90 protein-coding genes and 7 tRNA genes are annotated in these 115,343 nt (G+C 74.0%); 51 read left to right on the top strand and 46 right to left on the bottom strand.

From position 1 onward, the window contains the following. Positions 1-3 precede the first annotated feature (3 nt). Positions 4-77: transfer RNA gene (locus AC4H2G_RS12770), tRNA-Pro, on the bottom strand. A 155-nt stretch (positions 78-232) separates the two neighbouring features. Here AC4H2G_RS12770 and AC4H2G_RS12775 point away from each other — a divergent pair. The 4 genes from AC4H2G_RS12775 to AC4H2G_RS12790 all read left to right on the top strand — a co-directional run bounded on the left by AC4H2G_RS12775 (position 233) and on the right by AC4H2G_RS12790 (position 3,551). After that, positions 233-303 (top strand) — tRNA-Gly (locus AC4H2G_RS12775). A 456-nt stretch (positions 304-759) separates the two neighbouring features. Beyond that, positions 760-1,695, top strand: coding sequence for a cysteine synthase A (gene cysK / locus AC4H2G_RS12780; RefSeq protein ID WP_494366117.1), 936 nt, complete (start codon positions 760-762; stop codon positions 1,693-1,695). Between the two features lies 1 nt (position 1,696). Next, a complete protein-coding gene (gene epsC, locus AC4H2G_RS12785) occupies positions 1,697-2,332 on the top strand; it encodes a serine O-acetyltransferase EpsC (protein ID WP_494366118.1) in 636 nt (211 codons plus the stop codon). Positions 2,333-2,486: 154 nt separating this feature from the next. Further along, entirely contained in the window at positions 2,487-3,551 is a 1,065-nt protein-coding gene (locus AC4H2G_RS12790) for an LLM class F420-dependent oxidoreductase (RefSeq protein ID WP_494366119.1), read from the top strand. Between the two features lie 54 nt (positions 3,552-3,605). On the opposite strand, the gene AC4H2G_RS12795 is transcribed toward AC4H2G_RS12790, so the two are convergent. Then, a complete protein-coding gene (locus AC4H2G_RS12795; RefSeq protein WP_494366120.1) occupies positions 3,606-3,947 on the bottom strand; it encodes an MGMT family protein in 342 nt (113 codons plus the stop codon). Between the two features lie 221 nt (positions 3,948-4,168). On the opposite strand from AC4H2G_RS12795, the gene AC4H2G_RS12800 reads away from it, so the two are divergent. Further along, complete coding sequence (locus AC4H2G_RS12800; protein ID WP_494366121.1) at positions 4,169-5,536, top strand: GNAT family N-acetyltransferase; 1,368 nt, start codon at positions 4,169-4,171, stop codon at positions 5,534-5,536. Positions 5,537-5,577: 41 nt separating this feature from the next. Here the strand turns inward: AC4H2G_RS12800 and AC4H2G_RS12805 are convergent, their stop codons facing one another. Further along, the gene (locus tag AC4H2G_RS12805) at positions 5,578-6,603 is read right to left on the bottom strand and encodes an Fpg/Nei family DNA glycosylase (protein WP_494366122.1); all 1,026 of its coding nucleotides are present in this window, start codon (positions 6,601-6,603) and stop codon (positions 5,578-5,580) included. Between the two features lies 1 nt (position 6,604). Continuing rightward, complete coding sequence (locus tag AC4H2G_RS12810) at positions 6,605-7,066, bottom strand: ribose-5-phosphate isomerase (protein ID WP_494366123.1); 462 nt, start codon at positions 7,064-7,066, stop codon at positions 6,605-6,607. 60 nt (positions 7,067-7,126) lie between these two features. Between AC4H2G_RS12810 and AC4H2G_RS12815 the strand changes: the two genes are divergently transcribed. After that, complete coding sequence (locus tag AC4H2G_RS12815; protein WP_494366124.1) at positions 7,127-9,184, top strand: M13 family metallopeptidase; 2,058 nt, start codon at positions 7,127-7,129, stop codon at positions 9,182-9,184. Positions 9,185-9,261: 77 nt separating this feature from the next. Here AC4H2G_RS12815 and AC4H2G_RS12820 read toward each other — a convergent pair whose 3' ends face one another. Next, a complete protein-coding gene (locus tag AC4H2G_RS12820) occupies positions 9,262-10,353 on the bottom strand; it encodes a hypothetical protein (protein ID WP_494366125.1) in 1,092 nt (363 codons plus the stop codon). A gap of 204 nt (positions 10,354-10,557) precedes the next feature. Then, the gene (locus AC4H2G_RS12825; RefSeq protein WP_494366126.1) at positions 10,558-11,244 is read right to left on the bottom strand and encodes a mycothiol-dependent nitroreductase Rv2466c family protein; all 687 of its coding nucleotides are present in this window, start codon (positions 11,242-11,244) and stop codon (positions 10,558-10,560) included. Between the two features lie 190 nt (positions 11,245-11,434). Here AC4H2G_RS12825 and pepN point away from each other — a divergent pair, with 190 nt between their 5' ends. Further along, entirely contained in the window at positions 11,435-14,038 is a 2,604-nt protein-coding gene (gene pepN / locus AC4H2G_RS12830) for an aminopeptidase N (protein WP_494366127.1), read from the top strand. Positions 14,039-14,486: 448 nt separating this feature from the next. Here pepN and malQ read toward each other — a convergent pair whose 3' ends face one another. Further along, on the bottom strand, positions 14,487-16,661 hold the full coding sequence (malQ, locus tag AC4H2G_RS12835; RefSeq protein ID WP_494366128.1) for a 4-alpha-glucanotransferase: 2,175 nt from the start codon (positions 16,659-16,661) through the stop codon (positions 14,487-14,489). Between the two features lie 72 nt (positions 16,662-16,733). Between malQ and AC4H2G_RS12840 the strand changes: the two genes are divergently transcribed. Then, positions 16,734-17,801, top strand: coding sequence for a mechanosensitive ion channel family protein (locus AC4H2G_RS12840; RefSeq protein WP_494366129.1), 1,068 nt, complete (start codon positions 16,734-16,736; stop codon positions 17,799-17,801). 47 nt (positions 17,802-17,848) lie between these two features. Here the strand turns inward: AC4H2G_RS12840 and AC4H2G_RS12845 are convergent, their stop codons facing one another. Next, positions 17,849-18,175, bottom strand: coding sequence for a PTS sugar transporter subunit IIB (locus AC4H2G_RS12845; protein ID WP_494366452.1), 327 nt, complete (start codon positions 18,173-18,175; stop codon positions 17,849-17,851). Positions 18,176-18,276: 101 nt separating this feature from the next. Here AC4H2G_RS12845 and ptsP point away from each other — a divergent pair, with 101 nt between their 5' ends. The 3 genes from ptsP (at position 18,277) to AC4H2G_RS12860 (ending at position 21,538) form a co-directional block, all read left to right on the top strand. Continuing rightward, a complete protein-coding gene (gene ptsP, locus AC4H2G_RS12850) occupies positions 18,277-19,974 on the top strand; it encodes a phosphoenolpyruvate--protein phosphotransferase (protein ID WP_494366130.1) in 1,698 nt (565 codons plus the stop codon). 112 nt (positions 19,975-20,086) lie between these two features. Then, positions 20,087-20,515 carry a globin gene (locus AC4H2G_RS12855; RefSeq protein ID WP_494366453.1) on the top strand — a complete coding sequence of 143 codons (429 nt, stop codon included), beginning with the start codon at positions 20,087-20,089 and terminating at the stop codon, positions 20,513-20,515. Positions 20,516-20,584: 69 nt separating this feature from the next. Beyond that, a complete protein-coding gene (locus tag AC4H2G_RS12860; protein WP_494366131.1) occupies positions 20,585-21,538 on the top strand; it encodes an acyl-CoA thioesterase in 954 nt (317 codons plus the stop codon). 39 nt (positions 21,539-21,577) lie between these two features. Here the strand turns inward: AC4H2G_RS12860 and AC4H2G_RS12865 are convergent, their stop codons facing one another. Both AC4H2G_RS12865 and AC4H2G_RS12870 read right to left on the bottom strand, forming a co-directional pair. Beyond that, the gene (locus AC4H2G_RS12865; protein ID WP_494366132.1) at positions 21,578-24,172 is read right to left on the bottom strand and encodes a glycoside hydrolase family 48 protein; all 2,595 of its coding nucleotides are present in this window, start codon (positions 24,170-24,172) and stop codon (positions 21,578-21,580) included. A 250-nt stretch (positions 24,173-24,422) separates the two neighbouring features. Then, positions 24,423-27,272 (bottom strand): substrate-binding domain-containing protein, encoded by a 2,850-nt coding sequence (locus AC4H2G_RS12870; RefSeq protein WP_494366133.1) that lies wholly within the window; start codon positions 27,270-27,272, stop codon positions 24,423-24,425. A 69-nt stretch (positions 27,273-27,341) separates the two neighbouring features. Between AC4H2G_RS12870 and AC4H2G_RS12875 the strand changes: the two genes are divergently transcribed. From AC4H2G_RS12875 to AC4H2G_RS12910, 8 genes are all read left to right on the top strand, one after another. After that, positions 27,342-28,463 carry a LacI family DNA-binding transcriptional regulator gene (locus AC4H2G_RS12875; RefSeq protein ID WP_494366134.1) on the top strand — a complete coding sequence of 374 codons (1,122 nt, stop codon included), beginning with the start codon at positions 27,342-27,344 and terminating at the stop codon, positions 28,461-28,463. Positions 28,464-28,575: 112 nt separating this feature from the next. Beyond that, positions 28,576-30,876: a glycoside hydrolase family 6 protein gene (locus AC4H2G_RS12880; RefSeq protein WP_494366135.1), complete on the top strand. Its 2,301-nt coding sequence runs from the start codon at positions 28,576-28,578 to the stop codon at positions 30,874-30,876. 208 nt (positions 30,877-31,084) lie between these two features. Continuing rightward, entirely contained in the window at positions 31,085-32,752 is a 1,668-nt protein-coding gene (locus tag AC4H2G_RS12885) for a glycoside hydrolase family 10 protein (RefSeq protein ID WP_494366136.1), read from the top strand. Between the two features lie 224 nt (positions 32,753-32,976). Next, a complete protein-coding gene (locus AC4H2G_RS12890; RefSeq protein WP_494366137.1) occupies positions 32,977-35,676 on the top strand; it encodes a cellulose binding domain-containing protein in 2,700 nt (899 codons plus the stop codon). Between the two features lie 99 nt (positions 35,677-35,775). After that, positions 35,776-36,759 (top strand): DNA topoisomerase IB, encoded by a 984-nt coding sequence (locus AC4H2G_RS12895; protein WP_494366138.1) that lies wholly within the window; start codon positions 35,776-35,778, stop codon positions 36,757-36,759. Beyond that, positions 36,756-38,315 carry an SDR family oxidoreductase gene (locus tag AC4H2G_RS12900; RefSeq protein WP_494366139.1) on the top strand — a complete coding sequence of 520 codons (1,560 nt, stop codon included), beginning with the start codon at positions 36,756-36,758 and terminating at the stop codon, positions 38,313-38,315. Before AC4H2G_RS12895 ends, AC4H2G_RS12900 begins: the two co-directional genes overlap by 4 nt. 92 nt (positions 38,316-38,407) lie before the next feature. Then, on the top strand, positions 38,408-39,448 hold the full coding sequence (locus AC4H2G_RS12905) for a ParA family protein (protein ID WP_494366140.1): 1,041 nt from the start codon (positions 38,408-38,410) through the stop codon (positions 39,446-39,448). Further along, positions 39,445-40,338 (top strand): SIR2 family protein, encoded by an 894-nt coding sequence (locus AC4H2G_RS12910; RefSeq protein ID WP_494366141.1) that lies wholly within the window; start codon positions 39,445-39,447, stop codon positions 40,336-40,338. The genes AC4H2G_RS12905 and AC4H2G_RS12910 overlap by 4 nt, the downstream gene beginning before the upstream one ends. A 4-nt stretch (positions 40,339-40,342) precedes the next feature. Here the strand turns inward: AC4H2G_RS12910 and AC4H2G_RS12915 are convergent, their stop codons facing one another. The 7 genes from AC4H2G_RS12915 to AC4H2G_RS12945 form a co-directional block, all read right to left on the bottom strand. Continuing rightward, the gene (locus tag AC4H2G_RS12915) at positions 40,343-40,846 is read right to left on the bottom strand and encodes an acyl-CoA thioesterase (protein WP_494366142.1); all 504 of its coding nucleotides are present in this window, start codon (positions 40,844-40,846) and stop codon (positions 40,343-40,345) included. A 180-nt stretch (positions 40,847-41,026) separates the two neighbouring features. Next, positions 41,027-42,784 (bottom strand): GTPase, encoded by a 1,758-nt coding sequence (locus tag AC4H2G_RS12920; RefSeq protein ID WP_494366143.1) that lies wholly within the window; start codon positions 42,782-42,784, stop codon positions 41,027-41,029. Beyond that, on the bottom strand, positions 42,781-44,853 hold the full coding sequence (locus tag AC4H2G_RS12925; protein WP_494366144.1) for a dynamin family protein: 2,073 nt from the start codon (positions 44,851-44,853) through the stop codon (positions 42,781-42,783). Before AC4H2G_RS12925 ends, AC4H2G_RS12920 begins: the two co-directional genes overlap by 4 nt. A 348-nt stretch (positions 44,854-45,201) precedes the next feature. Further along, the gene (gene ettA / locus AC4H2G_RS12930) at positions 45,202-46,884 is read right to left on the bottom strand and encodes an energy-dependent translational throttle protein EttA (RefSeq protein WP_494366145.1); all 1,683 of its coding nucleotides are present in this window, start codon (positions 46,882-46,884) and stop codon (positions 45,202-45,204) included. Between the two features lie 118 nt (positions 46,885-47,002). Beyond that, positions 47,003-47,461 carry a single-stranded DNA-binding protein gene (locus AC4H2G_RS12935; RefSeq protein ID WP_494366146.1) on the bottom strand — a complete coding sequence of 153 codons (459 nt, stop codon included), beginning with the start codon at positions 47,459-47,461 and terminating at the stop codon, positions 47,003-47,005. A 47-nt stretch (positions 47,462-47,508) separates the two neighbouring features. After that, positions 47,509-49,095, bottom strand: a complete 1,587-nt coding sequence (locus tag AC4H2G_RS12940) for a P-loop NTPase family protein (RefSeq protein ID WP_494366147.1) — start codon at positions 49,093-49,095, stop codon at positions 47,509-47,511. Beyond that, on the bottom strand, positions 49,092-50,771 hold the full coding sequence (locus tag AC4H2G_RS12945) for a GTPase (RefSeq protein WP_494366148.1): 1,680 nt from the start codon (positions 50,769-50,771) through the stop codon (positions 49,092-49,094). The genes AC4H2G_RS12940 and AC4H2G_RS12945 overlap by 4 nt, the downstream gene beginning before the upstream one ends. 259 nt (positions 50,772-51,030) lie before the next feature. On the opposite strand from AC4H2G_RS12945, the gene AC4H2G_RS12950 reads away from it, so the two are divergent. Beyond that, positions 51,031-51,106: transfer RNA gene (locus tag AC4H2G_RS12950), tRNA-Arg, on the top strand. Between the two features lie 72 nt (positions 51,107-51,178). Here AC4H2G_RS12950 and AC4H2G_RS12955 read toward each other — a convergent pair. Next, a complete protein-coding gene (locus AC4H2G_RS12955) occupies positions 51,179-51,613 on the bottom strand; it encodes a PPOX class F420-dependent oxidoreductase (protein ID WP_494366149.1) in 435 nt (144 codons plus the stop codon). 54 nt (positions 51,614-51,667) lie between these two features. Further along, complete coding sequence (locus AC4H2G_RS12960; protein ID WP_494366150.1) at positions 51,668-52,411, bottom strand: SDR family NAD(P)-dependent oxidoreductase; 744 nt, start codon at positions 52,409-52,411, stop codon at positions 51,668-51,670. Between the two features lie 329 nt (positions 52,412-52,740). Between AC4H2G_RS12960 and AC4H2G_RS12965 the strand changes: the two genes are divergently transcribed. The 15 genes from AC4H2G_RS12965 (at position 52,741) to AC4H2G_RS13035 (ending at position 71,250) form a co-directional block, all read left to right on the top strand. Then, a complete protein-coding gene (locus tag AC4H2G_RS12965) occupies positions 52,741-53,958 on the top strand; it encodes a toxic anion resistance protein (protein ID WP_494366151.1) in 1,218 nt (405 codons plus the stop codon). A 91-nt stretch (positions 53,959-54,049) separates the two neighbouring features. Next, entirely contained in the window at positions 54,050-54,607 is a 558-nt protein-coding gene (locus AC4H2G_RS12970; protein WP_494366152.1) for a hypothetical protein, read from the top strand. After that, complete coding sequence (locus tag AC4H2G_RS12975) at positions 54,604-56,286, top strand: AAA family ATPase (RefSeq protein ID WP_494366153.1); 1,683 nt, start codon at positions 54,604-54,606, stop codon at positions 56,284-56,286. Before AC4H2G_RS12970 ends, AC4H2G_RS12975 begins: the two co-directional genes overlap by 4 nt. Continuing rightward, complete coding sequence (locus AC4H2G_RS12980; protein WP_494366154.1) at positions 56,283-57,623, top strand: GlnX family signal transduction membrane protein; 1,341 nt, start codon at positions 56,283-56,285, stop codon at positions 57,621-57,623. Before AC4H2G_RS12975 ends, AC4H2G_RS12980 begins: the two co-directional genes overlap by 4 nt. Positions 57,624-57,691: 68 nt before the next feature. After that, complete coding sequence (locus AC4H2G_RS12985) at positions 57,692-58,663, top strand: glutamate ABC transporter substrate-binding protein (RefSeq protein ID WP_494366454.1); 972 nt, start codon at positions 57,692-57,694, stop codon at positions 58,661-58,663. Further along, positions 58,660-59,766 carry a hypothetical protein gene (locus tag AC4H2G_RS12990; RefSeq protein ID WP_494366155.1) on the top strand — a complete coding sequence of 369 codons (1,107 nt, stop codon included), beginning with the start codon at positions 58,660-58,662 and terminating at the stop codon, positions 59,764-59,766. The genes AC4H2G_RS12985 and AC4H2G_RS12990 overlap by 4 nt, the downstream gene beginning before the upstream one ends. Further along, complete coding sequence (locus AC4H2G_RS12995) at positions 59,763-62,135, top strand: serine/threonine-protein kinase (protein WP_494366156.1); 2,373 nt, start codon at positions 59,763-59,765, stop codon at positions 62,133-62,135. Before AC4H2G_RS12990 ends, AC4H2G_RS12995 begins: the two co-directional genes overlap by 4 nt. Continuing rightward, on the top strand, positions 62,132-63,631 hold the full coding sequence (locus AC4H2G_RS13000) for a PP2C family protein-serine/threonine phosphatase (RefSeq protein WP_494366157.1): 1,500 nt from the start codon (positions 62,132-62,134) through the stop codon (positions 63,629-63,631). The genes AC4H2G_RS12995 and AC4H2G_RS13000 overlap by 4 nt, the downstream gene beginning before the upstream one ends. A gap of 34 nt (positions 63,632-63,665) precedes the next feature. Then, entirely contained in the window at positions 63,666-64,946 is a 1,281-nt protein-coding gene (locus AC4H2G_RS13005; RefSeq protein WP_494366158.1) for a VWA domain-containing protein, read from the top strand. Further along, positions 64,943-65,866, top strand: coding sequence for an FHA domain-containing protein (locus AC4H2G_RS13010; RefSeq protein ID WP_494366159.1), 924 nt, complete (start codon positions 64,943-64,945; stop codon positions 65,864-65,866). The genes AC4H2G_RS13005 and AC4H2G_RS13010 overlap by 4 nt, the downstream gene beginning before the upstream one ends. Before the next feature lie 300 nt (positions 65,867-66,166). Further along, positions 66,167-66,883, top strand: a complete 717-nt coding sequence (locus AC4H2G_RS13015; RefSeq protein WP_494366160.1) for a biotin transporter BioY — start codon at positions 66,167-66,169, stop codon at positions 66,881-66,883. A 17-nt stretch (positions 66,884-66,900) separates the two neighbouring features. Continuing rightward, entirely contained in the window at positions 66,901-68,523 is a 1,623-nt protein-coding gene (locus AC4H2G_RS13020) for a class I adenylate-forming enzyme family protein (protein ID WP_494366161.1), read from the top strand. Beyond that, positions 68,520-69,749: a thiolase family protein gene (locus AC4H2G_RS13025; RefSeq protein ID WP_494366162.1), complete on the top strand. Its 1,230-nt coding sequence runs from the start codon at positions 68,520-68,522 to the stop codon at positions 69,747-69,749. Before AC4H2G_RS13020 ends, AC4H2G_RS13025 begins: the two co-directional genes overlap by 4 nt. Then, positions 69,746-70,645: an energy-coupling factor ABC transporter ATP-binding protein gene (locus AC4H2G_RS13030; protein WP_494366163.1), complete on the top strand. Its 900-nt coding sequence runs from the start codon at positions 69,746-69,748 to the stop codon at positions 70,643-70,645. The genes AC4H2G_RS13025 and AC4H2G_RS13030 overlap by 4 nt, the downstream gene beginning before the upstream one ends. Next, positions 70,642-71,250, top strand: coding sequence for a CbiQ family ECF transporter T component (locus AC4H2G_RS13035; protein WP_494366164.1), 609 nt, complete (start codon positions 70,642-70,644; stop codon positions 71,248-71,250). Before AC4H2G_RS13030 ends, AC4H2G_RS13035 begins: the two co-directional genes overlap by 4 nt. A gap of 391 nt (positions 71,251-71,641) precedes the next feature. Here AC4H2G_RS13035 and AC4H2G_RS13040 read toward each other — a convergent pair whose 3' ends face one another. The 3 genes from AC4H2G_RS13040 to AC4H2G_RS13050 are packed head-to-tail and all read right to left on the bottom strand — an operon-like array spanning position 71,642 to position 74,464. Continuing rightward, complete coding sequence (locus AC4H2G_RS13040; protein ID WP_494366165.1) at positions 71,642-72,934, bottom strand: MFS transporter; 1,293 nt, start codon at positions 72,932-72,934, stop codon at positions 71,642-71,644. Then, positions 72,931-73,590, bottom strand: coding sequence for a helix-turn-helix domain-containing protein (locus AC4H2G_RS13045; RefSeq protein WP_494366166.1), 660 nt, complete (start codon positions 73,588-73,590; stop codon positions 72,931-72,933). The genes AC4H2G_RS13040 and AC4H2G_RS13045 overlap by 4 nt, the downstream gene beginning before the upstream one ends. A gap of 43 nt (positions 73,591-73,633) precedes the next feature. After that, the gene (locus AC4H2G_RS13050) at positions 73,634-74,464 is read right to left on the bottom strand and encodes a phosphatase PAP2 family protein (protein WP_494366167.1); all 831 of its coding nucleotides are present in this window, start codon (positions 74,462-74,464) and stop codon (positions 73,634-73,636) included. 226 nt (positions 74,465-74,690) lie between these two features. Here AC4H2G_RS13050 and AC4H2G_RS13055 point away from each other — a divergent pair, with 226 nt between their 5' ends. The 7 genes from AC4H2G_RS13055 to AC4H2G_RS13085 all read left to right on the top strand — a co-directional run bounded on the left by AC4H2G_RS13055 (position 74,691) and on the right by AC4H2G_RS13085 (position 79,278). Continuing rightward, the gene (locus AC4H2G_RS13055; protein ID WP_494366168.1) at positions 74,691-74,840 is read left to right on the top strand and encodes a hypothetical protein; all 150 of its coding nucleotides are present in this window, start codon (positions 74,691-74,693) and stop codon (positions 74,838-74,840) included. A 190-nt stretch (positions 74,841-75,030) separates the two neighbouring features. Further along, positions 75,031-75,732, top strand: coding sequence for an oligoribonuclease (gene orn / locus AC4H2G_RS13060; RefSeq protein ID WP_494366169.1), 702 nt, complete (start codon positions 75,031-75,033; stop codon positions 75,730-75,732). Positions 75,733-75,817: 85 nt separating this feature from the next. Next, positions 75,818-75,893, top strand: a tRNA-His gene (locus AC4H2G_RS13065). 206 nt (positions 75,894-76,099) lie between these two features. Further along, a complete protein-coding gene (locus AC4H2G_RS13070) occupies positions 76,100-76,921 on the top strand; it encodes an ABC transporter ATP-binding protein (protein WP_494366170.1) in 822 nt (273 codons plus the stop codon). Beyond that, positions 76,918-77,559, top strand: coding sequence for an ABC transporter permease (locus AC4H2G_RS13075; protein ID WP_494366171.1), 642 nt, complete (start codon positions 76,918-76,920; stop codon positions 77,557-77,559). The genes AC4H2G_RS13070 and AC4H2G_RS13075 overlap by 4 nt, the downstream gene beginning before the upstream one ends. Beyond that, positions 77,556-78,287: an ABC transporter permease gene (locus tag AC4H2G_RS13080; protein WP_494366172.1), complete on the top strand. Its 732-nt coding sequence runs from the start codon at positions 77,556-77,558 to the stop codon at positions 78,285-78,287. Before AC4H2G_RS13075 ends, AC4H2G_RS13080 begins: the two co-directional genes overlap by 4 nt. A 79-nt stretch (positions 78,288-78,366) precedes the next feature. Next, the gene (locus AC4H2G_RS13085) at positions 78,367-79,278 is read left to right on the top strand and encodes an ABC transporter substrate-binding protein (RefSeq protein ID WP_494366173.1); all 912 of its coding nucleotides are present in this window, start codon (positions 78,367-78,369) and stop codon (positions 79,276-79,278) included. 392 nt (positions 79,279-79,670) lie between these two features. On the opposite strand, the gene AC4H2G_RS13090 is transcribed toward AC4H2G_RS13085, so the two are convergent. The 9 genes from AC4H2G_RS13090 to AC4H2G_RS13130 form a co-directional block, all read right to left on the bottom strand. Next, positions 79,671-80,594: an ATP-grasp domain-containing protein gene (locus tag AC4H2G_RS13090; RefSeq protein ID WP_494366174.1), complete on the bottom strand. Its 924-nt coding sequence runs from the start codon at positions 80,592-80,594 to the stop codon at positions 79,671-79,673. A 119-nt stretch (positions 80,595-80,713) separates the two neighbouring features. Beyond that, positions 80,714-82,282, bottom strand: a complete 1,569-nt coding sequence (locus AC4H2G_RS13095) for a dihydrolipoyl dehydrogenase family protein (RefSeq protein WP_494366175.1) — start codon at positions 82,280-82,282, stop codon at positions 80,714-80,716. 133 nt (positions 82,283-82,415) lie between these two features. Beyond that, positions 82,416-84,062 carry a monocarboxylic acid transporter gene (locus AC4H2G_RS13100; protein ID WP_494366176.1) on the bottom strand — a complete coding sequence of 549 codons (1,647 nt, stop codon included), beginning with the start codon at positions 84,060-84,062 and terminating at the stop codon, positions 82,416-82,418. Further along, positions 84,059-84,409, bottom strand: coding sequence for a DUF485 domain-containing protein (locus AC4H2G_RS13105; RefSeq protein ID WP_251153864.1), 351 nt, complete (start codon positions 84,407-84,409; stop codon positions 84,059-84,061). Before AC4H2G_RS13105 ends, AC4H2G_RS13100 begins: the two co-directional genes overlap by 4 nt. 170 nt (positions 84,410-84,579) lie before the next feature. Further along, positions 84,580-85,362, bottom strand: a complete 783-nt coding sequence (gene trmB / locus AC4H2G_RS13110; RefSeq protein WP_494366177.1) for a tRNA (guanosine(46)-N7)-methyltransferase TrmB — start codon at positions 85,360-85,362, stop codon at positions 84,580-84,582. A gap of 147 nt (positions 85,363-85,509) precedes the next feature. Next, positions 85,510-89,322, bottom strand: a complete 3,813-nt coding sequence (locus AC4H2G_RS13115) for a metallophosphoesterase family protein (protein ID WP_494366178.1) — start codon at positions 89,320-89,322, stop codon at positions 85,510-85,512. Between the two features lie 203 nt (positions 89,323-89,525). Continuing rightward, a tRNA-Lys gene (locus AC4H2G_RS13120) sits at positions 89,526-89,601 on the bottom strand. A 57-nt stretch (positions 89,602-89,658) separates the two neighbouring features. After that, positions 89,659-89,734: transfer RNA gene (locus AC4H2G_RS13125), tRNA-Lys, on the bottom strand. A 96-nt stretch (positions 89,735-89,830) separates the two neighbouring features. After that, positions 89,831-90,127 carry a GroES family chaperonin gene (locus tag AC4H2G_RS13130; protein WP_494366455.1) on the bottom strand — a complete coding sequence of 99 codons (297 nt, stop codon included), beginning with the start codon at positions 90,125-90,127 and terminating at the stop codon, positions 89,831-89,833. A 120-nt stretch (positions 90,128-90,247) separates the two neighbouring features. Here AC4H2G_RS13130 and bcp point away from each other — a divergent pair, with 120 nt between their 5' ends. The 3 genes from bcp (at position 90,248) to AC4H2G_RS13145 (ending at position 94,371) form a co-directional block, all read left to right on the top strand. Next, complete coding sequence (gene bcp, locus AC4H2G_RS13135; protein WP_494366179.1) at positions 90,248-90,742, top strand: thioredoxin-dependent thiol peroxidase; 495 nt, start codon at positions 90,248-90,250, stop codon at positions 90,740-90,742. A 111-nt stretch (positions 90,743-90,853) separates the two neighbouring features. Then, positions 90,854-90,935 (top strand) — tRNA-Leu (locus AC4H2G_RS13140). A gap of 172 nt (positions 90,936-91,107) precedes the next feature. Next, positions 91,108-94,371: a glycosyl hydrolase gene (locus AC4H2G_RS13145; protein WP_494366180.1), complete on the top strand. Its 3,264-nt coding sequence runs from the start codon at positions 91,108-91,110 to the stop codon at positions 94,369-94,371. Positions 94,372-94,589: 218 nt separating this feature from the next. Here the strand turns inward: AC4H2G_RS13145 and trxA are convergent, their stop codons facing one another. Further along, on the bottom strand, positions 94,590-94,973 hold the full coding sequence (trxA, locus tag AC4H2G_RS13150; protein ID WP_494366181.1) for a thioredoxin: 384 nt from the start codon (positions 94,971-94,973) through the stop codon (positions 94,590-94,592). 122 nt (positions 94,974-95,095) lie between these two features. Here trxA and AC4H2G_RS13155 point away from each other — a divergent pair, with 122 nt between their 5' ends. From AC4H2G_RS13155 to AC4H2G_RS13170, 4 genes are read left to right on the top strand one after another with little or no spacing between them, the layout of a single operon-like run. Continuing rightward, positions 95,096-96,538, top strand: a complete 1,443-nt coding sequence (locus tag AC4H2G_RS13155; protein ID WP_494366182.1) for an MFS transporter — start codon at positions 95,096-95,098, stop codon at positions 96,536-96,538. Then, entirely contained in the window at positions 96,507-98,129 is a 1,623-nt protein-coding gene (locus AC4H2G_RS13160) for a pyridoxal phosphate-dependent decarboxylase family protein (protein WP_494366183.1), read from the top strand. The genes AC4H2G_RS13155 and AC4H2G_RS13160 overlap by 32 nt, the downstream gene beginning before the upstream one ends. Before the next feature lie 46 nt (positions 98,130-98,175). Next, positions 98,176-98,745, top strand: a complete 570-nt coding sequence (locus AC4H2G_RS13165; RefSeq protein ID WP_251153340.1) for an NUDIX hydrolase family protein — start codon at positions 98,176-98,178, stop codon at positions 98,743-98,745. Next, complete coding sequence (locus AC4H2G_RS13170) at positions 98,742-99,422, top strand: Pr6Pr family membrane protein (RefSeq protein WP_494366184.1); 681 nt, start codon at positions 98,742-98,744, stop codon at positions 99,420-99,422. Before AC4H2G_RS13165 ends, AC4H2G_RS13170 begins: the two co-directional genes overlap by 4 nt. 94 nt (positions 99,423-99,516) lie before the next feature. Here the strand turns inward: AC4H2G_RS13170 and AC4H2G_RS13175 are convergent, their stop codons facing one another. Further along, complete coding sequence (locus AC4H2G_RS13175; protein WP_494366185.1) at positions 99,517-101,151, bottom strand: ABC-F family ATP-binding cassette domain-containing protein; 1,635 nt, start codon at positions 101,149-101,151, stop codon at positions 99,517-99,519. 157 nt (positions 101,152-101,308) lie between these two features. Between AC4H2G_RS13175 and AC4H2G_RS13180 the strand changes: the two genes are divergently transcribed. Further along, positions 101,309-101,776 carry a DUF3054 domain-containing protein gene (locus AC4H2G_RS13180; protein WP_494366186.1) on the top strand — a complete coding sequence of 156 codons (468 nt, stop codon included), beginning with the start codon at positions 101,309-101,311 and terminating at the stop codon, positions 101,774-101,776. Between the two features lie 63 nt (positions 101,777-101,839). Here AC4H2G_RS13180 and AC4H2G_RS13185 read toward each other — a convergent pair whose 3' ends face one another. The 6 genes from AC4H2G_RS13185 to clpS all read right to left on the bottom strand — a co-directional run bounded on the left by AC4H2G_RS13185 (position 101,840) and on the right by clpS (position 106,219). Continuing rightward, a complete protein-coding gene (locus AC4H2G_RS13185) occupies positions 101,840-102,601 on the bottom strand; it encodes a non-canonical purine NTP pyrophosphatase (protein WP_494366187.1) in 762 nt (253 codons plus the stop codon). Beyond that, the gene (gene rph / locus AC4H2G_RS13190) at positions 102,598-103,362 is read right to left on the bottom strand and encodes a ribonuclease PH (protein ID WP_494366188.1); all 765 of its coding nucleotides are present in this window, start codon (positions 103,360-103,362) and stop codon (positions 102,598-102,600) included. Before rph ends, AC4H2G_RS13185 begins: the two co-directional genes overlap by 4 nt. Before the next feature lie 92 nt (positions 103,363-103,454). Further along, entirely contained in the window at positions 103,455-104,285 is an 831-nt protein-coding gene (locus AC4H2G_RS13195; RefSeq protein WP_494366189.1) for an MBL fold metallo-hydrolase, read from the bottom strand. Continuing rightward, positions 104,285-105,088, bottom strand: a complete 804-nt coding sequence (murI, locus tag AC4H2G_RS13200; protein WP_494366190.1) for a glutamate racemase — start codon at positions 105,086-105,088, stop codon at positions 104,285-104,287. The genes AC4H2G_RS13195 and murI overlap by 1 nt, the downstream gene beginning before the upstream one ends. Before the next feature lie 88 nt (positions 105,089-105,176). After that, positions 105,177-105,887, bottom strand: coding sequence for a DUF2017 family protein (locus AC4H2G_RS13205; protein WP_494366191.1), 711 nt, complete (start codon positions 105,885-105,887; stop codon positions 105,177-105,179). Next, entirely contained in the window at positions 105,884-106,219 is a 336-nt protein-coding gene (gene clpS, locus AC4H2G_RS13210) for an ATP-dependent Clp protease adapter ClpS (RefSeq protein ID WP_494366192.1), read from the bottom strand. Before clpS ends, AC4H2G_RS13205 begins: the two co-directional genes overlap by 4 nt. A gap of 65 nt (positions 106,220-106,284) precedes the next feature. Here clpS and AC4H2G_RS13215 point away from each other — a divergent pair, with 65 nt between their 5' ends. After that, positions 106,285-107,724, top strand: a complete 1,440-nt coding sequence (locus AC4H2G_RS13215; protein WP_494366193.1) for a nicotinate phosphoribosyltransferase — start codon at positions 106,285-106,287, stop codon at positions 107,722-107,724. 91 nt (positions 107,725-107,815) lie between these two features. On the opposite strand, the gene AC4H2G_RS13220 is transcribed toward AC4H2G_RS13215, so the two are convergent. The 7 genes from AC4H2G_RS13220 to AC4H2G_RS13250 form a co-directional block, all read right to left on the bottom strand. Continuing rightward, positions 107,816-109,669, bottom strand: coding sequence for a DEAD/DEAH box helicase (locus AC4H2G_RS13220; RefSeq protein WP_494366194.1), 1,854 nt, complete (start codon positions 109,667-109,669; stop codon positions 107,816-107,818). Then, complete coding sequence (locus AC4H2G_RS13225; protein ID WP_494366195.1) at positions 109,666-110,001, bottom strand: DUF3039 domain-containing protein; 336 nt, start codon at positions 109,999-110,001, stop codon at positions 109,666-109,668. The genes AC4H2G_RS13220 and AC4H2G_RS13225 overlap by 4 nt, the downstream gene beginning before the upstream one ends. Before the next feature lie 160 nt (positions 110,002-110,161). After that, positions 110,162-110,944, bottom strand: coding sequence for a glucosamine-6-phosphate deaminase (nagB, locus tag AC4H2G_RS13230; protein ID WP_494366196.1), 783 nt, complete (start codon positions 110,942-110,944; stop codon positions 110,162-110,164). Next, positions 110,944-111,981, bottom strand: a complete 1,038-nt coding sequence (locus AC4H2G_RS13235) for an ROK family protein (RefSeq protein ID WP_494366197.1) — start codon at positions 111,979-111,981, stop codon at positions 110,944-110,946. The genes nagB and AC4H2G_RS13235 overlap by 1 nt, the downstream gene beginning before the upstream one ends. Position 111,982: 1 nt before the next feature. Further along, positions 111,983-112,906, bottom strand: coding sequence for a carbohydrate ABC transporter permease (locus tag AC4H2G_RS13240; protein WP_494366456.1), 924 nt, complete (start codon positions 112,904-112,906; stop codon positions 111,983-111,985). Between the two features lie 5 nt (positions 112,907-112,911). After that, positions 112,912-113,871, bottom strand: coding sequence for a carbohydrate ABC transporter permease (locus AC4H2G_RS13245; RefSeq protein ID WP_494366198.1), 960 nt, complete (start codon positions 113,869-113,871; stop codon positions 112,912-112,914). 147 nt (positions 113,872-114,018) lie between these two features. Further along, a complete protein-coding gene (locus AC4H2G_RS13250) occupies positions 114,019-115,329 on the bottom strand; it encodes an extracellular solute-binding protein (RefSeq protein ID WP_494366199.1) in 1,311 nt (436 codons plus the stop codon). Positions 115,330-115,343: the final 14 nt, after the last annotated feature.

A 115,343-nucleotide genomic window follows, 5' to 3' on the forward strand; every position in this document is an offset into this window, starting at 1 on the left:
GTGTCGGGGTGACAGGATTCGAACCTGCGACCTTCCGCTCCCAAAGCGGACGCGCTACCAACCTGCGCCACACCCCGTGCACCCGCCGGCGACGGCGGGCCAGCGCAAGTGTACGGGTGGGTGGGACCTGCGACGTCGACGGCACGGTCTCCGCCACGGCCCTGCGGGCCCCCGACCGGAGGACCGCTCCCGTTTGCTAGGGTTGCGCCGCGGGTCGGCACGACCGACCGACGCGGGCGTAGCTCAATGGTAGAGCCTCAGTCTTCCAAACTGATCACGCGGGTTCGATTCCCGTCGCCCGCTCCGGCGCGTCATCACAGCACGCCTCACGGGCGCCCCACCTCCCCGGTGGGGCGCCCGTCGTCGTCCGGTCGGCGGACCGCGTTGCCGCGCCGCGACGTGGACGGATACCCTCGGTGCATCGAGCGCCCCCGGCGCCCGTCGAGCAGGAGGAGCGAGGAATGACCGCGATCGCCGCGCGTCCCGCATCGCCCCGTCGCGCTCTCGCGCGCACCTCCTGTTGTCGCTGTCACGGCTGTCGCTGACGACCGCCGGACGCGCCTGCCGCTCCGCGCACCCGTCGCACGGCCCCGCCCGTCGTCGCGGCGTCGGCTCGCCGCGCGACATCGCGCGGCGACGGACTCTCGGGACAGCTCGTCCGAGACTCCCCCGCAGCACCCGGTGCCCCCGCACCGTCGCACCCGTTTGGTCCCCGTTGGTCCCCCGGCTCGTCCCGAGCCGTCGACAGAAGAGGAAGCCATGGCACGCATCTACGACGACGTCACGAAGCTCGTCGGCAACACCCCGCTCGTCCGCCTCAACAAGCTCACCGAGGGCGTCGGCGCGACCGTCGTCGGCAAGCTCGAGTTCTACAACCCGGCGAACTCCGTCAAGGACCGCATCGGCGTCGCGATCATCGACGCGGCCGAGGCGTCGGGCGAGCTGAAGCCCGGCGGGACGATCGTCGAGGCGACCTCCGGCAACACGGGTATCGCGCTCGCGATGGTCGGCGCGGCGCGCGGCTACGACGTCGTGCTGACGATGCCGGAGACGATGTCGAAGGAGCGCCGCGCCCTGCTGCGCGCGTTCGGCGCCGAGCTCATCCTCACGCCGGGCTCGGAGGGCATGAAGGGCGCGGTGAACAAGGCCGACGAGATCGTCGCCGAGCGCGAGGGCGCGATCCTCGCCCGCCAGTTCGCCAACGAGGCGAACCCGGCGATCCACCGTGCCACGACGGCCGAGGAGATCTGGGCGGACACGGACGGCGAGGTCGACATCGTCGTCGCCGGCATCGGCACGGGCGGCACCATCACGGGTGTCGGGCAGGTGCTCAAGGAGCGCAAGCCCGGCATCCAGATCGTCGCGGTCGAGCCCGAGGAGTCCGCGATCCTCAACGGCGGCGCGCCCGGGCCGCACAAGATCCAGGGCATCGGCGCCAACTTCGTCCCCGAAATCCTCGATACGTCCGTCTACGACGAGGTGATCGACGTCAACGCGGAGACCGCCGTCGAGTTCGCACGCCGGGCGGCCAAGGAGGAGGGCCTGCTGGTCGGCATCTCGTCCGGAGCGGCGATCGCGGCCGCGTTGCAGCTCGCCGCACGCCCGGAGAACGCGGGCAAGCTCATCGTGACGATCATCCCGTCGTTCGGCGAGCGGTACCTGTCCTCGATCCTCTACGCGGACCTGCTGGACTGACGTGACCGACCGACGACCCGCACGCGGACCCGCCGGCACCCCGTCCCGGGTGCGGCGGTTCCTGCGTGTCCTCGCCGAGGACCTCGAGGCGGCGCGGCACCGTGACCCCGCGGCGCGCAGCCGCCTCGAGGTCGCGCTCGCCTACCCCGGCGTCCACGCGGTGTGGGCGTACCGGCTCGCGCACCGCATGTGGCGCGAGCCGGTGCTCCGCCTCCCGGCCCGGCTCGTGTCGCAGGTGGCGCGAGCGCTGACCGGGGTGGAGATCCACCCGGGAGCGCGCATCGGCCGGCGCCTCTTCATCGACCACGGGATGGGGGTCGTGGTGGGCGAGACGGCCGTCGTCGGGGACGACGTGGTGCTGTTCCACACGTCGACGCTCGGCGGGCGGTCGATGAAGCGCGGCAAGCGGCACCCCACTCTCGGTGACCGCGTGGTCGTGGGCGCGGGGGCGAAGATCCTCGGACCGGTATGGGTCGGTGACGACGCGCAGGTGGGCGCGAACGCCGTCGTCGTCAAGGACGTCCCGGCGGGGGCGGTCGCCGTCGGGGTGCCCGCCCGTGTCCGCATGCCCGCGCGCGCCCACCCCGCCTCCGACCCGGTCGAGGACCCGTCGCTGCTCATCGAGTACGTGATCTGATCCGTCGCCGATCCGCCGGTCCCCGAGCATGCCTCGAGGTCCGCTAGGGTAGGAAGCGCGGTACCCGGGACGTTGCGTTTCGGATATCCCCCTGCCCGTCACGCCGGCCCGGGTACCGCGCTCACACCCACCCCCTCGACGACGAGGAGTCGCCTTGCGCCTCGGCATCCACACCGGCTACTGGTCCGCCGGTCCTCCCGAGGGCGTCGCGGAGGCGGTCGTCGCGGCCGACCGGCTCGGTGCCGACTCGGTCTGGACCGCCGAGGCCTACGGGTCCGACGCCTTCTCCCCCCTCGCGTGGTGGGGGTCCCGCACGTCACGGATCCGCCTCGGCACGGCCGTCGCGCAGATCTCCGCGCGCACACCCACCGCGACCGCGATGGCCGCCCTGACGATGGACCACCTGTCCGGAGGGCGCTTCGTCCTCGGCCTCGGCGTGTCCGGTCCGCAGGTCGTCGAGGGCTGGTACGGCCAGCCGTACGCGCGCCCGCTCGCCCGCACGCGCGAGTACGTCGACGTCGTGCGCCAGGTCCTCGCGCGCGAGGCGCCCGTGACGAGCGCCGGCCCCCACTACCCGCTGCCACTGCCCGACGGCGCGGGCACGGGTCTCGGCAAGGCCCTGCGGTCCACGGTCCACCCGCTGCGCGCCGACCTGCCGATCCACCTCGCCGCGGAAGGGCCGAAGAACATCGCTCTCGCCGCGGAGATCGCCGACGGCTGGCTCCCGCTGTTCTACTCGCCGCGCATGGACGACGCGTTCCGCGAGCTGCTCGCGGACGGCTTCGCCCGGCGCGCGCCCGAGCGCTCCGCCGTCGCCGACTTCGAGGTGAGCGCCACGGTCCCCGTGGTCGTCGACGAGCACGTCGAGCGCGCGGCGGACAAGGTCCGCCCGTTCCTCGCCCTGTACGTCGGCGGCATGGGCGCCAAGGGAGCGAACTTCCACCGCGACGCGCTCGACCGCCTCGGCTACTCGGCGGCGTGCGACGAGATCCAGGCGCACTACCTGGCGGGCCGCAAGGACCTCGCCGCGGCGGCCGTCCCGACGGAGATGGTCGAGGACGTCGCTCTCGTCGGCCCGTCCGAGAAGATCGCCCACGACCTGCGTGCCTGGCAGGACACGGCCGTCACAACGTTGCTCGTGCAGGGCGACGCGACGGCGGTCACCACGATCGCCGGGATGCTCGGCACAGCTCGCTCGTCCGCGGCCACCACCGGCTGACGCGCCGCAACGTCGGCCGAGCCCGCAGCAGCCGCCCGGTCGCTGCCGACCTGATCAGTCCTGCTCGGGGAACCACACGGCACGGCGCAGGTCTACGCGCGTGCCGTCACGCACGAGCGGGCACCCCTCGGCCCGCAGCTCGGTCAGGGCCGCGTCCCGGTGGTGGGCCGGAGGTGCGCCCGCCGCGTTGACGACCCGCCACCACGGGACGGGCGCGCCGTCGTCGTCCACGCCCGAGGAGCCCGCGAGGACCTGGCCCACCTGCCGCGGCCCACCCCGGTGCAGGGACTCCGCGACGACCTCGGCCACCAGCCCGTACGTCATCGCGCGGGCGGCGGGGATCTGCCGGACGAGCGCGAGCACCGCCGAGGCGTACTCGGCCGCCGGCTCGGTCATCGGGAGAACGGGTGGGGCTGCTGCGCGGAGCCCTGCTGCGGGTGCTGCTGCGGCCGGTACGTGCCCGGGTCGTGGGCAGGGTGCGACATGGGGGCGCTCTCCGGGTGGTGGTCGGCTCGGGCGTGCGGCCCATCGTGCCACGCGCCCGTCGCCTGTGGTGGCAGGCCTCGTCACGCGCGAATCCCCTGGCGCCGCGAGGTACGGACGGCGAGGATCGTGCCATGAGCCACCAGCACGCGAGCACGGACGGTACCTCCGACGGCGGCGCGAGCCGGCTGTCCGAGAGCTACGTGCCGACCGACCTGGCACCCGACGACCTGCGCGCGGTGCTCGAGCTCGACAGCACCGTCTTTCCCTCCGAGCTCGAGGTGGACGAGATCCTCGACCGCCCCTCCCCGCTGACCTGGTCGCGCGTGCGGGGCGTGGTGCACGAGCGGCCCGACCCGTCCGCCGAGCCCGCCGACGGTGCGGTGCCCGTCCTGCGCGAGCTCGTCGCGCTGCGCGCGTCCTACCCGTTCTCGCGGTTCCCCGTCCCGGGCGGCACGGCGCCGGTCGCCGGGCTGACGTGGGTCGCGGTGCACCCGGGCCACCGTCGTCGCGGCCTGCTCACGGCGATGGTCGACGAGCACCTCGCCCGCTGCCGCGAGCGCGGCGAGCCGCTGTCGGCGCTCTTCGCCGCCGAGGCGGCGATCTACGGGCGGTTCGGCTACGGCCGCGCGGCCGACGACCTGCGCCTGACGATTCCCCGGGGGGCCGCGCTGCGCGACGTCCCGGGTTCGGAGCGGCACACGGTCCGGATCGAGCGCGCCGAGCGCGCCCGCCACGGCGAGCTCGTCGCGCGGCTGCACGAGCGAGCGGGAGCGGACCCGACCGGGCTCGGGACCGTCAACCGGCCCGGGTGGGCGACCCGCGAGACGCCCGAGCTCCAGGCGGTGCTCTGGGACGACGCGAAGGTGTTCCGCAAGGATCGCGAGCCCACGCGCATCGCGATCGTCGAGCTCGACGGCGAACCGCGCGGCTACGCCCGGTTCCACCGCACCCTGTCCTGGGAGCCCACCGGGCCCCGCGGCCCGGTCCGCACCGGCGAGGTCGTCGCGCTCGACGCGGCCGCCGCACGCGCCCTGTGGGGCGTGCTCACCGACCTGGACCTCACGCACGAGGTCGTCCCGTTCGTCCTGCCCGTGGACGACGTCGTCACGCACCTCCTCGTGGACCCGCGGTCCGCGTCCCCGCGGCTCGCGGACAACCTGTGGGTGCGGGTCGTGGACGTGGCGGCCGCGCTCGCCGCGCGCCGGTACGCGGCCGACGTGGACGTCGTCGTGCACGTCACCGACGACCGGCTCGAGGACAACGCGGGGCACTGGCGGGTGCGCGCCGACGCGTTCGGGCCGGCGCACGCGGCCCGGACCGACGACGCGGCCGACCTGTCGCTCGACGTGCGCGAGCTCGGTGCCGCCTACCTCGGTGGCGTGACGCTCGCGGAGCTCGGGGCGGCAGGGCTCGTCGCCGAGCACACGCCGGGAGCGCTCGCCCGTGCGAGCGCGGCGTTCTCCTGGCCCGTGGCGCCCGTGTGCAGCTGGGTGTTCTGAGCCCTTCGGAGGCGCCGCCGCCGGCCTCGTCCTCGCCCCGCTCAGACTTGGCAGGACGGGCAGCGGTAGAGGCTGCGGCCCGAGAGCTCCGAGCGGAGGACCGTCGCGCCGCAGACGCGGCACGGGAGCCCGTCGCGGTGGTAGACGTAGAACGCCTCGTCGGCCGGGACGGCGTCGGGCGTGCCGTCGGTGTTCTGCCGCACGCGGGCCCGGCCGCGCCCGGCCGCCGGAGGACTGCCGACGGCGAGGGCCGCCGAGGGTCCCGCGTCGCGGTCCTCCGGGTGTGTCGTGACGATCGCCCCGGTGCGGGTCCCGTCCCTCATGAGCACGACGAGGTCGTCCCACAGGTCGCGCAGGACCTCCGCGGGGACGTCGCGCCCCGGGCGCAGGGGGTCGAGCCGGGCCCGGAACAGCGACTCGGCGCGGTAGATGTTCCCGACGCCGGCGACGACGTCCTGGTTCATGAGGAGCAGCCCGACGGGGCTGCGCGAGCGCCGCACGCCCGCGACGAACGCCTCGCGCGGCTCCGGGTCTCCCGGCCCGACCTCGCGGATCGGGTCGGGACCGAGCCGCGCCTCGACGGCGCGCTTCTCGTCACCGGTCACGACCTCGCAGGCCGTCGGGCCGGTGAGGTCCGCGACGGCGTGCTCCCCCATGAGCCGCACGCGCACCGCGCCACGCGGCGGCGGCGGCGACCACGCGTCGTCGGGCCCTGTGACGAGACCACCGCCCGGCTCCGGAGCCGGGACGGTCTCCCGCTCGCCGACCCGACGCCGGGGCGCGCCGATCGCGTGCACGACGGCGGCGCTCCCGTCCCCCGCGAACGTCCACGCTCCGTACAGGCCGAGGTGCACGCGCAGCCAGCGGGTGGGCTCGTCGCCCCGATCGCTCGCGAAGCCGAGGAAGAGCTGCTTGCCCCACGCGTCGCTCGCCACGAGCACCTGGCCGTCGAGCAGCGCCGCACCGGCGGCGAACCGTCCCTGCGGGCTGCTCGCCGCGAGCCGCTGCCCGGTGAACAGGTCTCCGAACGCGCGCGCGAGCCGGTGGACGGTGTGCCCCTCCGGCACCTCAGGCGGAGGCGCCGCGCGACGCCTCGTACGCGGCGAGCTGGTCGATGCGGCGCTGGTGGCGCGGGTCCTCGCTGAAGGGCTCGGCGAGGAACGCGTCGACGAGAGCCACGGCCTCGTCGACCGAGTGCTGGCGGGCTCCTACCGCGACCACGTTCGCGTCGTTGTGCTGACGGCCCAGCCGCGCGGTCTCGAGGTTCCATGCGAGAGCGGCACGGACGCCGGTGACCTTGTTCGCGGCGATTTGCTCTCCGTTGCCGGAACCCCCGATGACGACGCCGAGCGAGCCCGCCTCGGCGACGACGGCCTCGCCCGCCGCGAAGCAGAACGACGGGTAGTCGTCGAGGGCGTCGTACCCGTGGGCGCCGTGGTCCACGACGTCGTGGCCAGCGGCCCGGAGGTGCTCGACGAGGTGGACCTTGAGCTCGTACCCCGCGTGGTCGGAGGCGATGTGAACGCGCATGCGCCCATCATGCCGCAGCAGGCCACCGGACCGTCGGGGGGAGGCCGTAGCCTGAGACGCATGACACAGACCTCCTCCTCGACCACTCCTGGGTCCCCGTCCGCCGCCGCGCCGGCCGAGCGGGGCTCCGGCATCGACCTCACCGCCCTCGACGCCGGCGTGCGGCCCCAGGACGACCTCTACCGGCACGTGAACGGCCGGTGGCTCGCGACCCACGAGATCCCGGCCGACCGGGCGATGGACGGCGCGTTCCGTGCGCTGCACGACCAGGCCGAGGTGCACGTGCGCGAGATCATCACGGACCTCGGCGAGGCGGTGGCCTCGGGTGCCGCCGACGTCGGCCCGGACGCCGCGAAGGTCGGCGCGCTGTACGCGAGCTTCATGGACACGGAGCGCATCGAGGCGCTCGGCACGACGCCGCTCCAGGCCGACCTCGCGCTCGTCGCGGCGGCCACGACGCAGGCCGAGCTGACCGGTGCTCTCGGCGCGCTGCAGCGCACCGGCGGCGCGGGCGCGGTCGGCTTCTGGGTCGACAACGACGCGAAGGACCCCGAGCGCTACGTCGCGTACCTCTACCAGTCCGGGCTCGGCCTGCCCGACGAGGCGTACTACCGCGAGGACCAGTACGCGCCCGTGCGCGAGAAGTACGTCCCGCACGTCGCGCGGATGCTCAGCCTCGCGGGCGTCACGAGCGAGACCTGGGGCGCCACGCCCGAGGACGCGGCGCAGCGCGTCGTCGCGCTCGAGACGCAGCTCGCCGCGAAGCACTGGGACGTCGTACGCGACCGCGACGCGGACCTCACGTACAACCCCCGCACGCTCGTGGCGCTGGCCGACGAGGCACCCGGTTTCGACTGGCGCGCCTGGGTCCTCGCGCTCGGCGCGCCCGAGGGCTCGCTCGACGACGTCGTCGTGCGCGAGCCCGACTTCGCGACCGGCTTCGCCGCGCTGTGGGAGTCCGAGCCGCTCGAGGACTGGAAGCTGTGGATGGTCTACCACCTCGTGACCGCCCGGGCCCCGTACCTCACGGACGAGGTCGTCGAGGCGAACTTCGACTTCTACGGCCGGACGCTGTCCGGGGCGCAGGAGGTGCGCGAGCGCTGGAAGCGCGGCGTGTCGGTCGTCGAGGGCGCGCTCGGCGAGGCCGTGGGCGCGCAGTACGTGGCCCGGCACTTCCCGCCGGCGCACAAGGCACGCATGGAGGAGCTCGTCGCGTACCTCGTCGCGGCGTACCGCGAGTCGATCCAGGGGCTCGACTGGATGACCGAGGACACGAAGACGAAGGCGCTCGCCAAGCTCGAGGCGTTCACGCCCAAGATCGGGTACCCGGTGAGGTGGCGCGACTACTCCGCGCTCGTCGTCGAGCCGGACGACCTCGTGGGCAACGTCCGGCGCGCGCACGCGTTCGAGCAGGACCGCGACCTGGGCAAGATCGGCAAGCCGCTCGACCGTGACGAGTGGTTCATGACGCCGCAGACGGTCAACGCCTACTACAACCCCGGGATGAACGAGATCGTCTTCCCCGCGGCGATCCTGCAGCCCCCGTTCTTCGACCCCGACGCCGACGACGCGGTGAACTACGGCGGGATCGGCGCCGTCATCGGCCACGAGATCGGGCACGGGTTCGACGACCAGGGGTCCAAGTACGACGGCGCCGGCCGCCTCGAGGACTGGTGGACGCCCACCGATCGCGACGAGTTCGAGAAGCGCACCAAGGCGCTCATCGACCAGTACGGCGCGTACCGTCCCGAGCAGCTCGACGCGGACGGCCCCCACGTCAACGGCGCGCTGACGATCGGCGAGAACATCGGCGACCTGGGCGGCCTGTCGATCGCGCTCAAGGCCTACCGGATCGCGCTCGGCCGGCCGCTCGCCGAGGCGCCCGTCGTCGACGGTCTGACCGGCATCGAGCGCGTGTTCCTCGGCTGGGCCCAGGTCTGGCAGTCGAAGGGCCGTGACGAGGAGGTCGTCCGCCGCATCGCGACCGACCCGCACTCGCCCAACGAGTTCCGGTGCAACGGCGTCGTGCGCAACGTCGACGAGTTCTACGAGGCGTACGACGTCCAGCCCGGCGACGCGCTCTACCTCGCCCCCGAGGACCGCGTGCGCATCTGGTGACCGACCAACCGTGACGGAGGGGTGGTTCCGGGGCGCGTGCCCGGGAACCACCCCTGCGTCGTCGGTGCGCGGGCCCGTCAGAGCGAGCGGATGCCCGCCTTGGCGACCGTGAACCCCTTGCCCGTGGCGTCGTCACGGCACGTGACGCCCGTGTTCTCGCTGTCGCACGTGTACCCGCCCACGGTCTTCGACTGACCGTAGGGCAGCACCTCGACGTCGCCCGCGGCGGGCTGCGGCTGCTCGGCCGTCGGCACGCAGGGCTGGTTGACGCCCGCGTCGTCGAGGACCACGCGGTACCCCACGGTGCCCTCGCAGCCGGAGACCGGCGCGGGCTGCGTCGCGAGCTCCGCGATCGAGCACGTGACGCCCAGGTCCGTCATCTCGCACGCGATGTTGCGGGTCTCGGACGCGAATGTCGCGGTCTCCGTAGGCGCCTGGGTCGTGGGCTCGGCGTCCTGTGTGGTGCCCGCGGACGGCGCGGCGCCCGGATCGGCCGGATCCTCCGCAGCGTCGGCCCCGCCGAGCAGCGAGATCGCGAACACGACCGCGCCGATGACGAGCAGCACGTCGACGACGATGAACGCGATCCAGCCCGGGCTCAGCCGCCCGGACGGTCCGCGACCGCTGCCGCCGCGACCGCCGGCACGGCCCGCTGGGGGCGGGGAGGCCTGGCCGCCACCGGAGGACGTGCCGCGCGCGGGGGCCGTCGGAGCGGTCGCCGATGCCGGCGGGTGGTACGCGGGCTGGGTGGCCGGTGCGGATGCCGCTGCGGTCACCGCGGTCGCGCCGAGGCCCGGCGCCTGGGCGGGCGACGGCGCGTACGCCGGCGGCGCCGCGTAGCCCGGCGGTGGTGCGTAGGCCGGTGCCTGCGCCGGGACGGCGGCGAAGCCGGCCTGGTCGGTCGCGTACCGCACCCGCTGCGGGGGCACCGCGGCGGTCTGCGTCGGGGCGGGGGCCGGGACCGCCGACTGGACGACGGTGGCGGGTCCGTCGGTGTACGCGGGCTCCGAGCGCTGCGCCGGCGGGGAGGACGGGGCGAACGTCGGCGGGACGCCGGCCGACCACGCGGTGGTGCTGTCGATCGACGTGTCCTCACGGCGGGCAGCCGGCGTCCCCGGGACGCCGCCGGGGGGCGGCGGCGGGGGCGGCACGGGTGCGTTCGGGGACATGCTCGGCTCCTTGCGGACTCCTCGTCGGACCCGCCCGGCCGTCGCCGGGCGACGCGCAGGACCGCTCTCGGCGGGGCCTGCAACCGATGAAGCATGGCACGACGTCCGGCCACGGGTCGAACCTCGACGGATGCTGGGAGGCCTCGCGGGCGGGCCCACGGCGACCGGCGGACCGCGCCCTCGGGGGAGGGCGCGGCGGCTCGGTCAGTCGAAGACGGGCCCCTGGGTGCGCGTCCGCTTGATCTCGAAGAAGCCTGGCGTGCCGGCCACGAGGACGCAGCCGTCCCACAGCCGACCAGCGGCTTCGCCCTTCGGCGCCGGGGTGACGACGGGACCGAAGAACGCGGTGTCGCCGAACGCGACGACCGGCGTGCCGACCTCCTCCCCGACGCGTCCGATGCCCTCGGCGTGCGACGCCCGGAGCTGCTCGTCGTAGGCGTCGCTCGCCGCGGCGTCGGCGAGGGACGCGGGCAGGCCGACCTCGGCGAGCGCCTCGGCGATCACGGCGTCGTGGTCGTCCCGGCCGCCGGGGTGCAGGCGCGTGCCGATCGCGTCGTAGAGCGGCTTGACGACGTCGTCGCCGTGCTCGACCCGGGCCGCGGTGACGACGCGGACCGGTCCCCAGGCCTTGTCCATGAGCTCGCGGTACGTCGGGGGCAGCTCGCGCCCCTCGTTGAGCACGGCGAGGCTCATGACGTGCCAGCGGACGGTCACGTCGCGCACCTGCTCCACCTCGCCCATCCAGCGGCTCGTCATCCACGCCCACGGGCACAGCGGGTCGAACCAGAAGTCGGCGACCTGGACGCCGGCCTGCGGGTCGGCCTGCGGGTCGGCGAGGTCGTGCGGGGCGGTGACGGGGGCGGTCGTGTCCGACGTCGCGGCAAGGGTCACGGGCTCAGCTCTCCTTCGTGCGGGGTCACCCCGCCGGACGTGTCCGACGGGCGTTCGTCGTCTGTACCCGACACCGCGCGAGTCCCGGGTATTCCCGACGTATTCCCCGAGGGTGGGTCCGGGCACGCGTGGGATGATCGTCCGTGGCTCACAGGCCGTGACCGAGCACCATCGAGACCGAGGAGTTGCAGTGCCCGGAGAGAACCTCACCCGTGCCGAGGCGAGCGAGCGCGCGGGGATCGTCGACGTCCGCTCGTACGACGTCGCGCTGGACCTGACGACGGGTGCGACGACGTTCGCCTCGACCACCGTGGTGCGGTTCACCGCCACGCGGGGCGCGTCGACGTTCGTCGACCTCGTCGCCCCGTCGGTCCGCGAGGTGGTGCTCAACGGACGTTCGCTGGACCCGGCCGAGGTCTTCGCGGACTCGCGGATCGCGCTCGACGGGCTCGCCGCGGAGAACGAGCTGCGCGTCGTCGCGGACTGCGGCTACACCAACACGGGCGAGGGCCTGCACCGGTTCGTCGACCCCGTCGACGGCGAGGTGTACCTCTACACCCAGTTCGAGGTCCCGGACTCGCGCCGCGTGTTCGCCGTGTTCGAGCAGCCCGACCTCAAGGCGACCTTCGCGTTCACCGTCACCGCCCCCGCGGCGTGGCAGGTCGTGAGCAACCAGCCGACGCCGGAGCCCGAGGCGCTGGGGACGAAGGTCGACCCGACGGGCACAGGAGCAGGCACCGGCGCGGGCGACGTCGAGGTGGCCCGCTGGGCGTTCGAGCCGACGCCCCGCATCTCGTCCTACATCACGGCGCTCGTCGCCGGGCCGTACGTCGTGGAGCGCAGCGAGCTCACGTCGTCGGACGGTCGCACGATCCCCCTCGGCGTGTTCGCGCGGGCCTCGCTCGCCGAGCACCTCGACGCGGACTACGTCTTCGACAAGACGCGCGAGGGCTTCGCCTTCTTCGAGGAGGCGTTCGAGCACCCGTACCCGTTCGACAAGTACGACCAGCTCTTCGTCCCCGAGTACAACATGGGCGCGATGGAGAACGCGGGCTGCGTGACCTTCACCGAGACGTACGTCTTCCGCTCCAAGGTGACGGACGCCGTCAAGGAGCGTCGTGTCGTGACGATCCTGCACGAGCTCGCGCACATGTGGTTCGGCGACCTCGTGACCATGAGGTGGTGGAACGACCTGTGGCTCAACGAGTCGTTCGCGGAGTACGCGTCGACGCTCGCGACGGCCGAGGCCACCGAGTGGACCGAGGCCTGGACCACGTTCACGGCCATGGAGAAGTCCTGGGCCTACCGCCAGGACCAGCTGCCCTCGACGCACCCGATCGTCGCGACGATCAACGACCTCGAGGACGTGTTCGTCAACTTCGACGGCATCACGTACGCCAAGGGCGCGTCGGTGCTCAAGCAGCTCGTCGCGTGGGTCGGCCAGGAGCAGTTCCTCGCCGGTGTCGCGGCGTACTTCCGCAAGCACGCCTGGGGGAACACCGAGCTGCGAGACCTCCTCGTCGAGCTCGAGGCGACGAGCGGGCGCGACCTGACCGACTGGTCGGCGAAGTGGCTCGAGACGGCCGGCGTCAACACGCTCCGACCGGAGATCGAGCTCGACGCGCACGGGCGCATCGTGTCGTTCACCGTGCTGCAGTCCGCGACCGCCGAGCACCCGACCCTGCGCCCCCACCGTCTGGGCATCGGCTTCTACGACCTGCAGGAGGTGGACGGCGGACAGTCCCTGTCCCGCGTGCACCGCGTCGAGGTCGACGTCGACGGGCCGCGCACCGAGCTGCCCGAGCTGCTCGGTCTCGACCGGCCGCAGCTCGTGCTGCTCAACGACGACGACCTCGCGTACGCGAAGATCCGGCTCGACCGGGCCTCGCTCGCCGTCGCGACCGAGCACCTCGCCGACATCACGGACCCTCTGGCCCGCTCGCTCGTGTGGGGTTCGGCGTGGGACGCGACGCGCGACGGCGAGACGCCGGCGAGCGACTACGTGCGCCTCGTGCTCGGCAACATCGCTCGCGAGACCGAGTCCACGACGATCCGCACGACCCTCAACCAGCTCGCGCTCGCCGCGAAGACGTACGTCGCGCCGGAGCGTCGCGCGGACACGCTCGTCGAGGTCGGCGACGCGTTGTGGGAGCTCGCCGGTCAGGCGGACGCCGGCTCGGACCTCCAGTTCCAGCTCGTGAAGTTCTTCGCGCACCTCGCGTCCACGCCGGCGCACGGTGACGCCCTGCGCGGGCTCCTCGACGGGACCGCGGCGCTCGACGGTCTGGAGATCGACACGGACCTGCGGTGGGAGATCCTCGAGGGCCTCGTGCTCCTCGACCTCGCGGACGACGCCGCGATCGAGGAGACGCTCGCGGACGACTCGACCGCCACGGGCCAGCAGTCGGCCGCGCGTGCTCGCGCCACCGTCCCGACGGCGGACGCCAAGCGCGCCGCGTTCGACCGGCTCGTCGCGACCGACGGCGCGCCGAACGCCATCGTGCGGGCGACGACGCAGGGCTTCCAGCACGTCAACGACCCGGCGTCGCTCGCGCCCTTGGTCGGCGCGTACTTCGACGCCCTGCTCCCGCTGTGGGACGAGCGGTCGTACCACATCGCCGAGGCGCTCGTCACCGGCCTGTACCCCGCGCCGCTCGCGACCGCGGCGCTGCGCGACGCGACGCAGGAGTGGCTCGACGCGAACGCGGAGGCCGCTCCCGCGCTGCGCCGTCTCGTCGTGGAGAACCTCGCGGGCGTCGAGCGCGCCCTCACGGCCCAGGCCGCCGACGCCTGACCCGCCGGCGCCGGCGGCGTGCCCTCGGGGGCGCCGTCGGTGCGTGAGGTCCCGACCGCGGGTGGGGCGGCGTCGGTGCTCGGGCTGCCGCGCCGTCACCATGGTCGTCCGGCCGGAAGTCCTCGAGCGCGGCTCTTACGCCCTTCGCATCCGACCCCGCCCCACCCCCTCAGCCATCACCTCACCACGCGCAGCGCCCGAGAAAGAACCGTGGGTCGACCACGGAGAGGCCAGGCCGCCCAGATAGAACCGCCGGTCGCGAGGTAGAACTCGGCGAGCTCTACCTCGCGACCGGACGTTCTACTTCGCGGGATCGTCTCGCCGTGGCGAGCGGAGACCAGGGCGAGGCGATGCAGGGCGACCACGCGCCGTCGGGCACAAGGACCGCGGTATTACCTCGCGCTACCGCGGTACTATCTCGCGCGCCCGGTGTACTACCTCGCGGGCGTCAGAGCGGGTCGTTCATCGCCTTCGCGAGCGAGCGGAGGCGCGCGTTGTCGAAGAGGTCCTCGAGCAGGACGACGTTCCCCGACCCGTCGCCCAGCGGAACCTTCCAGTTCGGGTACTCGGTGTGGGTGCCCGGCTGGTTCTGGGAGCGCCGCTCCCCGACCGCGTCGGCGAGCGAGACGCCGATCAGGGCCGCGGGGGTCTGCCGGACCAGCCGGTGCAGCGCCTCGACGAGCTCGCGCTCGGACGGGTCCTCGCCCACGAGCCCCCGCTCGCCCAGGAAGGCGAGCATCGCGTCGCGCTCGGCGCGGGCCGCACGGCGCACGTCCGCGACGGGCTCCGTGAGGACCCCGAGCCGGTCGCGCAGCTCGACGTGCTCGCCCGCGAGGTAGCCCGCCGTGGGGGGCAGGTCGTGCGTCGTGACGGTCGCGAGCGCCAGGTTGCGGTAGTTCTCCGGCGGGAGCGGGTCGCCGTCGGCGGTCTTCTCGAACCACAGGACGGACGTGCCGAGCACGCCCCGGTCGGCGAGGTAGTCGCGGACCCACGGCTCGAAGACCCCGAGGTCCTCGCCGATGACGATCGCCCCCGCACGGTGTGCCTCGAGGCACAGGATGCCGATCAAGGCCTCGTGGTCGTAGCGGACGTAGGCCCCGGCGTCGGCCCGGGCACCGCCGGGGATCCACCACAGGCGGAACAGGCCGATGACGTGGTCGATGCGGATCGCGCCCGCGTGGCGCAGGACGGTGCGCAGCATGTCGCGGTACGGCGCGTACCCGGCCCGCGCGAGGGCGCGCGGGTGCCACGGCGGCTGGGACCAGTTCTGGCCCTGCTGGTTGTACATGTCCGGGGGTGCGCCGACCGAGACGCCGGTGGCGAGGACCGCACGGTGGGCCCAGACGTCCGCTCCCTCGGGGTGCACGCCCACCGCGAGGTCGTGCATGATCCCGACGGTCATCCCGGCCTCGCGCGCGGTGCGCTGCGCGACGCGGAGCTGCTCGTCCGCGACCCACTGGAGCCAGCAGTAGAAGTCGACCCGGTCGGCGACGTGGTCGCGCAGCGCGGCGACCGTCGGGCTCGACGGGTCCGTCGCCCCCGGCGGCCAGTCCCGGTCGCCGTAGTGGTCGACGAGCGCGCACCAGGTCGCGAAGTCCTCGAGCCCTCGGCCCTGCTCGGCGCGGAACGCCTCGAACGACGCCTGGCGCGCGGTCGAGCGCGGGGCCGCGAACACGACCTCGAGCGCGGCCTTCTTCGCCTCCCACGCGGCGTCCCTGTCGATCGGGCCCGCGTCGGTGCACAGGTCCCGCACCGGGTCGAAGGACCACTCGACGAGGGAGCGGTCCGCGGCCGAGAGGTACGCGGTCTCGCGGATGTCCTCGACGCGCAGGTACAGCGGGTTGACGAACCGCCGGCTCGTCGGCAGGTAGGGCGACGGCGTCACCGGGGTGCGGGGCTCGGCGGCGTGCAGCGGGTTGACGAGCACGAAGTCGGCGCCGGCCTCGTGCGCCGACAGCCAGGCGAGATCCGCGAGGTCCGCGAGATCGCCCACGCCCCACGACGCCCGGGACCGGACCGAGTAGAGCTGGGCCATGAAGCCCCAGGCGGGGCGGTCGGCCACGGCCTCGGGCAGCTCGAGGCGCCGCGGCGTCACGACGAGCGCCGCGCGCGCCTGCGTCCCGCCGCTCTCCGCGTGCAGGTCGTGCCAACCGAGCGGGAGGTCCGCCGGGACCTCGAACGTCGCGCGCCCGACGGGTCGCCCGTCGACCGTCCGCGGCTCGACGAACACGTCGAGCTGGCTCAGGTCCCGCCGCTCGCGGGCTCCGCGCGCGTGCGGCCGCGCGGGACGCTGGTCGGCCTCGAGCTCGACCCACACCTCGACCGGCGCGCCGTCGACCACGTGCACGGGGACGGGGACGGCCTCGCCCTGGCGCACGACGACCGTGGGCGGGAGCATCTGCCGCCACGCGTCGTCGCGAGAGTGCTCGAGGGACACCGCGACCTTCTCCGGCGACGACGCCGGCACCCCCAGCGCCTCGAGGACGGCGACGAGCGTCGAGGCCCGGACCTGTCGCTTCGTCCCGTCGAAGCCCCAGAAGCCGGACGCCACGCCGTGGGCGTCGGCCAGCTGCACCAACGGCTCGGGCAGGTCCGTCTGAGAGGGTTCGCTCACGCACCGCATCCTGCCAGAACAGGGGCGTCGGGGCAGGCCCTCGCCCCGGCGCGCCCAGGAGCGGCGGGTAGCCTGCCGCCCATGCTCCCCACCTCCCCGACCGTGGTTCCGTCCGATGCGGGCGGCTTCGACGTGAGCAACCCCGACGACTGGCTGACCTGGTTCGTCGGCGTCCCGCTGCGCGTGATCCTCATCGTCGCGATCGGCTCGATCGGTCTCGGCCTCCTGCGCCGGGTGATCCGCCGCGTCACGGACCACATCGCCGACGGCACGCCGACCCTGCGCAGCGCGCGGCTCAAGGGCCTGGGCGAGACCGAGGTCGGCAGCGCCCTGCTGCGGGCCAACCCCCTCGCCAACGCTCGGCGCGCGGCGCGGGCCCGCACGATCGGGTCGGTGCTGCGGTCCGCGGCGAACATCATCATCGGGACGACGGTCGTGCTCATGGTCCTCGCCGAGCTGGGCCTGAACATCGGCCCGTTCCTCGCGTCCGCGGGGATCGCGGGCGTCGCGCTGGGCTTCGGCGCGCAGAGCCTCGTCAAGGACTTCCTGTCCGGGACGTTCATGCTGCTCGAGGACCAGTACGGCGTCGGCGACGTGGTCGACTTCGGCGAGGTGGTCGGCACCGTCGAGGAGGTGGCCCTGCGCGTCACGAAGGTCCGGGCGGGCGACGGGACGCTCTGGTACGTGCGCAACGGCGAGATCCTACGGACGGGGAACCTCACCCAGGAGTGGGGCCGCGCCGTCGTCGAGGTGCGCGTCGCGTACTGGGCCGACGTCGCCCAGGTGCGCTCGGTGCTCCTCCAGGCGGCGGAGGGCGTGCGTGCGGACCCGGTCCTCGGCCCGTCCGTGATGGAGGCGCCCGAGGTGCTCGGCATCGAGGAGCTCACCGCCGAGGCGATGCTGCTCAAGGTGCAGATCAAGACCCACGCCGCGCAGCAGTGGGAGGTCGGTCGTGCGCTGCGCGCGGCGGTCCGCGAGGCCCTGGAGGACGCGCGGATCCCGCTCGCGGGTGCGCAGCAGGTGGTCGTCCTCGACCACTCGCCGGCGGAGCGGGACGACGACGGGTCACGGTCCGCGGGACGTTCGGCCGCACGCGGTGCCGCCGCGGCGGCCGCCGTGCGCAAGCCCGACGCCGCCGGACCGGCCTGACGTCAGCCGGCCGGACCTCAGCCGACCTGACGTCAGCCGACCTGACGTCAGCGCAGGCCGTCGAGCTCCGCAGCCAGGTTGTCGGCCTCCGGGCCGACGATGACCTGCACGACGCGCCCCGAGCGGACCACGCCGAACGCTCCCGTGGCCTTGAGCCGTGCCTCGTCGACCAGCTCGGGGTCGGTGACCTCGACGCGCAGCCGGGTGATGCAGGGCTCCAGGTCGACGACGTTGCCCTGGCCCCCGAGGGCGTCGAGGATCTGCTGGGCCTTCTGGTCCGAGGGGGTGCTCATCGAAGTCGTCTCCTGAGGCGAGTGCGGGAGGGGCCGGACGGCGGATCCGGGGTGTCGGGGTGCCGTGCACCCTGGGGACAGCCTAGTCTCCTGGCACGGTTGTCACCGGGTCGACGCCACGGTGAAACAGGGACGCAACGCGCGTGTGCTCGCGTGGCGCGGAGGCGGACAGGAGCGAGCACGTGGGATCGCAGGACGAGACGCGGCAGGTCATCACCGGGATCGGCGTGTGCGCCGGGACGGTCGTCGGGCCGGTCGTGCTCATGCCGGAGCCGGTCGCCGAGCCGGCGGCGGGCCTGCGTCTGCCGCCGCGCGCGGACCACGAGGCACAGGCACGCCGCGTGGACGACGCCGCGCGGCACGTCGTGGCGGACCTCGAGCGCGCCGCCGCGGCGGCGCAGGGCGAGAGCCACGACGTCCTCGAGGCGACCGCGGCGATGGCGGCGGACCCGACGCTCGCGGCGGACGCGCGCCGCCGCGTCCTCGACGACCACCTCGTCCCGGAGCGCGCCGTGTGGGAGGCGGCCGACGACGTCGCGCGCCAGCTCACCGGGCTCGGCGGGTACTTCGCCGAGCGGGCGCGCGACGTCGCGGACGTCCGCGACCGGCTCGTCGCCGCGCTCACCGGCCGGCCCGCGCCCGGGGTCCCCGAGCACGCCGAGCCGTTCGTGCTCGTCGCCTCCGACCTCGCGCCGTCCGCGACCGCGGCGCTCGACCCCGCGCGCGTCCTCGCGATCGTCACCGACGGCGCCGGCCCGACGTCGCACACCGCCATCGTCGCCAACGCCATGGGCATCCCGGCGGTCGTCGCGGCCGTCGGGGCGAGCGCGGCGCTCGCCCCGGACGACCTGGTCCTCGTCGACGGGTCGGCGGGGACCGTCGTCGTGCACCCGTCCCCCGAGCAGGTCGAGGCGGCGCGCGCACGCTCGCAGCACGCCCGCACGTTCGACGGCGCGGGGCGCACGCGCGACGGGCACCGCGTGCAGCTCCTCGCGAACGTCGGCGACCCGGCCGGCGCAGCCCCGGCCGCGGCCGCGGGGGCCGAGGGCGTCGGGCTGTTCCGCTCCGAGTTCTGCTTCCTGGACCGCGACGAGCCGCCGACGGTAGCCGAGCAGGTCGAGGCCTACCGCGCCGTCCTGCGCGAGTTCCCCGGCCGCAAGGTCGTCGTCCGCACGCTCGACTCGGGCGCCGACAAGCCCCTGCACTTCCTCACCGTCGCCGACGAGGAGAACCCGGCGCTCGGCGTCCGCGGGCTGCGCACCGCGGCGCACTGGCCCGACCTGCTCGAGCAGCAGCTCGACGCGATCGCGCAGGCCGCCGCCGCGGAGGAGGCCGAGGTCTGGGTCATGGCGCCGATGGTCTCGACCGTCGGCGAGACGGAGTGGTTCGTCGAGCGGTGCCACGCGCACGGCCTCGACGTGGCGGGCGTCATGGTCGAGGTGCCGAGCGCGGCGCTGCTCGCCGGCCCGATCCTGGCCCGCGCCGCCTTCGCGTCGATCGGCACGAACGACCTCACGCAGTACACGATGGCCGCGGACCGCCTGCTCGGCTCGCTCGCCGAGCTGTCCGACCCGTGGCAGCCGGCCGTGCTGCGCCTCGTCGCCGCGACGTGCGAGGGCGGCGCCCAGCAGGCTCGTCCCGTGGGCGTGTGCGGCGAGGCCGCCTCGCACCCGGTGCTCGCGCTCGTCCTCGTCGGGCTCGGCGTGACCTCGCTGTCGATGACGGCGCGCGCGATCCCCGACGTCGCCGCGCTCCTGCGTGAGGTCGACCTCGACGAGTGCCGCCGTCTCGCGCGCCTCGCCCTCGACGCCGAGAGCGCCGCGGCCGCGCGCGCCGTCGTGCGCGAGAACCTGCCGCAGCTGGTCGACCTCGGCCTGTGATCCTCGCCGCAGGCCGTCCCGCGGGCCGGGGCCCGCACGTCCGTGGTGCGAGGATGGGGCCGTGACCACGGAGCCCACCCCCCGCACCCGGACGACCCTGCCGGTCGCCGGGATGACGAACGGTGCCGCGCCCGCCGCCCCGGCGCCGTCCCCGACGCGGCCGAGCCGCTCGTTCTACGACGAGGTCGGCGGGCACGAGACGTTCGTCCGCCTCGTCGACGCGTTCTACGAGGGCGTCGCACAGGACCCGGTGCTGCGGCCCATGTATCCCGACGAGGACCTGGGCCCCGCGCGCTGGCGACTCACGGCGTTCCTCGAGCAGTACTGGGGCGGCCCCACGACGTACAGCGAGCAGCGCGGCCACCCGCGGCTGCGGATGCGGCACGGTGGCTTCACGGTCAACCCCGACGCGCGCGACCGCTGGCTCGCGCACATGCGCGCGGCGGTCGACTCGCTCGGTCTGGCGCCGATCCACGAGGCCACGCTGTGGGACTATCTGGAACGCGCCGCGCACTCCCTCCTCAACACCTTCGACGACTGAGCCGCCAGAGCGCGCACCGCCGCGCACGCCGCGTACGCCACTGACGCCGAGCCAAGGAGCCCGAGACCCGTGACCTCCGAGCACCCCGAGACCGACTCCGCGCCGTCGCCCGGCCCGACGTCGCCCGCCGCCCCGGCCGAGCAGGTCCCCAACCCGCTGGGCCACCTCCTCGAGGTGCTGCAGCTCGAGCGCGTGGGCGACGGGGACGGCTCCCCGGCCGATCCGGAGCACTTCCGCGGCGTCAGCGTCCACCAGCCGACGGGGCGCGTGTACGGGGGCCAGGTGCTCGCGCAGGCGGTGCTCGCCGCGGGCCGGACCGTCCCGGAGGGTCGCCTCCCCCACTCGCTCCACGGGTACTTCCTGCGCCCCGGCGACCTCGCCGTGCCGATCGACCTCGCGGTCGAGCGGCTGCGCGACGGCCGGTCGTTCAGCGCGCGCCGCACGCACGCGATCCAGCACGGCAAGCCGATCCTGTCGATGATCGCCTCGTTCCAGGAGGAGCAGGGCGGGATCGAGCACTCCTCAGCGATGCCCGACGCGCCCGACCCGGAGACCGTGCCGTCCGCCCTCGACGTGCTCGGCGGGATCGACCATCCCATCGCCCGCTTCTGGTCGCACCACTCCGCGTTCGAGCTGCGTCACGTCGGCGGGTCGCTGTATCTCGGCCCCGACGGCGAGCCCAAGGACCACCAGATGGTGTGGATGCGCGCCCGGGGCGACGTGGGCGACGACCAGCTCCTGCACCGCGCGCTCATGGCCTACGCGTGCGACCAGGTGATGCTCGAGCCGATCCTGCGCGAGGCCGGGATCGCGTGGGTCACCCCGGGGATCTCGATCGCGAGCCTCGACCACGCGATGTGGTGGCACCGCGACGTGCGCGTCGACGACTGGCTGCTCTACGTGCAGTCCTCGTCGAGCGCGCAGGGCGGGCGCGGCCTCGGGGCAGCACGCGTGTTCGCCCAGGACGGGACGCTCGTCGCGTCCATCGCGCAGGAGGGCATGGTCCGCCTCCCGGCGCTGTGAGCACCGGGAGGCGGACCGTTCGGCGTCCTCAGCGAGGCGTCAGCCGCACGTGACCGACGTGTCGGCCGGCGGGGCGCCGGTGCCGATGAACCCGAACGACGTGCTCGCGCCGGCCGCGAGCGTGCCGTTCCAGCCGACGTTCGACGCGGTGAGCACTCCCCCGCTGACGCTCGTCGTCGCGTTCCAGGCCTGGGACAGCCCGCCCGGCGCGAGGTCGAGCGCGACCGTCCACCCGGCGACGCCGGACGGTCCAGCCGTCACCGTGACCTCACCCTGGTAGCCGCCGTTCCACGACCCGCGCGTCGCGTAGGCCGCCGTGCATGCGCCGGGCTCCGGCCCGCCGTCGTCCTCGGCCGTGGTCGCCTCGACCCCGAGCGACACGGGCGAGATGTTGCCCGCCGCGTCGCGCGCCCGGACCGTGTAGCGGTACGTCGTCTCCGCCGAGAGGTCCTCGTCGGTGTACGTCGTGCCGGACGCGGTCCCGACCCGTACACCGTCACGCAGGACGTCGTACCCCACGACACGCACGTCGTCGGTCGAGGCCGTCCACGACAGCGACGCGGTCGACGACGTCGTCCCGGTCACCGCGAGGTCGGTCGGGGTGGTCGGTGCCTCGGTGTCGTCCGGCGGGACGTCCTCGCCGAACAGCCGGTCGTAGTCCGCGAGCGCCGTCGCGACCGCCGTCTGCGCCCAGAACCGGTGGTACCGGAACTGGGGCGCCGGGCCGCCGTCGAGGTGCGCCTGGACCTTGTCCCACTCGGGGTCGTCGAGGTAGAAGGAGCGGAGGTCGAGGAAGGAGACGCCCGGCTCGATCACGTCGCCGTTCGGCATCGTGCCGGACCAGCCCGCGGGCACGTACGTGCCGTTCCCGGTCGGGGACGTGAGGACGTCGTCGAAGCGACCGAAGTCGTTCCGGGCCTCGTCCGTCGCGACGCCGATCGGGTCGCTGTTCTGCTCCCAGATCGCGTCGAGCAGGTCGCGCGCCGTCTCCTGGGCGACGGTGTCGTCCGAGCCGGCCGCGTAGTACATGAGCGTGCGGGCCAGCGCGCCGGCGACGCCGACGTCCTGGCCGTAGCTCTTGACGCTCACGGACAGCCCGGAGTTGTCGCCCGGGTTCGCGGGGTCCCACGTGTCGGGCTTGCCGGTCCACGTGAGCTCGGACGGGATCTGCCACGAGTCCTCGGTGACCGTGATGTTGTCCACGACCCACGGCACCCACCCGTCGAGGATGTCCTCGGCGCGCTCGTCGCCGGTCTCGTGGTAGAGCTGCGCGATGCGCTCCATGCCCCACCCCTGCATGCCCATCCACTGGTTCGACGGCGGGTCGTGGTAGACCGGCGCCTCGGTGTACGCCATGCCGTAGAACGTCGGCGTCCCGGCGGGCCGGGCCGCGTAGGCGCCGTCCCACGAGTTCGTACTGCCGCCCGCGATGCCGCCCTCGGGGGCCTGGAGCCACTGGAACAGCTCGACCTGGCGGTCGAGGCTCTTGCTCCAGTCGTCCACCGCCGTCGGCGACGACGGCTCGAGCGCCGGGTCGTTCGCGAGCGCCCACGCCGCCATCGGGTTCTGGTACCCGAAGTGCGCGTGGCTCGAGCCGATGCGCCACGCCCACGGGCTCGCGGTGTCGAGCGCCCCGCCCCACGCGTAGTACCAGGACAGGAGGTAGTGCGCGCTGTCCTTGCCCGTGCCGGCGGCGCACGACGGCGACGCGCAGCCGGGGGTCTTGAAGTACTTGTCGAACAGCGCGTAGCGCAGGTAGTCGCCCATCTTCGAGGCCTTGCCGACGGTCTCGGCGACGGCCTCGGGCTGGCCCTGCTCGGTCGCGAACTTGTTCGCCCAGTACGCGGCCTCGACGGCGCGCGCGTCGGCGTCCGGCGCGTTCGTGTACTTCCACTGCTTCGCGTACGACGCGTCGCCCGTGAAGAGGTCGAGGTAGCCGTTCTCGCCGCCGAAGCTGAAGTCGTCGATGGACGGCTGCGGGATGGTCTCCCAGACCGACTCCTGCGGGCCGCGCTGGAAGGTGTTGATGTACGACGTGCCCTCGTGGTCGGGACCGAGGAGCTCCGACGAGCCGGGGGCGGCGCCGAAGCCGTACACGTTGTCGACGTCGGCGAGCCAGTGCATGCCGTAGATCTCGGACGTCCCGTACGTCTGGCGCAGCTCGGCGCCGATGGGGTCCCTGCCCGTCGTGACGCCGCTCGTGATCTGCGACGGGTACGCGCTCGGGTGGTTGTGCTCGGCAGCGTAGGTGGCCGGGCTGTTCGGGTTGTACGCCGCGTTGGTCGGCTGGTTCTCCGTCGTGGGGATCATGTACTGCTCGAGCGTGTCCCACGCGTGGTTGAACGGCTCCCAGTCGCCCGTGACCTGCCCGTAGGACGTCTCGAGCCACAGCCAGAAGGAGTACGCCTCCGACGTCGTCTCGTGCCCGTAGTCGGGTGCCTCGACCATGAGGGTCTCGACCGCGTGGTACGGGATGCCCTGCGGCGAGAAGTAGCCGTTCGCCGGGTCGTGGATCTTGGCGTAGAGCTCGAGGAAGCGCTGCGTGTGCTCGCCGTCGACGGCGAGCGTGACGGCGGCCTCGCCCGCCGGGGCGGGAGCGGCGGGATCCGCGCTCGCCGGCTGGACCGCGGTCAACGCCGCGAGCGTCGCACAGGCGGTGAGCGCGGCGGCGATCGTGCGGCCGCGACGGCCGCGGCGCCCAGGTCCGACCGGCCAGGCAGGCACAGCGGGGGCGTGCGGTGATGGTGGCGGCGCGGCGCGCCGGGACGTTCGTGACATCGTGCTCCCTCTCGTCGTCGAGCCCCGGCGCGACGGTCCGGGCCCGCCCTCGTCGGCGGGCCCGTCGCGGCGGGTGGGCTCGACTGTCGCCACGGGGACCGAGCGCTCACAACGGCCGAAACGTTTCGGGGACCCGGAGGCGCGACAGGCTCGGCAGGTGGGCGTGGGCGCGCCGACGCGCGAGGGCGGCGCCCGCGCGACGCAGGAGCTCGCCGGCGTCGGGCGCGGCGGTGACGCCGCCGACGCGCTCGACGACGATGCCCTGGCCGAGCGTCGCGCCCACGCGGGCGGCGGTCCGCACGGCGTCGTCGGCGGTCGCGCCGTCGAGCAGGACGACGTAGTCGTTCGGGGCGAGCTCGCACACCGAGCCGGAGTCGCCCACCGCGCCCCGCAGGCGGTGCAGCGCCGGTACCGTCGGCGGGGTCGTGAACCCGACCGCGAGCACGTGCGCGTCGTACCCGGCGACCCGGCGTGCGCGCTCGACGGACTGCGCGAGCCGGTCCACGAAGAGCCCCCGGTGCAGCACGCCGGAGTCGGGGTCGACGAGGACGCGCTCGCGCAGCTCGCTGCGGTACCGCTCGACGTCGGACAGGACCGCGAGCGCACCGACCATCCGTGCGGGCCGTCCACCGGCGTCGTGCACCGTCACCGCGCGGCAGCGCACCCGGACGTGCTCGCCGTCGGCGCAGCGCAGCCGGTGCTCGACGTCGAGCGGCTCCTTCGTGCCGGCGAGCTGCGCGGCCAGCGCGGCGTGCACCGCCTGGACGTCGTCCGGGTGCACGCGCCCGAGCCACTCGTCGGGGTCGTCGCGCAGGTCCTGGGTGTCGCACCCGACGATCTGCGCCCACGCCGGGGAGTACTGCACCGTCCCGGCCTCGACGTCCCACTCCCAGGTCCCGTCGTGGGACGCGATGGACACGAGGGCCGCTCGCTCGGCGCCGGCCTCGACCTCGAGCACGAGCTCGCGCACGCGCTCGGCCGCGTCGGCGAGCGCGTGCTGCTGGTGCTGGAGGGACGTGAGCAACGCTTCCTGGTCGAGCGCGACGGCGAGCATCGCGGCCCAGTGGTTGTAGCGCTCGCGCGTGCTGGTCGACCGCGTGTCGAGGAGCCCGCCCACGACGAGGAAGCCCCAGTCGGACCGCCCGAACGCGACGGGGGCCACGATCGTCATCGACCGCGGGTCGAGGAGCTCGCGCGGCGGGAACTCCGCCGTCGGGAACGTGGCGTCCACGAGCCGCTCGACACCGCTCCCGCCACCACGCACCCCCACGATCCGCAGGACGCGCCGGGCGCTGCCGTCACCGGCGTCGTCCCACAGCGCGAGGGCGGCGGTCCCGCCGACGCCGCGCGGCAGCCAGTCGAGCCGCCGCAGAGCCTCCCCGTCGCCCCGCAGCAGCCCCAGGTCGACCTCGCAGAGGTCCACGAGGTCCTGCTCGAGCCGGCCGGTCCGGGCGAGGGAGCCGTGGGCGCACCCGCGGGCGAGCGCCACGACGATCTCGGTCGCCGTCGCCCGCAGCGCGTCGGCGCGTGCCGTCACCGAGAGCGGCGCCCGGTCGCGGTGCGCGCTGCGGGCGAGCACCGTCCGGCCGAGCTGGGTCGCGGCGGCGCTCGCCCGGCGCCGGCGCACGTCGCGCACGAGGTCCGCGACCTCCGCCTCGAACGCGGGCACGAGCTGCTCGAGCGCCTCCTGCGAAGGTCGCAGCGCCGCGGTGCGGTCGGCGAACGAGCGCAGCGCCGACGGCGGGGGCACGACGGCGCCCTCGGCCGCTCCCCGCAGCATGTGCCGGAGCAGGTGGAGCCAGGCGTCGAGCGGTGCCGGACGGCGCAGCCCCTCCCCCGGGCGGGCGCGTCGTCGGGAGCCGCGCACGTCGCCCCGTTCGGCGACGGACGCGAACACGACACGGGCGACGTCGTCGAGCGGACGGACCGGGTGCGGCACCGTGTGCAGCGAGGCCACGGGCGGCACGGGGTGCACGGGGTGCACGGGGTGCACGGGCGGAGCGGCGGGCATCGCCGCCGCGCAGGGCGTGTCCGGCCGCGCGCCCGTCCGGATGAGCTCGCCCTGGGTCCCCTCGAGGCAGCCGCACGACTCCCGGCGGATGAGCGCCGCGCGGCCCAGGCGGTTCTCGCGGACGACGTCCTCGCCCCGCACCCGGGCGACGAGCAGCTCCGCGACCCGCTCTCCCACCTGGTCGTGCAGGGGGTCGACGGTCGAGAGCCGCGGACGCGACCGGGCGCCGGCGTCCGCGTGGTCGAACCCGACCACGGCCTGCGCCACGGGCAGCTCCAATCCGGCGGCCTGGAGCCCGCGCATGAACCCGATCGCGTTGCGGTCCGTCGCGGCGAGCGTGGCCGTCGTCGGCAGGCCGCGAGCAGCGAGACGGCGTGCGACCGTCTCGGCGCTCGCCTCCTGGTTGTCCCGCGTCCGGTAGACCCAGGACGGCGAGAACGGCAGGTCGTGCGCGTCCAGGGCCGTGCGGTAGGCGTCGAACCGCTCGAGCGTGTCGCGCTGCTCGGTGTTGCCGAGGAAACCGATCCGGCGGTGGCCGTGGTCGGCGAGGTGGTCGACGGCCGCTCGGACGCCACCCGCGTTGTCGGGCGCGACCGTGGGGGCGCGCAGCCCGTCCGCGCGCACGCCGAGGAGCACGAGCGGGACGCCCGAGGCGTCGAGCTCGCGGAGCTCGGCGTCGGCGAGCGCCGTGGTCATGACCACGAACCCGTCGAACGACGACCGTCCGAGCACCGGCCTGCGCCCCGGCGGCCCGGGGAACTCGTCGCGGTCGAGGTCCGCCGGATAGGTCTGCAGGGCCACGACCCGGTGCCCGTACGAGCGCAGCACCCTCGCTATCCCGGCGAGCGACCGTCCGAAGTAGAAGCCGCCCACGACCGGGCACAGCACCCCGAACGTGAGCTGTTCCCCGGGCTGTCTCGGTCGCCTCGTCGCGTCCGTCGACATGTGTCTCACCGTCCTCGTCGTCGAGTCCTGCTATGCATCATGCACCCAAAGCGGGCACAGTGTGGGAGCGTGACCACAATTCCCTCGCCGGGGTCCCCGTCCTCCGGCCCTCCGGCTCCCGGTGAGCGGCGCATCACGATCACGGACGTCGCGCGAGCGGCCGGCGTCTCGATCGCCGTCGTCTCGTACGCGCTCAACGACCGCCCCGGGGTCTCCGAGCGCACCCGGCGGCACGTCCTGCGCACCGCCGCCGACCTGGGCTGGCGGCCCTCCGCCGCGGCCCGGTCGCTGCGCGCGCGGGCCCGCAGCGTCAGCCTGCAGGTCGTCCACGGCCCGGAGGGCTCGCCAGGACCCGCGCGGGCCGTCGCGCTCGCCGCGGGCATGCGGCCGGCGCTGGCGGCGCACGACCTCGCCCTGAGCGTCGAGGTGGTCTCCGACCGCGAGGACGGCGGTCGCGACATCGAGGCGGGCTGGTCGGAACGGCGGCACGCGGCGTTCGTCGTCACGGGCGTGCACGAGCGCGACCCCCGACGACGGGTCGCGCGGGACGGCACGATCCCGCTCGTCGAGGTCGCGGACGGCGGAGGGCCCGGCGAGCGCAGGGGCGCGCCGCAGGGCAGCGGACCCGACGCACCGGTGTGGTTCGCCGGCGACGCCGACGCACGCGCGGCTCGCTACCTCGTGGAGCTCGGGCACCGTCGCGTCGCCCTCGTCGTGTCGGACGCCCACGACGACGTCGCGCGCGCCCTGCACGACGCGATGAGCGGCGCCGGCGGCCCCGAGACCCGGGTGGAGCTCGTGGAGTGCCGCACGTGGGAGGAGACGCGTGCGGCCGCCACGCGCCTGCTCGCGCACGCGTCCCGGCCGACGGCGGTCCTCACCGACGGCGACGTCAACGCGCTCGCCGTGCTCGAGGCCGCACGACGCCGCGGGCTCGAGGTGCCGTGGGACCTGTCCGTCCTGTCCGGTGAGGACTCGGCGACGTGCCGGCTCGTCGCCCCGGCGCTCACCGCGGTCCACCGTCCGTTCGTCCCGCTCGGCGCGCACGTCGCCGAGACCCTCGTGCACCGGTTCCGCCTGGGACGCGCCGTCGCCCGGCCCGACGACGCGGAGACCGGGGAGCGGCCCGGGCCCGCCCCCGCGGCCAAGCTCGTCCTGCGCGGGACGACCGCGCCACCCCGGTCCGCCTAAACGTTTCGCACGGTGTGCATCCCGGCTCCGGGTGATCACGGTGGTCCCCGTCGGGCTCCTCGCCCGGCACGCGGACCGGTGTCCGCGTCCCCCGAACACGTTGGAGGACCCCGTGCCATCCCGTTCGAGTCGACTGCGCAAGGGCGCGACGGTCGTCGCGTCGCTCGCGCTGCTGAGCGCGCCGCTGGTCGCCGCCACGGCGCCGGCGAGTGCCGCCGAGCCCCGAGTGAGCAACCCGTTCGCCGGCGCCACCCAGTACGTCAACGACTACTGGTCGAACAACGTCGAGGCCGCGGCCGCTCGTGCGGGCGGCGACCTCGGGTCGCGCATGCTGTCGATCGCCGACGAGCCCACCTCGGTCTGGATGGACCGGATCAGCGCGATCGAGGGCAACGCCGACGGCCCCGGCCTGCGGACGCACCTCGACGCCGCGCTCGCCCAGAAGCAGCCCGGCGTACCGATGGTCTTCAACCTCGTGATCTACGACCTGCCCGGGCGCGACTGCTACGCGCTCGCCTCGAACGGCGAGCTCAAGCCCACCGCCGCGGACATGCAGCGGTACAAGACCGAGTACATCGACGTCATCGCCGACATCCTCGACGACCCGGCGTACGAGGACCTGCGCATCGCGGCGACGATCGAGCCCGACTCGCTGCCGAACCTCATCACCAACATCAGCCACCCCGACTGCCAGGTGTCCGCGCCGTACTACCGCGAGGGTGTCGCGTACGCGCTCGACGCGCTGCACGACGTCGGGAACGTCTACAGCTACATCGACGCCGCGCACGCCGGGTGGCTCGGCTGGCCGAGCAACGCCGGGCCGGCGGCGAAGCTCTTCGAGGAGGTCGTCCTCTCGACCGACGCGGGCTACGCCTCCGTGGCCGGGTTCGTCTCCAACACGGCGAACTCGACGCCTCTCGTCGAGCCGTTCCTCGAAGACGTCCAGCTCGGCAGCACGCCCGTGCGGTCGGCGACGTTCTACGAGTGGAACGCCGACTTCGACGAGACCGACTGGACCGCGCACCTCTACGACCTGCTGGTCGCCGAGGGCTTCCCGAGCTCGATCGGCATGCTCATCGACACGTCGCGCAACGGCTGGGGCGGCGAGGACCGGCCCACGGCGGTGAGCACGTCCACGAACCTCAACACGTACGTCGACGAGTCCCGCGTCGACCAGCGCATCCACCGCGGCGCGTGGTGCAACCCGGCCGGAGCCGGCATCGGTGAGCGCCCGCAGGCCACGCCCGCCGGCTACCCCGAGTCGCACCTGCACGCCTTCGTGTGGGTCAAGCCTCCGGGCGAGTCCGACGGCGCGTCGAGCGACATCCCGAACGACCAGGGCAAGCGGTTCGACCGCATGTGCGACCCGACGTTCGTCTCGCCCAAGCTGGCCAACCAGCTCACGGGCGCGCTCCCGGACGCCCCGCTCGCGGGCCAGTGGTTCGAGTCGCAGTTCCAGATGCTCGTCGAGAACGCCTACCCGGTGATCGACCCCGACGGCGAGGTCCCGGACGACACCACGCCGCCGACCGTCCCGACCGGCCTCGTGGCCGGCGCCACCACCGCGACGTCGGCGTCCGTGAGCTGGACGGCCTCGACGGACGACACCGGTGTCTCGGCGTACACCGTCCTCGTCGACGGCACGGCCGTCGGCACGACGGCGACGACCTCGTACACGGTCACGGGCCTCGACCCGGACACGTCGTACGCCGTGACGGTGCGCGCTCGTGACGCCGCCGGCAACGTCTCCGCCGCGTCGGCACCGCTCACCGTCACGACCGACGAGGACGGCGGGTCCGGCGAGGACACGCAGGCACCGACCGCCCCGACGGGTCTGCGCGTCTCCGGCGTCACGACGTCCTCCGTCTCGCTCGCGTGGAACGCGTCGAGCGACGACACGGGCGTCGACGGGTACCGGGTGTACCGCGGTGGCGAGGTCGTCGCGGAGGTCTCCGGGACGTCGTACACCGACACGGGCCTCGCGGCCGGGACGGCACACGTCTACGCGGTGCGCGCGGTCGACGCGGCGGGCAACGTCTCCGCGACGTCCGGCACCGTGACCGGCACGACCGAGGAGGACGGCGGCGAGCCCGCCGGCGCCTGCACGGTCGCGTACACGGCGAGCTCGTGGAACACCGGGTTCACCGGGTCCCTGCGGATCACGAACGACTCGGCCACGCCGCTTCAGGGCTGGACCCTGACGTTCGACTTCGCGAACGGTCAGACGATCACGCAGGGCTGGTCCGCGCAGTACGCGCAGTCCGGCTCGACGGTGACCGTCACCCCGGCGGCCTGGAACACCACGCTGGGCGCCGGCGCGAGCGTCGAGGTCGGCTTCAACGGCTCCCACTCGGGGACCAACACCGAGCCGACGTCCTTCGAGCTGAACGGCGCGGCCTGCACCGTCAGCTGACCGGCTGACCGATGACCGGCTGAGCACTGACCGGTGGCCGGGGCGCGCAGGGGCGCTCCGGCCACCGGCTCCACGATCGACACCCCTCGCCACGGCTTCGCACCCCGCTCCGCCGCGGCCGTTCGATATCGATATCGACCCGCCGACTGACGCCGGGTCGACCCACCGGAAGCGGGCCACCCGTCGGCCCGGGCTTGGAGCGTGCAGCATGCGCAGGACCAGCAGACGAGCACTCACGACGACCCTCGCGACGGCGGCGCTCGCCGTGGCGGCGATCGTCCCGACCGCGACCACGGCGGCCGCAGCCCCCGAACCCCTCGCGGACGCGGCCGCGCGCCACGGCCAGACCGTGGGGTTCGCGCTCGACCCGAACCGGTTGTCGGAGAGCGCGTACAAGGCCGTCGCCGACCGCGAGTTCTCGCTCGTCGTCGCGGAGAACGCGATGAAGTGGGACGCGACGGAGCCCAGCCAGGGATCGTTCTCCTGGAGCGGCGCCGACCGGGTCGCCGACTACGCCGCGGCGCAGGGCGCGGACCTGTACGGGCACACGCTCGTGTGGCACTCGCAGCTCCCGGGCTGGGTGTCGAACCTGAGCGGCGACGCGCTGCGCGCGGCGATGACCGACCACGTCGAGGCCGTCGCCGGGCGGTACGCGGGCGACGTCGACGCGTGGGACGTGGTCAACGAGGCGTTCGAGGACAACGGCTCTCGCCGGCAGAGCATCTTCCAGCAGCGTCTCGGGGACGGCTACATCGAGGATGCGTTCCGCGCCGCGCGGGCAGCGGACCCGGACGCCGACCTGTGCATCAACGACTACAGCACCGACGGCATCAACGCGAAGAGCACGGCGATCTACGACCTCGTGCGCGACTTCACGGCCAGGGGCGTCCCGATCGACTGCGTGGGCTTCCAGGCGCACCTGATCGTCGGGCAGGTGCCGTCGACGCTGACCCAGAACCTCCAGCGGTTCGCGGACCTCGGCGTGGACGTGCGCATCACCGAGCTCGACATCCGCATCAACACCCCCGCCGACGCGTCGAAGCTGGCGCAGCAGGCGTCCGACTACGCGAAGGTCTTCCAGGCGTGCCTGGACGTGGACCGCTGCACGGGCGTCACGCTGTGGGGCATCACGGACCGGTACTCATGGATCCCCGACGTCTTCCCGGGACAAGGCGCCGCGCTCGTGTGGGACGACGCGTACACGGCCAAGCCCGCGTACGCCGCGATCGCGGCCGTCCTCGGTGCACAGGACGACGGCTCGGGCGGTGACGACCAGGCGCCGACGGCCGTGACCGGCCTGCGGGTCTCCGGCGCCACGTCGTCCTCGGTGTCGCTCGCGTGGAACCCGTCGACCGACGACACCGGGGTCACCGGATACCGGGTCTTCCGGGACGGGACGCAGGTCGCCGAGGTCGCTGCGACGTCGTACACGGACGCCGGCCTCGCCCCCGGCACGGACCACGCCTACGCAGTCCGCGCCGTCGACGCCGCGGGCAACCTCTCCGCGACGTCCGGCACCGTGACCGGCACGACCGAGGACGACGGCGGCGAGCCCGCAGGCATCTGCACCGTCGCCTACGGCGCGAGCTCGTGGAACACCGGGTTCACCGCGTCGCTGCGGATCACGAACGACTCGTCCGCAGCGCTCCAGGGCTGGGCCCTGCGGTTCGCCTTCCCCGACGGGCAGACCGTCACGCAGGGCTGGTCCGCGCAGTACGCGCAGTCCGGCTCCACGGTCACCGTCACCCCGGCGGCCTGGAACACCACGCTGGGCGCCGGCGCGAGCGTCGACATCGGCTTCAACGGCTCCCACTCCGGGACCAACACCGAGCCGACCGCCTTCACGCTGAACGGCGAGACCTGCGTCGTGGCCTGATCGGACGCCAGGAGTCCGGGGCGCGCAGGGGCCGCCCCGGACCGTGGCGTCGCCCAGAACGCGTGCTGACCCGGGCCGCGCCCCCGGCCCGGGTCAGCACGTCCCCCGTGCCCCGAAACGTTTCACGCCTTCGACCGTCGAAGCGCTTCACCTAGCGTGGCGCGCGGCACGACGACGTGCCCGGGGGCTCGCCCCCGCCTCACGCACGAAGGAGTGGGAGACGGATGAGCTTGCGACCAGCCATCGCCGCGCTCGTCGGGTGCGGGCTCCTCGCCACGGGACTGGGGGCGGCCGCCGCGGCCGTCCCCGGGGTCGTGGCAGCGACCGCCGCGAGCACGGCCGCGACCGCTGCGGCGGAGTACGACTGGGGGAACGTCGAGATCGTCGGCGGCGGATTCGTCCCGGGGATCGTCTTCAACCGGACCGAGCCCGGCCTCGTCTACGCGCGCACCGACATCGGCGGCGCCTACCGCCTGGACCAGCAGACGCAGCGCTGGGTCCCGCTGCTCGACCACGTGGGCTGGGACGACTGGGGCCACACCGGCGTGCAGAGCATCGCGACCGACCCCGTGGACCCGGACAACGTCTACGCCGCCGTCGGCACCTACACGAACTCGTGGGACCCGAACCCCGGCGCGATCCTGCGCTCGTCCGACCGGGGCGAGACGTGGCAGCGGACCGACCTGCCGTTCAAGGTCGGCGGGAACATGCCGGGCCGCGGGATGGGCGAGCGCCTCGTCGTCGACCCGCACGACAACGACGTGCTGTACCTCGGGACGGAAGAGGGCCACGGCCTGTGGCGCAGCACCGACGCGGGCGTCACGTGGTCCGAGGTGACGTCGTTCCCGAACCCAGGGAACTACGTCCAGGACCCGACCGACACGAACGGGTACCTCTCCGCCAACCAGGGTGTGATCACCGTGGTGCCAGACCCTTCCACGGGCACCGCAGGCACGCCGACCCGCACGCTGTACGTGGGGGTCGCGGACAAGGAGGCCCCGCTCTACCGCTCGACCGACGCCGGCGCGACGTGGGAGGCCGTGCCCGGCGCACCCACCGGCTTCGTCCCGCACAAGGTCGTGCTCGACGACGAGGGCGGCCAGCTGTACCTCGCGACGTCCGACACGGGCGGCCCGTACGACGGCGGAAAGGGCGACGTCTGGCGCCTCGACACCGCGACCGGGACGTGGACGCAGATCAGCCCCGTGCCGTCCTCGAGCGCGGACGCCTCCTTCGGCTACTCGGGCCTGACGATCGACCGGCAGGACCCCGACACGCTCATGGTCGTGAGCCAGATCTCCTGGTGGCCGGACATCCAGGTGTACCGCAGCACGGACCGCGGCGAGACGTGGACGTCGATGTGGGAGTGGTCCGGCTACCCGAACCGCGACCTGCGCTACTCGCTCGACATCTCGGGCGCGCCGTGGCTCACGTTCGGCAAGCAGCCGGCACCGCCCGAGCCGAGCCCCAAGCTCGGCTGGATGACCGAGTCGTTCGAGATCGACCCGTTCGACTCCGACCGCTTCTTCTACGGCACCGGCGCGACCGTCTACGGCGGCACGAACCTCACGGACTGGGACACGGGCGGGACCGTGGACATCTCGGTGAAGGCGCAGGGCATCGAGGAGACCGCCGTGCTCGACCTCGTCGCGCCGCCCGGGGGCGCCGAGGTGATCTCGGGGCTCGGCGACATCGGCGGCTTCGTGCACGACGACATCACGCAGGTGCCGGACATGATGTTCACCCAGCCGTACCACGGGGCGGTGCACAGCCTGGACTTCGCCGAGCTGGCGCCGTCGACCGTCGTGCGCGTCGGGCAGGGGGTCGACGGCGCGGTCGCGTCCCACATCGGCGTCTCGACGAGCGGCGGGGCGTCGTGGTGGGCAGGCCAGGAGCCGTCCGGGGTGACGGGCGCGGGGACCGTGGCCATCGGCGCCGACGGCGGCCGCGTCGTGTGGAGCCCGCAGGGCACCGGGGTGCACGTGTCGACGACGCTCGGCTCGTCGTGGACGGCGTCGACGGGCGTGCCGGCCGGCGCGCGCGTCGAGGCGGACCGGGTCGATCCGTCGGTGTTCTACGCGTTCGCGGCGGGCACGTTCTACACGAGCACCGACGGCGGAGTCTCCTTCACCGCGTCCGCGGCGTCCGGCCTGCCCGCCGAGGGCAACGTCCGCTTCGCCGCCGTCCCCGGGCACGAGGGCGACGTGTGGCTCGCGGGCGGGACCACCGACGCGACCTACGGCCTGTGGCGCTCGACCGACCAGGGCGCGACGTTCACGCGCGTCGCCGGCGTCGACGAGGGCGACGCGGTCGGGTTCGGCAAGGCCGCGCCCGGCGCGGACTACCCGGCGGTCTACACGTCGTCGAGGATCGGCGGCGTACGCGGCGTCTTCCGCTCCGACGACGCCGGCGCCACGTGGGTCCGCATCAACGACGACGAGCACCAGTGGGCGTGGACCGGTTCCGTGGTCACGGGCGACCCCGACGTCTACGGCCGGGTGTACGTCGGGACCAACGGGAGGGGCGTCGTCGTCGGGGACCTCACGGGCGACCCGGGGACCGAGCCGACCGAGGAACCCACCGAGGAACCGACCGAGGAACCGGGCGACGCCGCGTGCTCGGTCGCCTACGACGTCGTCGGCGAGTGGCCGGGCGGGTTCCAGGCGACGGCGCGCGTGACGAACACGGGCGACGCGCCGGTCGCCGGGTGGAACCTCACGTGGCAGTTCACCGCGGGCGAGCAGGTGGCCCAGGCGTGGGGCGGGACGGCGACGCAGACCGGCACCTCGGTGCGGGTGGCGGCGCCCGGCTGGGCGACGACGCTCGCACCGGGCGCGTCGTCGGACGTCGGGCTCGTCGGCGCGGGCAGCGCCGGCCCGCCCGAGGACTTCGCCCTGAACGGCGAGGAGTGCACGACCTCGTGACGTGACGCGGCGGGGGTGGCGCGCGCCGACCAGGCAGGCGCCGCCCCCGCTGGGGCGTCCCCGGCTGCGTACGTCCGGGGGCACCACCACACTGACCGGGTGCGACTGCGCCGCGTGTCCGTGACCTCTCCCGGGTACTCACGCCGCCCGAAGGGCGACGCGTGGGTGTTCCTCGACGTCGACGGCGTGCCCCTGACCGACGAGGAGGAGCTCGAGCGCTGCACCGGCCTCGCCGTCCCTCCTGCCTGGGAGGACGTGTGGATCTGCCGGTTCCCGAACGGCCACATCCAGGCGTTCGGTCGCGACGCCGCAGGCCGGGGCCAGTATCTCTACCACGAGCAGTGGCAGCGCACGCGCTCGCGCCGCAAGCACGACCACGTGCTCGACGTCGGCCGGCGGCTTCCCGCGGCGCGCCGCCACGTCGCGCGCGACCTCGAGCTGCCGGGGATGGGCCGCGAGAAGGTGCTGGCACTCGCGTTCCGCCTCCTCGACCTCGCCTACTTCCGCGCGGGCGGCGAGATCTACGCGAAGCAGAACAAGAGCTACGGGCTCGCGACGATCCGCAAGGAGCACGCCCGGGTCCGCCGCGACGGGAGCGTGCACTTCCACTACCCCGCGAAGTCCGGCCAGGTGCGCGACGTCGTCGTCGAGGACCCGGTGGTGGCGGAGCTCGTCACGTCGCTCAAGCGGCGCCGTGGCGGGGTGGAGCTCCTCGCGTGGCGCGAGGACGTGGCCGGACGACCCGTGTGGCACGACGTGACGAGCGCCGACGTGCAGGGCGCGATCAAGGAGCGCCTCGGACCGGACGCGACCCCCAAGGACTTCCGCACGTGGCACGCCACGGTGCTCGCGGCGCGCGCGCTCGCCGACGCCGGTGCCCCGCCGCGGTCCGAGCGTGCCCGGCGCCGCGTCGTGACGGGCATCGTCAAGGACGTCGCCGAGGAGCTCGGCAACACCCCGACCGTCGCCCGGTCGTCGTACATCGACCCCCGCCTGTTCGACCTGTGGGAGCGTGGCGAGACGATCGGCGCGACGCGCTCGCAGACGCGGGCCGAACGAGAAGTCCTGGAGCTGCTCGGATGAAGATCGCCGTCACGGGAGTCACGGGCTACGTCGGCGGGCGGCTCGTGCCCGAGCTGCTGGCGGCCGGCCACGAGGTCCGGGCGCTCGCGCGCCATCCGGAGCGGCTCAGCGGCCGCGACTGGGCCGGGTCCGCGCAGGTCGAGCTCGTCGAGGCCGACGCGAGCGACCTCGACCAGATCCGCTCGGCGCTCCAGGGCGCCGACGTCGCGTTCTACCTCATCCACTCGCTCGGCACAGGTCCCACGTTCGAGGCACGCGACCGGCGCACCGCGCTGACTTTCGCGCGCGCGGCCCGCGAGGCGGGCGTGGGACGCATCGTCTATCTCGGCGGGATGTTCCCCGACGTGCCCGAGGGCGAGCTGTCGCCGCACCTCGCGTCCCGCAAGGAGGTCGGGGAGATCCTCCTCGCGTCGGGCGTCCCGACGACGGTCCTCCAGGCCGCGGTCATCCTCGGCTCGGGCTCGGCCAGCTTCGAGATGATGCGCTACCTCACCGAGCGCCTGCCCGCGATGACGACGCCGAAGTGGGTCGACAACCGGATCCAACCGATCGCGGTCCGTGACGTGCTGCGCTACCTCGTGGGTTCCGCGACGATGCCCGACGACGTGTCGCGCGCCTTCGACATCGGCGGCCCGGAGGTGCTCACGTACCGGGACATGATGCAGCGCTACGCGCGCGTCGCCGGCCTGCCGCGACGCCGGATCGTCAGCGTCCCGGTGCTCACGCCGAAGCTGTCCTCGCTGTGGGTCGGGCTGGTCACGCCGGTCCCGAGCGGCATCGCGCGGCCGCTCGTGGAGTCGCTCCAGCACGAGGTCGTGTGCTCCGAGCACGACATCGCGCGGTACGTCCCCGACCCACCGGACGGGCTCATCGGGTTCGACCGTGCCGTCGGCCTCGCGCTGCAGCGCATCCACGACGGGGAGGTCACGACCCGGTGGTCGTCGGCCTCGGTGCCCGGTGCGCCGTCGGACCCGCTGCCCACCGACCCGGACTGGGCGGGCGGGTCGCTGTTCGTGGACGAGCGGCGGACCGTGGTCGACGCGCCGCACGACGTGCTGTGGCGCGTCGTCGAGGAGATCGGCGGGCAGGGCGGCTGGTACTCGTGGTCCCTTGCCTGGCGCGTGCGCGGGCTCATGGACCGCGTCGTGGGCGGCCCCGGGCTGCGCCGCGGGCGGCGCGACGAGCACCGCCTGCGCGTGGACGACGAGCTCGACTGGTGGCGCGTCGAGGCGATCGAGCCGGGCCGACGACTCCTGCTCCGCGCGGAGATGCGGTTGCCCGGCCTGGCGTGGCTCGAGCTGCGCGTCGACGACGCCGCCGCCGAGCTCGAGGACGCGCGGGACCCCGACGCCCCCGGTCCGTCGCCCGAGGACGCGAGCGGACCGGACCGCACGTACTTCGCCCAGCGCGCGCTGTTCCACCCGCACGGCCTCGCCGGCCAGCTCTACTGGTGGTCGGTGAAGCCGTTCCACGGCGTCGTGTTCGGCGGCATGCAGCGCAACATCGCGGAGGCAGCCGAGCGTGCGGCGGCAGCCCGACCATCACCATCCGCATAATTTGAACCGCAGGTGCGCGTTTCGGCAGGTCGCAGCACTTCACCCTCGACATCGCCTACCCGCCCCACTACGATTCCGACGACACTTCCTCGATGAAGGGATCCGGAGTGCAGTCCATTGCATTCTTCAACAACAAGGGCGGGGTCGGGAAGACTACGCTCGCGTGCAACATGGCAGCGCAGATCAGTAAAGATCTTCGACTTCGGACACTTGTCGTTGATCTCGACCCCCAGTGCAATGCGACACAACTACTGTTGCGGGAGGCCGAGTGGGAGAAGCTCTATGGCAATCGCCGCGAGTCCGCTAAGAGGACCGTGCTCCGCGTACTCAGACATATTCGTGCCGGCGATTCTGGCATTGATGATGAGCTGGACATCGTAGAGAGCAAGAGGTTTGGGGTAGACGTATTACCAGGCCACCCCACGCTCTCGGTAGTTGAGGACACACTAAGCACCTCGTGGGTCGAATTTCGCGGCGGCGTGATAGGTGGCGCACGGCGAAGCATGTGGGTGGCCAATCTAGCCCAAGCAGCACAGGCCAGAGACTACGATCTGGTGATATTTGATGTGGGGCCAAGCCTCGGCGCTCTGAATCGAACCGTACTCCTCGGTTCACGAACGTTCGTCACTCCGATGTCTGCGGACCTCTTCAGCCTCTATGCTCTCGAGAACATCGCAGATTGGATCACTTCATGGTCGCGCGAGTATGCTCGGGGTTTTGAGAGCATTGCTGAGACAGACTCGGCACTTCCTGACGAGATAGGGCTACTACCTGCGCCAGCGGCTACGCAGGGTTGGGTTGGATATACGGTGCAGCAGTATGTCACCAAGGCGATGCAGGGCCGTTCACGAACGGTTAATGCGTATGAAAAGCACCGGCGCCACATTCCGGATCGCGCAAAGGCTCTCGCCTCCTTCTCACCAGTTTCCCTGGAGGAATTGGACTTAGGCGTGGTACCCAACATGTTCTCAATGGTGCCTCTCGCACAAAGCGCCCACGCTCCGATTCGGGAACTGACAACGGACGACGGTTTGCGCGGCGCTCAAGTGAGTCAACGAAGGCGGTACGTGGAGCGTCTCGAGGAGATTGGAGCGATGCTGATCGAGAATACGGGTCTTGGACGAGTGCGATGACGACCTCAGACGCTGCGCTTACTAATCGATGGCCCGAGAATCTGGTTCGCCGCGTTGCGAGTCGCAATTTTGTCATGGTGATCGGGGCGGGCATTTCGATGTCATCCACGAATTCCGCTGGTCACACGCCACCCAGTTGGCGCGCGATGATTACGACACTTGCAAAAAAGCACTGCTCTGGCGCCTCACGCAGCACGGCTCTCGATCTTGTTAAGCAGGAGAGATACTTGGAGGCCGCCGAAGTAGTTCGCATCTCCGCTCGCAAGAAGAGCAAAGAATCAGATTTTCTAGGCGCCATCGCGGAGCAAGTCGACGGTGTTCAAGGTGACCCATTCCAACCCTCAAACCTGCATGAAACGATACTCCGCCTGGAGCCGGAGATCGTGGTGACCACAAACTACGACCGAATTGTCGAGCGAGCGACGGCGAGCGGATATAACGTGCATCGGTATGATAGCACTGGGATTGCTTCCGATGTTCGCCTTGGACGGCCGGTGCTCATCAAGGTTCACGGCACTGTGGATAGTGCGCACGAGATCGTCCTGACCCGATCGGACTATACTTCCCTGAGAAAGAATGGGGCTGAGGCTCTTGATGTATTGGAGGCGCTATTCCTAACAAAGACGGCACTTTTTCTGGGATATGGTTTCAACGATCCGGACATACGCCTGGTCTTGGAGAATATCCTGGGATCACGCTCAAGGATTGCTTCACATTACCTGCTCACCTCGAGTTCTATTCCCGAGTATCGCCGTGAGATCTTGTCTCACGCCTATGGCACTACGCCAGTGACCTACCGCTCTGGCGACTACGTGGAGATGCATCGCATGATTGAGTTGTTGGCCGATGAAGTCGAGGCTCGACGCAGCATAGGAATCGCCTTTCCCTGACGGCTCAATCGCGACGACGACGGAACGCCAACGGCTCCTCGACGTAGGGCTCCCACGCCGCGCGCTCGGTGTCCGTAAGGCGTCGCGGCCTGCCGGTCGCGGCGTCGACCACGACGATCGTCGTCGTGGCCTTGGCGTAGGCCTCGCCGCCGGAGGTGGGGCCGGTCCGGCCGAAGCCGCCGGGGACGCCGTCGTGCACCTCGTAGCAGACCTCGAGACTTGCCCCGCCGAGGTGCCCGACCCACAGCTCGACCCGGACGGGCGTCCGCGTGAAAGCGAGCGGGCGCAGGTACTGGATCTCCTGGCGAGCGACGAGCGTGTGGCTCGTGGCGTGCGGCCCGGTCTCGAGCACCGCGGTGGGCCACGCGCCCTCCCCCGCCTCGGGGTGCGTCCAGAACGCGGTGATGCGCGCGTCCTCGACCAGCCGGAACATCTCGACGTTGTTCACGTGGGCGTAGGCGTCGAGGTCCGACCATCGCAGCGAGACGGGGACGTGCAGGCGGGTCATGGGGGTCCTCTCGGTGCTGCGGGCAGTGCTCTGCGCCGACGGCGCGCTGGTGCGACGACCATTCTGCCGCGCTACCACCGGTGCCGAGCACGGGATCACCGACGGCCGAGCACGGGATCAGCCACCGGAATCAGCCGAATCCGGTGGCAGATCCCGTGTTCGGCAGCGGAGGTGGCCCGGTCAGGAGGCGGCGACGAGGGCCCCGGCGCGGCACCGTGCGAGCGCGGCGAGCTCCTCGCCCACCGGCAGACGCACGACGGCGTCGGCGACCTGGGAAATGGAGGCGCGCAGGCGTCGTCGGGCCCGGACCGCGCGGCGCCGTCCGCCGACCGCCGCCGCGACCCGCGCGACGAGCGCGAGCAGGACCCCGACGACGACGCCGCCCAGCACGAGGAGCGTCGGCCACGGGAGCTCGGGAGCGCCCGCGCCGCCCAGCGTGAGCACGGGCGTCGGCGGCTCGGGCAGCCGGAGGTAGGCGAACAGCCACAGCGCCGCGAGCCACACGAGCCCGGCGACGAGCGCGGCGAGCACGAGCCACTGCAGCACGCCGACGACGCGCCACCACGCCGGGCGACGCGACGCCTCGAGCTCAGTCCCCGCGACGGCGCGGTCGAGCGCGTCCGCGAGGTCGGCGGTGCCCTCCGCGGCCCGGCGGCGCGCGACGAGCGCCCACGCGTCCGGCACCCCGCGCGTCGCGGCGCCCACGTAGTCCCGGACCGCCGTCTGCGCTCCGGCTCGCAGCGCCGCGGGGACGGCGGGCAGCGAGGTGCGCGCGAGGTCCTGGCGGGGCGGACCGGCGGCGTCGGCGCCGCCCAGCGCCTTCGCGGTCCGGGCCGCCCGCGAGCCCGGCGCCGGTCCTGTTCGCAGGCCGATGCGGCGCAACGGGTCGGGCCGGAACCGACCGAGCCAGCGGGTGACGGGCCACCCGGTCGCCGCGCGCGCGTCGCGCACCGCCGACCCGCGGACCGCCGCGACGACGGTCGGCACGCCCGCCGCCGCCTCCAGGGCGTCGACGAGCCCGTCGCGTGCCCGCTGCGCCGCGCGCTCGGGCGGCGGGTCGCCGCACGCGTCGGCGATGCGCCGGGCGACAGCCCGCTCGTCGGCGGCGAGCCGGTCGTTCGCGGCCCGACGGCGCGCGGCGGCGTCCGCGAGCAGGCCGCGCAAGGCGTCCATCCCCTGGCCGGTGCGCGCCGAGACACCGAGGACGCGCGCGTCGGCGAGCCCGTCCTGCGCGGCGAGGCGGCGCAGGTCGGCGAGGCACGCGTCGGCGTCGGCCGGCGACAGGCGGTCGACCTGGTTGAGCACGAGGACGACGACGGACGCGTGCCCGGCGAGCGGGCGCAGGTAGCGCTCGTGCAGCGCGGCGTCCGCATACTTCTGCGGGTCCACGACCCAGACGAGGAGGTCGGCCCGCTCGACGAGACGCTCCGCGCGCACCCGGTGCTCGGTGACGACCGAGTCGTGGTCGGGCAGGTCGAGCAGCACGAGCCCGCTCGTGAGCTCGGTCGGTCGGCGGCCGGTGCCGCGCAGGAGCCCCCGCAGGCCGCCCGGCCTCGCGTCCTGCTCCGCGGTGTCCCCCGACGCCAGCGGCGTGCCCATCTCGTGCCGCCGGGACACCTCGAGCCAGTCGAGCAGCGCTCCGGCGGGCCCGGTGCCGCCGGGGCCCCAGACCGCGGCGAGCGCGTGCGACGTCGTCGGCCGCTGGACCCCGACCGCCGCGAGCTCACCGCCCGCGAGCGCGTTGAACACCGACGACTTCCCCGAGCCGGTCGCACCGGCGAGCGCGACCACCGTGTGGTCGGCGGACAGCCCGGCCCGCTCGCGCGCCCGCCCGACGACGTCGCGCGCGTCGGCGACGAGCGTCGCGTCGAGCCGGCCGTCGCCCGCGAGGAGGGCCGACTCGAGCGCAGCGGTCCGGTCCGCGAGGTCGATGCTCACGGCCGCTCCTCCCCGTGGACCGGCGGCTCGACCGGTGGCGCGTCCTGAGCGGCGGTCCCCGCGGCGTCGCCGCGTGCCGGACGACCGAAGAGCCGGCGCCAGAAGCCTGCCCGCGCGCCGTCGTCGACCATGTCCCCCGTCGTCGCCTCGTCGGCGGTCCCGCGTCCGGCCCCGCGCAGAGGGCGCGCGGCGTGGCGACCCGTCGGCGCCCCGGACGGTGCCGGTCGACGGGCCCGCTCGGTGCGCGCGGCGGCCTCGACCGCGTGCGCCGCGTCGCGCACGCCCTGAGCCGCGGTGACCGCCTCGGCGCTGCCGAGGGCGTCGAGCTGGGCGGTGAAGCGCCGGGCCTCGCCGTCGAGCACGTCGTCCACGCGCTCGGCGAGCCGCTCGCGGGCGGTCTGCGTGAGACGGCGCACCGCGTCGTCGCCGAACACGGCCTCCAGGAGCTTCTGGGCGACGATCGCCGTGCCGCCCGCGATCCCGACCTCCGCTCCGGTGATCCCCCCGGTCGACGCGAAGACGAGGACCATGAGGCTCACCCCGAGCCCGTTGATCCCGAACGACAGCGCGCGGGCCGCGCCGCGCTTCCCGGCACCCTGCTCGCGCACGAGGTCGAGCACGTCGCCCTGCCATGCGCGGATCTGCGCCGCGACCTCGGTCCGTGCGGCGACGGACGAGCGCGACAGGTCGAGCCCGTCGAGCAGCGCGAGGCCCGACGGGTCGGCGCGCCACGTGCCGTAGGCGCGGTCCGCGGCGGTGTCGGCGGCGTCGAGGACGACGGCCTCCAGGCCGTGCGCGATGGCCTGCTCGACCTGCGGCGCCTGCGCGGGGCGCCCGCGGAAGAACGACGCGATCGCATCGCGGACCCGCCCGACCCCCTGCTCCACGGCGCGGAAGATCTCGCTCGTGCCGACGAAGTCCTGCCAGCGCGCGAGCACCTCGCCGCGCAGGAGCGCGCCGTCGCTCGTCGCGGCGTCGACCTGGGCCGTCGCGTCGGCGTACGCGCGCGCGACGACGTCGCGCAGCCGCGCGTCCGACGTGCCCTGCGCGTCCGCCGCCCCGGCGACGAGCACCGCGCGGCGCACGAGGTCGTCGACGACGCCGTCGCGCGTCGCGAGCGCGACCCGGTCCCGGGCGTCGGCGTCGACGCCCAGCGCCGTGAGCCAGGCCGACACCTCGGCGACGGACTGCTCGGGCAGGAACCCGTCGACGAGGTCGGACTCGCCGACGACGAAGAGCGGCGAGGCCCCCAGCCCGTTCTCGCCCATCATGCGCCGCAGGTCGTCGGCGACCGCCTCGGCACCGGGGTCCACCCGGTCGAGGACGATCGCGACCTGCGCCCGCCGCTCGGCGGCACGGTGCAGCAGGTCCCATGGCACCGCGTCGGCATATCGCGCCGCGGTGGTCACGAAGAGCCACAGGTCGGCGGCACCGAGCAGCTGGGCGGCGAGCTCCCGGTTCGCGGTCTCGACCGAGTCGACGTCGGGCGCGTCGACGAGCGCCAACCCCTGCGGCAGCGCGTCGCTCGCCACGAGCCGCAGCGACCGACCGGGGTCGGCCGGGCGGCTCGCGGCGTCCGCGGTCGAGCTCGCCGGGGCGTGCGTGCTGACGCGCGCGAGACCGGGCAGCACGCGGTCGGTGGAGAACCACCGCTCGTCGAGCGGGTGGTGCACGAGGACGGGCGCCCGCGTCGTCGGCCGCAGCACACCCGGCGCCGACACGTGCTCGCCGAGCAACGAGTTCACGAGCGTCGACTTGCCCGCGCCGGTCGACCCACCGACGACGACCAGCAGCGGCGCCGCGTGCGACCGCAGCCGCGGCAGCAGGTAGTCGTCGAGCTGGTCGACGGCCAGCGCGAGGTCGTGCCGCGCCGTCTCGACGCCCGGCACCTCGAGAGGCAGGCGCAGCGCCCCGAGCCGCCCCCGCAGGATCTCCAGCGCCTCGACCAGCCCCGCGGTCCCCGCCCCGGCGGAGCGCTCGGCCACCGTGCGACCGCTCACGTCAGCGCCGTCGACCACCTCGGCGCCGCCGCCGTCGGCGTCGTCACGCAGCGGCCCGGGCTCGGTCATCCCGCCAGTCTGCCGCAACGCCCCAGGCCAGGCGCGCGCACGCGCCAGAGGGACGGCCGCGCAAGGGTGAGACGACACTCGAGCCCGCCCGGAACGACGGCCCGGTGAGCCGACCGACGAGCCCGGCGGAAACGACGGTCACCGGTGAGCCGACGGACGAGCCCGGCGGGAACGACGGCGCGCGCGGGTCGTGGTGGGTCTGGCGGGAGGCCGCGAGGAACGAGCGGCCGGATGGTAGACCCGCGCGCGCCGTCGTGGACGCCGGGCGGAGGTGACCTGAACGCCGACAACGACGACACGACGACGCCGGGCAGGAAGGAAGCACCCGCCCGGCGTCGTCGGGATCGATCAGTCGCGCGTGAGCTTGCGGTACGTCACGCGGTGCGGGCGCGCCGCGTCGGCGCCGAGGCGCTCGACCTTGTTCTCCTCGTACGACGCGAAGTTCCCCTCGAACCAGTACCAGCTCGCCGGGTTCTCCTCGGTGCCCTCGTACGCGAGGATGTGCGTCGCGACGCGGTCGAGGAACCACCGGTCGTGGGACACCACGACGGCGCAGCCGGGGAACTCGAGCAGCGCGTTCTCGAGCGATCCGAGGGTCTCGACGTCGAGGTCGTTGGTGGGCTCGTCGAGGAGCAGGAGGTTGCCGCCCTGCTTGAGCGTGAGCGCCAGGTTGAGGCGGTTGCGCTCGCCGCCGGACAGCACGCCCGCGGGCTTCTGCTGGTCCGGGCCCTTGAACCCGAACGACGCGACGTAGGCGCGCGACGGGATCTCGACGTTGCCGACCTTGATGAAGTCGAGGCCGTCGGACACGACCTCCCAGAGCGTCTTCTTCGGGTCGATGCCGCCGCGCGACTGGTCGACGTACGAGATCGAGACGGTCTCGCCGACCTTGAGGTCGCCGCCGTCGAGGGGCTCGAGCCCGACGATCGTCTTGAACAGGGTGGTCTTGCCGACGCCGTTCGGGCCGATGACACCGACGATGCCGTTGCGCGGCAGCGTGAAGCTCAGCCCGTCGATGAGCTGGCGGTCGCCGAACCCCTTCTGGAGGTTCTTCGCCTCGAGGACCAGGCTGCCGAGGCGCGGGCCCGGCGGGATCTGGATCTCCTCGAAGTCGAGCTTCCTGGTGCGCTCCGCCTCGGCAGCCATCTCCTCGTAGCGGGCGAGTCGTGCCTTGGACTTGGTCTGGCGGCCCTTGGCGTTGGAGCGGACCCACTCGAGCTCCTCGCGGAGGCGCTTGGCGAGCTTGGCGTCCTTCTTGCCCTGGACCTGCAGGCGCTCGCCCTTCTTCTCGAGGTACGTCGAGTAGTTGCCCTCGTAGGGGTAGAGGCGGCCGCGGTCGACCTCGCAGATCCACTCGGCGACGTGGTCGAGGAAGTACCGGTCGTGCGTGACGGCGAGGATCGCGCCGGGGTACGCCGCGAGGTGCTGCTCGAGCCACAGCACGGACTCGGCGTCGAGGTGGTTGGTCGGCTCGTCGAGGAGCAGCAGGTCGGGCTTCTCGAGGAGGAGCTTGCACAGCGCGACGCGGCGGCGCTCACCGCCGGAGAGCACGGACACGTCGGCGTCCGGCGGCGGGCAGCGCAGCGCGTCCATCGCCTGCTCGAGCTGGGAGTCGAGGTCCCACGCGTCAGCGGCGTCGATCGCCTCCTGGAGCGTGCCCATCTCGGCGAGCAGCGCGTCGAAGTCCGCGTCGGGCTCGGCCATGAGCGCGGAGATCTCGTCGAAGCGGTGCTTCTTGGCGAGGATGTCGGCGACGGCCTCCTGGACGTTGCCGAGGACCGTCTTCTCCTCGTTGAGCGGCGGCTCCTGCAGGAGGATCCCGACGCTGTACCCCGGGGAGAGGCGCGCCTCGCCGTTCGAGGGCGTGTCGATACCGGCCATGATCTTGAGGATCGTGGACTTCCCGGCACCGTTCGGGCCCACGACGCCGATCTTCGCGCCGGGCAGGAAGTTCAGGGAGACGTCGTCGAGGATGACCTTGTCGCCGTGCGCCTTGCGCGCCTTGTACATGGAGTAGATGAACTCAGCCACAGCCTGTGTATCCACCGTTCGGTCGGTCTGGAGTGGGTCGGGATTGCCGACCACTCAGCGTACGCGGTCGGGCCGCCGCACGGGTCCTGACGGACGGCGCACCGTGCGGCGGGACCGCTCAGACCGTCGCCAGGTGCTCCTCGTCCGCGGGCGCCTCCTCCTCCACGGCACCTTCGGTGGCGTCGAGCGTCGTCGTCGCGGTGTCCTCCCGCCGGTGCACGGTCCGCGCGAACCGGGACTCGCCGAGCGTCAGGTCGTGACCGAGCGACGTCGCCTCGACGACGAGGCTCGTGCGCGGCCCGTCGGGCCCGACCCACTCGTCGACCGACAGCCGCCCCGAGACGACGACGGGGTCGCCCTTGTGCAGGGACGTCGCGACGTTGCGCGCGACGTGCTTGAACGCCTTGACCGTGAACCACAGCGTGCGCCCGTCGACCCACTCGCCACGCTCGCGGTCGAGGTAGCGGCGCGTCTGCGCGATGCGGAAGCTCGTGTAGTCCGTGCCGGACTCGGACGTGAACAGCGTGGGCGTCGTCGCGACGAAGCCCGAGAACGTGACGGTGACGTCACCGTGCATGGGTGCCTCCTGAGGCCGGTTGCGCCGGGCCGGTCCCGGCGACCGCCTCAGGGTGCGCTGCGCGCGGTGCCGCCGTCCGACGTCGGGCGCTCGCCTGTGGACGACGCCTCCAGATCCGGGCCTGTGGGTAGGCGTAGCGGGCCGGTGAGCGGCGCCGCGGGCGTCTGGTCGCGCGCCGACTGCGCGAGCTCGCGGACCTGGCGGTGGGTGTCGAGCAGGTCCTGGGTGGGCCGACCCAACGACTCCTGCACGACCCGCTCGATCGCACCGCGACCCGAGGCGAGGACCTGCTGCTCGCGCCGTCGGGCGACCGTGCGGCGCACCTGGACGACCGCGAGGAAGCACACGACCGCCCCGAGCACCGCGACGGCCGCCACGACGGCGCACACGGTGACGAGCACGCCCGACAGGTCGAGCACGCCGAGAGAGCCGAGGACGGCGAGGACCCCCGCGACCACACCGACCGCGAGCGCCACCCACGCGGCGCGACGCGTGGGCCGCGCGGACGCCGGGCCGCGCGTGTCCAGCGGGATCTTGGACAGCGCCGCGACGGTCGCCTCGGTGATCCCCTTCGCGGGCGTCACCGCCTCGTCGAGCGCCCGTCGCCAGCCCGGGCGCAGCGCACGGCCGGCGCGCTCGATCCAGCGCGACCGCGACAGGCCGACCGCGTCGGGCTGCGGCGGGGAGAACTCGGGCCGCCCGTAGCCGTTGCGGACGGCGGCGCCGACCTGGCCGGCGACGGCCGCGAGGCCGGTCGCCGCGGCGAGCCCGTCGACCTCCTCCTCGACCGCTGTGCTCATGGTCCACGGCACGTCGCCGGGGATCTCCGCGAGCAGCAGCGCGCCCGCGCGGTCGAGCTCACCCGCGACCCGGCTCGCCGCGACGCTGCGCCGCGCGACGGCCTGCTCGAGCAGGTCGCGCAGCTCGTCCAGGCCCTCCCCCGTACGGGCGGACACCGTCGTGACGTAGACGCCGGTGAGCCCGTCCTCGGCGAGGAGCCGGTCCATGTCCTCGACCAGGGACGCGCGCCGGCTCTCCGGCACCGTGTCGATCTGGTTGAGCACCACGACCATCGACCCCTCGAGCCCCGCGGACTTCTGCAGGTAGCCCGAGTGGAGCGCGTCGTCGGCGTACTTCTGCGGGTCCACGACCCACACGAGCAGGTCGACGAGCGGCAGCACGCGGTCCACGACGGCCCGGTGGGCGGGCTCGATCGAGTCGTGGTCGGGCAGGTCGAGCAGCACGAGACCGCCGAGCGCCGACTCGTCGTCGGCGTCGAGCATGCCGTCGCGCGTGATGCGGCGCTCCGCGTCGACCTCGAGCCAGTCGAGCAGCGCCGTCGCCGCGTCGCTCCATGCGCACGCGGTGATGCGCGCCGTCGTCGGGCGCTTGACCCCGACGTCCGCGAAGTCGAGGCGCGAGACCCGGTTGAACAGGCTGGACTTGCCCGAGCCGGTGCCGCCCGCGAGCGCCACGACCGTGTGGTCGACGCCGAGCGCGAGCCGTTCGCGCACGCCGCCGATCGCGTCGCGCACCTGGGTCGCGACGGCGGGGTCGAGCCGGTCGCCCGCGAGGTCCACCGCGCGCTCGAGGTCCTCGGTGCGGGCACGCAGCTGGGCGTCGTGGGACGTCACATGAGCCTCCTCAGCTCGGCGAGTCGTAGGCGCAGGCCGACGGCGGCGTCCGGGGCGAGCGCGGGCACGTCGAGCGCCGCGAGGACCGGCTCGGCCTCCCGGTCGACCATCGCCACGGCGCGGTCGCCGAGGTCCGACGTCAGGGCGGTGAGGGCGTCGTCCGCGGTGTCCGCGAGCGTCGCGCGGACGAGGTCCGCGGCGTCGTCGCTCCCCGCGGCCGCGGCGAGCAGGAGGGCGGCGAGCCCGTTCTCCCCGAACGCCTTGACCGCGGCGCGTGCGGCGTCCGCCGCGTCCGGACGGCCGAGGCCGGCGACGACCTCGCCCGCTCGGGCCACCCACTCGTCCACGTGGCGGTCGGCCGCGGCCTCGCGCGAGGCGGTCGTCTCCTCGGCGTCGGGCGCGACGGCCTCCCCTCCGGGGAGCGGCCGCGACCCGACGAGCGCCGCGCGCAGCGCGTCGTGCGCGAGCACCCCGTCCGCGACCAGGGTGCGGCGGACGACGGCGCGGACCTCGGCGTGGAGCGGCTCGAGCGCGAGGTCGCGCGCCCGGCCACGGCGTCGCGACGAGCGGACGACGCCGCCGCGCACCTTGACGCGGTCCACCTTGTCGGCGCCCGTGATCTGGGACCAGCGGGCCGCGAGCGAGCCGCGGGACGAGTCCCCGCGCAGGACCGACTCCCGAGCCTGCGCACGTACCGGTGGCAGCGCGGCGGTCACCGCGTCACGGAGCACCTGCGCCGCCTCGATCTGCTGCTCGACCGCCTCGGAGACGCCGGTCACCCACGACGGCAGCGCCGCGAGCGAGCCCTTGAGCGTGCGGACGATCACCGCGCGCGAGCGGTCCGGGCCGGCGAGCATCGTCAGCCAGCGCGCGACGGGCGCCACGACCGACCGGTCGAGCAGACCCTCGTGCGGGCCGACGTCGGGCACGACGAACAGCGGCACGCCGTCCATGCCGTGGTCGCGCAGGCGCTGGAGCAGGTCGCCGCGGATCGTCGTGAGCGTCTCGCGGGGAACGCGGTTGAGGACCATCGCGACGCTCGCGCCGCGCTCCATCGCGCGGCCCAGCGCCTTCCACGGGAGCGCGTCGCCGTAGCGCGACGCCGTCGTGACGAACAGCCACAGGTCCGCCGCCTCGAGCAGGAGACCCGCAGTCTCGCGGTTCTCCGACAGGAGCGAGTCGAGGTCGGGGGCGTCGAGCAGCGCGGTGCCGCGCGGGACGCCGTCGTGGTCGATGACGCGCGACACGCGCGTCGCCGGGCCCTCGACGATCACGTCGGCGTCCAGGGGGTTGAACGCGAGGACCGGCTCGCGCGTCGTCGGGCGCAGGACGCCGGCCTGGGAGACCTCCTCGCCGAGCAGCGAGTTGTACAGCGTGGACTTCCCCGCGCCCGTCGAGCCGGCCACCACGACGACCGCCGGCGAGGACAGCTCCTTGAGCCGCGGCAGCAGGTGCTCGTCGAGCTGGGTGAGCAGACGGTCCCGGGAGGCCGCTGCCTCGCCGGCCCCGTCGATCGCGAGCGGGAGCTCGACCGCCGCGACGTCCCGCCGCAGGTCACGCGCCACGTCGAAGACGGTGACGCCCAGCTCCTCGCCCTGCTCGCCACGGCCGCGGCCCGCCACGCCGCCCGGGCCTGTGGCGCTCTGGGCGCCGGTCGCGACGTCTCGGGTTCTCACGGCCCCATCCTGACGCCTGGACCCGACCCCGCAAAACGTACGCGCCGTCCGGGGGGCCCCGGTGGCCCGACGCCACGCCCGACGGCCTCCGTGCCGACCGCGTGCGGGTCGGCGGCCGGACGATCGCGCCGAGAAGTGACCTTCCGCCCCAGAATGCTCCGGATCCGGGGCGGGAGGTCACTTCTCGGCCGCGGGGTGCGCGATCCTCGCTCGTCACCGACCCGCCGGGCACGCGCGCCGCACACTACGATGGCTGCGCGCCTCGATAGCTCAATGGATAGAGCAACGGCCTTCTAATCCGTAGGTTGCAGGTTCGAGTCCTGCTCGGGGCACCACACCGCACTCCGGCGTCCCTGCTGCTCGCGGTCGCTGCGGGCGCCGGTCGTCCCGGAGCACGTGGGGCGCGGTCAGCCGAACGACTGCGCGTCGGCGTGCTCGACCTCCACGAGGAACGCGTGCCGTTCCTCGCCGCGCGGGTACGGACCGCCCGTGTAGAGGACGGAGATCCGGTCGACGACCGCCCAGCCGGCCTCGCCGTCGAGCACCTCGACGACGCGGCCCCGCAGCGTCGCCATGACGAAGGGGTTCCCGCTCTCGGTCAGCGAGACCGCGACGCGCGGGTCGCGCGCGACGTTGCGGGCCTTGCGCGAGCCCGGTCCGGTGAGGAACGCGAGCCGGTCGCCCTCCCAGGCGACCCACAGCGGCACGACGTGCGGGGCGCCGTCGGGCAGGACGGTCGCGAGGTGCGCGACGTGCGGCCCCGCGACGAGCGCGCGGGCGCCCGCGGGGACGTGGGCGGGGCCGGGTACGGGTCCGTCCTCGGGCGAGGCGTGGTCGGTCATGGTGTCCCGACCGCGGGCGGGACGCCGACTCATCGGTCAGCGGGGTCAGCGGGGTCAGCGGACGATCGCGCCGCACGACAGGTCGAGGACGGTACCCGTCGTCGCGCCCGCGGCGGGCGACGCGAGGTAGACCGCGCTGCCGGCGACCTCGGCGAGCCGCGGCAGCCGGCCGAGCAGGGTGTCCTCGACGAGGTCGGGCAGGTCCTCGTCCGTCGCGCCGGCGGTCTCCGGCGTGAAGTTGGGCCGCAGCCCGACGACGCGCACCCCGTGGCGCCCGACCTCGCCCGCGAGCCCGCGCACGAGCGCCTCGAGCGCGGCGCACGCGAGGTTGAACCCGCCCATCTCGTGCCGCGACTCCTGCGCCGCCGTCGTCGAGAGCACCACGACGACGCCCGAGCCCTGCGCGACCATGTGCCGCGCCGCGGTGCCCGCGGTGTGCGTGTGGCGCCGCACGGCCTGCGTGACGGGGACGAGGACGTCGCCGGGTTCCATGTCGACGAACGGCACGTTCTGCACGGCGTCCATCCCCACGGCGTTGAACGACACGTCGAGGCTCCCCGCCGTCGCCACGACGTGCGCCGCGTGGTCGCGCACCGCGGCGAGGTCGTCGACATCGACCACCGTGGTCTCGGCGGCTCCCCCGGCCGCCCGGATCTCGTCCGCGAGCGCGTCGAGCGTCGTCGCCGTCCGTCCCGCGAGGAACACGCGGGCACCGGCAGCGGCGAAGGCCCGGCTCACCGCCGACCCCATCGACCCGGCGGCCCCGTAGACCACGGCGTTCTTCCCGGCGAGCTGCACGGTCGCCTCCTCTTCTCCGATGTCAGGCGGCGCGGCGCGTCGAGGGTCGTGTCGGTCCACGTGCCCGTGCCCGTGCCGCGCAATCGACAGGGACGACGGCGCCCGCGGGCGGAACTCATCGGCCGCGCACTCGTTGTGCTCGGCATGGGGAGTTCTCACCCGCCCGGGGTGGGAAAGGGTAAAGATCGGGCCACCGGTCGTAGATATACTCGCCGGACCGGCTCGCGGGCCGGTTCCGCCCGGTTCGCCCGGGTACCCGGGGGCGTGCGACAGCCCTCCCCCAGCCGCCACCGACGGCGACCGACGGCACGCACGAGCGAAGGATCGAGATGACCGAGGCAGCACCGCTCCAGCCCCCCGCCCCGACGGAGACGCTCACGCTCACCGCGCCGGAACCCGTCAAGCCCGTCGCCGCCACGCAGGCCCCCTCGTTGGCGCCGCGCGTCGACGAGGCCGCGATCCCCGGTCTCGAGGCCAAGGTGGGCTCGTACCTCGACCAGCTCCTGTCCGCGGACACGCGCTCCCCGGAGTTCGCCGCCAAGGCCGACGACGTCCGCAAGATGGGCGACGCCGACATCCGCGCCGCGGCCGACGTGTCCAACCGGATGCTCGACATGCCGGTCAAGGAGTTTCGTGAGGGCGGGGTCTCCGACAGCTCGAAGATCAGCAAGTCCCTCCTCGAGCTGCGCCGCACCGTCGAGGACCTCGACCCGAGCGAGGCGCCGATCGGCAAGAAGCTGCTCGGCATCATCCCGTTCGGCGGCAAGATCCAGGACTACTTCCGCCGCTACGAGAGCTCGCAGACCCAGCTCAACGCGATCGTCCAGTCGCTCTACAACGGCCAGGACGAGCTCCGCAAGGACAACGCCGCGCTCAACCTGGAGAAGCAGAACCTCTGGGACACGATGGGCCGGCTCAACCAGTACATCTTCATCGCCGAGCGCCTCGACACCGAGCTCTCCACGAAGATCGCCCAGCTCGAGACGACGGACCCCGAGCGGGCCCAGGCACTGCGCGAGGACGTGCAGTTCTACGTGCGCCAGAAGCACCAGGACCTGCTGACGCAGCTCGCGGTGTCCATCCAGGGCTACCTCGCGATGGACATCATCATGAAGAACAACCTCGAGCTCATCAAGGGTGTCGACCGCGCGACGACGACCACCATCTCGGCGCTGCGCACGGCCGTGATCGTCGCGCAGGCCCTCGCCCACCAGAAGCTGGTGCTCGACCAGATCACCGCGCTTAACACGACGACGTCGAACATGATCGCGTCGACGTCGAAGATGCTCGCGGACCAGTCGGCGAGCATCCAGTCGCAGGCGGCGAGCGCGACCGTGGGCCTGCCGCAGCTCCAGCAGGCGTTCGCGAACATCTACGCGACGCTCGACTCCATCTCGACGTTCAAGACGCAGGCGCTCGACTCGATGGCGCAGACGATCGGCGTCCTCGAGACCGAGACCACCAAGGCGAACGAGTACCTCGACCGCGCGCGCCGCTCCGACGTGTCGCAGGCCGGCAACGGCTCGCTCGACATCGGCCGGCTCTGAGCCGCCCCGCATGACGACGACCCTTTCCGCAGCACCCACGCAGTTCCCTCTGTCACTCCCCGCACGCACCCCGAGCTGGACGGTCGCCTAGATGGGCTGGTTCTCCGACGTGGTCGCCCGCCTGGGCGGTCGCTCCCGCACGTCCGAGCCCGCCCTCGAGCTGCCCCCGCCCCCGACGAGCGTCGACATCCTCGCGTCCGTCGAGCGGATCGAGCAGCAGATCGAGGGACGCGTGCCGCCGGCGGTGACGGCGCGCGTGCACCGCATCACGGGCACGGTCGAGGAGATGGTGCCGCGGCTCGACCGCCTCGGCGGCGGCTCGCAGCAGGCGCACACGGTCGTCGCGACCGCGACGAGCTACCTGCCCGAAGCCGTGGGCGCGTACCTGCGCCTCCCGCGCGACTTCGCCGACCGCCGCGTCGTCGCGCACGGCAAGACGTCCCTCATGCTCCTGTGCGACCAGCTCGACCTGCTCGGCGTGACGCTCGACAAGATCTCCGACGCGGTCTCCCGAGCCGACGCCGCGGCGCTCGTCGCGCACGGGCAGTTCCTCGCGGACAAGTTCCGCGACTCGTCGATCTCGCTCGCGCCGGGTGCCGGAGCCGGGACGCCGCCGCCCGACCTGACCGGACGCCTGGAGGCCCCGTGACGACGCCCGACCTCGCCGCCGCGCTCGACGCGCTGGCCGCCGCCGCGCGCGACGCGGGGGTCGACGAGGACGCAGCCCGCGACGAGGGCGCACGCCTCGCGGCCGCGGTCGCCGAGTCCTCGACCGGTGCCCCCGCCGCATGGCTCGCGGCGCTCGGCCACGACCCCGCGGCGACCGGCGCGTTCTTCACGGCCGCCTCGAGCGCGCGCCGCTGGCGCTCCTCGCCCACGGACGTGCTCGCCGGTCTCGTGGCCGCCCGCTCCACGCGCGCCGGCACGTACGGTGCCGCCCTGGCCGCCGTCGCGACGGCCGCCGCTGCCCTCGGCTCGCCCGGCCCGCACGTCGCCGGCAGCGCCGCAGCGACCGCGTCCGTCCAGCGCGCCGCGGCCGCCGGCACCCGTCCGCCGTCGTCGTCCCGGCCGGTCCCGTCCGCACCCGCAACCGGCCCGACGGCGCCCGCAGGCGGCGGTCCGCTCGGCACGCGCCCGGCGTCGGCAAACCCGTTCGACCTGGGCGACCTCGCTCGCCTGGGGACCGCGTTCCCCGCTCCGCGCACGACCGCGCCCGACGTCCCGTCCGTGGACGCGATCCTCGACGCGCTCGGGGCGCGCGGGCACGGCACGCCGCCGACCTCGGGCGACCCCACGCCGTCGGGCACCGCACGGGGAGACGACGCGGGCGGAACCTCGGGAGCAGCGCCCGCAACCACGGCGCAGACGGCCCCCGCGCAGGCCACCGAGACCGAGGAGCCCGCGCGCCCGCTCGAGGAGCTGCTCGCCGAGCTCGACGCGCTCACCGGGCTCGGCCGCGTGAAGGACGAGATCCACCGCCAGACCGAGCTGCTGCGCGTCGAGAAGCTGCGGACCGACGCCGGGCTGACGCGGCCGACGCTCACGCGCCACCTCGTGTTCCTCGGCAACCCGGGCACGGGCAAGACGACGGTCGCGCGCCTCGTCGCGGGGATCTACCGCGCGCTCGGGCTGCTCGCGAAGGGCCACCTGGTCGAGGTCGACCGCTCCGAGCTCGTCGCGGGCTACCTCGGCCAGACCGCGGTGAAGACGTCGGAGGTCGTGGCCACCGCGCTCGGTGGCGTGCTGTTCGTCGACGAGGCCTACGGCCTCGCGGAGGACCAGTACGGCGCCGAGGCCATCACCACGCTCGTCAAGGACATGGAGGACCACCGCGACGAGCTCGTCGTCGTGGTCGCCGGGTACCCCGGCCCCATGGGCGACTTCCTCGCGACGAACCCCGGCCTCGAGTCGCGGTTCTCGACGACCATCACGTTCGAGGACTACACGGACGACGAGCTGCGCGACATCTTCGCCGGCATGGCCGAGCGGTCCGACTTCGAGCCGACGCGCGAGGCGCTCGAGACGTTCGGCCGCCTGGCCGCCGCGCAGACGCGCACCGAGGGCTTCGGCAACGCGCGCTGGGCGCGCAACGTGCTCGACGCCGCGATCGCCCGCCACGCGTGGCGGCTGCGCGACGTGCCCGCCCCCACGGTGGACGAGCTGCGTCTCCTGCTGCCGGCCGACCTCGTCGACGGCGAGGGCGCGCCCGCGCTGCTCGCGTCGCTCGACCCGCCCGTCGACCCCGAGACACCCGGCACGCCCGAGGCGCTCGACGCGCCCGAGAGCACGCCACCTCCCGTCCACCCCACCGTCGAGGAGAACGCATGACGACCACCCCGGTCCGCCAGGCCGCGCCCCCGCCGTCCGGCACCGTCCTCGCGGCGCCCTCGGCCCCGGCTGGCCACGCCGCGCAGCCCGTGGGCAGCGCGACCGTCGCCCGGGCGCGCGGCGCGCTGCGACGCACGCCCGGTCGGCTGCGCCTCGTGCTCGCCCTGTCCGTCCTCGCCTCGGTCGCGCTGGGTCTGCTCGGCTTCCAGGCGGGCAGCGTCCAGTCCCGCGCGCTCGACGCCGCGGCCGAGGACTCGGCGCAGCTCGTCGGCGTGCAGGAGGTGCGCAACGCGCTCGTCGCGGCCGACGCCACGGCGACCGGCGCATTCCTCGTCGGTGGCCTCGAGCCGGCCGAGCAGCGCTCGCGCTACGACGAGCTCGTCGACCAGGCGGCGGCCGACCTCGCGACGCTGTCCGGCAGCAACGAGGCCGACGCCGTGCTCCTCGGGCAGGTGGCGGCAGACCTCACCGTGTACACCGGGCTCGTCGAGCAGGCGCGCGCGAACAACCGGCAGGGCTTCCCGGTCGGCGCCGCGTACCTCGACCAGGCGTCCACGATCCTGCGGGACGAGATGCTGCCCGCGCTCGACGAGGTCGTGCTCGACGACGCCGACCGCGTCGCCGCGGACTTCTCGGGCGTGCGGAACGCGCTGTGGATCCTCGCCGGGTGCCTCGTGGCGCTCGCGGTGCTCGTCCTCGGCCAGGTGTGGCTCGCGCGGCGGACGCACCGCGTGCTCAACGTGGGCCTCGCGTCGGCCACGGTCGTCGTGCTCGTCGTGGGGCTCGTCGGGACGATCCTGCTGTCGCAGTCGTCCGCGCGGGCCCAGGACGTGCGCACCGGGCCGTACGCGGCGACGCTCGCCGCCTCGCAGGCGTACGCGCTCGCGAACGAGGCGAAGTCGATGGAGGCGTTCACGCTCATCAAGCGCGGCTCCGGCCAGGCGTACGAGGAGGAGTTCCAGGCCGCGACCGCCGACGCGAGCGAGCGGCTCGACACCGCCGCGGCCGACGGCATCCTCGACGAGACGACGGGCCAGGCCCTCGACGAGTGGGTCGCGCACCACGCGGAGATCCGCGCGCTCGACGACGGCGGCGACTGGGACGGCGCGGTCGCGCTCGCGACGAGCACCGAGCCCGAGAGCGCGAACGCCGCGTTCGACGCGTTCTCCGCCGCGGCCCGCGACGACATCGGGACGAACGCCGCAGCGACGCGCGACGACCTCGCGTCGGCGAGCACGAGCGCGGCAGTCGCCGGCTGGCTGCTGCTGGCCGCCGGTCTCGCCGCGGCCCTGCTCGCGTGGCGCGGCATGACGGCACGACTGGAGGAGTACCGGTGACGACGACGAACGCCGACCCCGCGGCCACCACGGCCCGGTCCCGCCGACCCGCTCCGCGCGGGTTCCGCCTGCGGACCGGTCTCGCCGCGGCGCTCGCCGCGACGACCCTCGTGCTCGCGGCCTGCACCGGCCCGAGCGGTGCCGACGACCTCCGCCTCACCGCGGAGGAGCCCACGGCGGAGGAGAGCGCGCCGCCCGCCGCCGCGGCGCCGGCCGAGTGCGCGGACCCACTGCAGTCCTACGCGCCCGAGGGGACGCTCCCGGCGCCCGACGCGCTCCCCGCGGGCAGCACGATGGCCGAGGTCCGCGAGCGCGGCGTGCTGCGCGTCGGGGTGTCGGCGGACACGCTGCTCATGGGCTCGCGCAACCCGCTGTCGGGCGACATCGAGGGCTTCGACATCGACGTGCTGCGCGAGGTCTCGCGCGCGATCTTCGGCGACCCCGACCGGCTGCAGTTCCGCGTCATCACGTCGGGCCAGCGCATCGAGGTCCTCGAGGGCGACGACCCGGACGACGTCGACCTCGTCGCGCGCGCGTTCACCATCAACTGCGACCGCTGGGAGCAGATCGCGTTCTCCGCGGAGTACTACCACGCGGGCCAGAAGGTGCTCGTCACGCGCGACTCGGAGGCCGCGGGCATCGCGGACCTCGAGGGCCAGCGCGTGTGCGCCCCCGAGGGCACGACGACGCTCACGCGTCTCGAGGAGTACCCCGGCATCGAGGCCGTTCCCGCGACGACGCACACGCAGTGCCTCGTGCTGTTCCAGCAGGGCCGCGTCGACGCCATCACGGGCGACGACACGATCCTCGCCGGGTTCGCCGCCCAGGACCCGTACGCGAAGGTCGTCGGCGAGGCGATCAGCGACGAGCCCTACGGCGTCGGCGTGCCCGCCGCGAACGTGGACATGGTGCGCTTCGTCAACGGCGTCCTCGAGCGGATGAAGTCCGACGGGACCTGGGCGGCGAGCTACGACCGCTGGCTCGGCGTGCTCGGCGACGCCCCGACGCCCCCGGCTCCGGTCTACGGCCGCACGCCGTGAGCCGTCCCGTCGCACCCGAGGCGCCGGGACGGCTCGGCGAGGCGATCCCGGCCGCCGACCTCATGGCGTACCTGGGCGCGCTCGAGACGTGGCTCGACGCGCGGCGGACCGAGCTGGACCGGCTCGACGCCGCCGCCCAGGCCGCGGCGACGCCCGACGCGTACACGGCCGACCTCGTGCTCGCGCTCTCGCTGTGGCAGGCGATCCGCGGGCGCGCCGACGAGCTGCGGGTCACGTGGGACTCGGGCCGCGTCGACGCGGTCGCGCGCGAGAAGATGTCGGTCCTCGTGTGGGGCCGGCTCGACTCGGGCTCCGGCGCGGCGCTCGTCTCCCTCGTCGAGGCGGTGAAGCTGTGCGACGCGCTCGTCGTCCAGCTCCGCACGCGCCTGTCGTTCGACCCGCACACGGCCGACCAGGTCGCGCGCCTGCGCGGCGTGCGCGCCGAGCTCGTGCGGTGCGAGGACCTCGCCGGGCCGGACGCGGACGCGCGCGGGCGCATCGAGACGCTGCGCGGCCGGTACGACCGCCTCGTCGCGCAGGCCGCCCGCGGCGCCGACGTCTCCGGGCCGCTCGCGGAGCTCGAGACCGAGGTGGCCCGCGCCGAGCGGGACCTCATCGTCGCCTCCGCGCAGCGGCGCGAGCTCGGGCGCGACCGGGCGCGGACGACCGAGCGGCGCGACGCGCTCGAGGCCCGCGAGCCGGCGCTGCGCGAGCTCGTGACGCGCTGCCGACGCGAGATCGCGCACCCGCCGCGGCTCGCCGTCCCCGACGTGTCCCGGCTCGGCCCCGTGCCGGACTCCCGGTTCGAGCTCGACGCCTACTCCGCCCGGCTCGACGCCGTCGGGCGCGCGGTCCAGACCGTCGAGGACGCCTACGCCCGTCCTCTGCGCGAGCGCGCCGAGCTGCGGTACAGCCTCGAGAAGCTCGCCGCCAAGGCGGACGCGAACGGCCGCTCCGCCTCCCCCACCGTCCGCTCCGGCCTCACCGAGGCCCGCGACGCCGTCGAGGCGACGCCGTGCGACGTCGTCCTCGCGCGCTTCCTCGTCGAGCAGTACCACTTCCTCACCCGCGACCTGCCCACCTCGGAAGGAGCGTCGTCGTGACGACCACCGCGACCGTCCCGTGCTCGGAGCCCGGCTGCCCGGGCACCATCGAGGACGGCTACTGCAACGTCTGCGGGGCGCCGGCCGGCGGCACCTCGGGCGGCACGTCCGCGCCTGCGGGCACCTCGGCCGGCGCGTCGACCGGGCGGGCCCCGGGCGCCGGCTCCGCGACCGCCGCGTCGCCGTCGGCGATGCTCGGCACGGGCTTCGTCCAGGGCCGGACCGGCACGGTCTCCCCCGGCGCGTCCGACCCGGACGCCGAGCGCTCCACGCGCACGGGGCGCACGAGCTCGAGCCGCCTCGCGACGGCGGCGCTCGGCTCCGCGCGCACCGCCGCCACGGGGTCCAAGGCGACCCGCCGCGTCGGCACGTCCTCGACGCGCCTGCGCGGCCACCGTCTCGGCGCCGGCCTCACCACGGTGCCCTCGGCGCCGGTGACGGACCCGCTGCAGGCCGTCATGGCCGTGCCCGAGGTCGCGGAGCGCAAGCGCTTCTGCCCCTCGTGCGGCGAGAAGGTCGGGCGCGGTCACGACGGCCAACCCGGTCGCACCGCGGGCTTCTGCCCGCACTGCGGCAACCGGTTCGACTTCTCGCCGCAGCTCTCGCCGGGCGACGTCGTCGGCGGGCAGTACGAGGTCGTCGGCTGCCTCGCGCACGGCGGTCTCGGCTGGATCTACCTCGCGCGCGACCAGAACGTGTCCGGCCGGTGGGTCGTGCTCAAGGGTCTGCTCAACTCGGGCGACCCCGACGCGTACGCGGCCGCGATCTCCGAGCGCCAGTTCCTCGCCGAGGTCGAGCACCCGCTCATCGTCGAGATCTACAACTTCGCGATGCACGACGGCGCGGGCTACACCGTCATGGAGTACGTCGGCGGCAAGTCGCTCAAGGAGATCCTCCAGGACCGGCGCGACGCGAGCGGCGGCGCCATCGACCCGCTGCCCGTCGACCAGGCGCTCGCCTACGTCCTCGAGGTCCTCCCGGCGTTCGCCTACCTGCACGACCACGACCTGATCTTCTGCGACTTCAAGCCCGAGAACGTCATCCAGCAGGGTGACGGGGTCAAGCTCATCGACCTCGGCGGCGTGCGGCGGCTCGACGACCTGCAGTCCGCGATCTTCGGGACCGTCGGGTACCAGGCGCCGGAGGTCGCGGAGGTCGGGCCGTCCGTCGCGTCGGACATCTACACGATCGGCCGCACGCTCGCGACGCTCGTGCTCGACTTCCGGGGGAACACCACGACGTACGTCGCGTCCCTGCCGCCCGTGGCCGAGACGCCCGTGTTCCAGGCGTACGACTCGTTCTACCGCCTGCTCGCCAAGGCGTGCGCGCTCGACCCGTCGGACCGCTTCGCCACGGTCGACGAGATGCGGGCCCAGCTCGTCGGCGTCCTGCGCGAGGTCGTCGCGACCGACCGGGGCCCCGGCAACGCCGCGCTCCACTCGGCCGCGTCCGTCCTGTTCGAGGCGCCCGTCTCCGACGTCGCGGAGCGTCCGCTCGACTGGGACGAGCTGCCCGTGCTGCGCGCCGACGAGCACGACCCGATGGCGAGCTGGCTCGCCGGGGTCAACATCGCGGACCCCGACGCGCGGCTCGCGGCGCTCGCCGACGCCCCGGAGGACACCGTCGAGGTGCGCCTCGCCCGGACCCGCGCCGCGATCGAGGCCGGACGGCGCGACGTCGTGCAGGCGACGATCGCCGAGATCCTCGCGGACGACCCGTGGGAGTGGCGCGCCGCCTGGCTGGGCGGTCTCGACGAGCTCGCGCGCGGCGACTCCGTCGCGGCGAGAGCGTCGTTCAACGCGGTCTACGGCCAGGTGCCGGGCGAGCTCGCGCCCAAGCTCGCGCTCGCGACGGCCTGCGAGCTGAGCGGCGAGCCCGACATCGCCGAGTCGCTCTACGTGATCTGCGCCCGGTCGGACGCGAACTACACGGCGCCGGCCGCCTTCGGCCTCACGCGCATCCGCCGTGAGCGGGGCGACCTCGACGGCGCCCTGCACGCGCTCGACCTCGTGACGCCCACGCGCAGCTCGTACGTCGAGTCGCGCGTGCTGCGGGCCCATCTCCTCGCCGACTCCGGTCGGGGGCTGCCGGCGCTCGCCGACGCGCTCGCGAGCGTCGGGGCGGTGACCATCGCGCCGCGCGAGCGGGCGGAGCTCTCGGTGGGCGTCCTGCGCTCGGCGCTGGACACCGTGACCACGTCCGGCCCGTCCCCGACGACCCGGATCGCGGGCGTCCCGGCGGACGAGCCCGCGCTGCGCGACGCCCTCGAGAGCGCGTACCGAGACCTTGCGTCGCTCACGGACTCGCGCGACGAGCGCATCACGCTCGTCGACCGGGCGAACGAGGTCCGCCGCTGGACCGTCCGATGAGCGCCCCGACCGGCGCGACCGGCCGCCCCGGGTCGACGGGTCCCGGCCCGACAGGTCCCGACGTGACCGCCCCCGACGAGGCGGCGACCACCCACGAGGCCGCCACCGAGGTGACGGACCCGAGCACGACCGCGGCGGAGGCGTCGGGTCCGAGCGCGTCCCCCGCCGAGGCTGCGGGCGCCGCCGAGGCTGCGGCCCTCGCCGAGACCGCGGTGCCCGGGGAGCCCGCCGGCGACACCACGGGCGAGCTCCTCGCCTGCCCGGCGTGCGGCGAGCCGTCGCACCCCGGCGCGCGGTTCTGCGAGGCGTGCGGCACGCCGCTCGCGTCGTTCGCGCCCGAGCCGGCGGTGCCCGGGGCGACGACCTCGGAGGCGGGCCTCGTGCCCGGCGTCGACGCGGCGTCGGGCGGCGACCCGGGGACGGCACCGGGCGACGACCATGACGCGGGGGGCCAGGGCGCGGGTGGGCAGGACGCAGGTGGCCGGCCCGACGGCGTGCGCCCGTGCGTCCGCTGCGGCGGCACCATCGCGGAGGACGGCTACTGCGCGCAGTGCGGCGAGCCCGAGGCGACGGAGCGCGACCACTGGGCCGAGCGACCCGCGGCCTGGGCCGCGGGCGTGTGCGACCGCGGCGTGCGGCACGTCCGGAACGAGGACGCGATGGCCCTCGCCGCGAGCGGACCGGCACCCGTCAGCGGGTCCGGAACCAGGAGCGGGCTGGGCACCCCGACGGGTGACGGCGCGGGCGACCGGTCCTTCGCCGCGCTCGTCGTGTGCGACGGCGTGTCCAGCGCGCCGGACTCCGACGTCGCGAGCCTCGCCGCCGCGCGCGCCGCGCGCGACACCCTCACCGCCGGCGGCCCTGCGGGCGACGCTCCCGTGCGGGGTGAGACGACCGCGCGCCTCAGCGCCTGGTCCGTCCTGCTGGGTGACGCGGCGCGCGCCGCCAACGAGGCGGTCCTCGCCGCGGTGCCGGGCACGGCCGACAGGGAGAACCCGCCGTCGTGCACGTTCGTCGCCGCCGTCGTCGACGGGCCGCTCGTCGTCACGGGCTGGGTCGGCGACTCGCGCGCGTATTGGCTGCCGGACGCGGGCGAGGCGCACCAGCTCAGCGTCGACGACTCGTGGGCGCAGGAGATGATCGCCCAGGGCATCCCACGGGCGCAGGCAGAGACGTCGCCGCAGGCGCACGCGATCACGCGCTGGCTGGGTCACGACGCGCCCGACCCGACGGCACGCACCGCGGCGACGCTCCCGGACGGCCCCGGATGGGTCCTCGTGTGCTCGGACGGGCTGTGGAACTACTGCTCCGCCGCGGGCGACCTCGCCGCGCTCGTCCACGCCACGGAGGGCTCGGACGGCTCCGACCCCGAGGCGCTCGCCGCGGCCCTGGTCCGCTGGGCGAACGCGCAGGGCGGCCGGGACAACATCACCGTCACGCTCGCCCGCTTCGCCTCTCCGGCGTTCCGCTCGAACCCGCCCGCACCGACCCGATAGCCTGCCCGAACACCGCATCACCGAAGGAGTCCCCATGGCCGAGTTCTCCGCCGAGGTCTACCAGAACGAGTTCCTGTCCGACGGCGCGACAGACGTCCACGCGATCGTCACCGTGACGTGCTCAGGAGCGGGCACGGCCGGGGGCGGCGCGGCCGGCGGGGTCGCCGAGATCGTCATGGTCGACACGTCCGGGTCGATGTCCGGGCGCAACATGGAGGCGGCCAAGCACGCGGCCCAGGTCGCCGTCGACCAGATCCTCGACGGCACGTGGTTCGCGATCGTGGGCGGCAGCCACGTGGCCAACCGCGCGTTCCCCTATCCCAACGCGCGCGTGGCGATGGTCCAGATGGAGCCCGGCGCGCGCGCCGAGGCGAAGCGCGCGATCTCGATGATGGCGCCGGGGGGCGGCACCGCGATGAGCACGTGGCTGCGCCTCGCGGACCAGCTCTTCGAGACCGTGCCGCAGGCGACGCAGCGGCACGCGATCCTCCTCACGGACGGCAAGAACGAGTCGGAGCCGCGCGCGAACCTCTCCGCGGCCGTGCGCGACGTGACCGGGCACTTCCAGTGCGACGCCCGCGGCGTCGGCTCGCGCTGGCAGGTCGACGAGCTGCGCGAGATCTCGACGGCTCTCCTCGGCACGGTCGACCTCATCGCCGACCCGAGCGAGATCGCGGCCGACTTCGAGGCGCTCATGCGGGCGTCGATGGCTCGCGGCGTCGCGTCCGCCGACCTGCGCGTGTGGGCGCCGCAGGGCGCACAGGTGCTGTTCGTGCGCCAGGTCGCCCCGACGGTCGAGGACCTCACGACCCGGCGCAGCGACGTCAACCCGCTGACCGGCTCGTACCCCACGGGATCCTGGGGCGACGAATCGCGCGACTACCACGTGGCCGTGCGCGTCGCGTCGAAGCCCGTGGGCTCCGAGCAGCTCGCCGCACGCGTGCAGCTCGCGGTGAACGGCGAGGTCGTCTCGTCCGGCCTGGTCAAGGCGAAGTGGTCCGACGACAACTCGCTCACCACGCGCATCAACCCTGAGGTCGCGCACTACACGGGCCAGACAGAGCTCGCCGCGGCGATCCAGGAGGGCCTCGCGGCGAAGGCGTCGGGCGACGAGGCGACGGCCACGGTCAAGCTCGGCCGCGCGGTGCAGCTCGCGCAGCAGACGGGCAACGCGGAGGCCACGACGCGTCTGCGCAAGGTCGTCGACATCGACAGCGAGGAGCAGGGCACCGTCCGGCTCAAGCGCAACACCTCCACGCTCGACGAGATGGCGCTCGACACCGCCTCGACGAAGACGACGCGGGTCCGCCGGTGAGCGCGGTCGTGTGCCCGAACGGGCACCCGTCGGAGTCGACGGACTACTGCGACGTGTGCGGGGAGCCGATCGCGGCGTCGACCGGCGGCGGCACGCCCTCGCCAGCCTCGGCCGGCAGCACCGCCCCGGCCGCCGCGCCCGCGGCGACCACCGCGGCGACGACGTGCCCGAACTGCGACTTCCCCGCCGCCCCGGGCGCGCTCTTCTGCGAGAACTGCGGGTACGACTTCACCACGGGTGCGCTCCCCGAGCCGGTGGAGCCGCCGTCGGCGCTCTCGCTGGACGCGCCGACGCCCGGCCCGTCCGCCCAGGTCGCGTCGGGGTCGCCCGTCCCGAGCGCACCGCCGACGGCGGACCCGGCACACTCGGCCGCGGTGCCCGCTCCCCAGACGCCGGAGGGCTCGCCCCTGCCCGTCGCCGGGGAGACCGGGGCGCCCGAGGCCGCGGCCGCGGCCGGCGCACCGACGCCGCCCGCGTCGTCGGCCACCCACCTGCCGACCCCACCGGTCCCCGGACCCGACCAGTGGGTGGTCGAGATCTGGATCGACCCCGACTGGTACGCGGCCCAGAAGCCCGAGGACCCCATGCCGTCGGCCGGGCTGCCCGGCCTCGTCGTCCTGCGCGAGCGCAGCGTGCTCGTGGGCCGGCCGTCCGTCTCACGCGGCATCCACCCGCAGGTCGACTGCGGCGCGGACACGGGCGTGTCGCGGCGGCACTGCCAGCTCTCCACCGACGGGCAGCGCTGGTGGGTCGAGGACCTGCAGTCGTCGAACGGGACGTACGTGAGCCCGGCGGGCGAGGCGCTTCCGACCGACCCGATCCCCGCCGGTCAGCGTCGTGAGCTGGGCGACGGCGACCGCGTCTACCTCGGGGCGTGGACGCGGCTCGTCGTGCGCAAGGCGCTCCCGGGCGAGGCCTGACCGGTCGCGGGCCGGTCTCAGGCGGCCGGTTGCAAGCCGGTCGCAGGCGGCCGGTTGCAGGCCGGTCGCCGTCAGGTGCCCGACGCCGCAGCCGCACCGGGGCGTCGAGCCACCCCGCGCACCCGTTGGAGGGTTCCTCCCGGCCCTCCGCCCGCCGCGGGCGCGGTTCTGGAGGGATCCTCCAACGCGTTGTGGGTTCCGTGCACGACGGCGACCCGGCGTCGTCCGTCGCCCCGTCGGCGCCGAGGACCGTCCCCCGCGAGAGTTGTCGTGACCCGCCCGACCACGACAGGAGCACCCGTGACCGACGCGACACCCGAGCCGACGACGGCCCGCACCGCACTCCCGCCCGGCACCGCACGCCCTGCCCGCGCTGCACACCCGGCCCTCGCCACCGCCCCGCCCCCCGGGTCCGTCCCGGGCGAACCGTCCGGCGGCGTCACCGCCGGACGGGGGCGCCGGCTCGCCCTCACCGCGGGCGACGCGGCGCGCGTCGCGACGTTCGCGGCGCTGATCGCCGCGCTCGGCGTGCCCGGGTCGCTCGCGCTGTTCGGCAACGCCGTCCCGATCACGCTCCAGACGCTCGGCGTCATGCTCGCGGGCGCGGTGCTCGGCGCCCGGCTCGGCACGCTCTCCGTCGCGACGTTTCTCGCGCTCGTCGCGGCGGGCCTGCCGCTGCTGGCCGGCGGGCGAGGTGGGATCGCCGTCTTCGCCGGTCCCTCCGCGGGGTACCTCGTGGGCTTCCTCGCGGGCGCTCTGACCGTCGGGCTCCTCGTGGACCGGCTGCGCCGACCGACCTTCTGGCCCGTCCTGGGCGCCTGCCTCGTGGGTGGGGTCGCGGTCGTCTACGCGTTCGGGATCCCGGTCCAGGCGCTGCTCACCGGGGTGCCCCTCGCCACGACCGCGCAGCTCTCCCTCGTGTTCCTGCCCGGCGACGTGCTCAAGGCGGTCGCCGCCGCCGCCGTGACCGTCGGCGTCCTGCGCGCGTACCCGGCCGCACGGACCGCGCGCCGCTGACCTGGGAGAGTGTGCCCGTGCCCGTCGCTCCCCAGGTCCTGCGTCATGCCGCGGACCCCACCACGCGCGACCGCGTCGCGCTGCGCACCGCCGACCGCTCCCGCACGTACGCGGCGCTCGGGGCCGACGTGCGGGCCGGGGCGACGTTCCTGCGCGCCGCCGGGACCGCCCCGGGAGACCTCGTGGCGGTGTCGCTGCCCGACCCGGTCGACCTGCTGACCGCCGTCCTCGCGGTCGACCTGGCGGGCGCGACACCGCTCGTGTGCGACCCGGCCTGGCCGCGCGCGCACCGCGCCGAGGTGCTGCGCGCGGTCCGGCCCCGCACGTTCGTCGAGGTGCCGCTCCCGCGCGGGACCGTGCGGGACGAGGAGACGACCGGCCGGCCGTGGCCGGGGTCGGGGTGGGGGCCGGGGCTAGGGCAGGGGCCTCGCGAGCCGTCCGCGGGGCCGGGTCCTCGCGAGCGGGCCGCGGAGGCTAGGGAGGCTGCCGCACCGCAGGGGGGTGCAGCACCCGCGAGCCCGCCGGCGCCCGGTCCCGACGACCTCGCCTGGGCGGGGTTCTCCTCGGGGAGCACGGGTCGTCCGCGCGCCGTCGTGCGGACGCGGGCGTCGTGGGCCGACTCGTTCGACGACGTCACGCGGCTGACCGGCGTCGCCCCGACGGACACGGTCCTCGTCCCCGGGCCGCTCGCGTCGTCGCTGTACTGCTTCGCGGCGGTCCACACGCTCGCCCTCGGCGCCTGCGCGTACCTCACCCGCACCCCGGCGGCCCTGACCGCGGCGCTCGCGCGCTGCGACGTCGTGCACCTCGTGCCGTCCGTGCTAGAGGAGGTCCTCGACGCGCTCGACGCGGGCGCGCCGTCCCGCCTGCGGCAGGTGGTCGTCGGGGGCGCGTCCCTCGCGGCGGACGTGCGCGGTCGTGCCTCCCGCCACGGCCTCGCCGTCCTCGCGTACTACGGCGCGGTCGAGCTCTCGTTCGTCGCCCACGACCCCGACGGGACCGGGCTCCGCGCCTTCCCGGGCGTCGAGCTCGACGTGCGCCCGCTCGCCGGGGCGAGCGTCGGCGAGGTGTGGGTCCGCTCGCCCTGGGTCGCCCGCGGCTACCTGGCGCACGCGACCGGGCCGCTGCGCCGCGACGGCGGCTGGGCCACGGTCGGCGACCTCGCCGAACCGCTCGCTGTCCCGCCCACCGAGCCGCTGGCCGACCCGCCCACTGAGCCGTCCACCGACCCCCTCGTGGAACCGCGCCGTGCTGCGGGCCCCCTCGGTGGTGCCGGGCTGGTCCTGCGCGGCCGCGGTGACGGCGCGATCCTCACCGGTGGCTCGACCGTCGTCCCCGAGGACGTCGAGGTCGTGCTGCGGGCCGTGCCGGGCGTGCGCGACGTCGTCGTGCTCGGGACGCCGCACCGCCGGCTCGGGGCCGTGGTCACCGCCGTCGTGGAGTGCGACGCGCGCCCAGGGCTCCGCGCGCACCTCGAGCGGGTCGCCCGGTCCGCGCTCGCGCCGAGCCAGCGCCCGCGCCGCTGGTACGGGACGCCCGCGCTGCCGCGCACGCCGTCGGGCAAGCCCGCGCGCGGCGCGCTGAGCGAGGCGCTCGGCGCGCAGGAGCACCCTGCCTCGGACCTGGTCCCGCTGCCGTGACCGCGGAGAGGACGGCAGGCGCAGCGGTCCAGGACGCCGACGCCAGCAGCAGCATGCCCGTGGTCGTCGCCGCGCGGCGCACGTGGATCGGCACGGCGGGCCACGGCCACCGCTCGCGCACCGAGGTCGACCTCGCGGCGGCGGTGCTGCGGGCCGTCGCCGACGACGCCCGGGCGTCCGGCGTCGAGGGCGACGTCGCCGACGTCGTGCTCGGGTGCTGCACGGGACCGGGCGGCAACGTCGCGCGGGTCGCGGCGCTCGCCTCCGGGCTGGGGGCCGAGGTGCCGGGACTCACCGTGGACCGGCAGTGCGGCTCCGGGCTCGCGGCGGTGCTGCTCGCGGCCCAGCAGGTGCGTGCGGGCGACGCCCGGCTCGTCCTCGCGGGTGGGACGGAGAGCGCGTCGACGGCGCCGGCCCGGACGTTCCGCGGGGCACCCGCCGGGTATGCGCGCGCGGCCTTCACGCCCGTCCCGTGGGCCGACCCGGAGATGGGCGCGGCCGCCGACGCGCTGGCGCGACGGCACGCCGTGACGCGCGAGCGGCAGGAGGCCTACGCCGCCCGCAGCCACGCCCGCGCCCTCGCCGCGCACGCGGCGGGTCGGTTCGACGCGGAGGTCGTCGCCCTCGGAGCGCCGTCCCGCGTGCCGACCGGGGGTCGAGGCCCGCTCGACCGCGACGAGCGTGCGCGCCGGCTCGACGCGTCGCGCCTCGCGCGACTGCCGGCGGCGTTCACGCCCGACGGGACGGTGACGGCTGGCACCGCGAGCCCCGTGAGCGACGGTGCGGCAGCGGTCGCCGTCGTCCCCGAGGCGGTCCGCCGTGCGCTCGGCATCCCCGGCCTCCGCGTCGTCGCCTCGGCGACGGTCGGGTGCGACCCCGCCGAACCGGGCTGGGGCCCGGTGCCCGCGACGCAGGCCGCGCTCGACCGCGCGGGCTGGTCGGTCGACGACCTGGCGGCCGTCGAGGTGGTCGAGGCGTTCGCGGCGCAGGTGCTCGTCGTCACCGACGCGCTCGGCCTCGACCCGCTCGGCGACGACGAGCGTGTCTGCGCCGACGGCGGGGCGCTCGCCCTCGGCCACCCGTGGGGCGCGAGCGGGGCCGTGTCCGTCGTCCGGCTGTTCTCCCGCCTCGTGCGAGCAGGCGCCCCGGCGGGGACGCGTGGGCTGGCGACTGCCGCGGTCGGCGGGGGCCTCGGTGTCGCGGCGCTCGTGGAGGTGGTCCGATGAGATGGCGGTCCGCACGCTCCCGCGGCGATCGCGCGCGCGACCTGCCTGACGAGGGCAAGAGCGACCTGCCCGACGGCCGCACGATCGACCTGCCCGACGAGGGTCACCGGCGCGGGACGCTCGGCTGCGTCGTCACCCTCGAGGACGTCCACGTGCGCCTCGGCGAGCGCGACGTGCTGCGCGGCGTCGACCTCGTGCTGCGCGAACGGCGGATCGGCGTCGTCGGGGCGAACGGGTCGGGCAAGAGCACGCTCGCCCGGCTGCTCAACGGGCTCGTGCTGCCGACGAGCGGTCGCGTCCTCGTCGACGGCCTCGACACCCGGCGCCACGGCGCGCGGGTGCGGCGCCGCGTCGGGTTCGTGTTCACCGACCCGGACGCGCAGATCGTCATGCCGACGGTCGCGGAGGACGTCGCGTACTCGCTGCGCAAAGTCCCGGCCGGCGCCGCGCGCGACGCCCGGGTGCGCGCCGCGCTGGAGGCGCGCGGGCTCGCGGACCACGCCGACCATCCCGCGCACCTGCTCTCCGGCGGGCAGAAGCAGCTGCTCGCGCTGACGTCCGTGCTCGTCACCGAGCCGGACCTCGTCGTCGCCGACGAACCGACGACCCTGCTCGACCGGCGCAACACCCGTTGCGTCGCGGCCGAGCTGGCGTCGCTCCCCCAGCAGGTCGTCCTCGTCTCGCACGACCTCGAGCTCGTGTCCACCATGGACCGCGTCGTTGTCGTCGACGGCGGCCGGGTGGTGGCCGACGACGAACCGGACGCGGCGCTCGCCTTCTACCGCCGCCTCGTCGACGACGACCTCCCGCCGTCGTCCGTGCTTTCCGCCGCGCGGAGGTCGGCCGCCGCGACGCCGGTCCGGCACGCGCCGACCGCGGCGGGTGGGAGCCGATGAGCGCGCCTGTCGCGGCGGCGTACCGCCAGGGGACGTCGCCGCTCCACCGGACGCCGGCGGGTGCGAAGCTCGTCGGCCTCGCGGTCGTGGGCGCGGGCGTCCTGCTGCTCCGTGACCCGCTCGCCGTCGGTGCGGCGGCGCTCGCGGTCCTGGCGCTCTACGCGCTCGCGGGAGCCGGCCTGCGCGTGCTGTGGAGCCAGGTCCGGGCGCTGCGCGTCGTCGTGCCGGTGCTGCTCGCGGTGCAGTGGTTCACGCTGGGCCCCGCGCCCGCCGTCGTGCTCACCGCTCGCCTCGTCGTCCTCGTCGCGCTCGCCGGTCTCGTGCTCGTCACGACGCGCTCGTCGGACGTGCTCGCGGCGATCGAGCACGGCCTGCGGCCGCTCGGCCGCGTGGGGGTCGACGTCGGACGCGTCGCCCTCGTCCTGTCGCTGGCCGTGCGCGCGGTCCCGGTGGTCGCCGCGCTCGCGGGGCGCGTCCGGGACGCGTGCCGCGCGCGGGGACGCGAGCACGACGTCCGCGCGTACGCCGTCCCGCTCGTCGTCGCCTCCCTGCGCCACGCCGACGCGACGGGCGACGCACTGCGGGCACGGGGCCTCGACGACTGAGACGAGACACCGAGCCCGCGAGGCAGTACCCCAGCCACGCGAGGTAGTGCCGTGGTCGCCGAGGTGGAGCCGTGGTCGCCGAGGTAGTGCGGTGGTCGCCGAGGTAGTGCGGTGGTTGCCGAGGTAGTGCCGTGGTCGTCTGCCCAGGGCTCTATTCGCGAACCAGGGCTCTACGTCGGCGACCAGGGCTCTATCTCGCGGTGAGCACGTACCAGGGTGAGACGACGCCGGGAGGGGTGGGTGGGGGCGCCGCGTCGTGGTGGGTCTGGCGGGAGCGCCGCGAGGAACGAGCGGCGCGGATGGTAGACGCGGCGCCCCCACCCACCCCGACACCCAGGGCGACCACGCGCCGTCGGGCACCAGGACCGCGGTACCTCGCGGTACCGCGGTACTACCTCGCGGGGCCGGAGTGCTCCGTCGGTGCGGCGGCGCGACCGTGGAGCGCGAGGATAGCGGCGGCGAGGATGACGACGACCGTGACGACGAGCATCGCGCGGTAGTCCACCGCCCCGACGAGCGCCGCGCCCAGCACGGTCAGCGCGAGCTGCGGGACGTTGAGGAGCATGTTCGTCGCCGCGGACACGCGCCCCTGCAGCCCGGCAGGCGTCCGCAGCTGCCGCTCGGTGACGAAGCCGACGATCGCCCAGGTCACGCCGAGCCCGACCGCCCCGAGCCCGACCATGATCGCGACGAGGTTCGACCCGAGCGTCGGGACGACGCCGAGGCCCAGCACGACGAGCGCGACCGCCACGAGGCGCTGCGAGCCCCAGCGGGCGACGAGCCGGGCCGCGGTGAGCCCGGCGACGATCGCCGTCACGGCCTGCACGGAGGAGATCGGGCCCAGCAGCTCGGGCGGGAGCCCGAGGCCGTCCTCGATGATCGCGAAGCTCACCGCGTTGAGCAGCCCGACGGCGGCGAACGCGCCGACCAGGGCGACGGTCAGTGCACCCAGCGGTGGGGTGCGCACGAGATGCCGGAAGCCCGCCGTGGCCTCCGCGAGCAACGGTTCCCGGTCCCCCGCCGAGGTCGGCGGCGTCTCGAGGAGCACGATCCGCCCGACGACGAGCGCGGCGACCGCGAACGCTCCCGACGCGGCGAGGACGAGCGGGACCGGACCTGCGAGCGCATAGGCGCCGGCGCCGACGACCGGCATGAGCAGCCGGAAGACCTGGTCGATCGTCGTGAGCCGACCGTTGGCGGGGGCGAGCGCGCCGTCGGGCAGCATGTCGCGGATCAGCCCCGACTGGGCCGCGGCCGTGGCGAAGCCGACGCCCGAGTACACGACGGTGACGGCGAAGACGAGCCACACCTGGCCCGGTCCGCGCACCGCGAGGAGCAGCAGGAGCGCCAGCGCGCCGACGAGGTACGACACGACCAGCATCCGGCGCCGCGACACGCGGTCGGCGACCTGACCGAGCACGGGCGAGACGAGGGCGGGCAGCCCGAGCGCGGCGAACACGAGACCCGCGGCACCGTTGGACCCGGTGAGGTCCTTGACCCACACGGCGAGGATGATCGCGAGGATCGAGTCGGCGAAGTTCGTGAACGCCCACCCCACGGTGAGGAGCCGGAACGGGCGCGACCTCAGGGCGGCCCGTGCGTCGGCGGGGATGGACTCGGCAGCCGGTCCGGAGCCGCGGTCCGCGGTGGCGGGCGCCGGTCCGGTCTCGACCTCGCCGCTCATCGCGCGTCCCCAAACGGCTCGTCGCCCGCGGGACCGGCCGCGTCGTCGGTCGTGGTGTCGGCACCGGCCTCGGTCCGGATGTCGGCGTTGACGATGCCGAGCAGGCGCGCGGGCCGCGACCCCGGCGGGCGCAGCGACGGATCCTCCCAGCGACCGACGAACCGGTCGGTGAGGGACTCGAGCTCGCGGGCGAGAGCGTCGAGCTCCTCGCGCGTCGCCCAGAACGAGGCCGACGTCTGCGTCGACGCGAGCAGCCACGCGGGATCCTCGGACCCCGCGCGGTCGAGCCAGTCGCGCAGCCGGGCGACCTCCTGGTCGAGCATCAACGTGGCCACGGCCCCGGCCGCCGGGAGGGAACCGGGCACCTGGGGGTCGAACCGCATCTGCCGGCCCTGACCGACGGCGCGCCACGGCTTCTCCTTGCCGCGCCGCTCGGCGGCCTCGACGAAGCCGTACTTGGCGAGCATCCGCAGATGGAACGAGCAGCTCGCGACGGACTCGCCCGTCGCCTCGGCGCACCGCGTCGCGGTGACCTCGCCCTCGTCGTCGAGCAGGGACAGGATGCGCAGCCGCAGCGGATGGGCGAGGGCGCGCATGCGTTCCGGGTCGGACGTGACGAGTGGTTCACGGCCGGGCTGCGGCGCGGGTGGGCTCATGGGCCGACCGTACAACGCTAAAGAGTTCTTGCGCAAGATGCCTTTAGCGTGCTCCTGGTGCCTTCTCCCGGGCGACTCGGCTCGCGGCGGACGCGTCGTGCAGCCGGCTCGCGACCACGACCACCCCGAGCACCGCGACAGCCAGGGAGACGCCCGCCAGCACGTCGGTGAGGAAGTGGTACCCGAGGTAGAGCCGGCTCCCCGCGACCGCCCCCACCACGACGACGGACGCGAGGACCCACCCGGCGAGCAGCCGCCCGCTGTGGTGCCGGTGCCACACGAGGTAGCCGCCCACCAGGACGAGCGTCGCCGCACCGATCGTGTGACCCGAGGGGAAGGAGAAGGACCGTTCGACCCCCGCGACGACCATCGACTCGTCCGCGGGTCGCGGACGCGCGATCAGCGCCTTGAGCACCGTCGACGTGAGCGTGGCCAGCACCATCGCGCCCGCGAGCAGCCCGGGCTCCCACCACGTCCCGGAGCGTCGCCCCCACACCACGCAGCCGACGGCGACCAGGAGCGGCAGCACGAACGGTCCGAAGAGGTCCGTGACGACCGTGAACACCGTCGTGAGAGCCGGGGTCCGGTGCGCGACCAGCCACTCGAGGAGAGGCTCGTCGAGCTGCCACAGGTCGTCGCGGTCGCGCACCGCGTCCAGCAGCACGACGAACCCGAGCGCGCCGAGCACCACGAGCGCGACCCCGGGCCACACGAGAGCCAGGACCTGGGACACCGGTCGCCGTCGCGCCTCGTCCTGCGGACCGCGCTCGCGACCCGCCCCCTCCGGCGGCCCCCCGCTCGCGCCACCCACCCCGCCCTGCTCCTCCGTGCCGTCCCCCGTGCCGTCCTTCGTGCCGTCCTTCGTGCCCCTCATCCCCGGACGCTACGCAGTGCCCCGCGTCCTCGCAGGTCGGGCCCGCCGGCCTGTGCCGACGGTCGGCCCGCCGCCGCGGCGTCGACGCCCTGCGCGTAAATCAGGTGCACCCGCCGTGCCGCGCGTGGTTCTGTGGTCCTACACCGCGGTGACGTCCGTCCGGTCCGTACCGGGCGGTGGAGGGTCCGGCCAGACCCAGCATTCCGACGTCACGAGAGCACACACCATGCATCCCCTCATCACGTACGACGTGGCGGCCCTCAGCCGTCGCGAGCAGCTGCAGGAGCAGACCCTGCGCCGCGAGCAGCTGCGCCGCACCACCGCCCGCGTCCCGGCGCGCACCCGGCAGGCCCGCCTGCCGCGTCGCACCGCATGACGCGCACCGACCGCGCACCGGCACGGGGACCCTCCCCGACGGACCGCGGCGCACCCCGAAGGCCCCGGACGCCCGGACCCACCACGGTCCGCGCAGCCGGGGCCTTCGTCGTCCCCGGACGTCGTCACGGAGGTCGTCCTGGACGTCGCCCCGGACAGCGCTGCGCACACCCGCGACTAGGCTGTCGGGCGTGAGTCCCGTGAACGCCACCGAACGCATCGTCTGGATCGACTGCGAGATGACCGGTCTCGACCTGGGCGCGGACGCCCTCGTCGAGGTCGCCGCCGTGGTCACCGACTCCGAGCTGACCGTGCTCGGCGAGGGCGTGGACGTCCTCGTCCGGCCGCCGGCCGAGGCTGTCGAGCAGATGGGCGACTTCGTGCGGCAGATGCACACGACGTCGGGCCTGCTCGACGAGCTCGAGACCGGGCTCACGCTCGCGGAGGCGGAGCAGCGCGTGCTCGACTACGTCCGCGCCTGGGTTCCGGAGCCCGGCAAGGCGCCGCTCGCCGGGAACTCCGTGGGCACCGACAAGGGCTTCCTCGACCGCGACATGCCCACGCTCATGGGGCACCTGCACTACCGGATCATCGACGTGTCCTCCGTCAAGGAGCTCTCCCGCCGCTGGTACCCGCGCGCCTACTTCGCGTCGCCGGAGAAGAACGGCGGCCACCGGGCCCTCGCGGACATCCTCGAGAGCATCGACGAGCTCCGCTACTACCGCGAGGCCGTGTTCGTGCCGCAGCCGGGACCGGACTCGGCGACCGCCCGGCAGATCGCCGCGCGCGTCAAGGCGTCCTCCGTCGCGCGACCCGTCGCCCCGACCCCGGAGGAGCCCGCCGTGGCCACCGTCACAGACCCCGATCCGGCCGACGGCGCGACGCGGTCCTGAACCCCCTCGCGGACCTAGTACACTTTTCGACGGCCGGTGCTCACGCCCGGTCGGCGCGTCCGCCCCTCGGGGACGGTCGCACATGGTGGGTATAGCTCAGCTGGTAGAGCACCTGGTTGTGGTCCAGGGGGTCGCGGGTTCAAGTCCCGTTACTCACCCCAAACGCGCAGGGCCCCTCGTTCGCGAGGGGCCCTGTTGCCGTCTCCGGCCCCGGAGGCATCGGGACGGACCGGTGCGAAGGCGACGAACCGCTGCACGGTATACGGTCGGTAACGATCCCCGGCGCGCCCCGTGACCGGCTCGCGCACGACCTCCGACTGTGGTCGGCTAGGACGCCGGAACCACCGAGGCTCGGAGGAAGCGCCCCGTGATCGAATTCCGCTCGGTCAGCAAGACCTACCCGGACGGCACCGCCGCGGTCGACGACTTCAGCCTCGTCGTGCCTCCGCACCGCACGACGGTGCTCGTCGGGTCGTCGGGCAGCGGCAAGACGACCCTCCTGCGCATGATCAACCGGATGGTCGACCCGACGGCCGGTGTCATCGAGATCGACGGCGAGCCCATCGCCGACAAGGACCCGGTCCGGCTCCGCCGCGGCATTGGGTACGTCCTGCAGAACGGGGGGCTCCTGCCGCACTACACGGTCATGGACAACGTGACGACCGTGCTGCGGCTCGAGAAGACCCCGAAGCGGGCCGCGCGCGACCGTGCGCTCGAGCTCCTCGACACCGTGGGACTGGACCGGGCGATCGCCGAGCGGTACCCGAGCCAGCTCTCGGGCGGGCAGCAGCAGCGCGTCGGCGTCGCGCGCGCCCTGGCCGCCGACCCGAACATCCTCCTCATGGACGAGCCGTTCGGCGCCGTCGACCCGATCGTGCGCGCCGAGCTGCAGACCGAGACGCTGCGCCTGCAGCAGGAGCTGCAGAAGACCATCGTGTTCGTCACGCACGACGTCGACGAGGCGTTCCTGCTCGGCGACCAGGTCGTCATCCTCGAGAAGAGCGCGAAGGTCGCCCAGGTCGGCTCGCCGAGCGAGATCCTGGAGAACCCGGCGACCGACTTCGTCGCGAGCTTCATCGGCGTCGAGCGCGGGGCCCGTGCCCTGCACACGAAGCGCACCGCGCGCGGCACGGTCCTCGTGGACACGACCGGCCGCACCCAGGGGGTCCTCGTCGAGGACGGCGCATGACCTGGGTCGCCGACAACCTCGACCTCATCGGACGCCTCACGGTCGAGCACCTGCGCCAGAGCGCCGTCCCCATCCTGCTCGGGCTCCTCGTGGCGATCCCCGCCGGCTGGTTCGCCCATCGCTTCCGCCTCACGCGCGGCCTCGTGCTGACGCTCGTCGGCCTCCTCTACACGATCCCCTCGCTCGCGCTCTTCGCGCTCCTCCCGCCGATCCTCGGCATCAGCTTCCTGTCCGAGGTCAACCTGATCATCGCGCTGACGATCTACGCGGTGGCCATCATGACGCGCTTCGTCGCGGACGCGCTCGACTCGGTGGACCCGGTCGTGCGGCAGGCCGCCGTGGCCGTCGGGTACGGGCCCTGGCGCCGGTTCTGGCAGGTCGACCTCCCGCTCGCGGGACCCGTCGTGCTCGCCGGCCTGCGCGTCACCGCGGTGTCCACGATCTCCCTCGCCACGGTGGGCATCCTCATCGGGATCGACAACCTCGGCTACCTCTTCACGAACGGCTACCAGCGGCAGATCGTCGCCGAGATCCTCGCCGGCGTGGTCGCGGTGGTCGTCATCGCCCTGCTGGTGGACTGGCTGCTCGTGCTCCTCGGCCGGCTGGTGCTCCCCTGGACCCGGACGGTGCGCGCATGAACCTCTTCGCCGAGGCGATCGCCTGGATCTTCTCGCCCGACCGGGCGGAGGGCGCGCTACCGATCTCCGAGGCGATCTGGACGCACCTCGCCTTCACGTTCGTCTCGGTGCTGATCGCCGTCGTCGTCGCGGTCCCGGCAGGCTGGCTCATCGGCCACACCGGCCGGGGACGCGAGGTCGCCGTCGCCCTCTCTGGGGCGGCCCGCGCGGTGCCGTCGTTCGGGCTCGTGCTGCTGCTCGTGCTCGTCCTCGGCGTCACGCACAAGATCGCGGCCTCGATCACGGCGTTCGTGCTCCTCGCGATCCCGCCGATCCTCGCGGGTGCGTACGCCGGGATCGAGGCGGTCGAGCGACGCGTGGTCGACGGCGCGCGCTCGGTCGGCATGACGCCCTGGCAGGTGCTGCACAAGGTCGAGGCACCTCTCGGCCTCCCCCTGCTCCTCGGCGGGCTGCGCTCCGCGACGCTCCAGGTCGTCGCGACCGTGACCCTCGCCGGGTACGTCGGCAACTGGGGCCTCGGCTTCTACATCATCCAGGGCATCCAGCTCCGCGACTTCGCGCAGATCCTCGGGGCTGCGCTGCTCGTCGTCGTCCTCGCTCTCCTGCTCGACGGCGCCTTCGCGATCCTGCAACGCTTCGTCGTGCCGCGCGGCGTGTCCGCCGGGCGCACCGCGGAGAGCCCGGGTAGACGACGACGCCGCACCGCCACCGCCCCGAACCCCGGCTGACCGCGCCGGACGCCCACCCCCCTCGATCTCACCGGAACCGGGACCGCACCGGACCCGACCTCAGAAAGGGACCCCACCCATGCGCACCTCACGTCGCACCCTCACCCTCCTCGCCGGCGCCGCGACCGCCGCCCTCGCGCTCAGCGCCTGCGGCAGCTCCGACCCGCTCGACAGCGACACGTCGGACGGCGGGGCCGCCGCCTCCGACACGATCGTCATCGGCTCCCAGGCGTACTACTCGAACGAGATCATCGCCGAGATCTACGCCCAGGCGCTCGAGGCCGAGGGGTTCGAGGTCGAGCGGGACTTCACCATCGGCCAGCGTGACGCCTACATGCCGGCACTCGAGAACGGCGAGGTCCACCTCTTCCCCGAGTACACGGGCAACCTCCTGCAGTTCTTCGACCCCGAGACGACGGCGACCACGCCCGAGGACGTCTACGCCGCGCTCCAGGAGGCCCTGCCGGAGGGCCTGACCGTCCTCGACCAGTCCACCGCGACCGACCAGGACTCCTACAACGTCACCGAGGACTTCGCGGCGCAGAACGACGTGAGCAGCCTCGTGGACCTCGCGGACCTCGACGTCGACCTCACCCTCGGAGGCCCGGCCGAGCTCGAGCAGCGTCCCTACGGACCCCAGGGCCTCCAGGACGTCTACGGCGTCGACGTCTCGTTCGTCGCGACCGGCGACACGACGGTCCAGGACCTCGTCGCGGGCACGGTCAACGTCGCGAACGTCTTCAGCGCCGACCCGCGCATCCAGACCGAGGGCCTCGTCACGCTCGACGACCCCGAGGGCCTGTTCCTCGCGTCGAACGTCGTGCCGCTCGTGAGCACGGACATCGCCGCCGAGATCGCCGACGTCATCAACCCGGTGAGCGCCGCCCTCACCCCGGAGGGCCTCATCGACCTCAACGTCCAGTCGACGGTCGACCAGCGCTCGACCGAGGACATCGCCGCCGACTGGCTCGCGGAGAACGACCTCGCCTGAGCCCCTCCCCGGTCGCCTCGGCTCACCCCGGGGCGACCGGCCGGGTCGCGGGTCGCGCGCTCGTGGTTGCCCTGGGACGGCCGGGGCGGGTCACGCGCTCGGGCTGCCGCGCCGTCACCCGGGCCCGTCGGCTCGCCTTTGAGGAGCGCAGCTCTGACGCCCTTCGCACGTCACCCGCCCCGACCTTCGTGAGGTCGCCACGGGCGGCGACCACCGCGGCGGCGCGCGTGGTGAGCCGACGACGGACGAGGTGGGGGCGGGGGCCGGGGGCGACGGGTCGTGGCGGGTCTGGCGGGAGCGGCCCGAGGGACGAGGGCCGCGGATGGTAGACCCGTCGTCGTCGGCCCCCGACCCCGCCGGACCCAGCCACGTCTGCCGACCCGGCCGAGTGCTCAGCGGCGGACGCGGGCGGCGATCGCGTCGGCGAAGCGGTCGAGGGCGCCGGGGGCGAGCGCCATGAAGAGCGACGGCTCGGTGAGCTCGAGCTCGATGACGACGGTCCCTCCCTCGTTTCCGGTGACGAGGTCGACACGCGCGTAGAGGAACGACGACGCGTCACCGTCGGCGACGGCGTCCGCTGCGACGGCGAGCGCGTTCTGCGCGACGGCGACCTGCTCGTCGCTCGCGCTGAACGGGCTCATCTCCTCCTGCTGGTACAGCCCGCGCGTCGGGCGGTGCGGCCCCGTGAGGAGCGCGTTCTTGCGCACGGCGTGCGAGAGCTTGCCGTCGACGAAGATCAGGCCGGTCTCCCCCGCCGTGTCGACGCTCGTCACGTAGGGCTGCACCATGACCTCGCGCCCGGAGACGAGGAGGTTCTTCGCGTGCTGGATCGCGAGGCCGCGCGAGTACGCCTCGCCGGACTGGTAGCGCCCGGTGTCCTTGGCGCCCGCGCTCACGACGGGCTTGATGACGAAGTCGCCCTGGGCGGGCAGCCGCGTGTGGATGGCGCGGGACGAGAGGTTGCGCGCCGGGTCGAGCCACAGCGTCGGGATGACGGGCACACCCGCCTCCTCGAGCCCACGGAGGTAGCCCTTGTCGGTGTTCCAGCGCAGGACGCGCTCGGTGTTGAGGATCCGCGGGACGCGCGCGGCCCACGCGACGAACTCGTCGCGGCGCGCGGAGTAGTCCCAGGTCGAGCGGACGACGACGGCGTCGAAGGCGTCCCAGTCGACGTCGGGGTCGTCCCAGACCGCGGGCGAGGCGTCGACGCCGCGGTCGCCGAGCGCGCGGACGAGCGGGGCGTCGTCGGCGTCGAGGTCGGGAAGGACGGAGCAGGTCGCGAGGGCGACGCGGGGGGCGGAGGTCTCGGTCGTCACGGGGTCGAGACTAGGGGACGCGGACCGGACGCGAGACCCGGACGGCCGACGAGCGCGTCACAGGCCGGGCGCGGCAGACCGTGCGCGTCACAGGCCGTGCGCGTCACAGGCCGTGCGGGTCACAGGCCGTACCCCTCGAGAAAACGGAGCCAGACCTCGCTCACCGTCGGGTAGGACGGCACGGCGTGCCAGAGGCGGGCGAGCGGCACCTCGCCGACGACGGCGATCGTCGCGGCGTGCAGCATCTCCGCCGCGTCGGGACCGACGAAGGTCGCCCCGACGATCACGCCCCGGGACGAGTCGACGACGATCTGGGCGGTCCCGGCGTAGTCCGTCGCCCGGACCGAGGCCCCGGCCACGTTCGCGAGGTCGTACCGGACCACGCGCACGTCGAGGCCGGCGTCGCGCGCGGAGCTCTCGGTGTGCCCGACGGCGGCCACCTCGGGCCGCGTGAAGACGACCTGAGGCGACGCGACGTGGTCGGCCGTCGCCGCGTAGCGCGACCACGGGGCCGGTGCGTCGCCCGCGGCCGGCGCCGCGTCCCCGGCGGTCGGGGCTCCCTCCGTCGACGCGTCCCCGAAGCGCGCGGCGATCGCGTCGCCCGCGACGCGGCCCCGGTACTTGCCCTGGTGGGTCGTCGCGACGCGCCCCGTCACGTCCCCCGCGGCGTACAGCCAGCCACCCTCCACGCCGTGGACGAGCATCGAGTCGTCCACGTCGAGCGCGCGTCCCGGCCGCAGCCCGAGCACGTCGACACCGAGGTCCTGCGTCCGCGGCGCGCGGCCGGTCGCCACGAGCACGCGGGCGGCCTTCACGGGGGCCAGGTCCGGCCCGTCGTCGGCGGCCCCCTCGGGACCGGTGGCCGTGAGCACGAGGCGAGCTCCGCCGTCGGGCAGGGGTTCGACGGCGCTCGCGCCCACCCCGAGCCGCACGTCGACGCCGGCCGCACGCAAGGACTCGGCGACCGCCTCCCCGGCGAACGGCTCCGTCCGGCCGAGCAGCGCGCCGCGCGACAGGACGGTCACCCGCGCGCCGAGGTCAGTGAGCGCGAAGGCCATCTCGCACGCGACGACGCCGCCGCCGACGATCGCGAGGGACTCCGGCACGTCCTCCACGGCCGTGGCCTCACGGCTCGTCCACGGGCTCACGTCGGCGAGCCCGGGCACGTCGGGCAGGACGGGCACGCTGCCCGTCGCCGCGACGACCGCGTACCGGGCGGTGAGCAGGCGGGACCGGGGTAGGTCGTCGACGTCGGCGTCGGGATCTTCCGCCACGACCTCGACCTGCCGCTCCCCCACGATGCGGCCCAGCCCGCGCACGAGCGTGATGCCTGCGCCCTCCACCCAGGCGACCTGGCCGGCGTCGTCCCAGTCGGAGACCATCGAGTCGCGCCAGGCCAGCACGGCGGCGACGTCGAGGTCTTCCGGTGCGGAGACCCCCGGGACCCCTGCGGCCTCGGCGCGCACGGCACCGGGCCGCAGCAGCGTCTTGGACGGCATGCACGCCCAGTAGGAGCACTCGCCACCGACGAGCTCTGCCTCGACGAGCGCGACCGACAGCCCGGTGCGTCCGGCCCGGTCGGCGACGTTCTCACCGACCGCCCCGCCCCCGATCACGATGACGTCGTAGGTCTCGGTCGGCGCGGTCCCGGGGTTCGACGTCGTGGTCGTGGGGATGTCGGTCGTCATACCCCCATCCTCACGTCAGCGCCCCCGATCCGCTCCCCGGCACTACCGCGACATGCCGAACCCCGGGTTGTGCGCCGATCATGACCTGGAACGGCGCACAACCCGGGGTTCGGCACGTGGGGCGACGGACGGGTCAGTGGACCGTCGCCTTCTCGGCGCCCGCACCGGTGAGGGAGCGCACCTCCATCTCGGCGAACTTCTCCGGGTGCGGCTTCTCCTTGCTGAGGTACGTCCCGATGATGCCGAGGAGGAACGCGAGCGGGATGGAGATGATGCCCGGGTTGCTCAGCGGGAAGATGGCGAAGTCGACGTCGGTGTTCTTGATCATCGACAGGCTCGCCCCCGTCACCGGGTCGACCTTGCCCGACACGACGGGCGAGAACGCGATGAGGACCACGCACGAGATCAGGCCGCCGTACATGCTCCACAGCGCACCCGACGTGTTGAACCGCTTCCAGAACAGCGAGTAGAGGATCGTGGGCAGGTTCGCGCTCGCCGCGACCGCGAAGGCCAGCGCGACGAGGAACGCCACGTTCTGCCCCTGTGCGAAGATCCCGCCGAGGATCGCGAGGATCCCGATGACCACGACGGTGATCCGCGCGACCCTGACCTCGCCGTCGGGCTTGACCTCACCGCGCTTGATGACGTTCGCGTAGATGTCGTGCGCGAAGCTCGCCGCGGCGGTGATCGTCAGTCCGGCGACGACGGCGAGGATCGTCGCGAACGCCACCGCCGAGATGAACCCGAGCAGGATCTCGCCGCCGAGCGCGAACGCGAGCAGCGGTGCCGCGGAGTTCACACCGCCTGGCGCCGCGGCGATGGTCTCCGGCCCCACGAGCGCCGCGGCGCCGTAGCCGAGCACCAGCGTGAACAGGTAGAAGATGCCGATGAGCCAGATCGCCCAGACGACGGACCGACGCGCCTCCTTGGCGGACGGCACCGTGTAGAACCGCATGAGGACGTGCGGCAGGCCCGCCGTGCCGAGCACGAGAGCGAGCGCGAGGGAGAGGAAGTCGAGCTTCGTGGTGCCGCTCGCGCCGTACTGCTTGCCCGGCTCGATGAGTGCCTCGCCACCGGGGCCGGCCATGTCGATCGCGCCCTGGAACAGGTCGGAGAGGTTGAACCCGAACTTGGCGAGCACCCAGAAGGTCATCACCGCGGCACCGGCGATCAGGAGCACCGCCTTGATGATCTGCACCCACGTGGTGCCCTTCATCCCCCCGACGAGCACGTAGAGGATCATCAGCGCGCCGACGACCGCGACGACGATGCTCTGGCCGACGGTCGTGTCGACGCCGAGCAGGAGCGCGACGAGACCGCCCGCCCCGGCCATCTGGGCGAGCAGGTAGAAGAACACGACGGCGAGCGTCGCGATCGCGGCCGCCATCCGGACCGGCCGCTGCTTGAGGCGGAACGACAGGACGTCGGCCATCGTGAACTTGCCCGTGTTGCGCAGCAGCTCCGCGACGAGCAGGAGCGCGACGAGCCATGCGACGAGGAACCCGATCGAGTAGAGGAACCCGTCGTAGCCGTTGATCGCGATGGCGCCGCAGATGCCGAGGAAGCTCGCGGCGGACAGGTAGTCGCCCGCGATCGCGGTGCCGTTCTGCGGTCCGGTGAAGTTGCGACCGCCGGCGTAGTAGTCGGCCGCGGACTTGTTCTGGCGGGACGCCCGCAGCACGATCACGAGCGTCACGGCGACGAAGACGGCGAAGATCGCGACGTTGACCACGGGGTTGCCGACGTCGGTGGCCTCGGCGGCCAGGAGGTGCGGGGTCACAGCTCGTCCTCCTCGATCTCACGGCGCAGCTCGTCGGCCGCGGCGTCGAAGCGTCGGTTCGCCCAGCGGGCGTAGATCATCGTGATCGCGAAGGTAGACACGAACTGGCCCAGCCCGAAGAGCAGGCCGACCGTGATGTTCCCGGCGACGCGGATGCTCATGAAGTCGTGCGCGTAGCTCGCGAGGAGCACGTAGACGAAGTACCAGACGAGGAACAGGGCGGTCATCGGGAACACGAAGTTCCGGAAGCGTCTGCGCAGGTCCTGGAACTCCGGCGAGCGCTGCACGCGCTGGTAGTCGGTCTCCTCGGCGGGCACCTGTCCGGGTGCGGCCGGTACGTCGGTCATGACGCCTCCGTTGGCTCATGCGTTCGCTCGGGGAGCACGAAGGCCTGGTACGGCACGGCCGCACGCGACCTTGCGTGCTCGGGGCGACTTTCACCCCCGGCACAATGTGCCGTAGATCACTTCTGTCCGCAAGTACCTCGCGCGGCCGGTCTCGTCCTCGGTCGCCGCGGTCAGACCCGCACGTACTCCAGGTCGGTGATGACCCGCCCGGCGGCGGTGCCCTTGCGCTCGAAGCCCGTGAGCACGCGGCCCTCGAAGCGCGGGGCGACGCCGCCCGGGCCGTGGGCGTTCCGGAGGCCGGGTGCGGCGTCGAGCACCTCGACCATCTGCTCCGTGTACCCGCCCCAGTCCGTGGCCAGGCGCAGCGTCCCGCCTGGGGCACCGTCCGCGGGCGCGCGCAGCACGCGCTCGGCGAGCGTCGCGAACGACGACGTGACGAGCCGGCGCTTGTGGTGGCGCGACTTGTGCCAGGGGTCGGGGAAGAAGACCCAGAGCTCGTCGACGCTCGCCGCGGGCAGCGTCGAGGCGAGGACCTCGACCGCGTTCACCTGCAGCAGCCGCAGGTTCGTCAGGTCTCGCTGCGCCGCGCGCAGGACCGTCTGCGCGAGCCCGGGCGTGTAGACCTCGACCGCGAGGAAGTCCGTGGCCGGGTCGGACGCGGCGGCGGCCACGACGGCCTCGCCCTGGCCCGAGCCGATCTCCACGACCAGGCGGGCCGAGCGCCCGAAGGTCGCCGCGACGTCGAGCACGAACGACGGGTCGATCGACGTGCGCGCGACGTCGCGCGGCGGGTCGAGGAGGTACCGCTCGCGGTGCTCGTCCCAGGCGCGCTGCTGGCGGGTGCCGAGGCGCCCGCTGCGCCGCACGAACGACACCGGTTGGGTCCGGAAGCGAGGACTCTCCGTCACGGGGACCGGTGTCGCGGGGGTCGTGGTGGGGGTCGGCTCGGGCACCGCACCAGGGTACGCGCGCGCCCCGTCCGTCCCGCCGACGAACGAGCGGACGAGGCAGCGCCGAGACGTGGGCTCCGGCCCCCGGATCGATCGATCCAGGGGCCGAAGCCCACCTCTCGGTGCGGAGCCAGCCGCAGTGCGCTGGTGTCAGCCGCAGGTCACCGCGTCGTGCTCCACGTCCGCGGCGAACGAACGCCCGTCGCCGGTCGCGGTCACCTGCACGGTGCCCGCCTCGACCGAGCCGGACCGGACGGTGAACGCCTGGTACGCCGAGCGTCCGGGCTGGACGTCGGTGACGGTGCGCGAGCCGAACGGCGTCGCGAGCGTGACGTCCACCGGCACGGTGTCGTCGTTCGTCGCCCGCACGGCGACGTACGCCGTCCCGGCGAGGCACTGCGCTCGTGCCGTCGTGGACACGACGAGACCGTCGGCGGCGGGCGCCGTCGTGAACGAGCGCACCGGCGAGACCGTGGTGCCGCCGCCCGCGCTCGTGGCCGTGACGGACCACGCGTACCGGGTGCCCGCGTCGAGCCCGTCCCACGTCACGGTCGCGACCTCGCCCGAGGGCACGGTCGCGGAGCCGATCTCCTCGGCCTGGCCGAACAGCGACACGGCGTCGGTCGAGAGCGTCGTCGTGCGGCTCGTGAGGTCGACGGGAACCGTGAAGTCGTCCTCGCGGCCGTCGTACCGCTGCTCGTCGTCGTACTCGGTGGCGCCGAAGTTCGACAGCCACGGCGAGTACGTGTCGACGATCATCTCGGAACGCTCGACGTCGAACTGCAGCAGGCGCAGGAAGCTCGCGCCGAGGCGCAGGCCCTGGTCGGGCGCGTACCCGCCGATCTCCGTGAGACCCGCCTCCTCGGCCGTGATCTCGTAGAACTGGTAGTCGGCGAGGAGCTCGACGACGCCGCTGCCCTCGGTGCCGACGTCCTGGCGCACGTTGATGCCGACGCCGTGACGGTGCCCCGTGAGCACGAGGAACACGTTGGGGTTGGGCTCGACGACCTTGGCGTGCACGAGGCGACCGTCCGGCGTCGAGTGCGGCGAACCCCGCCCGTCGGCGTTCGTGCTCGGCACGAGGTAGTCGTGCGTCAGGACGACCGCGTTACGGTCGGCGAACTGCTCGAGGACGCCGTCCGCCCACGCCGCCTCCTCGTCGGTCACGCCGTACGACAGGTACACCGCGACGAAGTCGAGGCCGCCAGCCGTGAAGAGGTCGTAGTGGTTCTGGTTGTCCCCCTCGCGCCACGGCCCGCCGTAGGACGCGTCCTCCCAGCCCGCGGAGAGCGCCGCGTAGCGCTCGGGGCCGTAGAACTCGTTGAACAGCGCCCCCGGGCCGTTGTCCTGGCCCGTGAGGTTGTCGTGGTTGCCCGCGAGCACGCCGTTGGGGATGTTCGCGTCGTCGAGGATGCGCTGCGCGGACGACGAGAACTCGTACTCGCCCCGGATCTGCGCCGCCATCGCGTCGTCGGCCGGGACCCGGGTGTAGTTCTCGTTGACGTCGCCCGTGTGACCGACGTACGCGATGTTGCGCTCCTCGGCGTTGTCGACGACCCACTGCACGAGATCCGTGTAGGTCTTCGCCCACACGGCGCGCTCCTCGGGCGTCTCCTGCTCGACGGCGCCCTCCGCGAGGTACTGCGTGTCCGTGAAGTGGACCATCGAGAAGTCGTAGGACTCGCGCGGGGCGAAGTCCGTCTCGTCGCGCGAGCCGCCGGCGGCGATGTCGTCGGCGAACGGGTCGGTGCCGGTGACGAGCACGTGCACGGTCCCGTCGTGGGCGTGGCCCGCGCCGAGGACGGCGGTCAGCTCGGTCGCGCCCTCGACCGCGCCGCGCGCGGACGCGAGCGGGACCCAGGCGGCGCCGTCCCACACGTGGAGCGTCGCGAGGCGCTGCGGGTCGACGACGCCCTCCCAGCGCACGACCTGCCCCGTCGCATCGCCTTCGGCGGGGATCTCGAACCGCTGGAAGGCGATGTCGCGGCTCGTGGAGTCGAGCGTCGCGTCGTCGCCGGGGACGAGCGCGTCGACCGCGGCGGACTGCTCGCCCGCGACGTGCAGCGACGTCGGGAGGGCCGTGGTCTCGCCCTGCGCGGCCAGCACCGGAGTGTGGGTCTCCGCGCGCGAGAACGTCGCCGTGACGTCACCGCCGCCCGGGACGGTGACGCGTGCGCCGAGCTCGACCGAGCCCTCGACGCCGGTCGTCCCGTGCGCGGGGGTCAGGTCCGTGGGGACGTCGGGGATCCCGAGGCTGGTGAAGGCGATCTCGTGCGTGCTCGCGTTGCCGAGCACGTCCGTCGCCGTGACGACGAGCGCGTGCTCGCCCGGCGCGAGGCCGGGTCCGACCGGGGCGCCCACCTCGACGGCCTCGCCGTCGAGCGTGACGTGCGGGCCGTCGAGCACGCCCGACGCGTCGGTCAGCTCGACCGCGAGGGTCGACGCCGTCGCCAGCTCCGTGCCCACCGCCGGGGTGCTCGACGCGACCGCCGGACCGGTGTTGTCGGTCGTCACCGTGCGGGACGCCGCGGCGCCCGCGGCCGTCGCCGACGTGATCGTGTGCTCGCCGTCCGCGAGCGTCGCCGTGTCGAGGTCGGCACGCAGGCCGGGCGCCGGGGCGTCGTCGTCGCGGACGACGTCGAAGACGAGGTCGACCTCGCGCGGCTTCGTCGTGCCCGTCCCGCAGTCGCCGTCGCCCAGGGAGTACGAGGACGCGACGTCGACCGGGGTCGCGGTGCCGTGGCTCGGCTCGAGCGCGAGGCCGGAGATCGCGTAGTCGTCGCGGTTGTCGCCGCACGACGTCGGGAACGTGCCCGTGACGAACCGGACCGTGTTGCGGCCGGGCACCAGGTACGCGTTGGGCACGTCGAGTCGCACCGTCTCGCTCACGTAGTCGCGGTCGACCAGGTCGATGCGCTGGCCGTTGACGAGCAGGTGGTTGGTGTACCGCGCCTCGATCGAGTTGGACCCGACAGTGAAGGCGAAGACGGAGGAGCCGGCGCCGAGGGTCTCGGTCGTCGCGAGCGCCGTGCCGTCGACGGCGATCCCGGTGGGTGCGTCGCCGCCCTCGGGAGGCGAGGCGAGGACGGTCTGCGGGCCGTTCAGCAGCGCGCCGTCGGCGGGCGTGATCGCGGGCGCGCCGGGGGCGGAGTTGTTCACGGTGACCGCGCTCGTCGCGGTGAGGCCCGCGGCGGTCGTCGCCGTGAGCGTGTGGGCGCCGTTCTCGAGCGTCGTGGTGTCGAGCTCGGCGGCGAGGCCGGTCGTGGCCGCGGGGTCCTGCGCGAGGTCGAACGTCAGGTCGGCGCTCCGGATGCGCGCGGTGTTCGTGCCGCACGACCCGTCGCCGAACGCGTAGGAGAAGCTGTTGGCCGAACCGTCGGCTGCTTCGCCGAGCAGCTCGAGCGAGACCTCGGTGACGTCGTAGTCGTCGTAGTTCGTGCCGCACGACGTCTCGAACGTCCCCACGACGAACCGGACGTCGTTGACGCCCTGGACCAGGAGGTCCGTCGGGACGTCGAGCGCGACGCGCTCCGAGACCATGTCGCGGTCGAGGTCGATGCGGGTGTCGTTGACGAGCACGTAGCTGCCGTAGCGTCGCTCGATCGAGTTGCTGCCGACGTCGAACAGCAGGCGGGCGGTCGCGGGGGTCGGCGTCGCGACGAGCGGTTCGCCGTCGACCGCGAGCTCGGCGACCGGGTCGCCGGCCATCACCGGCTGGGCCTCGACGGGCACCGTGCCGTCGAGGTAGGTCCCCGTCGTGGGGTGCAGGAACGGCGTCCCGCTGGGCTCCTCCGCTCCGGCCGCGGCCGCGCGGGCTCCGCCGGCAGCGGAGGTGGTCGCCGAGCCCGGCGCCGCCGTGGCGGCCGCGGGGACGAGCACCCCCGCGGCCAGGCTCGCTCCCAGGGCGGCGGCGAGCGCGCGTCGTCTCCTGCGGGTCCGGGGCGTGTGCACGAGAACGTGCATCGGGTGTCCTTTCGTCGTCGACAGGCGAAGGGGCACGACGCACCGGTGGCCGGGGCGTCCGTACCCGCACCGGACCCTTCCGGGCAGGGATGAACTCTCGGACGAGACGGGACGAACGGGTGGCGAACGACCGACGAACGGTCCGGGGACGACGCAGGCCGTCCACCCGGGGGTGGACGGCCTGCGAGCGGCGACTGCCGCGGTGGTGCGCCATCAGGGACTCGAACCCCGAACCCGCTGATTAAGAGTCAGCTGCTCTGCCAATTGAGCTAATGGCGCATGAGGAAGGACACGAGCAACGGCCCGGGAACCGGGGCGTCGGCCTGCGTCGAGGAGTGGTGCGCCATCAGGGACTCGAACCCCGAACCCGCTGATTAAGAGTCAGCTGCTCTGCCAATTGAGCTAATGGCGCGCGAGAGAAAACACTAGCAGCAGCCCGACCGCGGGCGGAAATCGGCCCTGGCCACCACCGTGTGACGTCGACGACACGACGCAGCGCACGGATCGGTCAGAGGTACAGACCCGTCGAGCCGCCCTCCTCGACCTCCTGCGACACCGCGTGCACGTCACGCTCGCGCAGGAGCACGAGATCCTTGCCGCCCAGCTCGACCTCGGCGCGCTCGTCCGGGTCGAACAGCACGCGGTCCCCCACCGCGACCTGACGCACGTGCTCGCCCACCGCGACGACGACGGCCCACGCGAGCCGCTTCGGACCGACCGCCGTGGCCGGGATGACGAGGCCCGCGGAGCTCTGCCGCTCGCTCGAGTCGACCTCGGGGTCCACCAGGAGTCGGTCGTGCAGCATGCGGACGGGGAGGTCGGCGGGGCGCGGGGTGGGGGCGGACGTCGTCTTGCTCACAGCCACAACGCTACCCGGGTCACCTACCCTCGGAAGGACACCCGAGTCCCGGACCGAAGGAGATCCATGTCAGCCACGACCGCCAAGCCCCAGCGCCTCGCCGTCGGCGACACCGCCCCCGACTTCACCCTGCCCGCCGCCGACGGATCGACCGTCACGCTCGCAGACCTGCGCGGCAAGCACGTCGTCGTGTACTTCTACCCCGCCGCCGGCACGCCCGGGTGCACGACCGAGGCGTGCGACTTCCGCGACAACCTCGCGTCGCTGCAGGGCGCGGGCTACTCGGTCGTCGGCGTCTCCCCCGACCCGGTCGACAAGCTCGCGGCGTTCGTCGAGACCGAGCACCTGACGTTCCCGCTCGTCTCCGACGTGGACAAGACCGTCCTCGAGGCGTACGGCGCGTGGGGCGAGAAGTCGCTCTACGGCAAGACCGTTGTCGGCGTGATCCGCTCGACGGTGGTCGTCGACCCGGACGGGAAGGTCGAGCTCGCGCAGTACAACGTCAAGGCGACGGGCCACGTCGCGAAGCTGCGCCGTGACCTGGGCATCGACCCGAAGTAGTCGACTGCTGCACCTGCGCCCGGGAGGCGCACCCCGGCGTGCCTCTCTCGGCCGCAGGTGCATCGTTCGACACCGGGTGCACCCGTCGAGCCGCCGTAGACTGACCACCGCGCGCGAGTGGCGTAACTGGCAGCCGCGCCAGGTTTAGGTCCTGGTGTCCTCGGACGTGCGGGTTCGAGTCCCGCCTCGCGCACCGTTCGTCCCGTCGGGCCCGACGGCGATCGCCCCCTCCGCTTGCGGACGCACCACACCCTCGTACGGTAGGCATGGGAGCGCTCCCAGATGCGCTCCCGGTCCGGCGAAGACGCCGGACGACGAGCGCGGGACGACGAGGTGCCGCGCCTGACCCTCCGAGGTGAGACGTCGTGGCCCCCAACAGAGCACGAACGCCCCTGCCCGACCCGACCGGCCCGGTCCCCGCGGGACGGCCGCGCCCCGCGACCCGTCCCGTCCGGTCCCGCCGACGGCTGATCGCCGCGCTGCTCGCGACCGTGCTCTCCGGCGGCGGGCTCGCCGTCGCCCAGGTGACGACGGCTGCGGCCGACCCGGTCGGCGCCGGCTCCGGCAGCTACCTGAGCGAGCCGCCCGGCCCCACGCCGACCGGCTGCGACGCGATCAACGCCGACGCGCGCGCGTTCGTCACCGAGGACGCACCGGCCACCCCGCTCCCGACGAACGACTGGTGGTCCTCGCTCGCCTTCAAACGGCTCGACTGCCAGTGGAGCGCCCCGCTGCACGCCCACCCGGCGTCGTACCAGCCCGACGCCGCGGGCATGGGCATCTCGTACACCACCGTCCCGACGATCTCCGGGAGCGGCGCGGGCGTCTCGGAGTACCACTTCCCGTACCACGAGGACGTGCACGCCGGCGTGACCGGCCTGGAGGCGCCCGACGTCGACGTCGACGACTGGTCCGACTGGACCGTCTCACCCCTGTGGGACGACGGCGCGCAGTCCCTGCGCGCGACCATCGGCCACGGGCTGCCGTTCGCCTGGTTCGAGGCGACCGGTGGCGACGCGGTCCTCACCGCGGCCGACGGGGCCGACGTCTGGCTGGACGACGGCGCACGCCTGGGCCTGGAGGTCAACGGGCACGACTACGTCGCGTTCGCGCCTCCCGGCAGCGACTGGACGCGCTCCGGCGACACGTTCACCGCGCCGCTCGACGGCGACGGCTTCTTCTCGGTGGCCGTCCTGCCGGACACGGGGGACGCGAGCCCTGCCGAGCGCGACGCGCTCGCCGCAACGTTCGCCGGCGCCGCGTACGCCCCGGTCACCGGGACGACGGCGAGCTACGCGTACGACGAGTCGACGTCGCAGGTCACGACGACCTACGCGCTCGAGACGACGCCGTGGCCGGGCACGGGCGAGCCCGCCGGGACCGTCGCCGCGCTGTACCCGCACCAGTCCGTACACCTGGACCGGACCGCACCGGCGACCGAGCCGCTCGACGTGACGTACACGTCCGCCCGCGGCGATCTGACGGTGCTCGCCGGCATCGACTCGTTCACGACGGTCGACACGTTCCGGGGGGTGCTGACCGAGATCCCCGCGGTGGCGACAGGCGCCCCGGGCAGCGCCGACCGCGCGCAGCTCGAGACGTATCTCGACCAGGTCGCGGCGAACCCGCTCGACCAGCGCGGGAACGACACCTACTGGACGGGCAAGGCACTCGGCCGGGCGACGCGCATCATCGAGATCGCCGACCAGCTCGGGCGCACCGCGCAGCGCGACGCCGCCCTCGCCGAGGTCCGCACCCTCCTGACCGACTGGTTCACCGCGACCGAGGGCAAGACGCAGCGCGTGTTCGCGTACGACGAGGACTGGGGCACCCTCATCGGCTACCCCGCGTCGTACGGGTCCGACCAGGAGCTCAACGACCACCACTTCCACTACGGCTACTACGTGGCCGCGGCGGCGACGCTCGCCCGGTTCGACCCGCAGTGGGCGCAGGACTACGGCCCGATGGTGGACCTGCTGGTGGCCGACGCCAACGGCTACGACCGCGCAGAGACGCGCTTCCCGTACCTGCGCGACTTCGACGTCTACGCGGGCCACGACTGGGCGTCGGGCCACGGCGCGTTCGCGGCGGGCAACAACCAGGAGTCGTCGTCGGAGGGCATGAACTTCGCCGGCGCGCTGATCCAGTGGGGGGAGGCGACCGGCGACACGGCCGCACGCGACGCCGGCATCTTCCTCTACACGACGCAGGCCGCGGCGATCCAGGCGTACTGGCTCGACGCCGACGGCACGACGTTCCCCGACGAGTTCCAGCACGAGACCGTCGGCATGGTGTGGGGCGACGGCGGGGCCTACGCCACGTGGTTCACGGCCGACCCGGCGAAGATCCAGGGCATCAACTACCTGCCGATCACGGGGTCGCACCTGTACCTCGGGTACCGCCCGGAGCGGGTCCGCGAGGTGTACGACCATCTCGAGACCGTCGCGGGCGGTGCGCCCGGGTCCTGGCAGGACATCGTGTGGAGCTTCCTCGCGCTGGGCGACGGCGAGGACGCGCTGAGCAAGGTCCGCGGCGGGTACCCGGCGCCGGAGGAGGGCGAGTCCCGCGCGCACACGTTCCACTGGGTCGCGAACCTTGCCGCGCTCGGCACGGTCGACACCGCGGTGTCGGCCGACCACCCGCTCGCCGCGACGTTCACGAAGGACGGCCAGCGCACGTACGTGGCATCGAACGTGAGCGCCGAGGACCTGACGGTCACGTTCTCGGACGGCACGACGCTCGACGTCGCGGCCGGGACCATAGCGACCACGGGGGCACACACGTGGAGCGGCGGCGGCGCCCCGGGCGGCCCAGGGCCTGACCCCGACCCCGACCCGGACCCGGACCCCGATCCGGGTGAGTTCGCCTCGACGCTCCACGTGTCCCAGGACGGCACGCTCTCGGCGTCGCCGGGCGAGGCGGGCACGGTCCAGCTCGCGTCCGCAGGCGGCGTGAACCGGGACGGCACCCCGCACGAGCCCGCCACGTTCGTCGCGACGGACGTGACGGCGTCGTACGACGGCGGCGCGACCGCGTTCTCGCTGCCCGTGGACGCGGGGACGACCGTCGGACTCGCGGTCCAGGCCCGCGTGAGCTACGACCTCACGGGTGACGGGACCTGGGACCGCACGGAGACGTACGGATACTTCGCGACGGACCCGGTCCCCGGAGCGGAGACGTACACGAGCGCCGGCCGTCAGGTCCGGACCACCGGGGGCGCCCTGGGCGACCTCGACGGCGGCACGATACGGCTCGAGGTGTGGAGCGTGCTCGGCGCGGGTCGCCCCGCGCTCGCCACCGGGCCGACGGCGACGCTCACCGTCCCCCTCGAGGCGGCAGAGCCCGAGCCGAGCCTGGCCGTGACGACCACGAGCCAGGCGCGCTGCGTGGGAGGCAGGGCCTACGTCGCGGTCCGGGCGACCAACGACGACACCGTGCCCGTCGACGTCGTGCTCGAGACGCCGTACGGCTCACGGACGGTGGCGGGCGTCCAGCCCGGTGCGTCCGCGTACCAGGCGTTCGCGGTGCGGACGGTCCGCGTCGACGCGGGCACGGCACGCGCCGCGGCGAGCGGCGACGGCAGGACCTCCTCGACGGACGTCTCGTTCCCCGCGCTCGTCTGCGCCTGATGCACGGGCTCCGCCCGACCGGTCCGGTCGGGCGGAGCCTGTGGGTCACGTCGCCTGCGCGATGGTGACACGGGGGACGAGGCCGGGCACAGGGAGGGCGCGCGCGGTCGTGGCGGGCCTGGCGGGAGGCCGCGAGGAACGAGCGGCCGGATGGTAGACCGCGCGCGCCCTCCCGGAGCCCGGCCGGACGTCAGCGCACGCCCGGACGGAACCGAGGGTCAGGCGTCCTGCGCCGACGCCCCGTCGCCCGCGGCGGCGATCTGCCGGCGCACGTCCTCCATGTCGAGGCCCTTCACCGCGTCGACGACCTGCTTGAGCGCGGGCGCGGGGAGCGCGCCGGGCTGCGAGAAGACGAGGATGCCCTCGCGGAACGCCATGAGCGTCGGGATGGAGGTGATGTTGGCGGCCGCGGCGAGCGCGCGCTCGGCCTCGGTGTCGATCTTGCCGTGCACGACGTCGGGGTTCTCCTCCGACGACGCCTCGAACACGGGCGCGAACATCTTGCACGGTCCGCACCAGTCCGCCCAGAAGTCGACCAGGACGATGTCGTTGTCCGTGATCGTCTGCTCGAAGGTCGACTCGGTGAGGGTCTGCGTGGCCATGACTGTCCTCCAGGAGGTCTCGGGGTCCAGAGGGTGCAGCAACCGCGCGGACGCGGGTATTCCCCGGTGCTGCGCCGCCTCGACCGTCACGGGACCGTCACGGCACCCCCTACGCTGACGCTGTGACGAACGCCACCACGCCTCCCGGTCCGCGCGACGTCGCCACCGGGAGCCCGTCCCGCCGGACGATCGCCGGCTACGCCGCCGGGTCGGTCGGCACCGGCGGGTTCGGGACGCTGCCCGGCCTCGTGCTCCTCGTGTACCTGACGGACGCGCTCGCCGTGCCCGCCGCGGTCGCGGGCCTGATCGTCACGGGCGCGAAGGTGTGGGACGTCGTCGTCGACCCGTTCATCGGGCACGGCTCGGACCGCGACCTCGCCCGGACGGGCTCGCGGCGGCGGTTCATGACAATCGGTGCGCTCACGCTCCCGGTCCTCTTCGCGCTGACGTTCGCGGTCCCGGCGTCCGCGGGCCCCACGGCCGCGGCGCTCTGGGTCCTCGTGGCGTTCCTGCTCTCCGCGACGGCGTTCAGCCTGTTCCAGATCCCGTACATCGCGCTGCCTGCCGAGCTGGGGCTGTCGTACGACGGGCGCACCCGGCTGCTCGCGTGGCGCGTCGCGGCGCTGGCGTTCGCGATCCTGCTGTTCGGCGCGGGCGGCCCGATCCTGCGCGGCGACGGCGACTCCCTGTCCGGCTACCTGCTCATGGGGGTGGTCGCGGGAGTCGTCATCGGGACGGGCATGCTCGTCGCCTCCCGGACGGCGCCACGCACGCCCGCGCCACCGGCCCCGACCGCGACCGACGCGGGACCCGGTGCGGCCCGGAGCGCGTGGCTGGTCGCGGTGCGCGAGGCGGCCGGCGCGCTGCGCGGGTCGCGCCCGTTCCGCACGCTCCTGGCCACGTTCTTCCTCCAGGCCGTCGCGACGGGTCTCATGCTCGCGGGTGCGGCCTACGTCGCGCGCTACGTCCTGCGCGACGAGGCGGCGGTGAGCCTCCTGTTCGCGGCCCTCATCGCGCCGGCGCTCGCGTGCATGCCGCTGTGGACGCGCCTCGCGCGCCGCGACGGCAAGGAGCGCGCGTTCGTCGTCGCGACCGTCCTGTTCGCGGTCGCGACGCTCGGCATGGTGCCGCTCGCGTGGGCCCCGGGGCCCTGGGTGTACGTGCCGACGGCGCTCGCGGGCGTCGCGTACGCCGGGATGCAGGCCCTGCCGCTCGCGATGCTGCCGGACGTCATCGACCACGACGCGCGGCGGCAGGGTGCCGGGAGAGGCGGGACGTTCAGCGGCGTCTGGACCGCCGGCGAGACGACGGGGATGGCGCTCGGCCCGGCCGTGCTGTCCGTCGTGCTGGCGCTCACCGGCTACGTCTCGACCCGGGCGGGCGAGACCGTCGCCCAGCCGGCCGCGGCCGTCGACGGCATCGCGCTGTCGTTCTCGCTCGTCCCGGCGGTGCTGGTGCTGGTGAGCCTCGTCCCGCTGCTGCGGTACGGTCTGCGCCAGGGGGACATCGACGACACCGCACCGGAGCTGCCGCGTGACCACCCTGCCGAGCGACGACCCGACTGACCCCCGCCCTGGACGCGCCGACGCGACGGACGTCCCGGTCCGGACCGAGGGCATCCTCGAGCGTCTCGCCGCGCTGCGCGCCGCGGACGCCCCGACGCACGGCGGGCACGTGCTGTCCTACGTCTACGACCCCGGCCTCGCGCAGCTCGACGAGCTCGCGGCCGCCGCCGCGCGCGCGGTGCAGCCCGTCAACGGGCTCGACCCGACGACGTTCACCTCGGTCGCGGTCATGGAGCGCGAGCTCGTCGGCTTCGCCCGGAGCATGCTCCACGGTCCCGCCGACGGTCCGGACGTGGTGGTCGGGTCGGTGACGTCCGGCGGCACGGAGAGCTGCCTCCTCGCCGTGAAGATCGCGCGCGACGCGTTCGTCGCCGACCACCCGGGCGTGCGCCCGCGCATCGTCGTCCCGACGAGCGTGCACGCCGCGTTCCGCAAGGCCGCGCAGTACCTCGGCGTCGGCCTCACGGCGCTGCCAGTCGACCCGGCGACGGGTCGGGCCGACGTCGCACGGACTCTCGCGGAGCTGCGTCCCGGCCCGGACGGCGGACCGGGAGACGTCGCGCTCGTGGTCGTGTCCGCGCCGTCGTACCCGCACGGCGTCGTGGACCCCGTGGCCGAGATCGCGGGAGCGGCCCACGAGCTCGGGGTGCCGGTGCACGTCGACGCGTGCGTGGGCGGCTGGATCCTGCCCTTCTGGGAGGCCGCCGGGGGCGACCCCCTGCCGGCGTTCGACTTCGCCGTCCCGGGGGTCACCAGCATCTCCGCGGACGTCCACAAGTACGGCTACGCGCCCAAGGGCGCGTCGGTCCTGCTCGTGCGAGGCCGGGACCGCCAGCGGCGCCAGTTCTTCGCGACGACCGCGTGGCCCGGCTACCCGGTGGTCAACGCGACGACGTCCGGCTCGCGGTCGGCCGCGCCGCTCGCGGCGGCGTGGGCCGTCAGCCAGGCGCTCGGCCCGGAGGGCTACACCGCGCTCACCGGCCGCTGCGTGCGCGCGACGCGGGCGCTCGCGGCCGCGGTGGGCGAGATCGACGGGCTGCGCGTCGTCGGCACCCCGAGCGGCCCGCTGCTCGCGGTCGCGGCCGACGACGCCGTCGCTCCCGACCGGCGCGTCGACCCGCACGTCTGGGCGGACGCCGTCCGCACGCACGGGTGGGTCCTGCAGCCCCAGCCCGGGCTCGTGCAGGACGACGGCACGCGCCTGCCGCACACCACGCACCTGACGGTCACCCCGGTCACGGAGTCGGTGGTGGACGACCTGGTCATCGCGCTGCGCGCAGGGGCCGACGCGGTGCGCGGCGTCGCGCGGCCCGCGGCCGACGTCGTCCTCGGTGGGATCGCCGCCGGGCTCGGCGCCTCGCCCGAGGACGCGGTCGCACACCTCGCGGAGGCAGGCGCCGACGAGATCTGGGCCGTCCTGCGTGGGGCGCTGCTCGACGAGCGCGGATCCGACGAGCAGGGCGACCTCGCGCTGCCCGGGAGCATGGCCCCGCTGCTCGCGGTCATGGAGGCGCTGCCCGGACCGGTCGCGGAACGGCTGCTCGTCGAGCTCGTCGCCCGCTTCAGCGAGCCGGTCGTCCCAGGCCGTTGAGACCGACGGACTCGCTCCGACCCGCCGGGCGGGGTAGAACAGTCGCGTGACCGACACCGCCGACTTCCCGCCCGACGACTTCTCGAACGACAACCCGCAGCCCGCCGGGTGGCTCACGCCCGAGGAGATCGCCGTCGTGCGCTCGCAGCTGCCCCTCGTCTACGTCGACGCCGTCCCCGTGCGCGTCGACGACTCCGGGGACGTCGTCGCGGTCGGGCTGCTGCTGCGCGTCGCGCCCGACGGGATGATGACGCGCGCCCTCGTCTCGGGTCGCGTGATGTTCCACGAACGCATCCGCGACGCGCTGCTGCGGCACATCGAGAAGGACCTCGGCCCGGTGGCCCTGCCCCAGGTGCCGGCCTCGCCGCAACCGTTCACGGTCGCCGAGTACTTCCCCACCCCGGGCATCACGTCGTACCACGACCCGCGCCAGCACGCGGTCTCCCTCGCGTACGTCGTCCCGGTCTCGGGCGACTGCCGCCCGCAGCAGAACGCGCTCGAGCTGGCCTGGCTCACACCGGAGCAGGCGTGCAGCGACGAGGTCCAGCTCGAGATGCGCGGCGGGCAGGGCGTGCTGCTCCGCCAGGCGATGGCCCACGTGGGCCGCCTCCCGTGACCGACGCCGGGTCGGTGGGACGCGACGTCGCGCCACCCGGGCGCAGGTCGGGCCTCGGCGTGGCGCGGACGCTGCACGCGCTCGTCGCGCTCGTCGCGCTGACCGGGGTCGCGATGGAGCTCGTCATCGCGGTCACCGGCGGTGCCGGGACGGCACCGAGCCACGCCGAGCGCATCGTCCGGCTCTTCAGCTACTTCACGATCCAGTCCAACCTGCTCGTCGGCGTCGTGTCGCTGCTCCTCGCGCTCGACCCGCGCCGGGACGGCCGGGTCTTCCGCGTCGCGCGGCTCGACGCCCTGCTGTGCATCGCCGTGACGGGGATCGTCTACAACACCGTGCTCCGGGGTCTGCAGGAGCTCTCCGCCGCCGGCCAGGTGTCCAACCTCCTGCTCCACCTGCTCTCGCCGCTGCTGGCGGTCGCGGCCTGGGGGCTGGTGGGCCCGCGGCCGGGCGTCACGTCCGAGACGGTCTGGTGGTCCGTCGCGTACCCGCTCGCGTGGATCGCGTACACGTTCGCGCGCGGCGCGGTCGTGGACTGGTACCCGTACCCGTTCCTCGACGTGGGCGCGCTCGGGTACGGGCGCGCCCTGGTGAACACCGCGGTGGTCGCCGTGGTGTTCCTCGGCCTCGCCTGGCTCGTGAAGGTCGTGGACTCGCGACTGCGTCCCGCGCCCTGACACCCGTTCCTCGCGCGCGGACCGTCGCGACGTCGAGGGATCGGCACCGAGCTCCCGGCACGGGCGGGTCCGGTCGGGATCAGCCCGCGAGCCCTCAGTCCGCGAGCTCGAGCCGGGGCCAGTCCTCGAAGTCCTCGCGCATGCGGCGGTCGTGCGTCGCGACGACGACGGCCGCGGGCGTCACGCGCAGCGCCTGCGTGAGCTCGTCGACGAGGTCGATCGACAGGTGGTTCGTCGGCTCGTCGAGGACCAGCACGTGCGGTGCCGCGAGCAGGGCGCGCGCGAGGTCGAAGCGGCGCCGCTGGCCCGCGGAGAGCTCGCGCAGCGGCCGGTCCAGGTCGTCCTCCGTGAGCAGACCCAGGAACGCGACGGGCACGAGGTGCTCGGTGTCGAGGCGCCCGGCGTCGAGCAGCTCGAGCGCCTCCCGGCCGTACTCGTCGAAGCCCGTGCGCTCCTCCGCCCCGGCCGGCAGGTCGGGGCCCTCCTGCGCGACGACGCCGAGCCGCACGCCGTCGACCACCGACCGCGCGCCCCGGTCGAGCGCGACGCGGCCCGCGAGCGCCGCGAGGAACGTCGACTTCCCGCTCCCGTTGGGTCCCGTGACGAGGAGCCGGCCCGACGGCGGGATCGCGACCCGGGTGCCGGGCAGGTCGAGGCGGGGACCGTCGTCGGCCCCGACGCGCGGGCTGCGCAGCTCCACGACGGGATCAGCCGGGTTCCACCCCTGGGACATCGCGGGCAGCTCGGGGAACGCGAGCTGCAGCGGCGGCACGGGGACCTCGACCGACTCGGCCTCGAGCTTCTGGATCATCCGGTCCGCGGCCTTGACGTGGATGCGGGCGCGCGTGGCGCGGCGGTGCTTCTGGCTGCCCTTGGGCGGTCGCCACTCGTCGGACAGCCCCTCGTACGACGCGTCGAGCACCTCGGCGAGCTTCTCCGCGCGCTTGCGCTCGGCGCGGTAGCGCTGGCGCCAGCGGTGCAGCGCCTGGTTCTTCGCGAACCGGTACGACAGATAGCCCGGGTGGCCGTAGAGGACCGGCTTGCCGTCCATCGAGGGGTCGAGGTCGAGGATCTCCGTCGCGACGTCGTCGAGGAGCTGCCGGTCGTGCGTGACCATGACGACCCCGCCGCGCCACGCGACGAGCTCGCCCGTGAGGAAGTCGATCCCGCTCGTGTCGAGATGGTTCGTCGGCTCGTCGAGGAGCAGCAGCTCGGCGCGCTCGGCGAGGCGGCACGCGAGCCGCACCCGGTAGCGCTCCCCGACGGACAGCGTCGCGAGCTCGCGGTCGCGGTCGCGGCACGCGGCCAGGCGCGACAGCGCGACGTCGACGCGGCGGTCCGCGTCCCACACCGCGAGGTGCTCCGCGCGCGCGAGGATCGCGGTGAGCTCGGCGAGGTCGCCGGTGTCGTGGTCGAAGTCCCGGGCCGCGGCGTCGAGCGCCGCGGCGACGGCGCGCAGGCCGGACAGGGTCGCGCCGACGAGGTCGCCGACCGTCTGGCCCGGGGCGACGACGAGCTCCTGCTCGACGACGGCCAGGTCGCCCGCGCGGCGCACCTCGCCCCTGCTCGGCACGAGGTCGCCGGACAACACGTGCAGGAGCGTCGACTTCCCCGTCCCGTTCTCGCCGACCACGCCGAGCCGGGTCCCCTCCGCGACACGCACGCTCACGCCGTCGAGCACGGGACGCCCCGGGTAGGAGAAGGCGAGGTCGTCGGCTGCGAGGTGCACGGGACAACCCTAGGCGGCGCGGGACCGGGCCCTCGCCTTCGCGGGTGCGCGGCCTGCGCGGCGTGCCGGCCGCGAGATCGACCTGGGCGTCGCGAGGTCGACCCTCTGAGGGTCGATCTCGCGCCCGACGGGTCGATCTCGCGGGTACGGTCGATCCATGAGCACCGCGCCCGACGACCGCCTGCCCCGCCCCGCGCCGACGTCCTCCGGCGTCGGACGCGCCCGGCTCGGTCTCGTCGTGCTCGCTGCGCTGGCCGACGTCGCGTGCGTGCTCGTGCTCGCGTCCGGGGGCCTCGCGGCGCACACGCCGGGCGAGGGGGTCGTGCGGCTGCTGTACGTCGCCTGGCCGTTCGCCGTGGGCGCGCTCGTGGGGTGGCTCGCGACGCGGGCGTGGCGCCGGCCGTGGCGCCTCTGGCCCACGGGCGTGGTCGTGTGGGCGTGCGCGTGGGCGCTCGGGGTGCTGCTGCGCGTGCTCACCGGCCAGGGCGTGGCGCCGGCGTTCCAGCTCGTGTCGCTCAGCGTGCTCGGCGTCACGCTGCTGGGGTGGCGTGGCGTCGTCGCGCTCGTCGACGTGCTCCGTCCGGCCGACCGCCGCCGCCGCGAGCGCGAGCTGTCCGGGCGCTGACGCACCCGCGCGACCGCGGCACTACCCCGGGCGACCGCGGTACTACCCCGCGCGACCGGGGTGCTACCTCGGCGCGAGGGCGGCGACGATCTCCGGGGCGAGCGCGCGGAACGCGGTGCCCCGGTGGCTGATCGCGTTCTTCTCGGCCGGGCTCAGCTCGGCCGCAGACCGTCGCCGTACCGCACCCGACCCCGACCCCGGCGCCGCGCCCGCCGACGCCGCGTCCGAATCCGCGACCGGCTGGTCGTCGGGCTCGAGGATCGGGTCGTAGCCGAACCCGTTCTCGCCGCGCGGCGCGTCGAGGAGCACTCCGCGCATCTCGCCCGTCCGCACGACCTCGCGACCGTCGGGCGTGACGAGCGCCGCCGCGCACACGAACCCCGCCCCCCGGTGCTCGGGCCGCACGTCGCGCAGCTGTGCGAGGAGGAGCTCGAGGTTCGCGACGTCGTCGCCGTGCCGCCCCGACCAGCGGGCGCTGAAGATGCCCGGCGCGCCGCCCAGGACGTCGACGGCGAGACCGGAGTCGTCCGCGACGGCCGGCAGACCGGTGGCCGCCGCGAGCGCGCGCGCCTTGATGAGCGCGTTCTCGGCGAACGTCACGCCGTCCTCGACGGGCTCGGGTGCGCCGACGTCGCCCGCGCTGACGACCTGCTCGGACGCCAGCGCGAGCCCGGGGTGGGCGTCGAGCTCGGCGGCGAGGATGGCGCGGAGCTCGGCGAGCTTGCCCCGGTTGTGCGTCGCGAGGACGAGGCGAGCGCCGTCGGGCACCTGGACGGGCGCGCCGCCCGGTGCCGGAGCGGCGTCCGCCGGTCCGGTCCCGCTCACGCGCGCGCCTCGAGCGCGGCGCGCTGGATCGCGGTGAGCTGCGCGGTGCCCGCGACGGCGAGGTCGAGGAGCGCGTCGAGCTCGGCGCGGTCGAAGGGCGCGTGCTCGGCCGTGCCCTGCACCTCGACGAACGTCCCGGCTCCCGTCGTGACGACGTTCATGTCGGTCTCGGCGCGCACGTCCTCGACGTACGGGAGGTCGAGCATCGGCACGCCGTCGATGATCCCGACGCTCACGGCCGCGACGGAGTCCGTCAGCACCGGCTTGCCGCCGGACTTCACGTGACCGTGGCGCTGGCCCCACGCGACCGCGTCGGCGAGCGCGACGTAGGCGCCGGTGATCGCCGCGGTCCGTGTGCCGCCGTCGGCCTGGAGCACGTCGCAGTCGAGGACGATCGTGTTCTCGCCGAGCGCGGAGACGTCGATGACCGCGCGCAGCGAGCGCCCGATGAGCCGCGAGATCTCGTGCGTGCGGCCGCCGATCTTGCCCTTGACCGACTCGCGCTGGCTGCGCTCGTTCGTCGCGCGCGGGAGCATCGCGTACTCGGCCGTGACCCAGCCCTCGCCGGAGCCCTTGCGCCAGCGCGGCACGCCCTCGGTGAACGACGCCGCGCACAGCACGCGCGTGCGCCCGAACTCGACGAGGACGCTGCCCTCGGCGTGGTCGAGCCAGTTGCGCGTGATGGTCACGGGACGGAGCTGGTCGGGCGCGCGGCCGTCGACGCGCAGCACGGAGCCGCCGGAGACGTCAGGGGAGGTCATGCGCCCACCCTACCGACCGCGCCCCGCGCGCTGAGTGCTGGGTATTTGTCGTCCGGGCGTCGTCCGGACGACAAATACCCAGCACCCAGCGGTCAGACGAGGAACTCGGCGCCCGTCGTCGCGACGTCGACCGGGCCGGCGTAGACCTCGCGCGCCTCCGCGCGAGAACGCTCAGGGTCGTTCCAGGCCGGGAGGTGCGTGAGCACGAGCCGGCGCGCGCCCGCCGCGGTCGCGACCTCGCCCGCGCGCCTCCCGGTGAGGTGGATCCCGCGCTCGACGGCGTCGTCGCGCCCCTCGTGGAACGCCGCCTCCGACAGCAGCAGGTCGGCGTCGCGCGCGAGCTCCACCACGCCGTCGCACGCGTCGGTGTCACCCGTGTACGCGAGGACCGCCTGCTCCCCCGACCGGAGGGACGACGGCCCGGTGACCCGCACGCCGTACGCCTCGACGGGGTGGAACACGCGGTAGGGCTCGAGCGTCAGCGGTCCGACGGCGACCGCGGTCCCTGGCTCCCAGGTCCGCACGTCGAGCTCCTGCGCGAGCCCGTCCCCGGGCTCCGCGCCGTAGGCCGCATCGAGGCGCGTCACGGTGTCCGACGGCCCGAGCACGGGCAGCCGCGACGGCAACCCCGTCCGCGCGGAACCGCGCGTCGGGTGGTAGCGCAGGTACACGTACAGCCCGCACACGTCGACGAAGTGGTCGGGGTGCAGGTGCGACAGCCCGACCGCGTCGAGGTCGAGCGGGTCGACGAACCGCTGGAGCGCGCCGAGCGAGCCGTTGCCGAGGTCGAGCACGACGCTCCAGTCGCGCTCCTCGTGGCCCGCTGCGGCGGCCTCGGCGGCGGGCACCTGGACCAGGTACGACGACGCGGGCGAGGCCGGGCCCGCGAACGACCCGGAGCAGCCGACCGTGACGAGCCGCATCAGGCGGCCTCCACGGTGAGGACCTCGGGACCGAGGAAGCGTCGTGCGAGGTGCTCGAACGGCTCGGCGCTGCCCGTCGCGAGGAAGCGGTGCAGCGGCGGGCCGGCGTCGCGCGAGCGCTCGAGGTCGTGCGCGACGAGCGTGCGGTAGACGTCCTTCGCGGTCTCCTCGGCGCTCGACACGAGCGTGACGCCCTCCCCCATGACGTAGGAGATCGCGCCCGTGAGGAGCGGGTAGTGCGTGCAGCCGAGCACGAGCGTGTCGACCCCGGCCGCCTTGACCGGGTCGAGGTACTCGTGCGCGACCGCCATCACCTCCGGGCCCGACGTCACACCCTCCTCGATGAGCGGGACGAAAGCGGGACACGCCTGCGTCGTGATCTGCAGCCCGGGCGTCACGGCGAACGCGTCGTCGTACGCCTTGGAGTCGACGGTCGCCTTCGTGCCGATGACCCCGATGTGGCCCGACCGCGTCGCGAGCACCGCCCGGCGCGCGGCCGGCAGGACGACCTCGACCACGGGGATGCCGCGCCGGACCGTGTACCGCTCGCGCGCGTCGGGCAGCACGACCGCCGACGCCGAGTTGCACGCGATGACGAGCATCTTCACGCCGTCGTCGACGAGCCGGTCCATGACCGCGAGCGCCATCGCGCGGACGGCCGCGAGCGGCTTCGGGCCGTACGGGCCGTTGGCGGTGTCCCCCATGTAGAGGAGCGACTCGTTCGGCAGCTGGTCGAGGATCGAGCGGGCCACCGTGAGCCCGCCCACGCCCGAGTCGAAGATGCCGATGGGAGCGTCGTTCACGCGCCCGAGCCTAGTGCGACCCGCGCCGGACGGCCGTGCGTGCACGCGCCGTCGGGCTGTGGCAGCGCCCACAGCCCGACCCGGGTCGTCAGCCCCGGTCGCGACCGCGACGCGCCCGCAGGTCCGCGAGCATGCCGTCGACGAGGGACTCCTGCAGCAGCCCCGTGAGGAGGAACACGCTCACGAGGAACCGTCGGGCCGCGAGCCCGTCGACGTCGTCCTCGCCGTCGGGGCCGTCGTCCCCTTCCGCGTCGAGCTCGTCGTACAGGCCCTCGACCTGCTCGTCGGTCCGCAGGTCGAGGCGCTCCGCGAGCACGAGCCGCACGTCCGTCAGGGCGCCCGCCACGCGCTTCGCCGTGTCGCGCGGCACGACGAACGGCGCCGCGTGCGCCGGCTCGCCGTCCACGAGCATCTGGGCGAGCAGCACGAGCCGGCCGATCTTCTCGCCCGCCAGGTCGTCCTGCGTGAACCGGCGGAACTCGGCCGCGACCGCGGCGTCGTCCGACGCCGCGGGGAGCAGACGCCGGACCGCGGGGTCCAGCGGCGCCCTGCGGTCGGACCGGGGGGCGCCCGACCCGGTCGCGCGGGGAGCGGGACCGGTCCACCCGGGCGGCGCCCAGGCCTCGCCGCCCTCGGACCCGTCCCCCGCGTCTCCGTCCTCCCGAGCCCCGGGACCGTCGACGGGTGCGTGCTCCTGCAGCATCTGCGCGACGTCGCCCGCGAGCTGCGCCAGCACGATGCGCTCGGACGGCTCGAGCTCCGCGACGTACCCGAGCTCGTCGGTGCGGAACGGCCTCATGCCTCGTCGCTCCGCTGCATCGTCGCCCACAGGCCGAAGCCGTGCATGGCCTGCACGTCCACCTCCATGCGCTCGCGCGTCCCGGTCGACACCGCCGCGCGGCCCTCGTGGTGGACCTGGAGCATGAGCTCGTTCGCGCGGGACGTGGAGTACCCGAAGTACGACTCGAACACGTAGGCGACGTAGCTCATGAGGTTCACCGGGTCGTTCCACACGAGCGTGACCCACGGGCTGTCCGCGGCCACGTCCAGCTCCGTGCGCGTCGCCTCGTCGGGGACCGCGACGGACGCCCGGGGCAGGACGGCACGGGTGAAGATCGGGGGGAGGTTCACCCCACCACTGTATTCGCGGGCCCGTCACCGCCCGTGACGGACCCGTCTGCCCTACCGTGTTCCGCATGAGCCTGAACGACCGGGGCACCGCCGCCCTCCGGGCCGCCCTCGCCCCGGGACTCGACACCGGACTCGACGCCCTCGGCGCGACGACACCCGTGGACACCGGCCCCAGCCCTTCGACCGCCCTCCTCACCGACCGCTACGAGCTGACGATGCTCCAGGCCGCGCTCGCCGACGGCACCGCGCACCGCCACTGCCTGTTCGAGGTGTTCACCCGGCGCCTCCCGGCGGGACGACGCTACGGCGTCCTCGCGGGGACGGGACGGGTGCTCGAAGCGCTGGCGTCCTTCCAGTTCTCGGCGCGCGAGCTCGACTGGCTGCACGCGCACTCCGTGGTGGACGACCGCGCGCTCGACTACCTCGCCGGCTACCGCTTCACGGGCTCGATCAGCGGGTACGCCGAGGGCGAGGTGTTCTTCCCCCAGTCCCCCGTGATGGTCGTCGAGGGCACCTTCGCCGAGGCGGTCGTGCTCGAGACCCTCGTGCTGTCGATCCTCAACTACGACTCCGCCGTCGCCTCCGCCGCGTCCCGGATGACCAGCGCCGCCGTCGAGCGGCCGTGCCTCGAGATGGGCGCGCGGCGCGCCAACGAGCAGGCCGCGGTCGCCGCCGCCCGCGCTGCCGTCGTCGCGGGGTTTGCCGCGACCTCCAACCTCGAGGCCGGGCGCCGCTACGGGCTCGAGACCATCGGCACCGCGGCGCACGCGTTCACGCTGCTGCACGACGACGAGGAGTCGGCCTTCGCGTCCCAGGTCGCCTCCCTGGGCCCCGGCACCACGCTGCTCGTCGACACCTATGACGTCCACCGCGGCGTCACGAACGCGGTGCGCGCCGCGGGGACGGGGCTCGGCGCGGTGCGGCTCGACTCGGGCGACCTCGGCGTGCTCGCGGTCGAGGTACGGCGCCAGCTCGACTCCCTCGGCGCACGCGACACGAGGATCACCGTGACGTCCGACCTCGACGAGTACGCGATCGCGGCGCTGGCCGCCGCCCCGGTCGACTCGTACGGCGTCGGCACGTCGCTCGTCACCGGCTCGGGCGCCCCGACGTGCGGCATGGTCTACAAGCTCGTCGCGCGCGAGGACTCCTCGGGCGTGCTGCAGCCGGTCGCCAAGGCCTCGACGGCCAAGACGAGCACCGGCGGCCGCAAGGTCGCCGCCCGCCGCTACGGGGACGACGGGCGCGCCGTCGAGGAGCTCGTCGTCACGGGCGCCGACCTCGCCGTCCGGGACTGGGACCCGGACACCGAGGAGGGCGACGTGCGCCCCCTGCACGTCCCGCTCGTCGTCGACGGCGCCGTGGACTCGCGCTGGGTCGGGTCCTACGGCGTGCAGAACGCGGCGGACCGGCACCGCGAGGCGCGCGCCGAGCTGCCCCGCGGAGCACGCCGGCTCTCGGCCGGCGACCCGGCGATCCCCACGACGGTCCGGACACTGCGCTGACAGCGAGATAGCGACCTCCGGTCAGCAACCCCGACGAATCCGGGTCGGGCGTCGCTCTCTCGGCGGCAGATCGCTATCTCGGCGTACCAGGTCACTTCTTGCCGACGAACCAGCCGCGCACGAGGCTGACGCGCGCGTCGAGCTGCTCCACGGTCGCGAGCGGCACCTCCGGCCCACCGCAGCGACGGCGCAGCTCGTTGTGCACCGTGCCGTGCGGCTGCCCGCTGCGGCGTGCCCACGCCGAGACCAGCTGCTGGAGCTCCTTGCGCAGCTCGGCCGCGCGCCGGTGCTCGAGCTCCGACCGCTCCCGCTCGGCGGAGACCCCGTTCTTGGACCGCGCGCTGATCTGGTCAGCCTGACGCTGGCGCAGCAGGCTCGTCACCTGGTCCGCGTCGAGCAGGCCCGGCAGACCGAGGAAGTCGAGCTCCTCGTCGGAACCCATCTCCGCGCCCGTGCCGAACTCGCCGCCGTCGAACAGGACGCGGTCGAACGACGCCTGCGCCTCGAGCGCCTCGAACGACCCCTGGACGAGCTCGCCCGACGCCTTGTCCTCCCGGTTCGCCGCCGCGAGCTCCGCCGCCTCGGGGTCGAAACCCTCGCCCTGCTCCTCCGCCGTGAGCGGGCGGTCGAGCGCGTGGTCGCGCTCGACCTCCAGCCCGTTCGCGAGCTCGAGCAGCGGCGCGACGCTCGGGAGAAACACGGATGCCGTCTCGCCGCGCCGCCGCGCGCGCACGAAGCGCCCGACGGCCTGCGCGAAGAACAGCGGGGTCGAGGTCGAGGTCGCGTACACGCCGACGGCCAGGCGCGGGACGTCCACGCCCTCGGACACCATGCGCACCGCGACCATCCAGCGCTGGTCGCCGTCGGAGAACTCCTCGATGCGGCCGCTCGCGCCCTCGTCGTCGGAGAGCACGACCGTCGGCGACTGCCCGGTCAGGCGCGCGAGGTGGCCCGCGTAGGCGCGCGCGTCCGTCTGGTCCGTCGCGATGACGAGGCCGCCCGCGTCGGGGATCGCCCGCCGGACCTCGGAGAGCCGCTTGTCGGCCGCCGCGAGGACGGACGGGATCCACTCGCCGTTCGGGTCGAGCGCCGTGCGCCACGCCTGACCGGTCATGTCCTTCGTGAGCGGCTCCCCGAGGCGTGCGCTCACCTCGTCGCCCGCCTTCGTGCGCCAGCGCATCTGGCCGGAGTACGTGAGGAAGAGCACGGGCCGCACGACGTGGTCGCGCAGCGCCTCGCCGTACCCGTACGTGTAGTCGGCCTTCGAGCGACGGATCCCGTCCGGGCCGCGCTCGTACTCCACGAACGGGATCGCGGCGGTGTCGGACCGGAACGGCGTGCCGGTCAGGCTGAGCCGGCGCGTCGCGTCCTCGAACGCCTCGCGCACGGCCTCGCCCCAGGACAGCGCGTCCCCGCCGTGGTGGACCTCGTCGAGGATGACGAGCGTGCGGTCGGCGGTCGTGCGCGCGGCGTGCAGGGCCGGCTTCGCCGCGACCTGCGCGTACGTCAGGGCGACGCCGTCGTAGTGCGACCCGTGCCGCCCCTGGCTGTTGCGGAAGTTCGGGTCGATGCGGATGCCGACGCGCGCAGCGGCGTCGGCCCACTGGTGCTTGAGGTGCTCCGTCGGGGCGACGACCGTGACGCGACGCACGACGCCCTGCTCGAGGAGCTCGGTCGCGATGCGCAGCGCGAACGTCGTCTTGCCGGCGCCCGGGGTGGCGACGGCGAGGAAGTCACGCGGCGCGCGGGCGCGGTAGAGCTCGAGGGCCGCGGCCTGCCACGCGCGCAGCCGGGAGGCCGAGCCCCACGGGGCGCGTCGCGGGAAGGCCGGGGAGAGGTGCGAGGCCGCCGCGGACGACGGGCTCTGCGGTGCGGCCGGAGCGGCACCGGGAACGGTGCGGGGAGAGTTCGGGGAGGTGGACGACGAGTGGGGCGTGCCGCTCACTTGCCGGAGTCACCCTCGCCGTCCTGCGGTTCCCGCAGACCGTCGTAGATCTCCTTGCACGTGGGGCACACGGGGAACTTGTTCGGGTCGCGGCCCGGGACCCAGACCTTGCCGCAGAGCGCGATCACGGGCTTGCCGGACATCGCCGACTCCATGATCTTCTCCTTGCGCACGTAGTGCGCGAAGCGCTCGTGGTCGCCCGGCTCGGTCTGCTCGTGCGTCTCCTCGCGCTCGAGGACTCCCGTCGACGTGCCGGTGGTCGGCTCGGTCGCAGGGCTCCGGAACGGGTCCTCGGGACCGCCGGGGGGCGTGCTCGCGCGGAGTTCGGTCATGGCCAGCAGTCTACGTCGCCGCGCCGACAGCGTGTCCGCCGGCCCGGGCGCAGAAGAGCCCGCCGGCACCGGTCAGGGGCGTGACCGGTGTCGACGGGCGGCCAGCGGGAGGACTGCGCTCGCGGCCCGGGGACCCCGGTGCGCGTGCGCTCGTGCAAGCTCAGAGACCCTGCCACCGGGGCTTCGAGGCGTAGGTCTGGCGGTAGTAGTCGGCGAGCTGCAGCCGCGAGGCCGCGGCGTCGTCGACGAGCACGGTCGCGTGCGGGTGCATCTGCATGATCGTCGCCGGCCACAGGGCGCTGATCGGGCCCTCCACGAGCTGGTGCACGGCCTCGGCCTTGCCCTTGCCCGTCGCGAGCAGCACGAGGTGCCGGGCGGACATGATCGTCGCCAGGCCCTGCGTCAGGCAGTGCCGCGGCACGCGATCCACGTCGTCACCGAAGAACCGGGCGTTGTCCTCACGCGTCTGGGCCGTGAGCGTCTTGATCCGCGTGCGCGACGCGAGCGACGACCCCGGCTCGTTGAACGCGATGTGCCCGTCGGTGCCGATGCCCAGGATCTGCAGGTCCACCCCACCGGCCTCGGCGATCGCGGACTCGTACGCGGCGCACGCCGCGGGCAGGTCCTCGGCGTTGCCGTCCGGCCCCTGCACGGCCCCGGGGGCGAAGTCCACGCGCGACGCGATCTCCGTCTCGATGACGTTGCGATAGCGCTCCGGGTGGTCGGCGGGCAGCCCCACGTACTCGTCGAGCATGAAAGCGCGCGCCCGCGCGAAGCTCAGGCCTGCCTCCGCGTGCCGCCGTGCCAGCTCGTCGTACACCTTCAACGGGCTGGACCCCGTGGCCAGGCCCAGGACGGCGTCGGGCCGTGCGCGCACGAGCGCGTCGACCGCGTCGGCGGCCAGCTCGGCGAGCCGCGCGGCAGGAGCGATCACCACTTCCATCAGGACACCTCTCGACGGCCGACGAGGGCAGCGCCCACCGCGGCGACGGGGACGTCGTCGGGCGCGAGGGACACACGGTCCGCGAGCCGCAACGACGACAGGAACGGGGACGTCCGCGACTGCTCCTCGAGAGCGGCGCGGACGGCGTCGAGCAGCGGCACGCCGAGCGCCGACACGCCCCCGCCCAGGACGACGTGGCGCACGTCGACGGTCAGCTCAAGGATGCGCACGGCGCTCGCGACGGCGGACGCGAACTCGGCCTTGATGCGCACGGCCTCAGGGTCTCCCGCGGCCGCGGCCTCGAACAGCTCGGCCGGCGCGGGACGCCCGTGGCGCGACGGCCAGCGTGCGCTGAGCGCGGAACCGGACGCGTACACCTCGACGCAGCCCCGCTGGCCGCACGCGCACACCGGCCCGCGCGGGTCGATCGGGATGTGCCCGATCTCTCCCGCGGCGCCGCTCACGCCGCGGCGGAGCTCGCCGCCCAGGACGATGCCCGCCGCGAGACCGGTGCCGAGCGCGAGGAACGCGAGGTCGCCCCCGTCCGGACCCCTGAGGTGCGAGGCCCCGAGGGCCGCGACGTTGAGGTCGTTGTCCGTGCGGACGGGCAGGCCGCCCAGGTCGTCCGACAAGGCACGGGAAAGCGGGAAGCGGACGCCCTCGATGCCGAGGTTCACCGCGTGGGTGACCGACCCGTCGTCGGGGTCCACGAGGCCCGGCACCCCGACTCCGACGCCGTCGAGCGTGGCCAGGTCGACGCCGGCCCTGCGCGTGACCTCGCGCACGGCGCGTGCGGCGCTGGCCACGACGCCCTGCGGTCCACGGACCGTGGGGACCCGCACGGCCTCGTGCGCGACGCCGTCGGGCCCGAGGACGGTCGCGAGCACCTTCGTGCCACCGATGTCGAGCCCCGCGGTCCACCCGGCGCCGGAGCGCTCGAGGGTCCCGGTCGCGGGGCTCGGCCGCGGCGTCGCACCGAGGGCGCTCGGGGCGGCCGCCTCGCCCGAGAGCGAGGCGGCCGTGGTGAGGTCGTTCACGTCAGCCCTTCACCGCACCCGAGACCAGGCCGCCGGTCATCCGGCCCTGGACGATGAGGAAGAAGATCACCACGGGGACCGCGATGAGCACGGACCCGGCCATGAGCGCTCCCCAGTTCGTCGCCTGCGTCGCCTGCTGGAAGGTGCGCAGCCAGACCGGCAGGGTCATGGACTCGGGACGGGACATGATGATGAGCGCCATGAGGAACTCGTTCCACGCCTGGATGAACGCGAACACGCCCGTCGCGACGAGGCCCGGTGCGAGCAGCGGGAACGTGATCTTCCAGAAGGCCTTGCCGCGCGAGCAGCCGTCGATCATGGCGGCCTCCTCGAGGTCGGCGGGGACGCCGTTGACGAACCCGCGCAGCGTCCAGATCGTGAAGGGCAGGACGCCGGACACGTAGACGATCCCGAGGCCGACGATCGTGTTGAGCAGCTGCCAGCCGTCGATGATCCGGAAGATCGAGATCATCATCGCCTCGCCCGGGATCATCTGGACCACGAGGATCGCGATGATGAAGGTGCGGCGGCCCTTGAACCGGAACCGTGTGACCGCGAGCGACGCGAGGAACCCCAGCACCATCGCGATGACGAGCGTGAAGAACGTGACCGCGAGCGAGTTCTGCATCGCCGGGACGAACGGTGCCCGCGAGTCGTCCGTGATCGCGCTCACGTAGTTGTCGAGCGTGAAGACGTCGGGCGTCGGGAAGAAGTGCAGGTCGGTCCCGCGCACCAGGTTCGTGGGGAGGAACGACGTGTTGATCATCCAGTAGACGGGGAAGATCGACGCGAGGAACACGACGATCGCGAGGACCGCGTAGACGGCGTTCGCCGCCTTCTTGCGCTGCGTGTCGCGGCTCTTGCGCGGGACGTCCCGGTCGAGCGGCGCAGCGTGGCGGACGGGCGCGACGGGGGTGGTCGAGATGGTGCTCACAGTTCTTCCTCCCGGACCGTCTGACGCACGTAGTAGAACGAGATGCCGAGCATGATGAACACGAAGATCACCGCGATGGCGCCGGCCATGCCGTAGTGCCCCTGCGCCATGCCCATCTGGTAGATGTACACGCCGATCGTGTTCGTCTGCTCGCGGTCGCCACCGACGCCCTGCAGCGCGTAGATCTGGGTGAAGACCCGCAGGTCCCAGATGATCGACAGCACGATGAGCACGGTGACGATGCTCTTCACGTACGGGACCATGATGAGACGGAAGCGCTGGACCGGGCTGGCGCCGTCGAGCTGGGCGGCCTCGAGGACCTCGCCCGGGATCTGCGTCAGGCCCGCGTACATGGTGAACGCGACGAACGGTACGGCACCCCACACGATGATGATCGTCGCGATGAGGAAGAACTGGAGCGGGTTGAGGAGCCACGAGTGGCCCATCCAGTTCTCGCCCGTGATGGTCGTCAGGAGGTTGTTGATCACGCCGTACTGCGTGTCGAAGATCCAGCCCCAGACGATCGTCGCGGCGAGCGCGGGCATGGCCCACGCGAGGAGCAGGCCCACCGAGACCAGCAGGCGGAAGCCCTTGCCGAGCCGCATCATGAGCAGCGCGATGAGGGTACCGAGCACCATGGTCAGCACGACGCAGGCGGTCATGAGGACGAAGCTGCGCAGCAGCACCGTCCAGAAGCCGTCGACGTCCGTGAGGACTTCGGCGTAGTTGTCGAAGCCGACCCACTCGGCGGGCTGTCCCATGAGCTGGGCCCGCTCGTACTCCTGGAACGACATGACGAACAGCCGGACCAACGGGTATCCGACCAGGACCCCCAGCACGACGAGGCTGGGGAGGAGGAGCGTCCACGGCAGGACCGGTGGACGTCGCTTCTTCGTGGTGCCCCGCGCCGCGGCGTCGGCGCGCGCGGTGCGGGGTTCGAGGGTGGTTGAGCTCATGTCCTCACTCCGTCAGGTGCGCGGTGGTGCGCAGGCGACGTGCCCCTCGGCACGTCATGGGCAGGGGCGGGCACTCCTCGGGAGGAGCGCCCACCCCTGACGGCTCGATCCGGGCCCGCCCGGCTCACGTCCGGGCGGACCGACGGATCAGCTGTTGAGGATCTCCTCGATCTTCGCGTCGAGCTCCTCGGCGACCGCCTGGACGTCCTCGCCGTTCGCGATCTTCGTGAAGGCGCTCTGGAGCACGTTCTGCGCCTCGACGTCTGCCCAGCGGGGCGACGCGGGCGTCAGGCGGGCGTTGGCCGCCGCGGCGACACCGGCCTGCGAGATCGGGTCCTCCTGCGGGACGGTGTCGGACAGCGACACCTTCGCCGGGATGAGGCCGTTCGCGCCGAGGAACGACTGGTACTCGTCGCTCATCATGATCTCGAACGCCTTGTACGCGAGCTCGGGGTTGTTCGACTTCTGCGCGACGGCGATGTTCGAGCCGCCCGCGAAGACCGCGGCGGGCTCGCCGGCGGTCGCACCCGGCAGCGGGAACGCCGCGAGGTCGGAGCCGTAGGTCGTCTCGCAACCGGGGACGCCGTCGGGCTCCGTGGGCTCCTCCGGGGCCTTGATGGACCACTGGATCCACGTCGGCGCCGACAGGTACGCGACGTTGCCCTCGCAGAACGGCACCTGCAGGTCGGTCTCCTGACCGTCCTTCGGAGCCTTCGACGCGTTGTTCATGAGGTCCTGGACCTGCTCGAGACCGACGAGGCCGCCCTCGCTGGAGAAGCCCGCCTCCCACTCGCCCGAGTCGTTCTGCTCGGCGATGAAGCCACCGTTCTCCCACACGAACGGGAGCGCGTTGTACCAGTCCTGGCCGGGCCAGTAGAGACCGGAGCGGGTGTCCGTGGTGAGGGACTTGGCGGCCTCGACGTACTCGTCGAGAGTCGTCGGCACCGGGGCGTCGCCCGTGATCTGCGGGGAGTAGAAGACGACGCGCGAGCCGGCGTAGTAGGGCAGGGCGTAGTGCTTGCCGTCCCAGTCGCCCGCCTCGACGAAGCCGGGGAGCAGGTCGTCGCCGCCGAGCGACTCGAACTCCTCCTCGGTGATCTCACGGAAGAAGCCGGCCGACGTGAAGGCCGGGGACTGCGTGTTGCCGACCTCGATGACGTCGGGGCTGTCGGACCCGGAGAGCGCGGTCGTCAGCTTGTCGACGAGACCGGTCCAGGACTGCTCCTCGATGGTGAGGGTGCTGCCCGGGTTCTCCTCCTCGAAGGTCTCCTTCAGGTAGTCACGCGCTTCCTGCGGGGTGTCCGAGCCGTTGATCCAGACGCGGATGTCCCCGGTGGCGGCCTCGCCGCCGGAGCCGTTGTCGTCGTCGTTGCCGCCGCCGGAGCTGCAGGCGGTCAGCGCGAGCGCCAGGGTGATCGTCGACGCCACGGACGTGGCGACGAGGCGGTTCCTCTTCACTGGGTGCTTCCTCT

This window comes from Cellulosimicrobium sp. BMG9.23, assembly GCF_059159985.1.

Coding starts and splice junctions, on each gene's coding strand:
- cysK (WP_494366117.1), top strand. CDS start 760: ATGGCACGCATCTACGACGACGTCACGAAGCTCGTCGGCAACACCCCG.
- AC4H2G_RS13225 (WP_494366195.1), bottom strand. CDS start 110,001: ATGACCGAACTCCGCGCGAGCACGCCCCCCGGCGGTCCCGAGGACCCG.
- AC4H2G_RS12905 (WP_494366140.1), top strand. CDS start 38,408: ATGAAGGGATCCGGAGTGCAGTCCATTGCATTCTTCAACAACAAGGGC.
- nagB (WP_494366196.1), bottom strand. CDS start 110,944: ATGGAAGTGGTGATCGCTCCTGCCGCGCGGCTCGCCGAGCTGGCCGCC.
- AC4H2G_RS12810 (WP_494366123.1), bottom strand. CDS start 7,066: ATGCGCGTTCACATCGCCTCCGACCACGCGGGGTACGAGCTCAAGGTC.
- AC4H2G_RS12800 (WP_494366121.1), top strand. CDS start 4,169: ATGAGCCACCAGCACGCGAGCACGGACGGTACCTCCGACGGCGGCGCG.
- malQ (WP_494366128.1), bottom strand. CDS start 16,661: ATGCGGTGCGTGAGCGAACCCTCTCAGACGGACCTGCCCGAGCCGTTG.
- AC4H2G_RS13050 (WP_494366167.1), bottom strand. CDS start 74,464: ATGAGGGGCACGAAGGACGGCACGAAGGACGGCACGGGGGACGGCACG.
- AC4H2G_RS13085 (WP_494366173.1), top strand. CDS start 78,367: ATGCGCACCTCACGTCGCACCCTCACCCTCCTCGCCGGCGCCGCGACC.
- AC4H2G_RS12965 (WP_494366151.1), top strand. CDS start 52,741: ATGACCGAGGCAGCACCGCTCCAGCCCCCCGCCCCGACGGAGACGCTC.
- AC4H2G_RS13000 (WP_494366157.1), top strand. CDS start 62,132: ATGAGCGCCCCGACCGGCGCGACCGGCCGCCCCGGGTCGACGGGTCCC.
- AC4H2G_RS12815 (WP_494366124.1), top strand. CDS start 7,127: ATGACACAGACCTCCTCCTCGACCACTCCTGGGTCCCCGTCCGCCGCC.
- AC4H2G_RS13215 (WP_494366193.1), top strand. CDS start 106,285: ATGAGCCTGAACGACCGGGGCACCGCCGCCCTCCGGGCCGCCCTCGCC.
- AC4H2G_RS12820 (WP_494366125.1), bottom strand. CDS start 10,353: ATGTCCCCGAACGCACCCGTGCCGCCCCCGCCGCCGCCCCCCGGCGGC.
- AC4H2G_RS13105 (WP_251153864.1), bottom strand. CDS start 84,409: ATGACCGACGTACCGGCCGCACCCGGACAGGTGCCCGCCGAGGAGACC.
- AC4H2G_RS13040 (WP_494366165.1), bottom strand. CDS start 72,934: ATGAGCGGCGAGGTCGAGACCGGACCGGCGCCCGCCACCGCGGACCGC.
- AC4H2G_RS12955 (WP_494366149.1), bottom strand. CDS start 51,613: ATGACCGACCACGCCTCGCCCGAGGACGGACCCGTACCCGGCCCCGCC.
- rph (WP_494366188.1), bottom strand. CDS start 103,362: ATGACCTCCCCTGACGTCTCCGGCGGCTCCGTGCTGCGCGTCGACGGC.
- AC4H2G_RS13245 (WP_494366198.1), bottom strand. CDS start 113,871: ATGAGCTCAACCACCCTCGAACCCCGCACCGCGCGCGCCGACGCCGCG.
- AC4H2G_RS12970 (WP_494366152.1), top strand. CDS start 54,050: ATGGGCTGGTTCTCCGACGTGGTCGCCCGCCTGGGCGGTCGCTCCCGC.
- AC4H2G_RS12910 (WP_494366141.1), top strand. CDS start 39,445: ATGACGACCTCAGACGCTGCGCTTACTAATCGATGGCCCGAGAATCTG.
- AC4H2G_RS13045 (WP_494366166.1), bottom strand. CDS start 73,590: ATGAGCCCACCCGCGCCGCAGCCCGGCCGTGAACCACTCGTCACGTCC.
- AC4H2G_RS13095 (WP_494366175.1), bottom strand. CDS start 82,282: ATGACGACCGACATCCCCACGACCACGACGTCGAACCCCGGGACCGCG.
- AC4H2G_RS13005 (WP_494366158.1), top strand. CDS start 63,666: ATGGCCGAGTTCTCCGCCGAGGTCTACCAGAACGAGTTCCTGTCCGAC.
- AC4H2G_RS13130 (WP_494366455.1), bottom strand. CDS start 90,127: ATGCTGCACGACCGACTCCTGGTGGACCCCGAGGTCGACTCGAGCGAG.
- AC4H2G_RS12840 (WP_494366129.1), top strand. CDS start 16,734: ATGCTCCCCACCTCCCCGACCGTGGTTCCGTCCGATGCGGGCGGCTTC.
- AC4H2G_RS12890 (WP_494366137.1), top strand. CDS start 32,977: ATGAGCTTGCGACCAGCCATCGCCGCGCTCGTCGGGTGCGGGCTCCTC.
- AC4H2G_RS12915 (WP_494366142.1), bottom strand. CDS start 40,846: ATGACCCGCCTGCACGTCCCCGTCTCGCTGCGATGGTCGGACCTCGAC.
- AC4H2G_RS12980 (WP_494366154.1), top strand. CDS start 56,283: ATGACGACCACCCCGGTCCGCCAGGCCGCGCCCCCGCCGTCCGGCACC.
- bcp (WP_494366179.1), top strand. CDS start 90,248: ATGTCAGCCACGACCGCCAAGCCCCAGCGCCTCGCCGTCGGCGACACC.
- AC4H2G_RS12795 (WP_494366120.1), bottom strand. CDS start 3,947: ATGACCGAGCCGGCGGCCGAGTACGCCTCGGCGGTGCTCGCGCTCGTC.
- AC4H2G_RS13075 (WP_494366171.1), top strand. CDS start 76,918: ATGACCTGGGTCGCCGACAACCTCGACCTCATCGGACGCCTCACGGTC.
- AC4H2G_RS13030 (WP_494366163.1), top strand. CDS start 69,746: ATGAGATGGCGGTCCGCACGCTCCCGCGGCGATCGCGCGCGCGACCTG.
- AC4H2G_RS13195 (WP_494366189.1), bottom strand. CDS start 104,285: ATGCGGCTCGTCACGGTCGGCTGCTCCGGGTCGTTCGCGGGCCCGGCC.
- AC4H2G_RS13180 (WP_494366186.1), top strand. CDS start 101,309: ATGAGCACCGCGCCCGACGACCGCCTGCCCCGCCCCGCGCCGACGTCC.
- AC4H2G_RS13080 (WP_494366172.1), top strand. CDS start 77,556: ATGAACCTCTTCGCCGAGGCGATCGCCTGGATCTTCTCGCCCGACCGG.
- AC4H2G_RS12870 (WP_494366133.1), bottom strand. CDS start 27,272: ATGTCGACGGACGCGACGAGGCGACCGAGACAGCCCGGGGAACAGCTC.
- AC4H2G_RS13115 (WP_494366178.1), bottom strand. CDS start 89,322: ATGCACGTTCTCGTGCACACGCCCCGGACCCGCAGGAGACGACGCGCG.
- AC4H2G_RS13055 (WP_494366168.1), top strand. CDS start 74,691: ATGCATCCCCTCATCACGTACGACGTGGCGGCCCTCAGCCGTCGCGAG.
- AC4H2G_RS12855 (WP_494366453.1), top strand. CDS start 20,087: ATGACGAACGGTGCCGCGCCCGCCGCCCCGGCGCCGTCCCCGACGCGG.
- AC4H2G_RS12885 (WP_494366136.1), top strand. CDS start 31,085: ATGCGCAGGACCAGCAGACGAGCACTCACGACGACCCTCGCGACGGCG.
- AC4H2G_RS12900 (WP_494366139.1), top strand. CDS start 36,756: ATGAAGATCGCCGTCACGGGAGTCACGGGCTACGTCGGCGGGCGGCTC.
- trxA (WP_494366181.1), bottom strand. CDS start 94,973: ATGGCCACGCAGACCCTCACCGAGTCGACCTTCGAGCAGACGATCACG.
- AC4H2G_RS13035 (WP_494366164.1), top strand. CDS start 70,642: ATGAGCGCGCCTGTCGCGGCGGCGTACCGCCAGGGGACGTCGCCGCTC.
- AC4H2G_RS12935 (WP_494366146.1), bottom strand. CDS start 47,461: ATGCACGGTGACGTCACCGTCACGTTCTCGGGCTTCGTCGCGACGACG.
- AC4H2G_RS12925 (WP_494366144.1), bottom strand. CDS start 44,853: ATGACCGAGCCCGGGCCGCTGCGTGACGACGCCGACGGCGGCGGCGCC.
- AC4H2G_RS13205 (WP_494366191.1), bottom strand. CDS start 105,887: ATGAGGCCGTTCCGCACCGACGAGCTCGGGTACGTCGCGGAGCTCGAG.